The sequence below is a fragment of the uncultured Gulosibacter sp. genome, from assembly GCF_963509965.1.
Lineage (GTDB): Bacteria > Actinomycetota > Actinomycetes > Actinomycetales > Microbacteriaceae > Gulosibacter.
Genome location: NZ_CAUPDE010000003.1, coordinates 115,343 through 230,685 on the forward strand (window position 1 = coordinate 115,343; position 115,343 = coordinate 230,685).

At 61.6% G+C, this 115,343-nt stretch carries 97 protein-coding genes and 4 tRNA genes (1 of these 101 cut by a window edge); 39 read left to right on the forward strand and 62 right to left on the reverse strand.

Features of this window, described 5'->3' with window-relative positions:
* Positions 1-224: the 5' portion of an AAA family ATPase gene (locus tag RQ865_RS03705; protein WP_311477644.1), read on the reverse strand. Its footprint begins 748 nt before the window's first position; 224 of the gene's 972 nt are visible here — the first part of the coding sequence; the start codon lies at positions 222-224; the stop codon falls past the left edge of the window.
* A gap of 23 nt (positions 225-247) precedes the next feature.
* Between RQ865_RS03705 and rsmD the strand changes: the two genes are divergently transcribed.
* Positions 248-838 (forward strand): 16S rRNA (guanine(966)-N(2))-methyltransferase RsmD, encoded by a 591-nt coding sequence (gene rsmD / locus RQ865_RS03710; RefSeq protein ID WP_311477645.1) that lies wholly within the window; start codon positions 248-250, stop codon positions 836-838.
* 1 nt (position 839) lies between these two features.
* Here rsmD and RQ865_RS03715 read toward each other — a convergent pair whose 3' ends face one another.
* Positions 840-1,835, reverse strand: coding sequence for a thiamine-phosphate kinase (locus RQ865_RS03715; protein ID WP_311477646.1), 996 nt, complete (start codon positions 1,833-1,835; stop codon positions 840-842).
* Between the two features lie 93 nt (positions 1,836-1,928).
* On the opposite strand from RQ865_RS03715, the gene RQ865_RS03720 reads away from it, so the two are divergent.
* Positions 1,929-2,462: a DUF3515 family protein gene (locus tag RQ865_RS03720; RefSeq protein WP_311477648.1), complete on the forward strand. Its 534-nt coding sequence runs from the start codon at positions 1,929-1,931 to the stop codon at positions 2,460-2,462.
* Here the strand turns inward: RQ865_RS03720 and RQ865_RS03725 are convergent.
* The 9 genes from RQ865_RS03725 to RQ865_RS03765 all read right to left on the reverse strand — a co-directional run bounded on the left by RQ865_RS03725 (position 2,459) and on the right by RQ865_RS03765 (position 12,129).
* On the reverse strand, positions 2,459-3,559 hold the full coding sequence (locus tag RQ865_RS03725) for a D-alanine--D-alanine ligase family protein (protein ID WP_311477650.1): 1,101 nt from the start codon (positions 3,557-3,559) through the stop codon (positions 2,459-2,461). The two genes, RQ865_RS03720 and RQ865_RS03725, sit on opposite strands and share 4 nt — an antisense overlap.
* Complete coding sequence (locus RQ865_RS03730; protein ID WP_311477653.1) at positions 3,556-4,596, reverse strand: NAD(P)H-dependent glycerol-3-phosphate dehydrogenase; 1,041 nt, start codon at positions 4,594-4,596, stop codon at positions 3,556-3,558. Before RQ865_RS03730 ends, RQ865_RS03725 begins: the two co-directional genes overlap by 4 nt.
* A complete protein-coding gene (locus RQ865_RS03735; protein ID WP_311477655.1) occupies positions 4,593-5,384 on the reverse strand; it encodes a lysophospholipid acyltransferase family protein in 792 nt (263 codons plus the stop codon). Before RQ865_RS03735 ends, RQ865_RS03730 begins: the two co-directional genes overlap by 4 nt.
* A gap of 5 nt (positions 5,385-5,389) precedes the next feature.
* Positions 5,390-6,760, reverse strand: a complete 1,371-nt coding sequence (gene murA / locus RQ865_RS03740) for a UDP-N-acetylglucosamine 1-carboxyvinyltransferase (RefSeq protein WP_311477658.1) — start codon at positions 6,758-6,760, stop codon at positions 5,390-5,392.
* On the reverse strand, positions 6,757-7,407 hold the full coding sequence (gene leuD / locus RQ865_RS03745) for a 3-isopropylmalate dehydratase small subunit (RefSeq protein ID WP_311477660.1): 651 nt from the start codon (positions 7,405-7,407) through the stop codon (positions 6,757-6,759). Before leuD ends, murA begins: the two co-directional genes overlap by 4 nt.
* Positions 7,408-8,853: a 3-isopropylmalate dehydratase large subunit gene (gene leuC, locus RQ865_RS03750; RefSeq protein WP_311477662.1), complete on the reverse strand. Its 1,446-nt coding sequence runs from the start codon at positions 8,851-8,853 to the stop codon at positions 7,408-7,410. It abuts the gene before it with no gap.
* Between the two features lie 173 nt (positions 8,854-9,026).
* Positions 9,027-10,901, reverse strand: coding sequence for an AMP-dependent synthetase/ligase (locus RQ865_RS03755; protein ID WP_311477664.1), 1,875 nt, complete (start codon positions 10,899-10,901; stop codon positions 9,027-9,029).
* A 57-nt stretch (positions 10,902-10,958) separates the two neighbouring features.
* On the reverse strand, positions 10,959-11,813 hold the full coding sequence (locus RQ865_RS03760) for a protein phosphatase 2C domain-containing protein (protein ID WP_311477666.1): 855 nt from the start codon (positions 11,811-11,813) through the stop codon (positions 10,959-10,961).
* 240 nt (positions 11,814-12,053) lie between these two features.
* Positions 12,054-12,129: transfer RNA gene (locus RQ865_RS03765), tRNA-Glu, on the reverse strand.
* A gap of 104 nt (positions 12,130-12,233) precedes the next feature.
* Between RQ865_RS03765 and RQ865_RS03770 the strand changes: the two genes are divergently transcribed.
* From RQ865_RS03770 to RQ865_RS03795, 6 genes are all read left to right on the forward strand, one after another.
* A complete protein-coding gene (locus RQ865_RS03770; protein ID WP_311477668.1) occupies positions 12,234-12,902 on the forward strand; it encodes an MBL fold metallo-hydrolase in 669 nt (222 codons plus the stop codon).
* Positions 12,903-13,015: 113 nt separating this feature from the next.
* Positions 13,016-14,764 (forward strand): hypothetical protein, encoded by a 1,749-nt coding sequence (locus tag RQ865_RS03775; protein ID WP_311477669.1) that lies wholly within the window; start codon positions 13,016-13,018, stop codon positions 14,762-14,764.
* A gap of 110 nt (positions 14,765-14,874) precedes the next feature.
* Positions 14,875-15,948: a hypothetical protein gene (locus RQ865_RS03780; RefSeq protein WP_311477670.1), complete on the forward strand. Its 1,074-nt coding sequence runs from the start codon at positions 14,875-14,877 to the stop codon at positions 15,946-15,948.
* A 148-nt stretch (positions 15,949-16,096) separates the two neighbouring features.
* Positions 16,097-16,408 (forward strand): thiamine-binding protein, encoded by a 312-nt coding sequence (locus tag RQ865_RS03785; RefSeq protein WP_311477672.1) that lies wholly within the window; start codon positions 16,097-16,099, stop codon positions 16,406-16,408.
* A 355-nt stretch (positions 16,409-16,763) separates the two neighbouring features.
* Positions 16,764-17,600: a DUF4261 domain-containing protein gene (locus RQ865_RS03790; RefSeq protein ID WP_311477674.1), complete on the forward strand. Its 837-nt coding sequence runs from the start codon at positions 16,764-16,766 to the stop codon at positions 17,598-17,600.
* 10 nt (positions 17,601-17,610) lie between these two features.
* Positions 17,611-18,186 carry a hypothetical protein gene (locus tag RQ865_RS03795; RefSeq protein ID WP_311477676.1) on the forward strand — a complete coding sequence of 192 codons (576 nt, stop codon included), beginning with the start codon at positions 17,611-17,613 and terminating at the stop codon, positions 18,184-18,186.
* Between the two features lie 63 nt (positions 18,187-18,249).
* Here the strand turns inward: RQ865_RS03795 and RQ865_RS03800 are convergent, their stop codons facing one another.
* Positions 18,250-19,356 carry a DUF4272 domain-containing protein gene (locus RQ865_RS03800; protein WP_311477677.1) on the reverse strand — a complete coding sequence of 369 codons (1,107 nt, stop codon included), beginning with the start codon at positions 19,354-19,356 and terminating at the stop codon, positions 18,250-18,252.
* Between the two features lie 247 nt (positions 19,357-19,603).
* On the opposite strand from RQ865_RS03800, the gene RQ865_RS03805 reads away from it, so the two are divergent.
* Entirely contained in the window at positions 19,604-19,744 is a 141-nt protein-coding gene (locus tag RQ865_RS03805; protein ID WP_311477679.1) for a hypothetical protein, read from the forward strand.
* A gap of 18 nt (positions 19,745-19,762) precedes the next feature.
* Here the strand turns inward: RQ865_RS03805 and RQ865_RS03810 are convergent.
* From RQ865_RS03810 to gltX, 3 genes are all read right to left on the reverse strand, one after another.
* A tRNA-Gln gene (locus RQ865_RS03810) sits at positions 19,763-19,834 on the reverse strand.
* A 169-nt stretch (positions 19,835-20,003) separates the two neighbouring features.
* Positions 20,004-20,948: an NAD(P)/FAD-dependent oxidoreductase gene (locus RQ865_RS03815; protein WP_311477681.1), complete on the reverse strand. Its 945-nt coding sequence runs from the start codon at positions 20,946-20,948 to the stop codon at positions 20,004-20,006.
* A 53-nt stretch (positions 20,949-21,001) separates the two neighbouring features.
* The gene (gene gltX, locus RQ865_RS03820) at positions 21,002-22,513 is read right to left on the reverse strand and encodes a glutamate--tRNA ligase (RefSeq protein WP_311477682.1); all 1,512 of its coding nucleotides are present in this window, start codon (positions 22,511-22,513) and stop codon (positions 21,002-21,004) included.
* 158 nt (positions 22,514-22,671) lie between these two features.
* On the opposite strand from gltX, the gene RQ865_RS03825 reads away from it, so the two are divergent.
* Positions 22,672-23,631 carry an ion transporter gene (locus tag RQ865_RS03825; RefSeq protein WP_311477684.1) on the forward strand — a complete coding sequence of 320 codons (960 nt, stop codon included), beginning with the start codon at positions 22,672-22,674 and terminating at the stop codon, positions 23,629-23,631.
* On the opposite strand, the gene RQ865_RS03830 is transcribed toward RQ865_RS03825, so the two are convergent.
* Positions 23,628-24,404 (reverse strand): fumarylacetoacetate hydrolase family protein, encoded by a 777-nt coding sequence (locus tag RQ865_RS03830; RefSeq protein ID WP_311477686.1) that lies wholly within the window; start codon positions 24,402-24,404, stop codon positions 23,628-23,630. The genes RQ865_RS03825 and RQ865_RS03830 overlap by 4 nt on opposite strands.
* Before the next feature lie 120 nt (positions 24,405-24,524).
* Positions 24,525-26,087, reverse strand: a complete 1,563-nt coding sequence (locus RQ865_RS03835) for an APC family permease (protein WP_311477688.1) — start codon at positions 26,085-26,087, stop codon at positions 24,525-24,527.
* Between the two features lie 213 nt (positions 26,088-26,300).
* Here RQ865_RS03835 and RQ865_RS03840 point away from each other — a divergent pair, with 213 nt between their 5' ends.
* Positions 26,301-26,957, forward strand: a complete 657-nt coding sequence (locus RQ865_RS03840; protein ID WP_311477689.1) for a TetR/AcrR family transcriptional regulator — start codon at positions 26,301-26,303, stop codon at positions 26,955-26,957.
* A gap of 105 nt (positions 26,958-27,062) precedes the next feature.
* Here the strand turns inward: RQ865_RS03840 and gabT are convergent, their stop codons facing one another.
* Positions 27,063-28,388, reverse strand: coding sequence for a 4-aminobutyrate--2-oxoglutarate transaminase (gabT, locus tag RQ865_RS03845; RefSeq protein ID WP_311477691.1), 1,326 nt, complete (start codon positions 28,386-28,388; stop codon positions 27,063-27,065).
* Positions 28,389-28,721: 333 nt separating this feature from the next.
* On the opposite strand from gabT, the gene RQ865_RS03850 reads away from it, so the two are divergent.
* The 5 genes from RQ865_RS03850 to RQ865_RS03870 all read left to right on the forward strand — a co-directional run bounded on the left by RQ865_RS03850 (position 28,722) and on the right by RQ865_RS03870 (position 33,572).
* Positions 28,722-29,024: a hypothetical protein gene (locus tag RQ865_RS03850; RefSeq protein WP_311477693.1), complete on the forward strand. Its 303-nt coding sequence runs from the start codon at positions 28,722-28,724 to the stop codon at positions 29,022-29,024.
* Positions 29,021-30,682 (forward strand): hypothetical protein, encoded by a 1,662-nt coding sequence (locus tag RQ865_RS03855; RefSeq protein WP_311477694.1) that lies wholly within the window; start codon positions 29,021-29,023, stop codon positions 30,680-30,682. Before RQ865_RS03850 ends, RQ865_RS03855 begins: the two co-directional genes overlap by 4 nt.
* Positions 30,683-30,825: 143 nt before the next feature.
* Positions 30,826-31,284 carry a hypothetical protein gene (locus tag RQ865_RS03860; protein ID WP_311477696.1) on the forward strand — a complete coding sequence of 153 codons (459 nt, stop codon included), beginning with the start codon at positions 30,826-30,828 and terminating at the stop codon, positions 31,282-31,284.
* Positions 31,285-31,597: 313 nt separating this feature from the next.
* Positions 31,598-32,056, forward strand: coding sequence for a hypothetical protein (locus tag RQ865_RS03865; RefSeq protein WP_311477698.1), 459 nt, complete (start codon positions 31,598-31,600; stop codon positions 32,054-32,056).
* A gap of 79 nt (positions 32,057-32,135) precedes the next feature.
* Positions 32,136-33,572: a PucR family transcriptional regulator ligand-binding domain-containing protein gene (locus tag RQ865_RS03870; RefSeq protein WP_311477699.1), complete on the forward strand. Its 1,437-nt coding sequence runs from the start codon at positions 32,136-32,138 to the stop codon at positions 33,570-33,572.
* On the opposite strand, the gene RQ865_RS03875 is transcribed toward RQ865_RS03870, so the two are convergent.
* The 6 genes from RQ865_RS03875 to RQ865_RS03900 all read right to left on the reverse strand — a co-directional run bounded on the left by RQ865_RS03875 (position 33,569) and on the right by RQ865_RS03900 (position 41,225).
* On the reverse strand, positions 33,569-33,730 hold the full coding sequence (locus RQ865_RS03875; RefSeq protein WP_311477701.1) for a hypothetical protein: 162 nt from the start codon (positions 33,728-33,730) through the stop codon (positions 33,569-33,571). The two genes, RQ865_RS03870 and RQ865_RS03875, sit on opposite strands and share 4 nt — an antisense overlap.
* 40 nt (positions 33,731-33,770) lie before the next feature.
* On the reverse strand, positions 33,771-35,183 hold the full coding sequence (locus tag RQ865_RS03880) for a hypothetical protein (protein WP_311477703.1): 1,413 nt from the start codon (positions 35,181-35,183) through the stop codon (positions 33,771-33,773).
* A gap of 114 nt (positions 35,184-35,297) precedes the next feature.
* Positions 35,298-36,386: a branched-chain amino acid aminotransferase gene (locus tag RQ865_RS03885; RefSeq protein WP_311477705.1), complete on the reverse strand. Its 1,089-nt coding sequence runs from the start codon at positions 36,384-36,386 to the stop codon at positions 35,298-35,300.
* Between the two features lie 47 nt (positions 36,387-36,433).
* A complete protein-coding gene (locus tag RQ865_RS03890; RefSeq protein WP_311477707.1) occupies positions 36,434-37,489 on the reverse strand; it encodes a 3-isopropylmalate dehydrogenase in 1,056 nt (351 codons plus the stop codon).
* Between the two features lie 128 nt (positions 37,490-37,617).
* Entirely contained in the window at positions 37,618-39,267 is a 1,650-nt protein-coding gene (locus RQ865_RS03895; RefSeq protein WP_311477709.1) for a DASS family sodium-coupled anion symporter, read from the reverse strand.
* 149 nt (positions 39,268-39,416) lie between these two features.
* Entirely contained in the window at positions 39,417-41,225 is a 1,809-nt protein-coding gene (locus RQ865_RS03900; protein ID WP_311477710.1) for an ABC transporter ATP-binding protein, read from the reverse strand.
* A 153-nt stretch (positions 41,226-41,378) separates the two neighbouring features.
* On the opposite strand from RQ865_RS03900, the gene RQ865_RS03905 reads away from it, so the two are divergent.
* Positions 41,379-43,088 carry an amidase gene (locus RQ865_RS03905; protein ID WP_311477711.1) on the forward strand — a complete coding sequence of 570 codons (1,710 nt, stop codon included), beginning with the start codon at positions 41,379-41,381 and terminating at the stop codon, positions 43,086-43,088.
* Between the two features lie 385 nt (positions 43,089-43,473).
* Here RQ865_RS03905 and ilvC read toward each other — a convergent pair whose 3' ends face one another.
* The 10 genes from ilvC to RQ865_RS03955 all read right to left on the reverse strand — a co-directional run bounded on the left by ilvC (position 43,474) and on the right by RQ865_RS03955 (position 55,127).
* Positions 43,474-44,499, reverse strand: coding sequence for a ketol-acid reductoisomerase (gene ilvC / locus RQ865_RS03910; RefSeq protein ID WP_311477712.1), 1,026 nt, complete (start codon positions 44,497-44,499; stop codon positions 43,474-43,476).
* A gap of 51 nt (positions 44,500-44,550) precedes the next feature.
* A complete protein-coding gene (gene ilvN / locus RQ865_RS03915) occupies positions 44,551-45,060 on the reverse strand; it encodes an acetolactate synthase small subunit (protein ID WP_201521224.1) in 510 nt (169 codons plus the stop codon).
* 5 nt (positions 45,061-45,065) lie between these two features.
* A complete protein-coding gene (locus RQ865_RS03920; protein ID WP_311477716.1) occupies positions 45,066-46,841 on the reverse strand; it encodes an acetolactate synthase large subunit in 1,776 nt (591 codons plus the stop codon).
* 93 nt (positions 46,842-46,934) lie between these two features.
* The gene (ilvD, locus tag RQ865_RS03925; protein ID WP_311477718.1) at positions 46,935-48,638 is read right to left on the reverse strand and encodes a dihydroxy-acid dehydratase; all 1,704 of its coding nucleotides are present in this window, start codon (positions 48,636-48,638) and stop codon (positions 46,935-46,937) included.
* 35 nt (positions 48,639-48,673) lie between these two features.
* A complete protein-coding gene (mnhG, locus tag RQ865_RS03930; RefSeq protein ID WP_311477721.1) occupies positions 48,674-49,102 on the reverse strand; it encodes a monovalent cation/H(+) antiporter subunit G in 429 nt (142 codons plus the stop codon).
* Positions 49,099-49,383, reverse strand: coding sequence for a monovalent cation/H+ antiporter complex subunit F (locus RQ865_RS03935; protein ID WP_311477722.1), 285 nt, complete (start codon positions 49,381-49,383; stop codon positions 49,099-49,101). Before RQ865_RS03935 ends, mnhG begins: the two co-directional genes overlap by 4 nt.
* Positions 49,380-50,045, reverse strand: coding sequence for a Na+/H+ antiporter subunit E (locus tag RQ865_RS03940; protein ID WP_311477723.1), 666 nt, complete (start codon positions 50,043-50,045; stop codon positions 49,380-49,382). Before RQ865_RS03940 ends, RQ865_RS03935 begins: the two co-directional genes overlap by 4 nt.
* Positions 50,042-51,640 carry a Na+/H+ antiporter subunit D gene (locus RQ865_RS03945; RefSeq protein WP_311477724.1) on the reverse strand — a complete coding sequence of 533 codons (1,599 nt, stop codon included), beginning with the start codon at positions 51,638-51,640 and terminating at the stop codon, positions 50,042-50,044. The genes RQ865_RS03940 and RQ865_RS03945 overlap by 4 nt, the downstream gene beginning before the upstream one ends.
* Positions 51,637-52,131 carry a Na(+)/H(+) antiporter subunit C gene (locus tag RQ865_RS03950; protein ID WP_311477725.1) on the reverse strand — a complete coding sequence of 165 codons (495 nt, stop codon included), beginning with the start codon at positions 52,129-52,131 and terminating at the stop codon, positions 51,637-51,639. The genes RQ865_RS03945 and RQ865_RS03950 overlap by 4 nt, the downstream gene beginning before the upstream one ends.
* The gene (locus tag RQ865_RS03955) at positions 52,128-55,127 is read right to left on the reverse strand and encodes a Na+/H+ antiporter subunit A (RefSeq protein WP_311477805.1); all 3,000 of its coding nucleotides are present in this window, start codon (positions 55,125-55,127) and stop codon (positions 52,128-52,130) included. Before RQ865_RS03955 ends, RQ865_RS03950 begins: the two co-directional genes overlap by 4 nt.
* 124 nt (positions 55,128-55,251) lie before the next feature.
* Between RQ865_RS03955 and RQ865_RS03960 the strand changes: the two genes are divergently transcribed.
* Together RQ865_RS03960 and RQ865_RS03965 are read left to right on the forward strand one after the other, a co-directional pair.
* Positions 55,252-56,217 (forward strand): magnesium transporter CorA family protein, encoded by a 966-nt coding sequence (locus tag RQ865_RS03960; protein ID WP_311477726.1) that lies wholly within the window; start codon positions 55,252-55,254, stop codon positions 56,215-56,217.
* Positions 56,218-56,278: 61 nt separating this feature from the next.
* Positions 56,279-57,073, forward strand: a complete 795-nt coding sequence (locus RQ865_RS03965) for a sugar phosphate isomerase/epimerase family protein (protein WP_311477728.1) — start codon at positions 56,279-56,281, stop codon at positions 57,071-57,073.
* Positions 57,074-57,239: 166 nt separating this feature from the next.
* On the opposite strand, the gene RQ865_RS03970 is transcribed toward RQ865_RS03965, so the two are convergent.
* The 3 genes from RQ865_RS03970 to RQ865_RS03980 are packed head-to-tail and all read right to left on the reverse strand — an operon-like array spanning position 57,240 to position 63,033.
* Positions 57,240-59,534, reverse strand: a complete 2,295-nt coding sequence (locus RQ865_RS03970; RefSeq protein WP_311477730.1) for a YhgE/Pip domain-containing protein — start codon at positions 59,532-59,534, stop codon at positions 57,240-57,242.
* Positions 59,531-62,443 carry an MMPL family transporter gene (locus RQ865_RS03975; RefSeq protein WP_311477731.1) on the reverse strand — a complete coding sequence of 971 codons (2,913 nt, stop codon included), beginning with the start codon at positions 62,441-62,443 and terminating at the stop codon, positions 59,531-59,533. Before RQ865_RS03975 ends, RQ865_RS03970 begins: the two co-directional genes overlap by 4 nt.
* Positions 62,443-63,033: a TetR/AcrR family transcriptional regulator gene (locus tag RQ865_RS03980; RefSeq protein WP_311477732.1), complete on the reverse strand. Its 591-nt coding sequence runs from the start codon at positions 63,031-63,033 to the stop codon at positions 62,443-62,445. The genes RQ865_RS03975 and RQ865_RS03980 overlap by 1 nt, the downstream gene beginning before the upstream one ends.
* 228 nt (positions 63,034-63,261) lie before the next feature.
* On the opposite strand from RQ865_RS03980, the gene RQ865_RS03985 reads away from it, so the two are divergent.
* Positions 63,262-63,471, forward strand: a complete 210-nt coding sequence (locus RQ865_RS03985; RefSeq protein ID WP_311477733.1) for a hypothetical protein — start codon at positions 63,262-63,264, stop codon at positions 63,469-63,471.
* A gap of 107 nt (positions 63,472-63,578) precedes the next feature.
* The gene (locus RQ865_RS03990; RefSeq protein ID WP_311477734.1) at positions 63,579-64,319 is read left to right on the forward strand and encodes a hypothetical protein; all 741 of its coding nucleotides are present in this window, start codon (positions 63,579-63,581) and stop codon (positions 64,317-64,319) included.
* A 62-nt stretch (positions 64,320-64,381) separates the two neighbouring features.
* On the opposite strand, the gene RQ865_RS03995 is transcribed toward RQ865_RS03990, so the two are convergent.
* Genes RQ865_RS03995 through RQ865_RS04005 form a run of 3 tightly spaced genes read right to left on the reverse strand, consistent with a single transcriptional unit; the run spans position 64,382 to position 67,238 of the window.
* Positions 64,382-65,017, reverse strand: a complete 636-nt coding sequence (locus tag RQ865_RS03995; RefSeq protein WP_311477735.1) for a vitamin K epoxide reductase family protein — start codon at positions 65,015-65,017, stop codon at positions 64,382-64,384.
* Positions 65,014-65,898 (reverse strand): thioredoxin domain-containing protein, encoded by an 885-nt coding sequence (locus RQ865_RS04000; RefSeq protein ID WP_311477736.1) that lies wholly within the window; start codon positions 65,896-65,898, stop codon positions 65,014-65,016. Before RQ865_RS04000 ends, RQ865_RS03995 begins: the two co-directional genes overlap by 4 nt.
* A gap of 41 nt (positions 65,899-65,939) precedes the next feature.
* Positions 65,940-67,238 (reverse strand): FAD-binding protein, encoded by a 1,299-nt coding sequence (locus tag RQ865_RS04005; protein WP_311477737.1) that lies wholly within the window; start codon positions 67,236-67,238, stop codon positions 65,940-65,942.
* A 127-nt stretch (positions 67,239-67,365) separates the two neighbouring features.
* Here RQ865_RS04005 and RQ865_RS04010 point away from each other — a divergent pair.
* Together RQ865_RS04010 and bcp are read left to right on the forward strand one after the other, a co-directional pair.
* Positions 67,366-67,438: transfer RNA gene (locus RQ865_RS04010), tRNA-Lys, on the forward strand.
* Positions 67,439-67,577: 139 nt separating this feature from the next.
* Positions 67,578-68,069: a thioredoxin-dependent thiol peroxidase gene (gene bcp, locus RQ865_RS04015; RefSeq protein WP_311477738.1), complete on the forward strand. Its 492-nt coding sequence runs from the start codon at positions 67,578-67,580 to the stop codon at positions 68,067-68,069.
* Here the strand turns inward: bcp and RQ865_RS04020 are convergent.
* The gene (locus RQ865_RS04020) at positions 68,066-68,506 is read right to left on the reverse strand and encodes a hypothetical protein (RefSeq protein ID WP_311477739.1); all 441 of its coding nucleotides are present in this window, start codon (positions 68,504-68,506) and stop codon (positions 68,066-68,068) included. The genes bcp and RQ865_RS04020 overlap by 4 nt on opposite strands.
* A 179-nt stretch (positions 68,507-68,685) precedes the next feature.
* Here RQ865_RS04020 and RQ865_RS04025 point away from each other — a divergent pair, with 179 nt between their 5' ends.
* The gene (locus tag RQ865_RS04025; protein WP_311477740.1) at positions 68,686-68,934 is read left to right on the forward strand and encodes a WhiB family transcriptional regulator; all 249 of its coding nucleotides are present in this window, start codon (positions 68,686-68,688) and stop codon (positions 68,932-68,934) included.
* 59 nt (positions 68,935-68,993) lie between these two features.
* On the opposite strand, the gene RQ865_RS04030 is transcribed toward RQ865_RS04025, so the two are convergent.
* From RQ865_RS04030 to RQ865_RS04040, 3 genes are read right to left on the reverse strand one after another with little or no spacing between them, the layout of a single operon-like run.
* A complete protein-coding gene (locus RQ865_RS04030) occupies positions 68,994-70,574 on the reverse strand; it encodes a histidine kinase N-terminal domain-containing protein (protein ID WP_311477741.1) in 1,581 nt (526 codons plus the stop codon).
* 10 nt (positions 70,575-70,584) lie between these two features.
* The gene (locus tag RQ865_RS04035) at positions 70,585-72,027 is read right to left on the reverse strand and encodes a P-loop NTPase (RefSeq protein ID WP_311477742.1); all 1,443 of its coding nucleotides are present in this window, start codon (positions 72,025-72,027) and stop codon (positions 70,585-70,587) included.
* A 2-nt stretch (positions 72,028-72,029) separates the two neighbouring features.
* Positions 72,030-72,674: a hypothetical protein gene (locus tag RQ865_RS04040; RefSeq protein ID WP_311477745.1), complete on the reverse strand. Its 645-nt coding sequence runs from the start codon at positions 72,672-72,674 to the stop codon at positions 72,030-72,032.
* A 142-nt stretch (positions 72,675-72,816) separates the two neighbouring features.
* On the opposite strand from RQ865_RS04040, the gene RQ865_RS04045 reads away from it, so the two are divergent.
* Positions 72,817-73,089 carry a helix-turn-helix domain-containing protein gene (locus RQ865_RS04045; RefSeq protein ID WP_311477746.1) on the forward strand — a complete coding sequence of 91 codons (273 nt, stop codon included), beginning with the start codon at positions 72,817-72,819 and terminating at the stop codon, positions 73,087-73,089.
* A 5-nt stretch (positions 73,090-73,094) separates the two neighbouring features.
* Here RQ865_RS04045 and RQ865_RS04050 read toward each other — a convergent pair whose 3' ends face one another.
* A complete protein-coding gene (locus RQ865_RS04050; protein ID WP_311477747.1) occupies positions 73,095-73,691 on the reverse strand; it encodes a hypothetical protein in 597 nt (198 codons plus the stop codon).
* Between the two features lie 143 nt (positions 73,692-73,834).
* On the opposite strand from RQ865_RS04050, the gene RQ865_RS04055 reads away from it, so the two are divergent.
* Entirely contained in the window at positions 73,835-74,332 is a 498-nt protein-coding gene (locus RQ865_RS04055) for an Rv3235 family protein (RefSeq protein WP_311477749.1), read from the forward strand.
* A gap of 44 nt (positions 74,333-74,376) precedes the next feature.
* Here the strand turns inward: RQ865_RS04055 and RQ865_RS04060 are convergent, their stop codons facing one another.
* The 7 genes from RQ865_RS04060 to mtrA all read right to left on the reverse strand — a co-directional run bounded on the left by RQ865_RS04060 (position 74,377) and on the right by mtrA (position 83,883).
* Positions 74,377-75,066 (reverse strand): tyrosine-protein phosphatase, encoded by a 690-nt coding sequence (locus RQ865_RS04060; RefSeq protein WP_311477751.1) that lies wholly within the window; start codon positions 75,064-75,066, stop codon positions 74,377-74,379.
* A gap of 2 nt (positions 75,067-75,068) precedes the next feature.
* Positions 75,069-78,023, reverse strand: a complete 2,955-nt coding sequence (gene secA / locus RQ865_RS04065; RefSeq protein ID WP_311477753.1) for a preprotein translocase subunit SecA — start codon at positions 78,021-78,023, stop codon at positions 75,069-75,071.
* Positions 78,024-78,193: 170 nt separating this feature from the next.
* Positions 78,194-78,952, reverse strand: coding sequence for a ribosome hibernation-promoting factor, HPF/YfiA family (gene hpf / locus RQ865_RS04070; protein WP_311477754.1), 759 nt, complete (start codon positions 78,950-78,952; stop codon positions 78,194-78,196).
* Between the two features lie 54 nt (positions 78,953-79,006).
* Positions 79,007-79,678, reverse strand: a complete 672-nt coding sequence (locus tag RQ865_RS04075) for a phosphoribosyltransferase family protein (protein WP_311477756.1) — start codon at positions 79,676-79,678, stop codon at positions 79,007-79,009.
* A gap of 4 nt (positions 79,679-79,682) precedes the next feature.
* Entirely contained in the window at positions 79,683-81,371 is a 1,689-nt protein-coding gene (locus RQ865_RS04080; protein ID WP_311477758.1) for an LpqB family beta-propeller domain-containing protein, read from the reverse strand.
* Positions 81,368-83,203: an MtrAB system histidine kinase MtrB gene (gene mtrB / locus RQ865_RS04085; protein WP_311477760.1), complete on the reverse strand. Its 1,836-nt coding sequence runs from the start codon at positions 83,201-83,203 to the stop codon at positions 81,368-81,370. Before mtrB ends, RQ865_RS04080 begins: the two co-directional genes overlap by 4 nt.
* On the reverse strand, positions 83,200-83,883 hold the full coding sequence (gene mtrA / locus RQ865_RS04090) for an MtrAB system response regulator MtrA (RefSeq protein ID WP_311477763.1): 684 nt from the start codon (positions 83,881-83,883) through the stop codon (positions 83,200-83,202). The genes mtrB and mtrA overlap by 4 nt, the downstream gene beginning before the upstream one ends.
* Positions 83,884-83,995: 112 nt before the next feature.
* On the opposite strand from mtrA, the gene RQ865_RS04095 reads away from it, so the two are divergent.
* The 5 genes from RQ865_RS04095 to RQ865_RS04115 are packed head-to-tail and all read left to right on the forward strand — an operon-like array spanning position 83,996 to position 89,792.
* Positions 83,996-85,549 carry a hypothetical protein gene (locus RQ865_RS04095; protein WP_311477765.1) on the forward strand — a complete coding sequence of 518 codons (1,554 nt, stop codon included), beginning with the start codon at positions 83,996-83,998 and terminating at the stop codon, positions 85,547-85,549.
* Positions 85,546-86,229: a DUF4129 domain-containing protein gene (locus RQ865_RS04100; RefSeq protein WP_311477767.1), complete on the forward strand. Its 684-nt coding sequence runs from the start codon at positions 85,546-85,548 to the stop codon at positions 86,227-86,229. Before RQ865_RS04095 ends, RQ865_RS04100 begins: the two co-directional genes overlap by 4 nt.
* Positions 86,226-87,554 (forward strand): DUF4350 domain-containing protein, encoded by a 1,329-nt coding sequence (locus RQ865_RS04105; protein WP_311477769.1) that lies wholly within the window; start codon positions 86,226-86,228, stop codon positions 87,552-87,554. The genes RQ865_RS04100 and RQ865_RS04105 overlap by 4 nt, the downstream gene beginning before the upstream one ends.
* Positions 87,535-88,488, forward strand: coding sequence for a MoxR family ATPase (locus RQ865_RS04110; protein ID WP_311477771.1), 954 nt, complete (start codon positions 87,535-87,537; stop codon positions 88,486-88,488). Before RQ865_RS04105 ends, RQ865_RS04110 begins: the two co-directional genes overlap by 20 nt.
* The gene (locus tag RQ865_RS04115) at positions 88,488-89,792 is read left to right on the forward strand and encodes a DUF58 domain-containing protein (RefSeq protein WP_311477773.1); all 1,305 of its coding nucleotides are present in this window, start codon (positions 88,488-88,490) and stop codon (positions 89,790-89,792) included. The genes RQ865_RS04110 and RQ865_RS04115 overlap by 1 nt, the downstream gene beginning before the upstream one ends.
* A gap of 40 nt (positions 89,793-89,832) precedes the next feature.
* On the opposite strand, the gene RQ865_RS04120 is transcribed toward RQ865_RS04115, so the two are convergent.
* On the reverse strand, positions 89,833-90,702 hold the full coding sequence (locus tag RQ865_RS04120; RefSeq protein ID WP_311477774.1) for an RDD family protein: 870 nt from the start codon (positions 90,700-90,702) through the stop codon (positions 89,833-89,835).
* A gap of 16 nt (positions 90,703-90,718) precedes the next feature.
* On the opposite strand from RQ865_RS04120, the gene RQ865_RS04125 reads away from it, so the two are divergent.
* On the forward strand, positions 90,719-91,714 hold the full coding sequence (locus RQ865_RS04125) for a stage II sporulation protein M (protein WP_311477775.1): 996 nt from the start codon (positions 90,719-90,721) through the stop codon (positions 91,712-91,714).
* 115 nt (positions 91,715-91,829) lie between these two features.
* Here RQ865_RS04125 and RQ865_RS04130 read toward each other — a convergent pair whose 3' ends face one another.
* The gene (locus RQ865_RS04130; RefSeq protein ID WP_311477777.1) at positions 91,830-93,305 is read right to left on the reverse strand and encodes an NAD-dependent succinate-semialdehyde dehydrogenase; all 1,476 of its coding nucleotides are present in this window, start codon (positions 93,303-93,305) and stop codon (positions 91,830-91,832) included.
* A 308-nt stretch (positions 93,306-93,613) separates the two neighbouring features.
* On the opposite strand from RQ865_RS04130, the gene RQ865_RS04135 reads away from it, so the two are divergent.
* A complete protein-coding gene (locus RQ865_RS04135; protein WP_311477779.1) occupies positions 93,614-95,845 on the forward strand; it encodes an Orn/Lys/Arg decarboxylase N-terminal domain-containing protein in 2,232 nt (743 codons plus the stop codon).
* 141 nt (positions 95,846-95,986) lie between these two features.
* On the opposite strand, the gene RQ865_RS04140 is transcribed toward RQ865_RS04135, so the two are convergent.
* Positions 95,987-97,171 (reverse strand): MFS transporter, encoded by a 1,185-nt coding sequence (locus RQ865_RS04140; RefSeq protein ID WP_311477781.1) that lies wholly within the window; start codon positions 97,169-97,171, stop codon positions 95,987-95,989.
* A gap of 557 nt (positions 97,172-97,728) precedes the next feature.
* Between RQ865_RS04140 and RQ865_RS04145 the strand changes: the two genes are divergently transcribed.
* Entirely contained in the window at positions 97,729-98,424 is a 696-nt protein-coding gene (locus RQ865_RS04145; RefSeq protein WP_311477783.1) for a Pr6Pr family membrane protein, read from the forward strand.
* Between the two features lie 54 nt (positions 98,425-98,478).
* On the opposite strand, the gene RQ865_RS04150 is transcribed toward RQ865_RS04145, so the two are convergent.
* Both RQ865_RS04150 and RQ865_RS04155 read right to left on the reverse strand, forming a co-directional pair.
* Positions 98,479-99,816 carry an MFS transporter gene (locus RQ865_RS04150; RefSeq protein ID WP_311477784.1) on the reverse strand — a complete coding sequence of 446 codons (1,338 nt, stop codon included), beginning with the start codon at positions 99,814-99,816 and terminating at the stop codon, positions 98,479-98,481.
* A gap of 156 nt (positions 99,817-99,972) precedes the next feature.
* Positions 99,973-101,124 (reverse strand): helix-turn-helix domain-containing protein, encoded by a 1,152-nt coding sequence (locus RQ865_RS04155; protein WP_311477786.1) that lies wholly within the window; start codon positions 101,122-101,124, stop codon positions 99,973-99,975.
* A 378-nt stretch (positions 101,125-101,502) separates the two neighbouring features.
* Between RQ865_RS04155 and RQ865_RS04160 the strand changes: the two genes are divergently transcribed.
* Together RQ865_RS04160 and RQ865_RS04165 are read left to right on the forward strand one after the other, a co-directional pair.
* Entirely contained in the window at positions 101,503-102,975 is a 1,473-nt protein-coding gene (locus RQ865_RS04160; RefSeq protein WP_311477787.1) for an amidohydrolase, read from the forward strand.
* A gap of 40 nt (positions 102,976-103,015) precedes the next feature.
* On the forward strand, positions 103,016-104,242 hold the full coding sequence (locus RQ865_RS04165; RefSeq protein WP_311477789.1) for a M20 family metallo-hydrolase: 1,227 nt from the start codon (positions 103,016-103,018) through the stop codon (positions 104,240-104,242).
* A gap of 388 nt (positions 104,243-104,630) precedes the next feature.
* Here RQ865_RS04165 and RQ865_RS04170 read toward each other — a convergent pair whose 3' ends face one another.
* Together RQ865_RS04170 and RQ865_RS04175 are read right to left on the reverse strand one after the other, a co-directional pair.
* The gene (locus tag RQ865_RS04170; protein ID WP_311477791.1) at positions 104,631-105,962 is read right to left on the reverse strand and encodes a D-alanyl-D-alanine carboxypeptidase; all 1,332 of its coding nucleotides are present in this window, start codon (positions 105,960-105,962) and stop codon (positions 104,631-104,633) included.
* A 199-nt stretch (positions 105,963-106,161) separates the two neighbouring features.
* Positions 106,162-107,376, reverse strand: a complete 1,215-nt coding sequence (locus tag RQ865_RS04175; RefSeq protein ID WP_311477793.1) for an MFS transporter — start codon at positions 107,374-107,376, stop codon at positions 106,162-106,164.
* Positions 107,377-107,871: 495 nt separating this feature from the next.
* Between RQ865_RS04175 and RQ865_RS04180 the strand changes: the two genes are divergently transcribed.
* From RQ865_RS04180 to RQ865_RS04190, 3 genes are all read left to right on the forward strand, one after another.
* Positions 107,872-109,362, forward strand: a complete 1,491-nt coding sequence (locus RQ865_RS04180) for an aldehyde dehydrogenase (RefSeq protein WP_311477794.1) — start codon at positions 107,872-107,874, stop codon at positions 109,360-109,362.
* Positions 109,363-109,442: 80 nt separating this feature from the next.
* Positions 109,443-110,873, forward strand: coding sequence for an aspartate aminotransferase family protein (locus RQ865_RS04185; protein ID WP_311477795.1), 1,431 nt, complete (start codon positions 109,443-109,445; stop codon positions 110,871-110,873).
* Positions 110,874-111,006: 133 nt separating this feature from the next.
* Positions 111,007-112,335: a cytosine permease gene (locus tag RQ865_RS04190; protein WP_311477797.1), complete on the forward strand. Its 1,329-nt coding sequence runs from the start codon at positions 111,007-111,009 to the stop codon at positions 112,333-112,335.
* Positions 112,336-112,555: 220 nt separating this feature from the next.
* On the opposite strand, the gene RQ865_RS04195 is transcribed toward RQ865_RS04190, so the two are convergent.
* The 3 genes from RQ865_RS04195 to RQ865_RS04205 form a co-directional block, all read right to left on the reverse strand.
* A tRNA-Thr gene (locus RQ865_RS04195) sits at positions 112,556-112,628 on the reverse strand.
* 646 nt (positions 112,629-113,274) lie between these two features.
* Complete coding sequence (locus RQ865_RS04200; protein ID WP_311477798.1) at positions 113,275-114,414, reverse strand: DNA alkylation repair protein; 1,140 nt, start codon at positions 114,412-114,414, stop codon at positions 113,275-113,277.
* A 69-nt stretch (positions 114,415-114,483) separates the two neighbouring features.
* Entirely contained in the window at positions 114,484-115,338 is an 855-nt protein-coding gene (locus RQ865_RS04205) for a helix-turn-helix domain-containing protein (protein ID WP_311477799.1), read from the reverse strand.
* Positions 115,339-115,343 lie beyond the last annotated feature (5 nt).

Sequence of the window (115,343 nt, forward strand, 5' to 3'; positions counted from 1 at the left end):
TGGATGCGGTGCACATCCGCAGACATGGCCCGTGCCAGGGTTTTTGCCAGCACGGTCTTACCAACTCCGGGTACGTCCTCAAGCAGCAGGTGCCCTCCGGCTAGCAGCACCGTGATCGCCAATTGCACTCGATCGGCCTTGCCGATGATCACCTGTTCGACTGCCTCTCGATAGCGGGTAATGAGGCCGAACAGTTCGGTCGGGGCGTCGGGATGCGTCGTCATGCTGTCCATCTTACGATCGAGCCATGACGCGAATCATTGCGGGCACTGCAGCTATGACTCGGCTCCGGGTGCCGGCGCACGGAACTCGCCCAACTAGCGACAAGGTGCGCGAGGCACTGTTTTCGGGGCTGGAGGCGAGTTTTGAGTTCGCGGCTGCTCGCGTGCTCGACCTGTATGCCGGTTCTGGTGCGCTGGGGCTCGAGGCGCTTTCGAGGGGAGCCGAATCGCTGGTGCTGGTGGAGCGTTCGCGGCAGGCGGTCGAGGCGCTTCACGCAAATATTGCGGCGGTGCGGCAGCGAGTGGCTGCGCCCGCGCGGGTGGCTGCCGAATCGGTGCAGTTTTTTTTGCGGGCGGCAGCTGGCGAGTTTGATCTCGTGTTTATTGACCCGCCCTATGAGTTCGACAGTGCCACGATCAGCGACGATCTGGCACTGCTGTTGCCGCTGCTGTCACCGGATGCGCTGGTGGTGGTCGAACGGGATGCGCGCTCAGGCGAACTCGAGCTCCCTACCGGGTTCGCAATGTGGCGGCAGCGCCACTACGGCGAAACAGTGCTGTTTTTTCTCGAAGTCAGTGCGGTCGAAACCAGTCAGCCCGGGTCAGCGTGCGGTTGAACTAGGCGGTAACGCCAACAAACGGATCCCAACCCATCGGGTCGACCGGTTCGCCGTCAACGCGGATGCCGCATCCCGACCGCACCGTGCCGATGCGCCGGAACGGCGGCGGCAGCTCGGCATCGGCCACGAATGTTGCCAACAGCGAGTGGTCTTCACCGCCGCCGAGCACGAAGCGTTCGGCAAGTTCGGTGCCAAAGCGTTCGGCAAGCCGCGCGATATCGGCGTGCAGCAGTTCGCGACTGAAATCGAGTGCCACGCCGGATGCTGCAGCCAGGCGGTGACCGTCAAGCAGCAGCCCGTCCGAGAGGTCCATCATCGCGGTAGCGCCCGAAACCGCGGCGGTCACTCCGGCGGTGATCGGCGATTCGGGTGCCAGCTGCGTGGCAACCAGTGGATCATCCACCCCGCCAAACAGCAGGTGTAGCCCGGCAGCGGCAAGACCGAGCGTTCCGGCCACTGCAACCTGATCGCCAGCGCGCGCCCCCGAGCGGGTGATCGGGGCTCGCCCCTGCAGATCACCGAAAGCGGTCACCGAGATGGTGATGTGTTCGGCCGTGGCCAGATCTCCACCAACAACCCCGCATTCGGGCGCGAGTCGCAGCAGCTGCGCGGCCACACCGTCGGCAAACTCAGTAACCCACGTAACCGGCATATCTCGTGGCACCGCCAGGGCGATCACCAGTGCGGTCGGGGCCGCGCCCATCGCCGCGATATCCGACAGGTTCGTCGTGACGGCTTTGCTTCCCAGCTGTCGTGGCGTCGACCACTCGCGACGAAAATCGGGGCCCTCGATCATCGTGTCAACCGTCACCGCGAATCTGCCGTCGGGTGCGGCCACAATTGCCGCATCATCACCGGGGCCAAGTAGTGGCGTGCCGGTGGGGATACGCGCCAAAATTTCGGCGAGCACTTGCCGCTCCCCCGCCTGCGAGACGGTGAGTGTCTCGGCTGCGATGTTGTTTGCGGATGCGGTGCGGCGCGGTGATGCGGTCATGCGGCTACGGTACCGCGGCGAGCGCCCACCCCGGCTGACCGGCATCACGGGCGGCAATGCCGCGCCCACCGCCGACGACTACACTGGATCGGTATGCGTAGAGGTGTCAGAAGCCGCATGTTCGGCATGGGTGCGGGGCTGTTGCTGGCGACGGCATCGCTCACCGCCTGCAATGCCCCCACCGGCCCGACGGTGCCCATGGAAGCGGCTAAGGATGCGGCCGATCCGGCCTGCGCCGAGACGATGGTGCGACTGCCGATGAACCTCAACGGGCTTCCCAAGCGCAGCACCAACGCGCAGGCGACCTCGGCCTACGGTAAACCCGCGGCCGTGCTGCTGCGGTGCGGGGTACCCACGCCCGAACCAACCTCTGAACGCTGCATCAGTATCAACGGCATCGACTGGATCGAGCGCACCACCGATAACGAGATCTACGTCTACACCACCTACGGCCGCACACCAGCCCTTGAAGTGGTCATCGACACCACCAAGGCATCGGGTGAGGTGCTCACCGGCATCACCACGCCCGCAAGCTACCTCCCGAAAACCGGCGGCTGTGTCGGTGCCGAAGATGTGCTCGGTGAGACCACTTTGCCCGAACCGGCAGGTACCGCTCAGCCCCGCTAGCCTGCGGCGCGGCTGAGCGCCACCTCGATAAGCTCGGTGATGAGTTCGTCATAGGGTAGCCCGGATGCGCCCCAGCATTTGGGGAACATCGAAATCGGTGTGAAGCCGGGCATCGTGTTGACCTCGTTCACGAGGAACCCTTCGCCATCGAGGAAGAAATCAACCCGAGCTAGGCCCTCACAGCCGAGTGCGTCGAAGGCGCGCACCGCCAGCTGTTGCGCCACAGCAAGCTGCGCCTCGCTCAGCTGTGCCGGGCAGTCGAGTCGCACAGCGCTGTCATCAAGATATTTGGCAGCAAAGTCGTAAAACTCGGCGCCCTGCATCACGATCTCACCAGCCACCGATGCTCGCGCCGGCTCACCGCGACGGCCACCGAGCACCGCAATCTCAACCTCTCGGCCGGCAATCGATTCTTCTACCAGCACGTGGTCATCCTCGGCGAAAGCCACCCGCATCGCCTCGTCGAGTCCGGCGGCATCCGCAACCTTGCTCACCCCCACTGACGATCCAGCGCGCGCCGGCTTCACAAATACCGGCCAACCCAATTCGGCAACCTGTTCGGCCACCGACCCGCGCGCATCCCGCCACTTTTCCGCAAAAACGGTGATGCCCTTCGCCACTCGCAGCCCCGCGGCCGCGAGCAACAATTTGGTGTAGTGCTTGTCCATACCCGCCGCCGAAGCCAGCACTCCCGAACCAACAAACGGCAGGCTCGTCATCGCCAGCATGCCCTGCAGTGTGCCGTCTTCACCGAAGGGGCCGTGGATCAGCGGAAACACCACGTCCACATCGGCAAGCGGCGCCACCGTGCCCTCGCGCACCACTCGTAGCGTGCGGCTTTGCACGCTGTCGGGCAGCAGCACGCGGGTGCCGTTGTCGACCACCTCGGGCATGTGTTCGGGGTCAAGCTGAAACTTTGCGGGGTTGTCTTCTTCGAGCACCCAGGCACCCTCGCGGGTGATACCCACCGGGATGACGTCGAACTTTTCGCGGTCGATAGCGCCCAATACCCCTGCGGCGGTGGCGCACGAAATAGTGTGTTCGCTCGACCGTCCCCCGAACAAGACAAGTACCGTGCGGCGGTTTGTTGCGGTCATTCCCGGTCTCCTGTTTCAGTAGTGAGGTGTGGGGCAAGGTCGGCCGGATGCATCCGCCCCTCGAGTACGGCCGCAATCTGGGTGACGATTGGCATCGGCACCGAGTGCTGCTGCGCAATCAACAAAATCGAGTGCACCGAACGCAACCCCTCGGCGGTCTGTGCCATCCGGCTGGTCACGTCACTGTAGCTGTAGCCCTGCCCCAAAAGCCGTCCCGCCGTAAAATTGCGTGAAAGGGGCGACATGCACGTGGCGATCAGGTCTCCAAGACCAGCCAGCCCCATCATGGTTTCGCGCTGTGCCCCCAGGGCCACGGCAAAGTCGGTTATTTCGGCGAGGCCACGCGTCATAATCGCTGCCTTGGTGTTTTCACCGAAGCCAACACCATCGGCGATACCGGTGGCGATGGCGATCAGGTTTTTGAGCACCCCACCAAACTCGGTGCCCACCACATCTTCATTCACGAACGTGCGCAGATACGAGTTGCGGGCAAGCCGCGCCACTTTCACCGCAAGCTGCTGCGATGCCGATGCCACCACGATCGCGGTGGGTTCTTCGCGGGCAATCTCGAGTGCAATATTCGGCCCTGAAGCAACCGCCACCCGGTCGGCGGGCAGGCCGGCCACCTCCATAATGACCTCGCTCATCCGTTTGCCAGTTGAGCGTTCCACACCCTTCATTAGCGAAATAACGGATGCATCCGGCCCTAAATAGCGCTTGAAGCCCTCGAGGTTTTCGCGCGCCGACTGTGCCGGCACCGAAAGAAAAATCAGCTCGGCAGCTGACACCGCTTCGTCTACAGCTGCCGTGGCCAGGATGCGCTCGGGCAGATTCACGCCGGGCAGATACGCGGTGTTGCGATGCGCTTCGTTGATCTCATCGGCAAGCTCGGGGCGACGCACCGCGAGGGTAACGTCGTTTCCGCCGTCGGCGATGATCTTCGCGAAAGTTGTACCCCAGTTACCGCCACCAATGACGGCAACTCGGCCGCGCGGTGGCAGCGAAATTGCCCCGGTTGCCGGATACCACTCGTTCACTTGGCGTCACCGTCACGTTCGGTCAGCGTCTGCTGCGGTTCGGCCGTGGGCATACCGAACTCGGTCTGGCCGTAACGCACCGGATCGTACAGTTCAGCGGGCGCGGTTTCGCCGCGGATCTCTTCTAGCAGCCCGGTGATCTCACGCATCACCTTCGCGGTGGCCGCATCGATTGTGGTGCGGTCTTCGTGGGCACCTACGAGTTCGCGCACCGAAATCGGTTCACCCACCCGCATCACGATGGGGGTGCGCAGTCGGAAACGAAACTTCTTCTGGAAGCGCGGCACCACGCGATCAGCGCCCGTGGTGGCCACGGGAATAATCGGAATATCGCCCGCGAGCGCCAGCCGGATCGCACCCGACTTCCCGCGCATCGGCCAGCCATTGGGTTCGCGGGTGAGCGTGCCCTCGGGGTAGACAATCACGCCGCGACCGTGGTCGACCAGCGTCTGTGCTGCAGCAAGTGCTGCCCGCTTACTGTTGCCGTGCCCGCGGCCGCGTTCCACCGGGATCTGACCGCTGCGCCGCAAAAACCAGCCCACCACCGGAATCTTGAACAGCGAGGCTTTGGCCATGAATCGCGGCGCCCGGCCGAGCTTCCACACCCCCAAGCCCACCACTACCGGGTCAATATCCGAGTAGTGGTTGGGGGTCAGAATGAACGGCCCGGTGCGCGGTAGGGTCCCCCGAATGTCATATTTGAACAGCAGCGTCGACGGCAACCAGATCAGCGCTGCCATCAGCCAGAAAATCGAGGGCCGGCTTTTTTCGGGAGACCAGCGTGCCACGGCGATTAGCTTTCGACCGTGAACTCGGCACCGAGCAGCTTGAGTTTGCCGAGAAAGTTCTCGTAGCCGCGGGCAATGATGCCGACATTCGTCACGGTAGATTCACCGTCTGCCATGAGCGCTGCGATCAGGTGGCTGAACCCGCCGCGCAGATCCGGCACCTCAATATTGGCGCCGTGCATCTTGGTGGGCCCCGAAATAACCGCCGAGTGCACAAAGTTGCGCTGCCCGAACCGGCATTTTTGGCCGCCCAAGCACTCGCGGTGCAGCTCGATTGTGGCGCCCATCTTGACCAGCGCCTCGGTAAAACCGAAACGCTGTTCGTACACGGTTTCGTGCACGATCGACACACCGGTGGCTTGTGTGAGAGCCACCACCAGCGGCTGCTGCCAGTCGGTCATGAACCCCGGGTGCACATCGGTTTCGATCACTACGGGCTTGAGCGGGGTGCCGGGGTGTGCGAAACGGATCCCGTCATCGAACACCTCGAAAATACCGCCCGATTTGCGGAAGACGTTGAGGAACGTGAGCATCTCTGCCTGTTGCGCACCCTCGACAAAGATCTCGCCACCGGTGGCGAGCGCCGCAGCCGCCCAGCTGGCAGCTTCGTTGCGGTCGAAGATCGACCGGTGGTCGTAACCGCTGAGCCGTTTCACACCCTCAACTCGGATGACACGGTCGGCATCAACCGAAATCACGGCACCCATCTTCTGTAGCACATTGATGAGGTCCATGATCTCGGGCTCGATGGCCGCGTTTGACAGCTCGGTGAGGCCCTTGGCGCGCACCGCGGTCAACAGCACCTGTTCGGTGGTGCCCACCGACGGATAGTCGAGGCGGATCTTCGTGCCACGCAACCCTTCGGGAGCGGTGAGGTGAATACCCTCGGGCAGCTTGTCGACCACGGCACCGAACGCACGCAGCGCCGACAGGTGGAAGTCGATCGGTCGGTCACCGATGCGGCAGCCGCCCAGGTCGGGGATGAATGCTTCGCCTAGCTGGTGCAGCAACGGGCCGCAAAACAGAATCGGGATGCGGCTGGAACCGGCGTGTGCGTTGATCTCGGCCATGTGTGCCGACTTCACGTTCGTGGGATCGAGGCGGATAATGCCGCCGTCAACGTCACGTTCGATCATCACGCCGTGGGCACCAAGCAGCCCCGAAACCACGCGCACATCCGAAATATCGGGAACATCACGCAGGGTGCTCGGCGAATCACCCAGCAGCGCTGCAACCATGGCTTTGGTGACAAAGTTTTTCGCACCGCGCACCACAATGCGGCCGTTCAGGGGGCGGCCGCCCGAAAAGGTGATGGTGTCGGAGGTTAGTCCGACCGATTTACCCGCTGCTGCTGCGGCCTCACTCAAACTGTTCACGCGTTGACATCCTCAGTCGCATCATCGGCGATCGTGCCGGGTTCGGTTCCGCCCAGTGCCGGAAGGGTTTTTGGCATCCAGCTGGGCCGCTTTGCTTCAAAGTCGGTGATGGCGGCTTCGTCGCGCAGGGTGAGCGCAATATCGTCGAGGCCCTCCATGAGCCGCCAGCGGGTGTAGTCGTCGATCTCAAAGTTGAAACTCACCTCGCCCACGCTCACGGTGCGGGCTTCGAGATCGATCGTTGCTTCGACGCCGGGGTTCGCTTCAATCGCACCCCACAGCTGTTCGACCTCCGACTCGGAGATCTGCGCGATCAGCAGCCCCTGCTTACCCGAGTTGCCCTTGAAGATTTCACCGAATCGTGAGCCGACGATGGCCCGGAAGCCGTAGTCGCGCAGCGCCCAAACGGCGTGTTCACGGCTCGAACCGGTGCCAAAGTCGGAGCCAACCACCAGCACCCGCGGGTTGACGTAGGCAGGGTCGTTGAGCACGAATTCGGGGTCTTGACGCCAGCGGGCAAACAGGGCGTCATCGAAACCAGTTTTGGTGATGCGCTTAAGATACACCGCGGGAATAATCTGATCGGTGTCGACATTCGAGCGGCGCAGCGGCACCGCGGTGCCAACAACAGTGGTTACGGGCTCCATTTAGGCGGCCTTCCCTTCCGACTCGATGGCTTCCAGATCCCACGGGCTCGAGAGCGTGCCCCGCACCGCGGTCGCGGCAGCGACCAGCGGTGACACCAGGTGTGTGCGGCCGCCCTTACCCTGGCGACCCTCAAAGTTGCGGTTCGAGGTGGATGCACAGCGCTCGCCGGGCTGGAGCTGGTCGGGGTTCATCCCGAGGCACATTGAGCAGCCAGCAAATCGCCACTCGGCCCCAAAGTCGCGCACAATCTTGTCAATTCCCTCGGCCTCGGCCTGAAGCCGCACGCGAGCCGAACCGGGAACGACCATCACCCGCACCCCGTCAGCTTTCTTCCGACCTTTAATCACGCTGGCAAAAGCGCGCAGATCTTCAATGCGCGAGTTCGTGCACGAACCCATAAACACGGTGTCAACCGCGATCTGCTTCATCGGCGTACCGGCTTCAAGACCCATGTATTCAAGCGCACGCTCAGCAGTGGCCCGATCGATCGGGTCGCTAAAGTCGGCCGGGTTCGGCACGTTTTCACTCAGCGATACGCCCTGGCCGGGGTTGGTGCCCCAGGTAACAAAGGGCTCGAGCGCGCTCGCGTCGATGTCAACCTCGGCATCGAACACCGCGCCATCGTCGGTTGCCAGCGAGCGCCAATATTCAACGGCCGCATCCCAGTCGACGCCCTGCGGCGCGTGCGGGCGGCCCTTCAGATATGCAAACGTGGTTTCATCCGGCGCCACCATGCCGGCCCGCGCGCCGCCCTCGATCGACATATTGCAAATGGTCATCCGACCTTCCATCGAAAGTGAGCGGATGGCCGAGCCGCGGTATTCAAACACGTAGCCGGCACCGCCGCCGGTGCCGATCTTGGCGATCACGGCGAGAATGATGTCTTTGGCCGTAACGCCGGGACGCAACTCACCCTCAACATTGATGGCCATAGTCTTGAACGGTTTCAGCGGCAGCGTCTGAGTGGCGAGCACATGCTCTACCTCGCTGGTGCCAATACCGAATGCCATGGCACCGAACGCACCGTGAGTCGAGGTGTGCGAGTCGCCACACACCACGGTGATGCCGGGCATAGTCAGCCCCAGCTGCGGACCAACCACGTGCACAATGCCCTGTTCGCGGTCACCGAGCGAGTGCAACCGAATACCAAACTCTTCAGCGTTGGTGCGCAGCGCATTGATCTGTTTGCGCGAAGTCTCATCGGCGATTGTGCCGAGGATGTTCTCGGTTGGAGTGTTGTGGTCTTCAGTGGCAATGGTGAGATCGGGGCGTCGCACCTGTCGACCTGCCTGACGCAGGCCATCGAATGCCTGCGGACTGGTGACCTCGTGCATGATGTGGAGGTCGATGTAGAGCAGGTCGGGAGTGCCGTTCTCGCCGTGCTTTACTACGTGAGCTGCCCACACTTTTTCGGCCAGCGTGCGGGGTTGAGCATTGTTCGTCATGTCTAAGGGGATCTCCTGATCGTGCGGGTTCAGGCGCGGTAGGCCTCCGCGGCGGGAGTCGCCAGTGGTCACCACCCGCCGCGGCAGGGAAGTCGCCGCAGCCAGAAACGCATGCCAGCAATGCTAACACCGAGCTTCGTACCGGTCGTATCCCAGCCAGGAAGCGACATGCGCTATGAATTGCGCGGGTTTCCTGGCAGCACCTCGTAGATGCGGTCGATTACCGTGCGCAGTTGCTTCACGAGCTCTTTGCGCTTGAGCTTCAACGTCGGGGTGACCAGACCACCAGCGTCGGTAAGGTCGGCAATCACCAGCTCGAATTTGCGGATCTGCTCGGCTCGCGATAGTCGCGAGTTCGCCTCTTCAACAACTTTGCGCACCACTTCGTGCAGCCGTTCGTGTACGACGCGCAGGTGCCCACCGAGGTCAGGCAGCTCGAGCGACGGGAGATCAGCGATGCGTTCGCGCAGCGCCCACCTCTTTACGGCTTCAGAGTCGAGCACGATCAGCCCACCCAAAAACGGTTTCCCCTCGCCCACCACAACCGCGTGTGCCACCAGGTCGGTCGACTCAACTGTCTGCTCCCACTCGGTGGGCAGCATGTTCTTGCCGCCCGCGGTGACGATCATGTCACCGCGGCGACCGCGCAGCATCAACCGGCCGCGTTCGTCGAGTTCGCCATAGTCGCCGGTGCGAAACCAACCATCCACGAACGCTTCTGCGGTCGCTTCGGCCGAGGTGTATCCGCGACACACGCCGGGCCCTTTCGCGAGCACCTCGCCATCATCGGCGATCCGCACCGACGATCCGGGCATCGGGTAGCCAACCGTTTCAGAGACAAAATCATCCAATAGGTTGCCGGTGAGCGGCGCGGTCGTTTCGGTGAGCCCGTATCCCTCAATAATCGGGATTCCGATACCGCGGAAGGTGAGCGCCAAATCGGGCGATAGGGCCGCGGCACCCACCAAGATCTGCTGCATCCGGCCACCGAGTTTGGCGCGGATACGTCGATAAAACAGCTGATCATAGAGCTTGAAACGCAGCCGCCCACGGGCGGTGATCGGCGCGACCGGCCTGCCCGCATCGACCGCTTCCATCCGCATCCCGCGCAGATGCGCAAACTCTCGAGCTCGCTCCCACAACCAGTACAACCGTTTCTCGCGAGCGGCATCGCCGGCGGCAACGAGAATCTTCTGCAGCACGCGGGGCACGACCATCACGAACGTGGGTTTGAGGGTAGACATCGCCGGCACGGCGAGCTTTGGGTCGCCGATAAGCGCCACGCGCACCCCGGATGCGAGACAGATATAGAACACGCCACGCGCCAGCACATGCGCCATCGGCAAAAACAGCAGTGTGTTGGCCTGTTCGTTAGCGAAACCGCGGTATTTATCGGCAACCGCCATCACCTGGCCGAGAAAGTTGCCGTGACTGATGAGCACGCCTTTGGGCCGCGAGGTGGTGCCGGAGGTGTAGACGATGCTCGCGAGGCTCTCATGTGTGGGTAGCTGCCGCAGCCGCTCAATCTCCGCATCCGTCACCTCGACACCGGCGGCGCACAGATCGGCAAGGTTGGGTTCGAGGTCGGCGTCCATTCCCCACACCCGGGCTTGTTCGAGCCCCAATTCGGCAAAGGCCTGTCGCAGTCGTTCAACATGTTCGGCGCTGGCACCGATCGCTGCCACCGCCTCGCTATCGCCGAGGATCATCTGCACCTGCGCGAGCGCCGAGGTTTCGTAGATCGGCACCACAACGGCTCCGATCACCTGCATCGCCAGATCGAGCAGCGCCCACTCAAACCGGGTTGGCGAAAGAATGGCCACACGCTGCCCGGGCTGAATACCCGCGCCCACCAAACCCTTGGCCAGTTCCACCACCCGCTCCTTGAACTCGGCGGTGCTGATCTGCGTGACCCCATCGCCGTCGGTGAGCTCTTCGAACACGATGTGGTCGGGGTCGGCCTCGGTGCGCTGCCAGAGCAGATCACCGAGGTTTCGGTAGCGCTGCAGGTCGAGATTCAGCGGGGTGGAGATTTCACGCATAATCATGTGCCCAGTCGGTCAGGTTCCGCGTTCATGGGGTGCGCAGTAACGATGCAGCGGCCGCTAGTCGGTTTCTGCAACCGATTCGGTGGGTGCCTCCACTCCCTCGGCAGCTACCGCAGTCGATTCCACCGCCACGACGGTGATGTTATCGCGCCCACCACGTTCGATCGCTCGGTCGATGAGCGTCTGCGCGAGCGTTCGAGGCGCACCCGATTCAACGGCATAGTCTTGAATTATCGTGCCGATCTCGTCATCGGAAAGCTCTTTCGTGAGGCCGTCCGAGCAGATCACGAACAGCTGGTGTCCCTGCACCGGCATCAGCCACAGATCGGTCTGAACTTGGGTGTCTGAGCCAACGGCCCGGGTGATGACGTTGCGATCGGGATGAACGAGCGCCTCTTCTTCGGTGATGATGCCGAGGTAGACAAGCTCTTGCACGGCCGAGTGATCGACGGTGATTTGCACCACCGATTTACCGTTCCAGCCGTACACCCGAGAATCGCCAACGTTGAAAATCATCCAGTAGGGCGCAATATCGGTATCACCATCGGGGTCGATATCCACAAGCGCGACACCGCTCACGGTAGTGCCGGCGATCGCATCCGGTTCGCTGCCGTTTGCCATCAGCTCTTGGATGCGTGTGTTGGCAGCATCGACCGCTTCGATCACTGCTTCGGGTGTGGTCGGTTGCTGGTGATCGTCGAACACTTCACCGAACACCTCAGCGACCGTACTCGAGGCGAGATCGCCGTAGGAGTGACCGCCCATACCGTCAGCGACAAGATAGACCGGGGTGCCCGCGTAGTAGGCATCCTCGTTCACCGCACGCACCAGACCCACATCGGTCGCAGCCGAGCCGCGAATTTCAAGCTCCCCTGCTGAAGTGGCGATGCTCGCCGCAAAGTCCGAACTCATTTCGCCCCTTAGCGCTTGATTAACCCCGCCACTCTATCGCGCAATTGGTTACAAAATGGAACCGAACGACCACCGAATTGTCACGTGGCGAAACTTACGCCGGTTTACAGCCCACCCAACCCTCGTCAGCGGCCAGATCCAAGCGACCGCCGGCAGCATATGACCGCCAGCAGAGTGCGACGGGGCATCGACGCGGAGAACAAAAGTGCCGAGCCTGAAATCTCAGCTCGGCACTCACACTGGTGACCCCAGCGGGATTCGAACCCGCGCCGCTGCCGTGAGAGGGCAGTGTCCTAGGCCGCTAAACGATGGGGCCGCACCTTCGTTACCACGTGGGCAACTCCCCTAGTTTGCCACGGCCATATATGGGTGTCAAATCTCGCTCAGTTGGATTTCACGGTGCGCCGATACGCTGCACTCATGCAGCTCACGAAATTCGAACACTCGTGCATCCTGCTCGAGCATTCTGGCCGACGCCTCTATCTCGACCCGGGCAAGTTCACGACGCCCCTTACTGAATGCGGCAGTGTGGATGGCGTGGTCATCACCCACGAGCACGATGACCACTTTGTTGCCGAACAGCTGGCGCGCATCACGAAACAGTCGCCGAATGTGCAGGTGCTCACCACCGCCCGAACCGCAGAGCTGATCGAGGCAGCCGACCTCGACGGTATCGGCACTGTGCATATCGCAGTTCCCGGTGAAACTGTGCAGCTCGGCGCCTTTGCCGTCACCGCGTTCGGTGGTACGCACGCCGAAATACACTCGAGCATCCCCCGCATCGACAACATCGGGGTGGTGGTCAACGGAGCGTTCGCCTATCCCGGTGACGCCTACGACCCCATCCCCGACGGTTTTGATATTCAGCTGCTCGCGGTGCCCGCCTACGGCCCCTGGATGCGCATGGCCGATTCGATCGACTACCTGCTGTCGGTGCGCCCCAAAGCCGCGTTCGCCGTGCACGAGATGTTGCTGTCACGCCCCGGAAAAGAACTTGCACACACTCGATTCCAAGCGGCAGCAGAGTCGTACGGGGGCACCTATTACGCTCTCGCACCCGGTGAATCTGTCAAGCTCAAGCGCAACTGACGAGCACTTTTCACGCGCAATATTTCGAGTGCGGGAACTTTCCGTGCCATGGCGCGCTCCAATCAGTGACTTCGAAAAACCACCGAAACTTCCTCCCGAAAGGATCCCCGCTCATGTCGCAGCGCAACTCATTCGAACCGATGGACAGCTCGGCGGTCAACCCTGACCAGCTCGATGGCACCGAAGCAACCGACACCACCTCGAACATCACCGACGCAGCCGACATCGAAGGCGGCTTCAACGAGTACGGGATGCAGGAGTTCGACAGCAATGGTGACGGCATCAACGATTCGATTGCCGTCGACGTCACTGGCAACAACCAGGCCGACATGGTCATGACCGACGCTGACGGCGACGGTAACTACGAGACCATGCTGGTAGACACCGACGGTAACGGCACGTTCGACGCGGTTGCCTACGACGTCGATGGCGACGGCGAATACGACGAGCTCGCTTACGACTCAGACGGTGACGGCACCTATGACCAGCGCTTCGATGCCAACGGCAACCCGATCTCCGGGGGCGAAACCGGCCCTGAGCAGGCCCAGCCCACCGATCCCACCACCGAACCGGTCGGCAACGAACCGGTCGGCAACGAGCCCGTCGGTAACGAGCCCGTCGGTAACGAACCGGTCGGCAACGAACCCATCGGTGGCCCCACCGGCGACGAACCCATCGGTGGCGACCCCACCGGCAACGACACCGACAGCATGGTTCCTGACCAGCCCAATGACCCCGGTGCCGGCGGCCTCGACGAGTACGGTATGCAAGAAGTCGACCTCGATGGCGACGGCATCAACGAGACAGTCCTCCTCGACGCCGATGGTGACGGTCAGGTCGACACACAGTTCATCGACACCGACGGCGACGGCCAGCACGACTACCTCATCGCCGACACCGACGGCGACGGCGTTGCCGACACCGTCGCGATCGACACCGACGGCGACGGCATTGTCGACGAGTTTGCCATGGACTTCGACGGTGATGGCACTATCGACTACACCTACAGCGATAACGCTGGTGGCGCCACCCAAGACCCGGTGGGCACCACCCCGGACCCCGTGGGCACCGCCCCGCAGCCCGACACCAGTTCGTCTGTGCTGCCCGAGCTCGGCGACCAGACGCCCGAAGCGGTCACCGCCGAAGACCTGGCCCCGGATGCTGGCAGCTACGCATCGTCAAACGCGGTTGATGTTGACGGTGACGGCACGATCGATGCCACCTACTACGACATCGACGGTGACGGTGAAGCCGACACGACCTTCATCGACCAAGACAACGACGGCATCATCGACGAAATCACCATCGACACTGACGGCGACGGCATCAACGATGCACGCGTGCTTGACACCAACGGTGACGGCCTGATGGACCGCGTCGAGATCGACACTGACGGCGACGGTGTGATCGATGCAGTCGGCTTTGACAGCGACGGTGACGGCCGCATCGACACGATGGAAGCCGACACGACCGGCGACGGCAACTTCGACACGCGCGTGTCGGACACCAATGGTGACGGCGTCTTTGACACCCAGCTCAGCGACACCGACGGCGACGGCATCATGGATGAGACCACCGAATACGGTGACCAGTTCAACAGCCCCGAAATGGGCAACCAGTTCGACCTCGATGGCGACGGTTTCAACGAATCGACCTATGTCGACCTCGACGGCGACGGCCAGCTCGACGCGTTGGGCTCCGACTTCGACGGTGACGGCATGGCCGAGGTCGTGTACGTCGACACCGACGGCGACGGCAGCTACGACACCGTGCTAGTCGACACCGACGGTGACGGCACCCTCGACTCAGTTATGGTCGACACCGACGGCGACGGACACTTCGACGGCACCGAAGCGTTCTAACAAGAAAAAATTCGCAACCCAGATGCGCGGAGTCAGGAACTTTCTTCCGGCTCCGCGCATCTCATTGATAACCAAGCGATCTACTCAAGACCGAGGCGAAAGGCAAAGCAATGACCGACCAGCACTCGAACCTCCCCACCGCAGGTGAGGGCGTAACCCCCGTCGATCTCAGCGGCGACGGCATCGCGGATGCAGCCGCGGTCGACACCAACGGCGACGGCATCAATGACGCGATGGTGATTGACACCGATGGCGACGGGCAGATCGATCTCGCAACCTTCGACGGTGATGGTGACGGCTACCAGGAAACCACCATCCTCGACACCGACGGCGACGGCCAGCCCGACCTCGCGCTGGTTGACAGCGACGGCGACGGCTTTGCCGACGCCTCCACCACAGATCTTTCGAGCCTCGAAGGCGGCGCGAGCAGCACCGAACCGACCGATAGCTACGGCACCGATGGCTACAGTTCTGAGCCCACCGACCCCACGGGCGGCTACGGCGCTGACGGCTACGGCACCGACCCGGTGAATAGCGATGGTTCGACCTCGCACGAGGCCACTATCGACGCCGACGGCGACGGCATCAACGACTCGGCCATGGTCGACCTCGATGGCGACGGCATCGCTGAAACCATGATTACCGATTCCGATGGCAACGGTGTTGCCGACGTTTACACGGTTGACGCCGATGGCGACGGCGTGCTCGACACCGAGTACTACGACATCGATGAAGACGGCGTGGTCGACACCAGCGGCTACGACAGCAATGGTGGCAGCGGTGGGGGCACTATCGGCCCCTCTGACGACTACGGCGCTACCGAGCAGGACGGGGCCCAGGGTATCCCCGGCCCCGGTGCCGACTACGGCAACGAGTTTGGCAACGACTACGGTGCTGACACCACCGACAGCTTCGGCGCCGACCCCATGGGTGACAGCACCGACAGCTTCGGTGCCGACCCATACTCGGGCTACTCGGAAGACACCTTCGACTCGGACGGCGACGGCGTCGCCGACTCGGCACACTTCGACCTCGACGGTGACGGCGTTGTCGACGCCGTTGGTGTCGACGTCAATGGCGACGGATACGTCGACGAGATGTATGTTGACACCGACGGTGACGGCGTATTCGACCAGACCCAAGTCGACACCGACGGTGACGGCGTACTCGACACCATCGTGTAGGGCAGACGAACTGCACCCGAGCGGGGTGTCCGTGCAATAGAGGCACGGGCACCCCGCTCGTCTTGTGCGGGTTGTTTGCTTGCTACGGCTCTGCACCGTGGAACGTAAACTGAGCGCATTGCATCTCCAAACAGCCAGGAGGATTTTCATGCTCGCAGCATTTTCGGTTGCTCCAAGCGGCACAGCACGCGCTGACGGTTCGGTATCGGATGCGGTAGCCGCGGCGGTCGAGGTGGTGCGCGCATCCAGGCTCGCTCACCACACCGATGCGATGTTCACAACGCTCGAGGGCGAGTGGGACGAAGTTTTTGCTGTGATCAAAGCGGCAACCGAGGCGGTGGCGCCGTTCGGCTCGCGCATCTCGCTCATCATCAAAGCCGACATCCGCCCCGGCTACGAGAACGAGCTCGACAACAAGATGGCGCGACTCGAACGCGCCATCGAGGAGCGCCAGCAGTAGCCGCGCCGCGGTACCCCGCCCACTTGAGCTCGTTTTGTGTGGGTTCGCGTCAAATGTATGTGGCAGAACACACACATTTGACGCGAATGCACACACGAGGCGGTAAGCGCGGTGCGGTAAGCGCGGCGCGCGGAGTCGTGCGCGCGGAGGCGTGCGGCGCGCGGTGAGCGCCGCACCGCTGCTCGCCCCTAACGAACTGTTCGCCTTCTTGATGTATGTAGTTGGATACGTCTGCATCCATGTAGGCGAAACCCTCTACCGCACCAACCAAAACGATCACCACCTCGTGGCAGCCGCGCCTCGTTGACCGCGACAGCACGGCGCTGCAACTCGCAATGTTAGAGGCAGGACCCCGATGTTTGGACTCCTTGGCAAGGGCAAGAAGCCCGCAGGCAGCAGCCGCACCGAACCGCACTATGAGATGAGCGATAGTCCGGTCGTTGGTTATGTACTCCTCGACTCGGTCATCAATCCCGATCAGGTGATCGAGGCACTAAACCGAAATCTCGCGCCGGATGACGTGCTCGAGTGGGATGAGCGCGAAAATGAAGACGACACGGTGTCGTTCACTTTGAACGGGCTGTGGTGCGCAGTCGAAATTATGGAGAACCCGATCCCGGATCGTGAGGCACAAAACCTGCTGCATCCCTTCTTCGGTGCTGGCGCCGAAGAAGCAATCGAGAACTACCGGGCCTTCTTGCTGGTGGCCGGGATGCCGCTTCTGTCGCAGGGGCGTGATAGTGAGCGACTGAACCACTTCGATGTGGTTGCGCACCATGTCACCGCGGTGCGGGCAATGCTGCAGCGCGATGAGGCGGTCGGATACTACTCGGGCGAGGTGGCGACCACCTACAGTAAGGAAAGCTTCCTCGCAATCACCGACCCCGACAGTCCGCTGCTGGCCGGGTTCATGGCTCCGGTGTGGTTGTCTCCGCGCGACGATGGCCGCTGGGACGCTTACTCGATGGGGCTCATGAACTGGGGTATCCCCGAAATCCAGGTGGTTGGTTCATCGCGCAAACCCAATGAGCTGTTCTCCTTCTTGATGGACTTTGTCGATTACCAGCTCAAGGGCAATCGCGTCACCGCCGGCGAAACCATTGGTCGCAGCGAGGATGAAAAGATCAAGACATCGTGGCAGCCATTCGTCAACGACGAAGAGCTCACCGCACTGCAGCTCGAGATGCAATAGGCGAACGTCGATGTTCGACCGGTTCCGGAAGCCGCGCCCCGTTGACCTGCATGTTCGTTTGACTGCCCGACTCCAGCCGGTTCACCGACATGAACTTGAGGATGCCCTCGTCGAGTTTTGTCGCGAGCAGGGATGGGGCGTGGATGTGGTTGGCGGCGGCACCGTATTCAACAAACAAGCCGGTGAAATCGAGGCCGCCGATATCGAGCTGGAGGTCGAAAGCGCGCATCTGGTGCCGGAGGTTCTCGAGGTGCTGGGTGCGATGCTCGCGCCCAAAGGTTCAACCTGGAGTCTCGGCGGCGAGGACGATCCAAAGCCGTTCGGCACCATGGAGGGACTGGCCCTCTATCTCAACGACACCGACCTGCCCGAAGAGGTGTATGCATCCACCAGTGCCGGGGAGGTTTACGACGAGTGCACGCGTCTCATCCAGGGCATCGGCCGGATTAATTCCCACCTGGAACTCCCTGAGGAGACCGCGCTTTACATGTACGGCCAGAGCTTTGAGCAGATGCGCGAGCGCATCCAGCCGTTCCTGGACAGCTACCCGCTGTGCGAGCGCTGCCGCGTCGTGCAGATCGCGTAGCCGCATTTGACCGGCCGGCGGTAGGTGCTCGGTGTTAGTAGGCGGCTCGGTGTTAGTAAGCGGCTAGGTGTCGAGCGAAACCTGGTCGTAGGGTGCATCCTGCAGCAGCAGCCAGGCGAGTGCCCGCTGCCGCTCGATAAGCACTGATTTCTGCATGCCGTCAAACTCGAACCGGTCTCCCGGCTGCCCCTGACGATACTGCTGGTCAACGGCATACCAGCGGCATGAGTAGGTGATTTCCCACGCATCGCACAGCTCGCCCAGCTCGCGAAGCTGGGGCTGATTGGTGGCCACGGCAGTCTCCAACGCGTCCTTGAGTGCGGACACATCGGCGGGCTGCAGCTCATACGGATCCATCGGCACGAGCCCGAATGCCCAGGCGAGCGTGTGGGCGGCCACGAATCCCCACGAGTGATTGAGCGCCTTCGATCGCAAATCGTCCGACCATTTGCCGCCGCCGCGAGCTTCGGCAAGCAGCTGTTCGAGGAACTCCGCCTCGGTTTCTGTGACCTCACCGCTGCCCTGCAGATCGACCACATCATCCAGATCAATGTCGTCGCCGCGGTAAATTTCTTCGCTCAGATCAGCGATTACCGCGAGCACCACCGTACGGTTCAGCACCTCGGCCGGGTCGGCCGGGGTGAGCTCGACCTCGGAGCGCACGGGCGGGAGGTGACCGGGGACAATCACACCTCGTTCGGCGAGCTGACTGCGAACCTGGTCGCGGCGGTGCAGGGATGCACCGGTGCGCGGGACCACGCCGCCTGCGTCGGGGTCGAGGAGGTCGCGACCCTGCGCATCCCGAACGCTGCCGTCTGGCAGCACAAAAATGGCGTTGGCCTGGGCTGCCCAATCGGCGAGCTCGCGCAGGTCGGCAGCGGAATAGTTGTCGGGCCGTTCAAAGCGGTACTCAATTTTGACGGCGCGGATGTGCTGGATGAGGGCGTACAGCTGCGGCGTCATCCCGCCGAATGCCTCCCAGCCGCGCTCAGCCACGTAGTTTTCCAAACCGCTGAGGTTCAGGATGAAGGCGTGCGCGTCTTCCATGCTTTCCATGGTTGCGAGCGAGTAGAACGAGGTCGGTGCCGAGCCGGTCTCACCCGGGGCAGCATTGCCGGAAAACGGCACGGGATGCGCGACAGTCGCGAATGCGGTGAACACGATGCTCATGCGTAGCACGCTACGTTTCCGGGTTAACCGAATCTTGGGATGCGTGCGCGGCGCTGCCCCGCACCCGCTCGCGTCTGTGCACCCTGCGCCCACACCCGCGCTTCACGACGCCCCGCGCGCGCTTCACACTCACCACGCCCACCACGCGCCCCACCACGCCCACCTCCGCGCATTTCACGACGCCCCAAGCGGGTTTTGTGTGGGTTCGCGTCAAATGTGTGTGTTCTGCCACATACATTTGACGCGAATGCACACACGAGGCGGTGCGCGCGCGGATGCGTTGCGAGCAGCGGCGCACGGATGCGGTGCGCACGGTGAGCGCGGATGCGGCGCGGAGCGCGGCGAGCGCGGTGCGGATGCGCGCGGAAAACAAGAAACTCCCGGGTAAGAAGCCGGGAGCTATTTGCTGGGGTACCTGGACTCGAACCAAGAACAACTGAACCAGAATCAGCCGTGTTGCCAATTACACCATACCCCAAGGGTCGCGACCCTCGCGGGCGCACCAAACGAGCTTAGCCCACTAGAGTCGCATATGGCAACTCGTGGCGCAGACAAATCAACAGCAGCCACCACTCGGCACAAATAACCGCCACCACATGCGTCAGCCAGCCAGTGCCAACCGCGCCGGAAGTTGCGTCTACCGCCCGCTAAAACCCGATCGCATCCCGATGCGCGGCAATCGCGGTGCGCGCACCCTTGCCCGCAGAAATAATCAGCACCTCGGGCCCTGGAGCGGTCAACTCGCCAGTGGCGTAGAGGTTTGGCACGGCCGTGCGACCAAAATTATCGGCCGTCACGAACCCGTCCTCGGTCAGCGGAGGACGCAGCTCTTCGTCAAGAAAATCGAGGTTCGCAACAAACCCGTTCAGCACAAAGGCCGCATCCACCGGCGTGATCTCACCGTCAACGGTGCGAACACCGGTGAGATCGGCACGCTCACCCACCACATCTTCAATCTCGCGACGGTCAACGATCACGCCGCGCTCGCGCAGGCGCTGCGCATCCGACTCATTCACCTGCTGTTCGGATGCGAACAGCACCACCTGCGAACCGATGCGCGCGAGCTGACCCGCGCGATACGCCAGCGTTTTCGCCTCGGGCACACCAAACACCGCGATGCGTGCACCCTTGCGATTCCAGGCATCGCACACCACGCACGAGTGAATGTGGGTGCCGTAATAGGCGCGCAGCGACGGCAATTGCGGATGCACCTCGCGCAGGCCGGTTGCCAGGATGACCCGCTCGGCCCACACGTGACGGTTCGGGGTGCCGCGCACACCGGATGCGGCAATCTCGAAACCATCACCGCTGCGGCTCACCCGCGTGACATTCGCAAATTGAATCTCGGCCGTTTCGTACTCTTCCACCGATGCCCGCCCGGCGGCCCGCAGCTCGTTCGGTGGGATATTGTCACGTGACAAAAAGCCGTGCGCTTCGAGCGTTGCCGAGTGGCGCGGTCGGTTGCTGTCAAGCACCAGCACTCGGCGCAGCTGCCGCGCCAGCAATAGCGCGGCCTGCAGCCCCGCAGGGCCACCACCGACAATGACCACCTCGTAGCGGTCGTCGGATGCGAACTCGGTTGCGTCGGTCACGTCAGATTCCTCTCGGCAACAAAACGGGATGCGGCAGGCGGCGCGGATGCAAACTATGCCAGCTGCTGCGTGAGTTTCGCCAGTCGAGCCAGTGTGGCCTCACGGCCGAGCAGCTCCATCGACTCAAATAGCGGTGGCGAGATGCGTCGGCCCGAGATCGCCACGCGTGCCGGGCCGAAAGCGAGCCGCGGTTTCAGGCCGAGTTCGTCGATCAGTTTCGCGCGCATCGCCGCCTCGATCGCCACCGTCGACCACTCGTCCACTTGCTCGAGCGCCTCGCTGGTGGCGCGCAGTGTGTCGGCGGCGCCGTCTTTCAGCGTCTTGAGCGCATCCTCGCGGTATTCGAGGTCTTCGGTCGTCTCAAATAGGAAGGCAATCAGCTCGGGCGCCTCACCCAACAGCTGCATCCGCTCTTGCACGAGCGGCGCAACCGCAAGCACTGTGGCGCGCTCGTCATCGGTGAGCGGGTCGCTGACCACACCGGCCGCAATCAGATACGGTTCGAGGCGCTGCGCAAAATCGCCCAGTTCGAGGCGACGCACGTGTTCGCCATTGATCGCCTCGGCTTTTTTAAGATCGAAACGTGCCGGGTTCGGGTTGACGTCGTGCACGTCGAAGGCTGCGCACATCTCATCGATGGTGAACACGTCGCGGTCGGGGGCGATCGACCAGCCCAGCAGCGCCAGATAGTTGAGCAGCCCCTCGGGCACGAAACCACGATCGCGGTGGTGGAAGAGGTTCGATTCTGGGTCGCGCTTCGAGAGTTTCTTATTCCCCTCACCCATCACATACGGCAGGTGACCGAAACGTGGGATGAACTTGGCAACGCCAACCTGGTAGAGCGCGTGATAGAGCGCGATCTGTCGCGGCGTCGACGAGAGCAGGTCTTCACCGCGCAGCACGTGAGTGATGCCCATGAGCGCGTCATCGACGGGGTTCACGAGCGTGTAGAGCGGTTTGCCGTTGGGACGCACCACCACAAAGTCGGGGAATGAGCCGGCTTTGAAGGTGATCTCGCCGCGCACCAGGTCGTCGAACGACAGGTCGGTGTCGGGCACCCGCAGCCGTAGGCTCGGCTGCCTCCCTTGGGCTCGATAGGCGGCACGCTGCTCGTCGGTGAGGTCGCGTTCAAAATTGTCGTAGCCCTGGCGAGGGTCGCGACCATTGGCAATATTGCGTGCTTCAATCTCTTCGGCCGTCGCGAACGACTCGTAGAGGTAACCGCCCTCCTTGAGCTTTTCGATGACCTCGGCGTAGATCTCACCGCGCTGCGACTGCCGATAGGGGCCGTGTTCACCGGCAGCGTCGATTCCCTCATCCCAGTCGAGCCCGAGCCAGCGAAGCGCCTCGAGAATCATCTCGTAGCTCTCTTCTGAGTCGCGTTCGGCGTCGGTGTCTTCGATGCGGAACACGAGCGTGCCGCCGGTGTGCTTGGCGTAGGCCCAGTTGAACAGGGCGGTGCGGATCAGCCCGACGTGCGGAGTGCCGGTTGGGGATGGGCAGAAACGAACACGAATATCTGCGCCGGCGGCCTCGGTCACGGGCGCGAGTGAAACTGCAGTCATGATGCCTCCAGTCTAGGCGCGGCAGATTGGGAATTCGCTCGCTTGCCACGGGCGGCGACGGAGCGCTCACCGCGACTGTGCACACCGCAACTTTTGTCGTATCCAAAGCAACACTTTGGCACTATTTGCGGTTGCTGCGTGTTCCTTAAACTATCTCTGTGAACCGACAGTCGCACATTATTAGCACCAGTCAGCCAACCGACTCGATCCCCTGGACCCCCAACCCCGGTGCCCGTGGCTGGCGCCGCAAGATTGGCGAGTTTGTGCTGTCTTCGGCAACGCAGACAGCGATTCTGGCGCTCATCGTCGTGAACGCTATTGTGCTCGGGCTACAGACCTCACCGGCGGTGATGAGTCGTTTCGGCACGCTACTGCACATCATTGATGTGTTCTGCCTCAGCGTGTTTGTGGTCGAGCTCGTATTGAAAATCATCGCACTTGACCGTCGTTTCTTCCGCGACGGCTGGAACATCTTCGACTTCCTGGTGGTCGCCATCTCGCTGGTGCCGGCCATCGGGCCGCTGTCAGTGCTGCGTTCGTTGCGCGTTTTGCGGGTGTTGCGCCTTGCCAACCGCATGCCGCAGCTGCGTCGGATTGCCACCGCCATCATCAGCGCGGTGCCGGGCATCGGTGCGATCGCCGGGCTGATGGTGCTGGTGTTCTATGTGGCCGCGGTGATGGCGACGTCGCTTTTCGGTGAGCGTTTCCCCGACTGGTTTGGTTCGGTGTTCAAGTCGCTCTACTCGCTGTTTCAAATCATGACGCTTGAGAGCTGGTCGATGGGCATCGTGCGTCCGGTGATGGCAGAGTTCCCGGATGCCTGGCTGTTCTTCGTGCCGTTCATCATGGTGTCGGCATTTGTGATGCTCAACCTCTTCGTGGCCGTGATCCTCGACACCATGTCGAACCTAGGAGCCACCAGCGAGGGTACGGTCGCTAACCCCGCACCGGTGGTTGAAGAACAATTGCCGGAGTCTGGTTCGGTATTCACCACCCGTCACGAACTGGTGGCGATGCGCGAAGAACTTGCTGAGATTCGCCGCCTGCTGGCCATCGAGCGGGGTGAGCTGCCGCCGACGGTGCAACCCGGCCCGAACACCACAGACGACTCCGACTAGTCGGCGGTGGCGGTAACGGGGTTACGCAGCGCACCGATACCCTCGATAGCGCACACCACCTCGTCACCGTCGACCAGCGGCCCAACCCCCGCCGGGGTGCCGGTGAGCAACACGTCACCGGGTAGCAGCGTGAACACGCTCGAGGCGAACTCAACCAGGGTGGCCACCGTGCGCTCCATCTGATTGAGATTGCCGAGCTGGCGAGTCTCGCCATTCACCTTGCAGCCGATCACGCCCTCATCGGTGTTGAACTCGGTCTCAATGTAGGGGCCGAGCGGGCAGAACGTGTCGAAGCCTTTCGCACGGCCCCACTGCCCGTCGGAGCGCTGCAGATCACGAGCGGTGACGTCATTGGCGATCGTGTAACCGAAAATCACCTGGTTTGCGTCGGCGGCGGGCACATTGCGCGCCACCTGGCCGATCACCACCGCAAGTTCTACCTCGTGCTCCACCTGCTGCGACTGTGGTGGCAGCACAATCGGGTAGTCGGGTCCGACGATCGCGGTGTTCGGCTTCAAAAACATCATCGGTTCGGCCGGAACTTCGCTGTCGTGTTCGCGAGCGTGTTCGGCATAGTTGCGCCCGAACGCCACCACCTTCGAGCGGGGAATCACCGGCGCGAGCAGTCGCACATCCCGCAGCGCGACGCGACTATCCGACGAGTCGATCGTGCCAAGAATCGGGTCGCCGTGCAGCGTGACCAGCTCTTCAGTCGACTCGTCGAGGATGCCGTAGGCAAGTTTTCCCTGGTGCTCGTAGCGCGCGATTTTCATGCGCCGAGTCTAACCGCATCCAGCTGCCGGGCCGCTGCCAGGCTACGAGGGCGACATCAAACGGGGTCGGGATGCACTGCATCCCGACCCCGTCGTGGTGATATTTGGTGCTGGGCGTGCCTACTCGCCGAGCACTTCCACACCGACCCGCTTGTCGTGTTCGTGCTCCGAAATGGGCAGGGTCTCGCGTTTGAAGTATGACGGGCTGACAAAGCGCATGATCACCATCAGCACCACACCGAGCGCCATCACAGTCACGCCGAGAACAAACACCAGCCCGAGACCACCGATTGACGAACCCGAGCCGTAGTCGGGGTCCATCGAGTCGACGATCGTCTGCACGAACATCCACACCAGTGTCAAGCCGCCCAGCAGCGGCAGCAGCAGGCGCATAAAGAAGTTGCGGACGCTGTTAAACCAGCTCTTGCGGAAGTACCACACCGCTGCCAGGCCGGTTGCACCGTAGTAGAAGCAAACCATCATGCCGAGCGCGGTGATCGTGTCCCACAGCGCGTTCTCACTCACCAGGCGCATCGCCACGTAGAACACCAGCGATGCCCCGGCCGCCCAGAAGGTGGCGGTGGAGGGTGACTTGTAGCGTTCATCCACGTGCGCGAAGCCCTTGGGCAGCGCCTCGTAGTGCCCCATTGCTAGCAGTGTGCGGGCCGGCGAAACCATGGTCGACTGCAGCGAAGCCAGCGACGAGGTGAGGATAGCGATCGACATCAGCAGGGCGAACGGCCCCATAATGTGTGGCGCCAGCACCGCGAAGATCGACTCTTGGTTTTCGGGGTTACCGGCACCGAGTTCGCCGTTGCCGATACCGGCCCACATGAGAGTGCCGACGGTGATCAGCAGGTAGAGGGCGATGATCGTGACGATGGTGACAATCGATGCACGAGCCGGCGTGCGGGCAGGGTCTTTCGCCTCTTCATTCATGGTGATGACGGTGTCCCAACCCCAGAACATGAAGATCGACAGTGATACACCGGCAACCGCAATCGACAGGCTCTCGATCTGCAGCGGATTGAACCACGAAAGGTCGGGCTGCGTATAGTCGTAGGCGTTACCGTTGAGCGCCGAAATAATCGCCGCGACCGAGAACCAGATCAGCGCGAGCAGCTGGAAGAGCACCAGCCCCCACTGCACTTTTTCTGTCGCTTCGACACCGCGGTAGCCGATATAGGTGGCGGCGGCGACGAACACCGTGGTGACGAGGATGTTCACCAGCAGGTTTTCTTGCGGGATAGCTGCCAGCGCATCGCTTTGGAAGATCTGCCCCAGCAGGATGAAGAAAAAGTCGGTGGCAACTGCGGCAAGGTTCGACAGCACCAGCACCGTGGCCGCAATCAGGCCCCATCCGCTCATCCAACCGATCCAGGGACCGAACGCGCGAGAGGCCCAGGTGAACGAGGTGCCCGAGTCGGGAACCGCGCGGTTAAGTTCGCGGTATCCGAACAGCACCATGAGCATCGGCACAAAACCGATCAGCAAAATTGCCGGTGTCTGCAACCCTGCAACCGACACCGTTGGGCCCAGACCCGAAGTGAGGGTGTATGCGGGGGCGACCACCGAAACACCGATGACCGCGCCACCAACTACCCCAACCTTGCCAGCGCTGAGGCCCTTCGACTGAACCGTACCGGTGGGAGTGATGGTGCGGTAGTTACTCGTGTCAGGCACGTTCCAGTACCCCTTTCAGCACAGATGGATGCTGGCGGGCAGAGTCGCGGGCCAGCCACGACAGTTGGCGATCGCTCGGGAAATAGCGTGAGTCTGCTGCGAGTACGCGCTGTCAGGATCATCGTAGCGAATATGGATCATTTTTGCTGTGACTCCCAGACGTCATCCGCTATCCAAACATGGCCTTAAGCTTGTGTGGCAAGGAGGCAAGACATGGTTGGTAACCGACGCCCCGCGGGACGACCGCGCACGCGTATTCTCAATCGCGAAGTGATAACGGATGCGGCACGACGCATCATTACAAGTGACGGTGTGCCGGCACTGACCATGACCCGACTCGCGCAACGACTATCGGTCACCCCGTCAGCCCTCTACAACCACGCCACCTCAAAACAAGAGATTCTGCGCTGGATTGTCGACTCGATCATGGGCGAGGTGGATGCTTCGGCATTTGATACCGAACCCTGGCGCGAAGCGACCCGAGCCTGGGCTGCAAGCTACCGCGATGTTATGGTCGCCCACGCCGAACTGATTTCGTCGGTGGCGACTATTGAGGTCATCGATTCACCGCGCACGGTGGCCATGTATGAGCGGGTGGTGAGCGGACTGCACCGGGCGGGTTTCCCGTTCGAAGCCTGCCTGCCGTTCATCGCCGCGCTCGAATCGTTCATCTACGGCTCGGCTTTCAACGAACTCGCGCCCGCCGATATCTTCGACCCCGGCGACGAGGGCGATGTTGCCCCCAACTTTGTTGCGGCGGTTGAGGCCTCACAGCGCGGTCGAAACCCGCGCGAAATCAACGACGAACTGTTCGACATCGGACTCACCGCGTTTGTCGAGTCGAGCGCCGAACGTCTGGGAGTCTGCTAACGCGCCCAGCGGCGCCGCGCCGCATTGAATCAGACGGAAACTGGCGGCGGGGTGAGCCGCTACCATCGGGTAGCCAACTCACCCCGCCGTTTGTGTTATGAGCGTTTAGGAGTGCTTGCGCAGCAGCTCAACGAGCACGCCGAGTGCATCCTCGAGCAGCTCGTCGGTGATGACCAGCGGCGGGAGGAAGCGGATGACGTTGCCGTAGGTACCGCAGGTGAGGAACATCACGCCCTGCTTCAGTGCCTCGTCAACAATGGTCTTCACCAGTTCGGCGTTCGGGGTCTTGCAGTCGCCCTTCACGAGCTCGATCGCCATCATGGCGCCACGGCCGCGAACTTCACCAACGGTGTCGAGTTCGGCAACCAGCGGCTCGAGCACCTCGCGAATCTTGGCTTCGATGCGCTGGGCGCTTGCGGCCATGTTCTCGTCTTCGTAGGCCTGGATGGTCGCGAGTGCGGCAGCGTTCGCAATCGGGTTGCCCGAGTAGGTACCGCCGATACCACCGGGCTGCGGTGCGTCCATGATCTCGGCACGACCGATCACAGCCGACAGCGGCATACCACCGGCAATACCCTTGGCGCTGGTAACCAGGTCGGGCTCGATGCCCTCCCACTCCGAGCAGAACCACTTACCGGTGCGGCACATACCTGCCTGCACCTCGTCGGAAACAAAAACGATGCCGTTTTCATTCGCGAACTTCACCAGCGCGGGGAGGAACCCTTCGGCGGGAACGAGGAAACCACCCTCGCCCTGCAGTGGCTCGATAATGATGGCAGCAACGTTCTTGGCACCGATCTGCTTTTCGATGGCGCTGATGGTGCGGACGGCAGCCTCTTCACCGGTGAGGCCGTCACGGTAGGGGTAGCTGGCCGGCATGCGGTAAACCTCGGGGGCAAACGGGCCGAAGCCGTCCTTGTAGGGGGCGGCCTTCGAGGTCATCGCCATGGTGAGGTTGGTGCGACCGTGGAAGGCGTGGTCGAACACGACGATCGCGTCGCGACCGGTGTATTTACGGGCGATCTTCACGGCGTTTTCGAGGGCCTCGGCACCCGAGTTGAACAGCGCGGCCTTCTTGGGGAAGCTACCGGGGGTGAGCTCGGTGAGCTTCTGGCAGAGGTCAATGTAGCTCTCGTAGGGCGCGGTGTTGATCTGGAAATGCGAACCAGCGTCGGCAGCCTCCTTGATGGCGGCAATAACCTTGGGGTTCGAGTTACCAACCGAGGTCACACCAATACCCGAACCGAAGTCGACAAACTGGTTGCCATCAATGTCGCGCAGGATGGCGCCGTCTGCGGCCTCGATGTAGCTCGGCAGCGACGAGCCAATCGAGTTGCTGACATACTGCTCGCGGCGTGCTGCAATTTCCTTCGACTTGGGGCCGGGCAGCTCGGTAACGATGCTGCGCTTCTGCTCTAGACGGAACTCCATGTCCCTCAATCCTTTCGCTACTCTGCGACGTTTGGCATAACTGTACGCCGCAACATTGACAGCATCAGATGGGCAGGTGCACCGCCCGCATCGGGTTCTTGGTGCAGACGCACCAAAAGCCCACTCGACACCACACCCCATTGTGCTGCGCCTGCTTCACGTACCAGAATTATGAGCGGCATTCATTCAAGATGAGTTGATGCTTAGTCTCGTCACCCTCTAGCAGGATTTGAATCCGGATAGCTTGCCCTTACCACGCCCCTGCGGCTAGGATGTCAGTGAGTTACCGGTGTTTACATCCCGAAGATCCGCTTATTGGCAATGGAGCAATGCGTGTCTGAGCTAGTTGTATTCGAAGGTGAATTGGAACGTGCCAGTCGCGACGTCGGCGAAGTCGGGGCTGAGCTCGCCAACCCACGACTTGATGAGTGCCGTGCTGCCGAAGACCTGGCGATGCCGGGCGGCAGCCAAGCGGATCTTAGTTCTGTAATGGACGAGCTTGAATCGTTCATTCGTGACATGGCCAAATACTGCGACGAAACGAGTGAGGCTTGCTATTTAGCAGCCAAAGACCTTGCGAATACCGACGAAGACTTCGCAGCCATGTTCGACGCGATTCGCCTGGAGATGCAATGACAACCTGGGCCCACTTACGCGAGTGGCGCGATACACCTCTCGAGGGCGCATACCACGAAGCACATTACTTGCAGACAAAGCTCGAGCTGGCCGGCAACGACATCACTTCTGTGATGCGAAGGTTGTCGAGCAAGGGACAGACTGCCGATGCGCTTCGCGACTCGCTCTACGCGCTAGCGAACAAATCAGACGTCGCAGAGACTGCGCTGACTGCACTCATGCGCGCCCTCAACACTGCTGCGGAATCTGTGGAGCAGATCGCCTTGGAGGTGGAAGCAACCGACGCGCGAATTGCTGCCAACTCTCTTATAATCGACGACGCTGGCAATGTTGAAATTCAGGAGTGGCTGCGCAAGGCTATTAGTTCTGTTAACGATTCCACGGACATTCCTGCCCAAACTTCGTACTTTGGCAGTATTCAATTACTGTACGGCCAAGCCAAACGAGCGCAGTCGCTCGTTCAAGCAACGGTCAATCGCCTACTCCAGGAGGCTCAAGAAACTCGGGATCGATTGAAATCCAGCCTGTCCGAAGTCGTTTCGATCTGTACCAATAATCGGGTATCGGCAGAAGCATCGGGCAGTTCAGCGACGACCTTTGTTCTACGCCACGATGTGGAGCAGTGGAGTAACTATGACCCCGCCGCGGTACGGGCGATCTGGGATTCACTGAGCGAGGAACAACAGCGGCAGATCTTGTCGAGCTTCCCAGACATCATCGGCAACCTCCCGGGAATCCCGCTTGCAGTGCGCAAGGAAGCAAATGATCAGAACCTGCAAGATTTCCTCGATAAGAGCTACTCAGACCACCCAGATCTGGACGCTGAGTTGCAGCGAATCCATGACGAGGCCAAAGCAGAAAGTGGCACCGCATGGAGCCGCCACGGCATGATGTTCTTAACGGAAGAACAAGCAAAACAAATCCGATTGATTGAAGAAATCCGCGACAAAAGAAATGCTGCCGAGTATCTACTCGAGAGTGGCGGTGCAGTCAAGTTCGACCCAGACAGTGACAGCGTTATCGCAGTCAACGGCGACCTCAAGACCACCCCCGACCACGTGATTAGCTACGTGCCCGGAACCTCCACTGACTTTGGTAGCTTCTCGTCGTCAGGCATCACGCTGCTTCCTGAGGCAATCGTGGCGCAGCTCCAACGGCTCGATGAAAAAGCAGTAGTTTTCACCATCAAGGACGGCCCCTGGTCGACGTGGTCAGGAGAAGGTGCCAATTCGTCTCCAAACGAAATGCGCGAGCGCGGGGAGCGCGTCTATGACCTACAACGACTCATACAACTAGAAGATTACGGCGATCAAACTCAGACCACGGTTATCGGCCACAGCGCTGGGGTTACCAAGGGGTCAGCAGCTGAAGCGCAGGGGATGGTCGTCGACGAATCTATCTCGCTGGGTGGCTCATACCTGGTCGACGACTGGGTCGAGAACCCGAATACCGATTACGCTCACATCCAATACAAGAATGACTTTATAAATGCGCTTGACCCCTACACGCGTACACCACACAATAGACCGGAGTTTGCAAACATCACCCTCGAACCACATATCAACAACGGTGTGATTGAAGGGCACATTCGTGTTGCGCAAGGGCCCGAAACGAATGAGACCGGAATCCGCGCAATTATCAATGAGATCAAGAACTAGGCGAAAGCGACGCTAGCTTGACTGCCCAACGAAGCAATAACCGCCAAAGAAACAGAGCATTAACTACTACTGCCATATTGAGCATGGCATTAAGTGCTTGCAGTGGGGACACCGAACCGATCCCGCTGACCGCCGCTAACACAATGAAGTCACGATCACAAGAGATTCAGCAGGTGATCTACGAACTAATGCCGCCGGAGTATTTGAGCACTAACGATCTCAATTCTCCCTGGCAGGACGCGCCTGCGAGCCCGCTTCTCCCCTGCAAGCCCATCCTGTCTGCCGAGTCCTGGCAATCCGACGACAATTCCTCCGGATACCAGTACCCAGGCTCATTTTCCGCTCGCCTCGACGAAGGCGCCCCCGTCGAAGAAATCGTTGACCAGCTTTACCAGGACGTCATCCACTCCCCCGACCTGGAGTTCGCCCCCGACAGCATTCCTAAAGACCCTTCGAGCATGACACAGCTGATCACCGCCGACGGCTACCAAGTTCTCATCAGCTACGTTCTCCCAAGCGACAGCACCCGCCATATCGTCAGTGTTGACGTCTGGAGCCCGTGTTTCATTCCCGAAACAATGCCACCCGGCGGGAAGCTCTAGGCACACCGCCGCATAAGCGGGCGCACCAATGACTAGGCTCGTGCTATGCCCATCGCCATCGTCGATCTTGTGACTCACAGTCGCCTCGTACTGAAGCTGCGCAGCGGCTGGTTGAGGCTCCGCTCAGCCACGGCGGGCTCGACGCGATTCTGGAAGAGATCAGCAATTGAGACGAACTAATGACAAGGCTGGCGCGCATCGACCGCTCCGAACTCCGCGGCTGCCCAAAGTGCTGATCTCAGTAATTGCGATGATGTTTCTAACGGGATGCGGTGGGGGTACAGAGCCGACTCCGACTGCCGCAGCTACCGAGATGAAGTCACGATCACAAGAGATTCAGCAGGTGATCTACGAACTAATGCCGCCGGAGTATTTGAGCACTAACGATCTCAATTCTCCCTGGCAGGACGCGCCTGCGAGCCCGCTTCTCCCCTGCAAGCCCATCCTGTCTGCCGAGTCCTGGCAATCCGACGACAATTCCTCCGGATACCAGTACCCAGGCTCATTTTCCGCTCGCCTCGACGAAGGCGCCCCCGTCGAAGAAATCGTTGACCAGCTTTACCAGGACGTCATCCACTCCCCCGACCTGGAGTTCGCCCCCGACTCGATTCCCGAACACCCCACTAAACGCACCCAGCTTGTGAGCACCGACGGCCACCAAGTCATGATCAGCTACATGCTCCCCAGCGACTCAAGCCGCTACATCGTTAGCGTCTACGTCTGGAGCCCGTGTTTCATCCCTGAAACGATGCCACCCGGCGGGAAGCTCTAGACACACCACCAGGTGGGCATGCGCACCATGTGGACACCGCCTGTCGTGCATCCGCACGACACCCAACTAGACTCGGACTATGGCCATCACGATTGCGAATCTCGTCGCTGACCCCCAACTCGGCTTGAAACTTCGCAGCGGCGGCGGCACACTTCTGCAGCGGCCTGTGGAATGGGCAGCCGCAACTGAACTCGTCGATCCCTCACAGTTCCTCACCGGTGGCGAGCTGGTGTGCACCACCGGGATGCGGCTTCGCTCGATCCGCTCGATCCGCACCTTTCTCGAGGCGGTTCGGCAGGCGGGTTCGTGCGGGGTAGCATTCGGAGTGGGATTCACCCACACCGAGGTGCCCGAGGTGCTGCTCGACGAAGCGCGTCGCCGCGATCTGCCGGTGCTCGAAGTGCCAGCCAAGCTCTCATTCACCGCGATCGCCCGCAAGGTCGCCGCATCCCAGGCCACCGAAGAGTTTGCCCGACTCGAATCGCAGCACCGTCGCCAGCAGCGGCTGGTTGAGGCCCTACTCAGCGACGGCGGGCTCGACGCAATGCTCGACCGGCTCGGCCACGATACCGGCGCCCATATCGCGCTGAGCTTCAACGGCGAAATCGTGTCGGGCAGTCTCGAGGTTGACGACCCCCGGGTCGACGGCTGGGAGGCACTGCCCATTGCGGTAGGGTCGCGCAGTCAGGCCACCCTGCATGTCTCGCTGCCCCACACCAATCGCGCCCTGATACTTTCGGCGCGTTCGCTCATCGGGTTGCATCTGGCGCAGCTCACGCGCGATCTGCGCAAATTGCGCGAGCGTAACGGGCAGGTGCTCAGCGACCTCATCGAGGGCCGGCTGCCAGACGAACGCGTTACCCCCCGGCTCGAATCGATCGGCCTCGACCCGGCAACGAGCTACCGGCTGCTCGTGGTCGCCGATGATGGGAAGCGGCCCAATGCGCTCGCATCCCTGCCGTTGCCGTCATCGCTCGATGGCCTGGCGGCGGGGATGCATGAAAGCAAGCTGGCTGTGGCGGTTCCGGCCGCCCATCCCCCACGCAAAGCGGCCGAGGCGCTGCTGGCTGCAACCCGAGCCGCCGGTATCGGCGCCCGCATCGGCATCGGTGGCCCCTACCCCGCCGCAGCGTCACTGCGGTGGAGCTGGTTTGAAGCGATCGACGCGCTCGACCGCAATGCTGACGAGGTGATCTCAACCTCGGGCAAACTGTCGATCGCTTCGCTCATGCTTGCTGCCGCGAAAGCTCCCGTGCTCGAGTTCGCGGCATCGGTGCTCGAACCTCTCGAGCGTGCCGACGCCGAACACGGCTCACAGCTGGTTGAGACGCTGGATGCCGTGCTCAACCACTCGGGCGCGATCAACGAGGTTGCGGCAAAGCTCGGCACTCACCGCAACACCGTGCGCTATCGCATCGAGCAGATCTATCGACTCACGGGCCTCGACCCGCGCAACACCCCGGATGCGGTGCAGCTGACTCTGGCGCGCACCGCCCGGCGACTGAACCAGGGTTAGGCGGCAACCTCGGCGTATCGGCGCGGACGGAAAACCATCACGGCGGCAACCGTAATCGCAGCCGCGCCCACGCCGATCACAATATTCACCTTGGTCTGCTGGTTAAGGCGCATCGTTTCACAAGCGGTAAAGATGCGCTGCTGTTCGGTCTTGCTCATGTGCAGATTCCTTCCACCTTCAGGGCGCCGACCTCCAAGGTCACTGAATCGAGTAGCCCCCCATCGGTTGTTTTCCGCGCGGGTCGTAGGGGTGGTGCTGGTAGTCAAGCTGCCGCTCGTGTTGGTACAGAGCGTCACGACCGGCTTCGTCGTTCTGGACAAACAGGTCTCGAATCAACCGCAGCTGATCCTGGGCGAACTCAACCTCCCAAGCGAGTTCGCGCAGCAAACTCTCGAGTCGACTGCACACCGCGTTGATTTCCCATTTCGAACCGACACCCCCCGAACCAATACTTGCATCACGATCAAGCTCGTCATCAATCCTCATTGCATTCGAACGGTTCGCTGCCGTACTCAAGAAGCTCGCGATATCGGGAAGATAAACGTTGACGATATCGTCAACTGCATCTTCATCGATCTTGGTTACTGAATACTCGTCAGAGTGCGGCTCGGCCTTCGGGATACGTAGATCAAACTGTTGATATGAAGAGACCGTGGTGAGGTTGATTTCACGCAGCTTATCTGTCAGTTCCGACTCAATATCCCGGAGTGAGCCATTGAGCTTTTTGACTGAATCTTGAAAAGCAGACATTGCTGCCTCGTAGTCGGCCGCTGATGCGGCAGGTTCGTCTGCTTCGACAAGTCCGAGCTCGTCAATGAGACCAAGCACTACACCGACAGAAGAGCTCACGACCTTTGCAGGCGCGGGCAAGAAGTTGCCGATCATAGAGTTGGCGGATTTCACGAGCGTAAACAACAGTCGACCCGGACTGCCACCCATCTTGGCCACCTCGTTGAATCGTGCAGTTGATTGATTCAGCACCGAGATGAAGTCTTCTCGAGCCTGCTGAAGTGCACCCTGCTCGCCCGCCATTCCGGCGCCCGCGTTAATTGGCAACAGATAAAGATTGGTGACAACTGAGTCAAGCACACCAAGGAAGTTCTGTTTGAAAGCCGCAATAGTCTGTCCGGTCATCGACCCGAGATGACGCTCGATCTCTGCGATGCTCGCCTGCAGCCCAACACCACCACCCCCGTCAGCACCATCCGGGGCCAGGATGCTGGCCACCTCCGTAGCGGTGTCCATCACGCTTTGCAGCTTGCTCGGGTCGGGGAGCGACCGCCAGGGATCTACAACACTATCAATTGTGGCACGGATTTCAGCGAACCGAGCAAGGTATTGATCGTCCCCGACCTCGGGTCTACCCATTATCTCTATCGTACAGTAACCTCCTCCTACCCCATTCCTAGGGCGCTCGACAATCACCTGGTAGGTTTGCGCGTGTACCCATCGATACGAATCATCCCAGATCTCGCCTTTCAGCATTTCTTCGGAGTTCATCTCCACCCGCATGTACGCATCAATTGCAGCCTGCTTCAAGCTGCCCAGCACAGCATCTATCTCGGCACTAAAATCTGACACAGTTCCACCTCTTCTCGGCCCCACGATCATGACGCGGGCACCTGGCTAGTTGGGGCGCAATGTAGCAGATGCTTGAGTCCGGCTGGGATGCTACCGAGAACTGCGCGAAACGTTCGAACCGGCATCATCCCTACGGCTGATGCGCTACACGAGCCGCTGAAGCCAGCCGTTCTCGTCGGTTTCGAGGCCGTTCTGGATGCCGGTGAGCTTGGCGCGAATCCGCATCGAGAATGATTCTTCAGTGATCGGCGGGTTCACGATCGTGAAATCGGGGGCACGCAGCTCGCCGATCGGCGAAATCACCGCGGCGGTGCCGATCGCAATCGCCTCCACGATCGTGCCGTCGGCAACACCCTCACGCCACTCGGTAATCGAAATCTGACGGCGCTCGACCCTGCGGCCCGCCTGCTCACACAGTTCGAGCACACTGTCGCGGGTAATCCCCGGCAGAATCGAGTCAGACTTTGGCGTGACCACGGTGCCGTCGGCATACACCAGCACCACGTTCATCCCACCGAGCTCCTCAAGATAGGTTTCGCTGCACGAGTCGAGGAAGAGCACCTGCTCGCAGCCCTTCTCGTAAGCAATTCGCTGCGGCAGCATTGAGGCGGCATAGTTGCCACCGCACTTCGCCGAGCCGGTGCCGCCGCGGCCAGCGCGCGAATACTCGGTTTCGAGCCAAATGTTCACCGGCCGCGTGGGGTCGCTGAAATACGAACCCACCGGGCAAGCAATCACCATGAACGTCGCCGTTTCGGCGGCGCGCACACCGAGGAAGTCTTCGTTGGCGATCATGAACGGGCGCAAATACAGCGACTGCTGCTGACCGTGCGGCGGCACCCAGCGCTCATCCACCTGCACGAGTTCGCGAATAGCCGCCACAAACAGCTCGGTGGGAAGCTCTGGCAGGGCGAGGCGGCGCGACGACGACTGCAGGCGGGCGGCGTTGCGCTCGGGACGGAAAGTGTGCACCGAGCCATCGGGGTGACGGTAGGCCTTCAACCCCTCAAAGATTTCCTGGCCGTAGTGGAACACCGCATTGGCCGGATTGAGGGTGAGCGGGCCGTAGGGCACGATGCGCGCATCCTGCCAGCCCGTGTCGATGTTCCAGTCGATCACCGCCATATGATCGGTGAAGTAGTTGCCGAAACCGGGGTTTTCAAACGCTTTGGCAAGGTCGGCATCACTTGCCGGGTTGGGGTTGCGTTCAATGCGGAAGTTCGCGGTGGTCATAATGCAGCTTTCGTGAAGGTAAAGAAAAGTGGTTATCGACGTTGCAGCTAGTCGGTTAGTAGCGCGGTAATAGCCGAACCGATTTCGCCGGTGGTGCGGGCCGGGGCGTCGATGCGGCCGCGCAGATCACGCTCACAGGCGGCCTCAACACGGTCGGCTTCGGCGGTGAAACCGAAGTGCCGCAGCAGCAGCGCCACCGAGAGAATGGCGGCCGTTGGATCGGCCTTGCCGGTGCCGGCGATATCGGGGGCCGAGCCGTGAACCGGCTCAAACATGCTCGGGAACTTACCCTCGGGGTTGAGGTTGCCCGATGCAGCGAGGCCGATGCCGCCCGTAACGGCACCGGCGAGGTCGGTGATGATGTCACCAAAAATATTGTCGGTCACCAACACATCGAAGCGTGACGGGTTGGTCACGAAGAAGATGGTGGCGGCATCAATGTGCAGATAGTCGACCATCACTTCGGGGTATTCGGTAGCCACCTCGTTGACGATGCGGTTCCACATCGTGCCCGCATAGACGAGCACGTTCTTCTTGTGCACGAGTGTGAGGCGCTTCTTGCGGGTCATCGCGAGCTCGAAAGCGTAGCGAACGGTGCGCTCCACACCGTGCGCGGTGTTGACCGAAAGTTCGTTGGCGATCTCGTGCTCGGTTCCCACGCGAACGCTGCCGCCATTACCCACATACAGCCCCTCGGTGCCCTCACGCACCACCACGAAATCAATTTCGCCGGGGTTCGCCAGCGGGCTCACCGCACTCGGCCACAACCGGGAGGGACGCAGATTGATGTAGTGGTCGAAGGCGAAGCGCAGCTTCAACAGCAGGCCACGCTCGAGGATGCCGCCAGCCAGCTTCGGGTCGTTAGGGTCACCACCCACGGCCCCCAGCAAGATCGCGTCATGCCCGCGCAGCTTCGCAAGCGAATCGTCATCGAGCACCTCACCGGTGGCGAGATAGTGCGAGGCACCGAAGGGATATTCGGTTTCAGTAAGCCGCACCGATTCGGGCAGCACCGATCGCAGCACCTTGCGGGCCTCACCAATCACCTCGGGGCCGATACCGTCGCCCTCAATAATGGCCAAATCTAGAGACTCGCGTGCCACACCGCATCCTTTCAGCGCTGAAGTTTGTTCTCTTTAGCCTACTCCGCTGCACCCAGCAGCTCGCACCCACAACGGCCGACGGCCCGCATCCGGAGATTGGATGCGAGCCGTCAGCAGACGCGCGGATACTAGAGCGTCAGCCCGAATACCAGCGCGAGCAGCGTCATCGAGGTGACCGTGATAAGCACGATGCCGGCCAGATTCAGCCAGACACCGCCGCGCACCATCTGCCCGATGGTCACATATCCCGAACCGTACGCAACCGCGTTCGGAGGCGTCGCCACCGGCAGCATGAACGCGCAGGTGGCCGCGAGCGCAACCGGCGCGGTAAGCAGCAACACATCCACGTCCATCCCCATCGCGATACCGGCGGCTACCGGGATGAAAGTGGCCGCAGTGGCAGTATTCGAGGTGAGTTCGGTGAGGAACAGGATGGCCGCCGCCAGCACCAACACAATCAACACAATCGGTAGCCCCGAGATGCCGCTGGCGAGCTGACCAATCGATTCGGTGAGCCCCGAAGTTTTGAACATGCCAGAAAGTGCGAGCCCGCCACCAAAGAGCAGCAGCACATCCCAGGGCAGTTCTTTAGCGCTCTGCCAGTCGAGCAGTTTCACACCGCGCTCGGCTCCAGCCGGCAGCAGGAACAGCAGCAGCCCGGCAAGCATCGCGATACCGGCATCCCCAATCGCGGGTTTCTCGAACACCAGCGGCACAGTGATCCAGGTGATCGCGGTGAGCACGAAAATGGCAAGCACGCGGATCTCACCGCTCGACATCGGGCCGAGCTTGTCGAGTTCGCGGCGAATCAGCTCGCTACCGCCGGGAATGTCCTTAATTTCAGGCTTAAACAGCACCTTCACCAACAAGAACCAGCACAGTACCATGAACGCGATCGAAAGCGGCACGCCCACGAGCATCCACTGCCCGAACCCGATATCAATACCGTAATTGTCTTGCAAGAAGCCAGCCAAGAAAGTGTTCGGTGGCGTGCCTATGATGGTGCCGAGCGACCCCAGTGAAGCGGCATAGGCGATACCGAGCATGAGCGCGGCACCGAAGTTTGATTTCAACGCGTCAGCGACCTCGGTGACGATATTGCCCTCGGCGTCGTAGGCCACCGAACCAGTCTTCGGGTGGTCGCTATCGGGATTGTGCAGTTCTTGGTTCACCAGCGACAGCACCGACATCCCGATCGGCAGCATCATCACCGCAGTGGCAGTGTTCGACACCCACATCGACAGAAAACCGGTGGCGATCATAAACCCGGCGATCATGGCACCGGGTTTGTTCGGCATAACCTTAATGACTCCGAGCGCGATACGCCGGTGTAGATTCCAGCGCTGCATGGCGAGCGCAAGGAAGAATCCGCCCATAAACAAGAAGATGACGTTGTTACCGTACGAGGCGCCGATCTCATCGAACTTAATCGGTGTGGGCTCACCATCGACCATCACCGGCACCGAAAGCGTTGGGAAGGCAACCAGCGGCACGAGCGCGGTGGCGGGAATCGGGATCGCTTCGGTCATCCACCACACCGCCATGAGGCCAGCTACCGCAGCGGTGAGCCGGGCATTGTGCTCGACCTCGTGCGGCAGCAAGAAAAACAGCGCGCACGCCAGCACTACACCCCCGGCAAAACCGACCCAGCGCACGGTGTTGCTACGCGAATCGATTCCCGGGCTCAGCTCACCCGGCGACTTGTGGTGGACGTCCCGTCCCTTAGCCGGATCAGGCCGAAGGTCTTCGAGATAGTCGGGCACTTTCGGATCTGTCATTACCATCTCCATCGATGTGATTGCGGCGCCATGACCGCACCTGGTCGCGGTCACGAATCACCGATTTCGGCATTCTAGCGTCCGTTATTCGTTCCCCGAAAGTGGAAGACGCAAGCACCAAGACGGCAGCAGGCAGCCTTGAGCCCGCTCTAACCGCGAATACCGTAGCGGTCACGCAGCGCTTTCTTTGAGCGAGCAGTCCCCTCCTGCTGCAGCGCCAAAAGCTCAGCATAGATACCGCCGGTGGTGGCCAGTTTGGCGGGCGAACCCACCTCATCAATTTCACCACGACGCAGCGTAATGATGCGGTCAACCGACGAGATCGTCGACAACCGGTGCGCGATAATCAGGCTCGTGCGGCCACGCATCAGCTCATCAATACCCGCCTGCACCAATCGCTCCGACTTGGTATCGAGCGCCGAAGTGGCCTCGTCGAGTATCAGCACCGGTGCATCCTTCAGCATGGCCCGCGCCACCGCAATGCGCTGCTTCTGCCCACCCGAAAGCTTCAGACCACGCTCACCAATAACCGTGTCGAGCCCCTGCGGCGACCGCGCAATAAATGCCCAGGCATTAGCACGTTTCGCCGCCGCAATCACCTCCGCATCACTGGCATCGGGGCGAGCATAGGCAATATTTTCGCGAATGGTGCCCGAAAACAGCGACGCATCCTGAAACACCACACCGATTTTTTCGCGCAGCTTCGCCATCTGCAGTTCGGCGATGTTGTGACCAAACAGCCGCACCTCACCGTCAGCAACCGGATAAAACCCGAGCAACACACTGACAATCGTCGACTTACCGCCGCCCGACTCACTCACCAGCGCAATCCGTTCACCGGCCGCCACCGAAAAACTCAGATCGCGGAGCACCGGGTCAGAATCGTAAGCAAAGTTCACGTGCGAAAACTCGATCGCCGCGGCGCCCGGCTGTGCCACCACATCATCGCCGGATGCTTCACCATCGAGCAGCTCCCGAGGGTCGGGGTCGAGCGCCATCACACTGAAATAATCACGCGACCCCGCCAGCGCGTGCTGCGCCGAATCAATAATAAAACTCATCATGGTCACCGGCTGCCGCGCCATATTCATCAGCTGAATGAGCAGCACCATCACACCCAGCGTGAACTGACCCTGCGCGGTGAGCACGAAAATAATCGCGTAGATGCCGAAGAAAATGAGGTTCAGTGCCGCCCGGCGCAGCGCATCCATCAAATGCCAGTGCCGAGACTGGTCACGAGTGACTGCAACCGTGCGCGCAAACCGAGCATGAAAATAGTCGCGTTCACGCCGCTCTTGCACAAACGATTTCACTACCGGCATCTGGCTCACCACCTCAGTGAACCGGCCCCGCGCCGCATCCACCTCGGCGTTCTTCTCACCCTCATACACCTGCCAGCGGCGCGAAGTGAGGGTGGTGAGCCACACGTAAACCGGGAAGATAACCAGCAGCAACAGCGCCAGCGGCCACGCATACAGCCCCGAAATCACCAGCACCGCGACAGTGGTGATGAGCATGGTGAAAAACGTGTTCGCAAACGCTTTCGCAAACTGCGTCACTTCGGTGATCGTGCGATCAAGACGCGAAACAATCGTGCCGGTGAGATTGTCATCGAAGTAACGCTGCGGCAGCTGCAGCAGCTTGTCGAAGTAGCGGTTCGACAGAATCTGCCGCATCCGCTCACTCATCAAATCACCAAACCATCCCCCAACCGAGGTGATGAGAGTGACGGCAAGCTCGGCACCCAAAAACGCAACCGCAAGCCACAGCGTGGTAACAATCCCGTCAGCAAACTCGACCCGGCCATTGACGATACTGACGATGACATCGGTTGCGGCCCCGATAATGAACGGCACCGTCAACGAGGCAATAGCTGCCGCCACCGAGCAGATCACGATGACCAGGTACAGGCCACGAAGCTCGCTCGTGAACCGCATAAGACGTAGTAGTGACCGCATCCAGGCGACTGTACACCGCGACGGCACAGCGCAATATTTGCGCCACACCCACACCCCTGCCAAAATGACGAACGTTCAGGCGTTGTGCGCAACCGCCGTGACGGCGATGCGACGCAACACAGCGGCCAACCGCAGACAAAGGAGTGGCGAGTAGTGGCGAAGTATGACGTTGTCGAGACCCCGATCGCGCAATTGCGCCACGACCTCGAGACCGGCCAGGTCACGAGTGTCGAACTGGTGCGGGCCTACCTCGACCGCATCAATACCTACGACCGTGCCGGCATCCGGTTGAACGCAATCGTCGTCGACAATCCCGCCGCGCTCGCTGAAGCCGAAGCCTCCGATGCGCGCCGCCGCACCGGCACTCTGCTCGGGCCGCTCGACGGCATCCCGTTCACCGCGAAAGACAGCTACGCGGTACGCGGACTAACCGTAGCCGCAGGATCGCCAGCATTCGAACACCTGATTGCGGGCCGGGATGCGTTCACAATCGAACGGCTGCGAGCCGGCGGCGCGATCCTTCTGGGGCTCACCAATATGCCGCCCATGGCAAACGGCGGTATGCAACGCGGCGTATACGGTCGGGCCGAAAGCCCCTACAACGCCGACTATCTCACCGCCCCGTTCGGGTCGGGATCATCCAACGGCTCAGGCACCGCAACCGCCGCGAGTTTCGCCGCCTTCGGGCTCGGCGAAGAGACCTGGTCGTCAGGCCGCGGGCCAGCCTCGAACAATGCGCTGTGCACCTACACGCCCTCGTGGGGTGTGATTTCGATCCGCGGCAACTGGCCGCTCGTACCCACTATGGATGTGGTCGCGCCCCACGCGCGCACCATGGCCGACCTTCTCGAGGTGCTCGACGTGATCGTCGCCGACGACCACACCACGCGCGGTGACTTCTGGCGCGTGCAGCCGTGGATCACCATCCCACCGGTGCGCGAACTGCGCCCCGAAAGCTACCCGACGCTCGCCGCATCCAAACCCGGTGAAGTGCTGCGCGGCAAACGTTTCGGTGTGCCGCGAATGTACATCAACGCCGACCCGCTCGCCGGCACCGGCGACCAACCACGTTTCGGCGGCCCCACCGGGCAGCCCATCCAAACGCGCGCATCCATTATTGAGCTGTGGGAATCGGCGCGACGCGACCTCGAAGCCGCCGGCGCCGAAGTGGTCGAAGTCGATTTCCCAGTGGTGTCAAACTACGAAGGCGACCGCCCCGGCGCACCCACAATTGGGACGCGCGGGCTCGTACCCGAAGGTTATCTCGACCGCGAAATACTCGAACTGTCGCTGTGGGCCTGGAATGAGTTTCTGCAGGCCAACGACGACCCAAAACTCAACAGCATGGCGCAGGTTGATGGAGCGAAAATCTTCCCGCATCCAGAAGGAGCCCTCCCCGACCGGTATGCCGAACTCGACTTCGATGTGCAGGAATACACCCGCTATGCGCGCGCCAAGGGGGTGCCAGAACTCACCGAGATCCCGTTGATCCCCGAGGGCGTGCGCGGGCTCAACGAAACCCGGCGCATCGACTTCGACCAGTGGCTGGCCGGGCTGCAGCTGGATGGTGTGGTGCTCCCCGCCGTGGCCGATGTGGGGCCCGCCGATATGGACGTGAACGAGGCGTCAGCTGATCTGGGGTGGCGCAATGGCACCTGGGTTGCCAATGGCAATCTCGTGTGGCGGCACCTGGGTATTCCAACTGTGACGGTGCCCATGGGCACGATGGGTGATATCGGGATGCCCGTGGGGCTCACCTTCGCCGGACGCGGCTGGGACGACATTGCGCTGCTGCGGTATGGCGCGGCATTTGAAGCGCTGCGCCCCCGCCGCACCGAGCCGCCGCGCACCCCGCGGCTGTAGGTCTGCATCCCTGCCCCGACTTGCATCCCGACCCCCGCATCCCTGCCCCGGCTTGCATCCCGGCCCCGACTTTTGCGGAAATTTGTTTCCTGAAATCAGAAATTTGACTGCAAAAAGCGCCGAAAACCCAGATTTGTATGTCTTACGGGCATGTTTTGCAGCCAGGAAACAAAAATCCACAAGCAGCTGCAGCCAGGAAACAAATTTCCGCAGGGGTGCGTAGGTGCGGGAGTGCGGGCTGGATGCGACAGGGATACGGCAGGGATGCGACAGGGATACGGCAGGGATACGGCAGGGATGCGACAGGGATACGGCGGAGGTGCAGAGGTGCAGGAAAAAGCAGGAGGGCCGCGCGTGATGCGCGGCCCCGCTGTTCGGATGATCGCTAGCGAGCGACCGAACCGTCGGTGTAGTCGTCATCGGTTGACGACCACGAGAACAACTTGCGCAGTTCGTGACCGGTCTTCTCGATCGGGTGACCCTCGCCCTCAGCGCGCAGCTTCTTGAACTCCGGCGCGCCCGCATCCTGGTCGTCGATGAAGCGCTTGGCGAATGCGCCCGACTGGATGTCGACGAGCACTGCCTTCATGTTTTCTTTCACGCTCGGGTCGATCACGCGCGGGCCCGAAACGTAGTCACCGTACTCGGCAGTGTCGGAGATCGACCAGCGCTGCTTCGAAATACCGCCCTCCCACATAAGGTCAACGATGAGCTTGAGCTCGTGCAGCACCTCGAAGTAGGCGATCTCGGGCTGGTAGCCAGCCTCGACCAGGGTTTCGAAGCCGTACTGCACGAGCTTCGAGGTACCACCGCAAAGCACCGCCTGCTCACCGAACAGGTCGGTTTCGGTCTCTTCGGTGAAGGTGGTCTTGATGACACCAGCGCGGGTGCCGCCGATGGCCTTGGCGTACGACTTAGCGGTCTCCCAGGCGCTGCCCGATGCATCCTTCTCAACGGCAATGATGTCGGGGATGCCACGACCGGCAACAAACTCGCGGCGCACCGTGTGGCCGGGAGCCTTCGGCGCCACGAGAATCACGTCGACACCCTCGGGTGCCTGAATGTAGCCGAAGCGGATGTTGAAGCCGTGAGCGAAAGCAAGGGTCTTACCCGGTGCCAGGTTCGGCTCGATGTCGGCAGCGTAGAGCGAACGCTGCGTCTGGTCGGGGGCGAGGATCATGATCAGGTCGGCCCAGGCGGCGGCGTCAGCATTCGACTTCACCTCGAAGCCGTCTTCCTGTGCCTTCTTCACCGACTTCGATCCGTCACGCAGACCAATAACCACCTCGACACCCGAGTCGCGGAGGTTCATCGCGTGCGCGTGGCCCTGCGAACCATAGCCGATGATCGCGACCTTCTTACCCTGGATGATCGAGAGGTCGGCGTCGTTGTCGTAGTAAATCTCTGCCATTTGCTGTGCTCCTTGTAGTGTTCGATGTCTGTTGCGATAGCGAACGGTAGCCTAAGCGCGGCCCACGCGTTCGGTAATGGACTTCGGCCCGCGCCCCACTGCGATGAGCCCCGACTGCACGAGTTCGCGGATGCCGTACGGCTCAAGCATGCGCAGCAGTGCCTGCACCTTACCGCTGTCACCGGTGGTTTCGATGACCAGCGAGTCGTGCGTGACGTCCACCACGCGGGCGCGGAAAAGGTTGACCGCTTCAATCACCTCAGATCGTGTCTGTTTATCGACACGCACCTTGACGAGGATGTGCTCGCGTTCGACGGATGAGTCGGGCTCGAGCTCAACGATCTTGATCACGTTAACGAGCTTGTTGAGCTGCTTCGTGACCTGTTCGAGTGGAAAATTATCAACGTCAACAACGACCGTCATGCGAGAGAGGCCGGGCACTTCCGATTGGCCCACTGCGAGCGATGCGATGTTGAAGCCACGACGGGCGAAGAGGCCGGCGACTCGCGTAAGCAGACCGGGTTTGTCTTCAACCAGCAGCGAAAGAATGTGTTTCGGCATGCTTATCACTCCCCCTGGTATGCCGGGCTGGCGTCGCGAGCGTACTGGATAAAGCTGTTCGACACGCCCTGCGGCACCATCGGCCACACCATAGCGTCGGCCGATACGACAAAGTCGATGACCACGGTGCGGTCGTTGGTTTCCAGCGCCTGTTTGATGGCGTCGTCGATCTGGTCTTCGTGCTCGACACGCAAACCGAGCGCTCCGTATGCTTCGGCGAGTTTCACGAAATCGGGCACGCGAATCGATCCGTGACCGGTGTTGAGCTCGGTGTTCGAGTAGCGTCCGTCGTAAAACAGCGTCTGCCACTGGCGCACCATGCCGAGCGACGAGTTGTTGATGACAGCGATTTTGATGGGGATGTTGTTGACCATGCAGGTGGCGATCTCCTGGTTGGTCATCTGGAAACATCCGTCACCGTCGATCGCCCAAACGACCCGGTCGGGCTGGGCGACCTTGGCGCCCATCGCGGCCGGAACCGAATACCCCATGGTGCCGGCGCCTCCTGAGTTGAGGAATGATCCCGGGCGCTGCAGGGTGAGGAACTGTGCCGACCACATCTGGTGCTGCCCGACGCCCGTGGCGTAGATGGCTTCGGGCCCGGTGAGTTCGCTGATGCGTTCGATCACCTTTTGCGGTGCGATGAGCCCATCGGTGGTGGGCGTGTAGCCGCGCGGGAACTCGGTGCGCAGCCCGTCGAGGTAGTTCCACCACTTTTCGAGGTCGGCTCGTTCGGGGAATCGCTCGGTGCTGTAAGCCCGGTTGAGGTCGGTGAGCACCTCGTGGGCATCGCCCACGATGGGCACGTCAGCGAAGCGAATCTTGGAGATTTCGGCGGGGTCGATATCGACGTGCACGACTTTCGCGTCGGGCGCGAACAGTTCGGCCTTGCCGGTGACGCGGTCGTCGAATCGCGCGCCGATCGTGAACACCAGGTCGGCCTCTTGCAACGCGAGCACCGCGGGAACGGTGCCGTGCATCCCCGGCATACCGAGCATTTGCGGGTGGCCGTCGGGGAACGCACCGCGGGCCATGAGCGTGGTCACCACCGGTGCACCGGTGCGTTCGGCGAATTCGATGAGTTCGGCGGATGCGCCGGCACGGATGATGCCACCACCGGCGTAGATCACGGGTTTCGTTGCCTGGGCGATTGCTTCGCAGGCGGCCAGAATCTGTTTGCCGTGTGCCTTGGTGATCGGCCGATAACCGGGCAGATCAACCTTCGGCGGCCAGTGGAACTCAAACTCGCCCTGCTGGGCATCCTTGGTGATGTCGACCAGTACCGGGCCGGGCCGACCGGTGCCCGCGAGTTCGTAGGCCGCGGCCAGTGCCGCCGGAATCTCTTCGGGCGACTTCACCATGAATGAGTGCTTGGTGATCGGCATGGTGACGCCGACAATGTCGGCTTCCTGGAAGGCGTCGGTGCCCATGAGGGTTGAGAACACCTGCCCGGTGATCGCCAGCATCGGCACCGAATCCATATAGGCGTCGGCGAGCGCGGTCACCAGGTTGGTTGCGCCCGGCCCCGAGGTGGCGATGCACACGCCCACTTTGCCCGATGCGGTGGCGTATCCCTCGGCAGCGTGCCCGGCACCCTGCTCGTGACGCACGAGCACGTGGTTGATCGTGCGCGCGTCGAGAATCGCGTCGTATGCGGGCAGGATGGCACCACCGGGCAGACCGAACACATCGGTCACGCCAAGCAGTTCGAGTGACCGAACAACCGCTTCGGCACCGGTGATGCGTTCGCCGATACCTGCCTTGTCAGCTTCAGTTGACATGAACTATCTGCATTCCTGATCGTTAGTCGAATATTGCGGACGCACGCACCGGTGAGCGGCTGCCGACGTGTGGTGGTGGCAGCACCGGATGCACTATCCCGTAATCGCGCCCTCTGACGCCGAACGCACGAGCTTGGCAAATTTCGCCAAAACACCGCGCGTGTATCGCGGAGGAAGCGGTTCCCAGCCCTCTCGCCGGGTGGCAAGCTCGGCCCCATCAACGAGTAGGTCGATGGTGCGAGCTGCAATGTTGACCCGAATCAGATCGCCGTCGCGCACGAATGCAATCGGACCTCCATCCGAGGCTTCTGGAGCGACGTGGCCGATACACAGGCCGGTTGTGCCGCCCGAGAATCGTCCGTCGGTCAAGAGTAGTACATCCTTACCGAGGCCCGCACCCTTAATCGCGGCGGTGATGGCGAGCATCTCACGCATCCCGGGGCCACCCTTGGGGCCCTCGTAGCGAATCACCACGACATCGCCGTGCTTGATCTCGCCACGGGTGAGCGCATCCATTGCCTCACGTTCGCGCTCGAACACACGCGCCGGCCCCTCGAACACATCGAGGTCGAAACCGGCCGATTTGACGACCGCACCCTCGGGTGCGAGCGAACCTGAAAGCACCGATAGACCCCCGGTTGCGTGGATGGGGTTGTCGAGCGTGTGGATAACCTCACCGTCGAGCGGGTCGGGGTTGAGTTCTTGGAGGTTTTCGGCAACAGTTTTGCCGGTGCAGGTGAGCGCGTCGCCGTGAATTAGGCCCTCATCGAGCAGCGCCTTCATGACCACCGGGATACCGCCGACGTGATCGACATCGTTCATTACGTACTTGCCGAAGGGTTTCATGTCGGCAAGGTGCGGGACGCGGTCGGCGATACGGTTGAAGTCGTCGAGGGTGAGATCAACCTCGGCTTCGCGGGCGATGGCAAGCAGGTGCAGCACCGCGTTGGTTGACCCGCCCATGCACATCACCACGGCGATAGCGTTTTCAAACGCCTTCTTGGTGAGGATATCGGCGGTGGTGATGCCGAGACGCAGCTGGTTAACAACCGCCTCACCCGATTTGCGCGCGTAGTAGTCGCGGCGACGGTCGGCCGACGGCGGCGCGGCTGATCCGGGGACCGACAGCCCGAGCGCCTCGGCCACAGCCGCCATGGTGTTGGCGGTGTAGAAACCACCGCAGGCACCCTCGCCGGGGCAGATGGCTTCTTCGATCTTCTTGCGGTCTTCTTCTGACATGAGCCCGGCCTTACAGGCGCCGACCGCTTCGAAGGCGTCGATGATGGTGACATCGTCTTTGACGGTGCCGTCTGAAAGTCGCACGTGGCCGGGCATGATCGTGCCGGCGTAGAGGAAGACACTCGGCAGCTTCAGTCGGGCCGCCGCCATCAGCATGCCCGGCAGCGACTTGTCGCAGCCGGCCAGCAGCACCGACCCGTCGAGCCGTTCGGCTTCCATCACCACTTCAACCGAGTCAGCGATCACCTCGCGCGACACGAGCGAGAAGTGCATCCCCTCGTGCCCCATTGAGATACCGTCCGAAACCGAAACTGTGCCGAACTGCAGCGGGTAACCGCCGGCACTGTGCACGCCCTCTTTAGCGGCCTGGGCGAGACGGTCGAGCGAAAGGTTGCACGGCGTGATCTCGTTCCACGAGCTCGCGACACCAATCTGTGGCTTATCCCAGTCGTCGTCGCCCATGCCCACGGCACGGAGCATCCCCCGCGCGGCCGTGGCTTCAATGCCGTCGGTAACAGCGCGTGACTTCGGTTTCATATCGATCTCGTGTTCGGCCATGAACCCAGTCTAGTCGCGCCAGCCGACACCCTGGCTCATACGGTGTGGTCGCTATTGTCAGATTCGGCTTCGCGCGCGGCAAGCGCGGCACGTTCTTCCTCAACGCCGGTGGCACGCTCGGCACGCTGCACATCGTCACGCAGTTCATCCAGCGCAAGATCCACGCCGTCGTAGTGCCGTGAGCGATACCCGGCGCGGGCCAGCACAATGGATGCGGCCGGGGTGGTAAGCATCTGGAACACGATCACGAGCACCAGTAGCGGCACCAGTTCCCATTTGCCCTGCTGCAGCCCAAGCGCAATTAGCAGAAAGATCAGCCCCGATGATTGCGGCTTCGACTGCGAGTGCAGCCGGGTCATGATGTCATCAAAGCGCAGCAAGCCGATGCCGGCGGTCAGCGACATTGCGGCACCAAGAATCAGCAGAATCGCCGACAGCACATCCAGCCAAATATTTCCGCTCATTTTTTCCGCCTTCCGGCTCGCGAAGCAAAGCGCGCCACCGCGAGCGTGCCGACCGAGGCGGTCATCGCCAACCCAACCACCAGCGGCAGCGTGTGCAGGTGGCCGTTAATCACCATCTCGGCGATGAGCACGCACATCAGCACGGTGAGCAGGGTGTCGGATGCGGCCATCCGGTCAATAAGTGACGGGCCGCGAACGATACGAATCACCGACAGGATGGCGGCGGCAGCAAAGCAGCTGCCGATGATCAGCGTCACGATCATCAGTGCCGTAGCGCTCATGACTCCTCCTCCCACTCGGTTTCGTGGCGCAATCGGTCGCGCTCAACCGCAGCCTCGTATGTGCGCTGACGACGCGATGCCCACAGCGGCGGGTGATCGTGCTCGGCGCGCCAGCGATTGATGAGATGAAGGTCTTCGTGGCTGGCGAAGGCGAGCGCAATTGCGTCCTCGATGCGGTAGGCGGCCCGCCGTGCGGCAGCGATGCCCTCGGGCCCTTCGGCAGCGAACTGATGCAGATAGATGATGCCGCGGGTGCGGTCAACATCTACGACCACGCTACCGGGCACAAACATATTGATGAGCGCGGCGAGGGTGAGCAGCCAGTCGGAGCGGGCACGCATCCGGTAGGCGATGATTGAAGCTTTCGGTTTCGGTTGCGGACGGAGCGTGAGCCACGCCACTTCAAGCGATGAAAGCGCCACCCAGGCGATCACCCGACCGGCCAACACGATCAGCCACAGCGGATGGACGCGCTCGATCAGCTGCACGTTCGGCAATTGGAACAGCCACACCGCAACGATCGAAAACGCGATGCCGGTGACGATGCTGATCACATCGAACTGCCGCCAGAGGATCAGCCACACGCACACCAGCACAATCACCAACGGCGTGAATGTGCGCAGCCGTGAGGTTGCTCTCGTGGTTTCGTGATGCGGGGTCATGGTTTGATCCCCTCTTTGTCGGTGACCGCCTGGATATAGGCCCCCGAGTCACGCAGGTTCGCGCCGGCCTGATCAGCGATCGTGAACAGCGGGCCCGCAAAGATAGTGAGCGCCACAGTGACCGCGACCAGCCCCCCGGTGGCGAAGTTCATGAGCTTCGAGTTGTTGCGCTCCTCCCTGACGATATCGGCGTCAGGTTCTTCTTCAAGCACAACAGTCAGTGGCGATTCGACGTCACCCACTCCGTCGAGTTCGTGCCAAAACCCGAGATTCCACACGCGGATCAGCGCGTACAGCGTGAGCAGACTGGTGATGGCGCCGGCAGCGATCCCTACCCACACGAGCCACTGCGGCACTGCGAGCCCGGTGCCCTCGGCGCCGGCAATGAAGAGCGCGACTTTGCCGAGGAAACCAGAGAACGGTGGGATGCCGCCGAGGTTGAGCATCGGGATGAAAAACAGCACCGCCACGGTGGGGGCGCGTTTGAGCATCCCGCCCAGGTGCGTGATCGTCGAGGTTCCGGCCACACGCTCGATCAGACCGGTGACCAAGAACAGTGTCGCCTGCACCAGAATGTGGTGCATGATGTAGTACACCGTCGCCGACCAGCCGCTCTCGGTGCCCAGCGCGATACCAAAAATCATGTATCCGATGTGGCTGATGAGGATGAATGAGAGCATCCGGCGAATACCCGCCTGTGCCACCGCACCGAAGATTCCAACGAGCATCGTGGCGATCGCCACCACCATCAGCAGCACCGAAATATCGTTCGCCGCGAAGATGAGCGATTCGGTGCGCAGGATGGCGTACACACCCACTTTGGTGAGCAAACCGGCAAACACCGCGGTGACCGGCGCCGGTGCCGACGGATACGAGTCGGGCAGCCAGAACGACAGCGGAAAAAGCGCCGCCTTAATCGCAAACCCAACCAGCAGCATCAGGTGCAATACCAGCTGCACTTCGCTGGGAAGCGCCCCCACCCGAGCTGAGATGGTGGCCATATTGACAGTGCCGGTGGCCGCAAAAATCATGGCGATAGCGATGAGGAACAGCACCGATGACACCAGCGAAACAATGATGTAGGTGACGCCGGCTCGGATGCGGGTCACGGTGCCGCCGAGCGTGATAAGCACGAAGCTTGCCACCAGCAGAATCTCGAAGCCCACGTAGAGGTTGAACAGGTCTCCGGCGATGAACGCGTTGTACACACCCGCTGCCAGCACCAGATAGGTGGGATAGAAGATCGAAACGGGGGTTTCTTCTTCGGTGTCTTCGTCAGCGTGATCAACGTTGCCCTGCCCGATCGAGAAGACCATCACCGCCAGCAGCACAAGGCTGGTGATCACGACCATGAGTGCCGAGAGCCGGTCGACGACGAGTGAAATGCCGAATGGTGCCGCCCAGCCGCCCACCTGCATCACCAGGGGCTGCCCGGTTGTCTGCACCGCCAGCAGCAGTGCCACTGCCACCCCGAGGCTGACGACCATGCTCAGCGAGGCAATCGTGATCTGCATCCGCCTGCGGCGCCCCGCTGTCAGGGTGAGCGCGGCACCAAAGAGCGGTGTCAGCACAATCAGAGGAACGAGCGCGTTCATTTGAGCTCCTCCTCATCAAGTGCGATCTCCTGGTCTTCAGGCGTGGGTGATTCTTCGTCGCCCGGCAGATGTTCGGGTTCGAAGTCGGTGTCGCCGGCGTCGTCGAGGTCGAACACCTCATCGTCGGCTTCCACATCCACCTCGCGCAGTGAGACGTCCTCATGGTCGTCAGCCACCACGTCGGCGCGGGCCAGCGACCATGAGCGGTACAGCAGTGCCAGCATGAAGGCGGTGGTCGCCAGCCCGATCACGATGGCGGTGAGGATGAACGCCTGCGGTAGCGGGTCGGTGTAGTCGGCGGGCTCGGCTCCCTCGGTGGTCAGTGGTGCCAGTCCAGGCTTCCCCGCGGTGAGAAAGAGCAGCAGGTTGGTGGCGTTGGCTAGCAGGATCACCCCGAAAATCATGCGGGTGACGCTGCGCTCAAGCAGCAGGTACACACCAACGGTGTACATCGCCACCATGGCGATCAATAGCGCAATATCGAGGCTCATCGTGCACCCCGCTTCCGTTTGCGGGGGCTGCTAGCGCGCACCATTTGGATGCGGCGGGTGATCGGTTCGTCGGCCACCGGTTCGGCTCCGGGCAGCTCGCCCTCGTCGAGCACGGTGGCGGCGAGGTTTGTGGCGGCGAGGTTTTCATCCTCGGCCTGCGCGTCGAGTTCAGAGCCGAGCGAGCGCAGGATATCGAGCACCAGTCCGATCACCACGAGGTAGACACCGATGTCAAAGAACGTTGACGTAACAACCACGAAGTGGCCGATTACCGGGATCTGCTGGTCGATCCAGAACGAGGTGAGCGGTGGGTAGCCGAAAAATATCGGCGTGATGACGGTGATCGCCACCGTCACGATGCCAATGCCGAGCAGGCGTCCGGCATCAATGCGCACTGTGTAGTCGAGCTCTTCGCGGCCGCCGGCGAGATAGCGCGCCACCAGTGCGAGACCGGCCACCACGCCGCCAGCGAAGCCACCGCCGGGGTCGTTGTGCCCCGAGAACAGCAGGAATAGCGAGGCGATGAGCATCGCGTGGAAGATCACCCGCACCACGATCTCGACCACGATTGAGCGCTGGTCGGGGCCGATGGTGTGTCCGGCAAGTAGCCAGCCGGTGCGCTGACGCTCAGCTTCAAGGCGACGCTGCTTCGGTGTCAGGCGGGTACGCGCGAGTTCGCGCTCGCGACGCGACCGGCGCGCATCCAGGTATATGAGGCTCGCGATACCGGTGGCCGCTGCCACCAGCACGAGCAACTCACCCATCGTGTCCCAGCCACGAATATCCACCAGCGTGACGTTCACGAAGTTGTCGCCGTGGCCGCCCTCGACTGCGAGCTCTGGCAGCGCCAGCCCGTCGCTCGGGAATGCTCGCGACCCGAGCGCGATGATGGCAACCACACCCATCCCGAGGCCGACTGTCGCACCGATGGTCCAGCGCACCCAGCTGGAGAGGTTGCTGCCGAGTTTTGAGTGGAGGGCGGGAAGTCGGCGCAGCACAAGCACAAATACGACCATTGAGATGGTTTCGATCAGCGCCTGGGTGGTGGCGAGGTCGGGGGCTCCCGAAAGCGCGAAAACGGCCGCCATCGCGTAACCGGTAACGCCCACCAACACCATCGATTGGAAGCGTTTTGTTGAGACCGCAGTGGCGAACGAGGCGATCAGGATGATCACCAGCACCACGACGCTCCACCACGGCGTTCGCAGCGTGAGGTCGAGCTCAGCGAAATCAACCCGGGCAGCGCTGATCACGATTGAGAGCACCGAGACACCAAAAATCCACGCGAGGTATACCGGCAATGAACCGCGCTGAATCATCGCGGTGGCGCGAGCTGCCCCGCGGTCGACCAGGCGCATCGCCAACCAGTAGGTCTTTGAGCCATCAACCCACGCGGGCACGAGCGCCTGGATGCGCGCCACGGTGCCGCGACCCAAAAACATCATCACACCAAACAGCAGCGTGAAGGCCGATACCGCCAGTGCCGGTTGCCAGCCGTGCCACAGCGCCAGGTGGGCAAGGTCCCAAGAGTCGAGCGCTGGAACCGTGTCGGCATACACGGCAATGAGCCGGTCGATCCACTGCACGGCCGCCAGTGGTAGCACCACGGTGGCGGCGACGAGAGTGCCGATCACCACACCGTCAATTGCGGATGCGGGAGCCAGCTTGGTTTCGGCAAGTTCCGGATCGGGTTTGCGGGCAAAAGCACCGTAGAGGAATCGCAGCGTGTAGGCCACGGTAAAGATTGAGCCGGTCGCGGTACCCACCAGCGCGACGAGACCCCAGGCATCCCCGGTGCTGATGGCGTCAAAAAACGCACCGAACGCGGCCTCTTTTGCGACGAAACCCCACAGCGGCGGCAGCCCCGCCATCGACGCCGCGGCGATCACCGCAAACGTGGTGAGCACCGGCATGGCGCGGCCCACTCCCGAGAGTTTGCGAGCGTCGCGGGTGCCGGCGCGGTGGTCGATCGTGCCGACCACAAGGAAGAGCGCGGCCTTGAACAGCGCGTGCGCGATCACCATCGCAACCGCCGCGAGCGCCGCATCCCTGGTGCCAAAACCGGCGATGGTCATCATGAAGCCGAGCTGCGAAACCGTACCGTAGGCGAGTATGAGTTTGAGGTCGAACTGCCGCAGCGAGCGCCAACCGCCCACGAGCATGGTGAACACGCCGATGACGATGAGCGTTTCGCGGAAGCCGGTGATTTCACCGAAGCTCGGCAGCAAGCGCAGCACGAGATAGATACCGGCTTTCACCATCGAGGCGGCATGCAAATAGGCAGACACCGGTGTAGGTGCGGCCATTGCGCCGGGCAGCCAGAAGTGGAATGGCACGAGTGCCGATTTGGATGCTGCGCCCACCAGCACCAGCACCGCGGCGGTGCGCACGAATGGCGAATCGGGTAGCCCTGCGGCGACGATCTGCTGCAGTGAAGCGGTGCCGGCCGCCCAGTGCACCATCACGACCCCCACCAGCATGGCGAGGCCACCGAAGGTGGTGACCAGCAGCGCCTGCATGGCCGAACCGCGCGCGGCCCGGCGGCCCGTGTAGTGGCCGATCAGCAAGAACGACAGCACGCTCGTGGCTTCCCAGAACACGAACATGAGGTAGATGTTGTCGGCGGTCACCAGCCCCAGCATCACCCCGGCAAAGCCGAGCAGCACCGCAGCGAAGCGGCCGCGCCCCGGTTCATCGGTGCTGAAGTAGCTGGCGCAATAGGCCAGTACGAGCGCCCCGATCACCGTGACGATCATCGCGAATATCCAGCTGAGGGCGTCGATGCGGAAGCTCAGGTTGATGTCGAGCAGAGGAATCCACGGCACGTGCTGCTCGTAGACGCCACCGGCGATGACTGTGGGTGCGAGGGTGGCGAGCCAGATTGCGGCGGCTGCTGAAACCACACTGGCGATGATGAAAGCGCCGTTGCGGGGGATGTGGCGCAGGGCTGGCATGCTGATGCTTGCAATCAGAAAAACCGCGAGCCAAGCCAGCATGAGTCCCCCGTTCGTCGCGTTACCCACAACATCCTAACGGTTCGATGCAGCCGCATGATCCGGCCGTCAGTTCGCTCTACGCGAATGCACGGCATCCATCCCGTGGTCGACGTACGCTGAGGGCATGGAGCGCTTTCGGATCTATACGGATGGCTACGAACGGCAGGTCGGTTCGGCAACGGATTTTGTGACCGAGATTCGTTCGGGAAGCTCCGATTTCGGCTGGATTGATCTCACCCTCGACGACACCGAGACGCTGTCGCACCTTGCCGACAAGCTCGATTTGCACCAGCTCGCCGTCGAGGATGCGCTGAACACCCACGAGCGTCCGAAAATCTCACGATTTTCTACCCACCTGCTAATGACGCTCTCGGCCGCCAGGCTCGAAGAATCACACGAGGTGCAGCTGGCGCGTTGCACCACTTTTTTGCTGCCGAATCTGGTGGTGACGGTGCACGAGGATGATTTCCCGATGGCCGAGGTGGTCGCGCGGCTCGAAGCCAATGACGATCTGATCAGCTGCGGCGCCGGCTATATCGTGTGGGGGCTGCTCGACTGTGTGGTTGACGGGCACGTCGACGTGTTGGCCGAGGTGAGTGATCACACCGATGAGCTCACCGCCCTGATGTTTGACGATGCCAACGCAACATTTGAGGTGCAGAAAACCGCGTTCGTGCTGCGTCGTTCGGTGCAGCGGATGCAGCATGTCACGCTACCGCTGCGAGAGGTGGTAAACACGCTGCTGCGGAGCGATTCGCGGGTGGCGGTGCGGGGCCTCGAACCGTATTTCAGTGATGTGTACGACCACACCCTGCACTCGGCCGAGTGGGCTGAAGGGTTGCGCGATCAGATCAGCATGATCCTCGAAACGAATGTGGCGTTGCAGGGCAACCAGATGAATGAGGTGATGAAGAAGGTCACTTCGTGGGCGGCGATCATTGCGGTACCCACCGCGGTCACCGGCTATTTCGGGCAGAACGTCGAGTTTCCCGGGTTCGGTTCGGTTGAAATGTGGTGGGTGTCGAACGTGCTGCTCGTGGTCATGGGTGTGGGGCTGTACTGGTTGTTCAAACGCAGCAACTGGCTGTGATCGATCGGTGGTTCAGCGGGCGGGCACCAAGCTGTAACCAAGCACCCGTAGGCTGCACGGGATGATTCAACTTGGCATGAGCACCTCGTGCACCTTCGGCAAACCGCTCGACACCTCGTTCAAAATCGCTAAGCGCGCGGGTTTTGACGGGATCGAGATCATGGTGTCGACCGAGGCTGCCACTCGTTCGGCCGCGGCGATTCGTGCGCTGTCACGCAAACACGATCTGCCGGTGCTCGCCATTCACGCCCCGGTGCTGTTTTTTACGCAGTTTGTGTGGGGCACGAACCCCACTGTGAAACTCGAACGTTCGGTAGATCTGGCCCGCGAGGTGGGGGCTGATGTGGTGGTCGTGCATCCGCCGTTTCGGTGGCAGACCACCTATGCGCAGAATTTTCTTGAGATCGTTCGCCGGCTCGAGCGTGGCTCGGGGGTCGCGCTCGCGGTCGAGAACATGTTTCCGTGGCATATGGGTGGCGGCGGCACCCGCATGTATGCCCCCGGCATCAACCCGATCGAGATGGATTGCGACTCGATTACGATTGATTTTTCGCATGCCGCGCTGGCAGGGCAAAACTGTCTTGAGATGACTCGGGATGCAGCCCACCGGCTGCGACACATCCATCTGTGTGACGGCCAGGCTCCCGGGTCGAGCGGGAAAATTTTTGACGAGCATCTCGCACCGGGCGAGGGTGGACAGCCGGTTGCCGAGGCGCTGCAGTATTTGCGTGACACGCAGTGGTCGGGGCATGTGGTTGCCGAGGTGAACACGCGCGGTGCCAAATCGGAAACCGAACGCCTACGCATCCTGCGCCGCACGGTCGAGTTTGCGCGCCGTAACCTGGGGCCGATTTAACCGGAACGAACGGCGGCGGGGTGCCCGATCAAACTGAACGAGCACCCCAGATTCCACACTAAGTGACCCTGTTACCGGCAAATGACCCTCCTACGACAGGGTCACTTCGCAGTAAGAGGGTCACTTGCTAGTGGGGGGCAGCGACAATAGGACGACATCCCTACGGCTAGGCCTTATGCCGTGCCGCAATACCACTGCGGGGTTCGGCGACGAGCGTGGTGACCTTTGCTTTTCGGCGGCTGCCAATCGCCACCGCCGTGATCGCCAGTGCGGCAAGCGTCACCAGAATCAACCCGGCCACCGCTGCCACCACCGTTGCCGCATTCCCGCCGGCATAGATCGCCTGGAGACCTGCCGAGGTCTGCCCAACGGGCAAGAACATCGACACCTGCCCAACCCACGGCGCCCGCCACTCAAACGGAATCACGCCGCGCAGCGTCAACAGCTGCAAAATCAGCACACTCAGCGACACGATCGCCGCATTACGGCGCGCCCAGAACACGGCAAACATCAGGTGGAGCGCCGAGGATGCGAAGCCGGCCAGCAGCGCGAATAGCAGCGTTCCGCCGATCGCCTGCGCCGGAACATCCATCACCAGATGCGCCAGCGCGGTAAGTGCCAGCGCCACAATCATCACCGGCGTAAACACCCGGCGAATGCCGGCAATGAGGATGCTTATATTCGAAGCGCTCGAATCGAGCAGTTCGTCAGTCAGCATCCGCCGCCGAATCGCGGTGACAAACCCGGCGACCCAAACGCCAACCGGCACCAGCATCGCGGCGAGGATGCCACCGAATCCGGGGTCGTGGGTGACGGTGCTGATGCTCTGCACCGGCTGCGACACCATTTCAGCGAACTGATCGGTGTCGGTGATCGCGCTGCGCGCCTGGTCGGCACCGTCTTGCAGCGACGACTGCATCTTGCCAGCACCATCGTGCAGTTGACCGATACCGTCCTTGATTTGACCGCTGTTTTCATCCAGTTGCTGAGCACCGTCAGCGAGCTGATCGAGCCCGCTCGATAGCTCGCCAGCGCCATCTGCCAGCTGCGAGGTGCCATCAACCAGCTGCCCCCCGGCGCCCGAAAGCTGTTGACCGCCGCTACTGAGCCGGCTGGCACCACCCTGCAGCTCGCTACCGCCATCGGTGAGCTGGTTACCGCCCGCCACCAGACGGTCACCGTTACTTGCCAGCTGCGAGCTGCCGTCGGCTGCCTGGTTTACACCATCGGCAAACTGATTGAGGCCACCAGAGAGCTGCTTCAGCTGCGGGCCGGCTTCAGAAAGCTGCCCGAGCGCATAGTCGGCCTCGTCGAGGTACTGCTGCAAATCAGCCGGGTTGAAGTTGCCCGATTGCAGCTGCTCAGCAAGCGTGTTCACAGCCGCGGCACACTCGGCCTGCAAATCGGGGTCGGCGATGCGGTCACAGATGCCGTACAGCTCGCTCGCGTCGAGAGCCGAAAGCCGATCGAGCACCCCCTCAACCTGCCCCAACTGCTGGCGCACCTGGTCAACACTGCCCGAAATACCGTCGAGCCGGTCGGCCACCGAGTCGATCCGGCCACTGGCTTCGCGCAGCTGGTCGGCACCCCCGGCAAGCTGCTGCAGCCCGCTATCGAGCTGCTTCACGCCGTCCACATACTGCTGCACGCCGCCGACATACTCGTCAACACCGCCCACATATCGGTCAACACCGCCCGCTAGCTGCGAGGCACCATCGACATACTGTTCAACGCCGCCAACATACTGCCGCGCACCGCTGTCAAGATCGCGGGCACCGCTGGCAAGTCGCCCGGCGCCGTCCGCTCCCTGCCCGGCGCCATCAGCCAATTGCGAAGCACCATCGGCGTACTGGTCGAAGCCGCGGCCGAGTTTTCCGGCACCGTTGGCCAGGCTGCCGGCACCGTTGGCTGCCTGCTGCAACCCATCCGCCGATTCATTCACGGCATCAGCCAACCCAACGGCAATCTGATTCGTGATGTCTTGACCAAACTCGGCAATCAGCCCGTTAAAGATTTGCTGCGTGACCTCACCGGTGCGATAGTCGTGTGCCTGACTGGTCACCATCTCGACCTTGGCGGGCTTGGGTTCGCCGGTGCCCGCCGAAACAATTGATGCCGAGAAGTTGCTGGGGATGGTCACCACCACATAGGCGCTGCCCTCGTCGAGCCGCCGCTGTGCCGTTTCGGGGTTCGCCAGCTGCCAGTCGTACTGACCAGCGTTGTCGGGGCTGGTCAACCAGCTGACGAGCAAGCGGCCAGCCACCACTTTCGTGGTCGAGCCATCCTTGTTGATCTGTTCGACCATCTCGTCGTTGTTCACGATGAGCGCGGGCACCCGACCCGATGCTTCAGAAGGGCTGGCAACCGACTGCGCGCCCACTAGAACCAGGATGATTGGCAGCAGGATGGCCAGCAGTAAGTTGCGTAGCCGCGCGGATGCGAATTGATTCTTGATGGTCATGAGCGCAGCTCCTTTCCGATCAGCGCAAGTTCACGCGACTCACGCTGATTCGTTGAATGTGCGAGCGCGGTTTGGGTGGAGTGAAGGTTGAGGTTGCTTCCGCCCACCACAACGGTGATGAGCTTGCCGGAGCGGTGGTTGACGGCGAGCAGGTCGATCGCGCGCACAATATCGGCGATCAGTGACTGGCTGGATGCGCTGCCGAGCTGACCGAGGTCGACAACGAGCACTTCGGGTTGCTCTGCCAGCGCGATGCTCAGCTGCGCCACCGCGCGCGGCAGCGGTTCGAGCAGTTCGAGATGGCTTGAGGGGTCGAGTCGGGTGGTTTCACCCAGCGCGGCGAGCACCTCATTGGCGCGCTGCAGGGCAGTGTTCGTTGTCGCTGCCGGGGCCTCGGAACGGAACATCTTGGTAGCGAAGGCGCCGTGGCGGGCCAGTAGCTGGCCAAGGTCGAGTTCGCGGCTGCGGTCGTCGAGGTTGCCGAGATCTACGCGGGTTACGCGCGAGATGAGCGCGGGCGAATCTCCCGGTAGTGAACGTCCCAGCACATGACCCGCACCACTACCCTGTTCGAGTCGGCCGGCAATCGTGTCGGCAAGCAGTTTGCGATCGAGCGGCTCACCACTGGCGAGCAGGATGCCTCCTGCTGGCAGATCAACATCGAGCGGTTCGGTGCCGTGTTTGCCGGCCCGCAATTGCAGCTGGTCGAAGGCAATACCCGACGAGTGTTCGGCTGCCCAGCGGGCTGCATCCAGGTGCTCGCGCAGTTGTTCGCCTTCAATGTCGAGGTTCGGAAGCTCGCGCTCAAGCCACTTGGGGAGTTTCCAGGCACGGTCACCGAACAGCGTCATCAGGGCCGGAACGAGTGTCATGCGCACGAGGAAGGCGTCAAAGAAGATACCGACGGCCAGGCCGAAGGCGATCACCTTGATCACACCCACTCCCTCAGGCACGAAGGCCGCGAACACGAAGAACATGATGAGCGCTGCGGCAGTCACCACGCGTGCGGCACCCGCGAAGCCCTCCTCAATGGCTTCGCGTGCCGTGTGCCCGTGCACGTACGATTCGCGCATCCCCGAAACCAGAAACACCTCGTAGTCCATCGCCAACCCGAACACGATTGCCAGCAGCAGCACTGGCAGGAAGGCGATGATCGGCCCGGGCACAATGCCGAGAATCTCGCCGACCACCCCGTCTTGGAAGACGAGCACGGTGAGACCGAACGCGGCAAAGGCCGACAGCAGGAAGCTCACCGCGGCTTTGATGGGCACCAGCAGCGAACGGAACACCATCGTCAGCAGCACCACGCTGATGCCAACCACCACGCCGGCAAACGGCAGCAGTGCGCCGTTGAGGCGGTCGGTGATGTCGATCTGCACGGCGGTCATACCTGTCACCGAGCTGACGGCGTTGTAGCTTTCTTCAATCTGAGGGGCCAGCTCGCGCAGCCGCTGCACCGTGTCCATAGTTGCCGGGTCGTCGGGCCCGGTGGTTGGGATGACCTGGATAATCGCCGAGTCGACGGTGGGGTTCGGCAGCGCATCTCCCGCCAGCTCAACACCTTCGACACCGGCCACCTCGTCGCGAATCTTCTCAAGGTTGTCGAGCAATTGGTCGTTATCCATCTGAGTGATGTCGAGCATCACCAGCAGCGGACCGTTCGTGCCCTCACCGAAATGTTCGGTCACAATGTCGTAGGCGTCTCGCGCGGTATTGCCTGCGGCCTCGCCCTTACCACTTGGCAGCGAGGTCTGCATGTGCAGAGCCGGAAGCGCCGCAACGGTCAGCAAACCAATAACGAGCAGCACGAATACGATTGGTGCGCGCATCACGATACGAACCCATCGGCGGCCCATGGTTGGCCGCTTGTTCTGGCCGGTTTCGCGTTTCCACACGCGCGACCCTTCGCGGGGACGCAGCCGTTCACCCGCGATACCGAGCAGCGCCGGAACAAGGGTGAGTGAGACGAGCATCGCCATAAACACACCGGCGGCCGCGGCAATACCCATCACCGAGAGGAATGGAATGCCGACGATGGTCAGGCCAAACAGTGCCACCATCACGGTGGCCCCGGCAAACACCACTGCCGACCCCGAGGTGCCGGTTGCCAGCGCCGCCGACTCACTCGCTTCCATTCCGGATGCGAGCTGTTTGCGGTGACGAGAAATGATGAATAGCGCGTAGTCGATACCCACGGCAAGGCCGATCATCACCGCCAGCATCGGGGTGGCGCTCGAGACGATGACGAATCGGGTGATGAATAGCAGCACGCCCATGGTCACCCCCACCGAGGTGACCGCCGCAGCCAGCGGCATCCCCGCTGCCACCACCGAACCGAAGGCCACAAATAGCACCACTGCGGCAAATGCCACACCCACCAGCTCGGTGGCGGTGAGACCGTACTCGAGGTTTTGGTACAGCATCCCGCCGTATTCGACCTTGAGACCGTGGTCGTTCAGCTGATCGGCAACCTCCCGCACCTGATCGGCGGGTTCTTCAAGCTGGTCTTTCGAAACCGATTCGAATTGCACCTGGATGATCGCGGCTTTGCCATCTTCAGACAGCGTGCCGGTGGCGTATTCGCTATAGGGGTCGAGTGCCTGTTCAACTCGCGGCACTTCTTCGATCTGTTTCGCGATGTCGTTGAGCTCGTCGCGATAGTTGTCGATGCTGTCGGATGCGGCCACCACTACCTGCGCGCTCTCGCCGGCAACCTGCGGGAAAACCTGTTCGAGCCGGTCGAGCGCATTCTGCGACTCGGTGCCGGGGATGTCGAAGCTCTCTTCCATCTGGCCGCCGAATGCCAGGCCCAGAGTGAGCGCGGCTGCTAATAGCACCAGCCACGCCGACAGCACCTGCCAGTGGCGTCGATATGAAAAATGCCCGATTCGGTAAAGAAGCAGAGCCATTACGCCTCCTGAAGCTGTTGGTGGTCGGTGGTTTCGGATGCGGGGCTCACGAGGCTGCGCAGCAGCTGCGCGGCTATATCGGAGCTGAGTTCAACACCGGGCGAAACGGGTGGTTTTGGGCGACCGGGGCTGCTCAGCGCCTCGGATACCAGCACAAACGCAATTCCGGTCATGGCGACCGTCACTCGCAGCAGCGCGGTGTCATCACCGGGGGCGTACACCCGGGCGGCAAGTTCGAGCAGCTCTTGAATTCCGGTGAGTGAACAATTCTCGGGAAGCGCGTCGTGGTCGAACAGCAGCGCCGCCACACCGTACGGGTTGGCAGCGACCACGTCGACGATTGTTTGCAGCAGATCGTCAAGTCTTCCGGCTTCATAGTCGCGAATCACCTGGGCGGCCTGCTCATCGACCCGCTCGCAGGCGGATGCGAGCAGGCCCTGCTTGCTGCCGAAGTGATAGATGACGTTTTGTTTGGTGCATCCGGCGCGCCCGGCAATATCTGCCAGCGACGAGCCGAAAAATCCTTTTTCGGCAAACTCCTGGAGCGCTATTTCTCGGATGCGCTCGCGCAGCTCACTACTGTCGCTCAACTCGGTTCCTTTCGTTCTGAGCGCTGCCGTCTCGGGTAAAACGGTGACCGGCCGCCGTTTGGCACCGGCACCGCTTTACCCCATCCACTTACCGACCGTAAAGGATGACCCGGCCAAGCGTAACGGAGAACCTTACCGGTCGTAAAGGGTGCTTCAGCAAACGTTAAGTATGTGGCACACCCGGTCACATCTCAGCACGCGAGATTGGCCGCCGATTATGCTGGCCGCATGCGCAAATTTCTGCTGAACGGTGGCATCATCAGCGCCACCCTCGGAATCCTCCCCCTCCTAAAGAAAACCTCAGAGAACCGCAGCCGCTCAGCCAATGTTGCCGCCTGGCTCGCGTGGGGCGCCACACTCATCGCCGCAATTTCTGCAGTGCGCGAAGAGGCACTCGAAGCACAAGAACGCGAACAAGAGGCACAAGAAAACCTTTAGAAACTTTGAAAAACATCCCGCCTTCCGCGTGGCGCGCCACCAAGCGCGCCACTTGCCCGTAATCTGCGCTCAGAAGTGTCTGAATAGGCTGAAGGAGGGGGCTCGTCATGTTCGGCTGGTTCCGCAATCTCGCGAGTAGTGCATCGGCATCTGAAACAACACCGCCGGCACGCAACGAATCCACCGCACCGGCGCCACCCGCGCCGGCAGTTCCACAGCCCGAAACTTCGGTGCCGGCTGCACCCCAGGCCGTCACGGTCGAACCGGCTGCGCAACCGCAACAGCCTCCCGCAGCACCGGCACCAGCGCCCAGTGAAACCGAAAAGGCAGCTGCAAAGCCCACCACCCGTCGCGCCCGCCACTCAGCGCTCACCGACGGCGAAGAGCTCACCATCGAAGCCCCGAGCGAACCGGTAGCCGAGTCGACCGCCAGCGATGCACCCGTCGAACGGCGCGGCATTGTGGCAGCGCCCTCGTCTCAGCCGGCAATGCCGTTGACCGCACACCCCAACTTCGCCGGCCTCGAGCTTGCCCGCTGGGCTGACAGTGGCCCGCAACTGCTCGAACCCGAAGCCGCACTCAGGCCCGAGATGCAGCGCGAACTCTTCCACCTGTTCGACGACCTGTTTGGCCCCGCCGGCCGCTACCGTCTCGAGTGGCGCACCGACCGCAAACCGAGTGACGACGCCGTGTTTGCAGAACTACTCGCGGTCGATCTCGTGCGTCGCGTGCAAAACGCGATCGCCGACACAGCCGAGCTCGAGCGCCCCGAACCGCTCCCCGAACTCACGGCACGTCGTCACCAGCAGCCGCCGCACGACGACACCGAGCTGCGCCAGGCAAGCTAGCGCCGCCACCAACAGCTTTGGCCTCGCATCCAATCGGTGCGAGGCCAAACTACTGCGCGTCGTTAGTAGCGAAACGCCAGGATGAACTCTTGCCCCATCCCCACTCCGATCATCGCGATCACGATGAGGTACCAGAGCGCCACAACCACCCAGGCCCACTGGCCTAGGCGTTCACCGAGCGGCACCGCGGCCTCACCGACCACGCCATACCCCAGGTTCGAGATTGTCACCAGCGCCACCAGCGGAATGGTGAACGCCCAGATGATCATGCACCACAGGCAAAGCTTGCCAAGCTCAAACACCGAGAAAATCTGCAGATAGGTGATCATTACAGCGGCACCAATCAACCCAAGCTGCAGTGCGATGAAATACCACCGCGGTAATTGCACACCGGTCAATAGCACCACACCGGTGGTGATGACCACGGTGAACGACACCAGGCCGACGACGACATTCGGGAACCCGAAAATTGCGGCCGCACTCGAGAGCATCGCCGGACCACAGGTGACAAACGGGTTGATATCGCAGATAAGAGCTGCATCCCGGTCGGTGAGCAGGTGCAGATACTCGAGGTTGAGCATGAAGCTCGCCAGCAAACCGGCGATGCCGCACACCAGCAGCACCCACCCGAGCGTGGGACGCCGCAAAAGTTTCGGCAGCTCGGCCGCTTCAGTTACGGCCGCGGCCTCGCGCGTCATTCGCCCGAATCCGAAGTCTCGTCGACGGGTGCGTCAGTAGCGGCGTTTTCACCGGTCGGCTTCGGCGTCTGTGTCGGTGCCGCTTTCTCACGAGCTTCCTGCTCGCTGAGCCCATCAAGCAGGTACTCAATCGTGCCCGGGGTCGGCAGGTTCTGCAGCAACTTGCCATTGAGCCCGATGCTCGGAGTGCCCTTTACACCGTTCGAGCGGGCATTGCGCGTGCGGTCGAGAATCCACCAGTTGTATTTGCCGTCCTGGATAGCTTCAAGCACGGTCGAGTTCGTGACCCCAAGACCCTGCAGATGCGTCGCATAGTCGGCTTCGCTCCACGCCACCTGCGTCTGTGGGGCCACCTCGAACAGGTCATCCACGAGCTGATAGAACTTTGCCGGCTCGGCCTCAGTGGCCGCGATCATGGTAGCGGCAGCACGCATCCCGTAGTCATCAACAAAGCGGATGAAGTGATACCGCACCTTGATTTTGCCATCACCAATGAGCTGCTGGTAGGTGGGATCCATTGCCTTGTGGTATTCGCGGCAGTGCGGGCACGAGAAGTCGAGGTAGTAGTCAATGGTGTCGGGAGCATCGTCGTTACCGACGGTGACACCATCATTGTTGATGGTGAGCGGTACCTCGACATCCTCACCGGCGCTGTTGGCCACCTTAACGCTGCCCGAAGCCTCTGGAACGTGACGGTTACCGAACCACTGCGGTGCCATGATGGCAAAACCGACGATGATCGCGACAACTACCAACGCCCCGACGATCGTACCCACCTGGGCGAGCATCCGCTGACGGCGTTTTTTCGCCTCGGCCTGCTGACGCAGTGCGTTTGCCTCTTCCCGCAGGCGGCGGATTTGTTCGCGGTCGTTTTTGGCCATTGCTGATGAGATTCCGTTCGTTTGAAGACTGCGCGTTAAGTTTAGGCGAGCAGGCGCGCAACAACCTGGTTCTGCAGCTGACCATAAGGGTCAAGGTCGTGGTAGGTGTGCACAAAATCGCCAAACCGCGGCATCACATAGGCCGCTTCGGCGCCGGTGACAGTGTTAAACCGGCCCCAGTTCGGTAACCCACCGAGCCACAGCAGCACATCTTCGATCTCGGCCAGCGCAGCCCGGTCGGCCGCTGGCACCGTTACCGCCACCGCAACCACATCGCTGCGATAGGCGGCCGACGCCCAGGCATCGTCGGGGGCAACCATGCTGATGCGCACCCGCGTCGAACCAAGTGCGCGGTGACCGCGGGCAAGTTCTTGCAGTGCTTCAACCACCAGTGGCATCCGGGACGGTGCGATATAGAACTCTGTGGTCGCATCCTCCAGCACCTCGGGCAGGTTCGCTCGCACCCCGAATCGGTCAAAACGGTTGGCAGCGCGCGCGAGCGCCGGCGCCAGGAAGGGCAGGCGGCGAGCCACTGCTTCACGGAAACGGCGAAATCGACTCGCCTTCGGTTTCGGTGCGGCAGCGGTAAGCTGCGCACGCTTTTCAGTGGCCACAGCCGACTGCGGCGAATCATCGCTATACCAACCGACGGTGAGGTGGGCCTCAGTGCCGAGCGGTCGCCAGTCAACGCAGTAGAAATCGGTCTTGTCGCGGGCCTCGGCAAACTCGTGCACGAGCTCATTGATCTTGCGCTTGCGGTGGCGCAGTTCGAGACCTACATACGGACGCACCCGAACAGTCACCGTCACGGGCACACCGAGCGCCCCAAGCGAAAGTTTCACGGCTGGCCACAGCTGCGCATCACGACGCTCATCGATATTGCGCAGCTCACCGTCAATGGTCACCAGGCCAATACCGGCAATGGCACCCGAAAAGATTGGTTCAGCGGGGTTGAGCCCGTGCGCGCCGGTGCTCGCAGCCCCGGCCAATGTGAGCTGCCCATCAGCGGGCGCACCAACAAGATCGAGCCCCTGATTGTGCAGCAGTTCACGAGCCTGGTGCACGGTTGTGCCGCCGTAGAACGTCACCGTATTGGTGGCAGCATCGGCGTCAACAACACCGGTGAGCCCCGAAAGATCGAGCGCGAGATGGGCCGTTTTGGTGGCTGCCGGAAACCCGGCGCCGACCACCGCGATCGTTTCACCCGCATCCCGGGCAGCCAGCACCTCGCCAACCAGCGCGGTAAGGTGGGTCGGCCGCACGGTACGAGCACCGGCTACAGCAACGTCACCGCCCCGCTGCCGAACGAGACCTGCACTTGCCGAAACTGTCGAAGACACCACGGGCTCCACCTTCCTGCTGTTCGTTCTATTCTGACTGATCACGACAACAACACCGCACAGATTCGATGTTTTGCATCGAATCTACGATGATGCTAATCTTCATAGGTCGTTCACGCGACAAACTGCGCCTCTAGCTCAATCGGTAGAGCAACGGACTCTTAATCCGTGGGTTCAGGGTTCGAGTCCCTGGGGGCGCACGCCTAAGCCCGAATTCGTTAATTCGGGCTTTTTGATTTTCCCCCAACCGACCGCCCAATCACTCAGCAAACCCGCGAGACAATGGCGACACCGGCATCGCGCCGGCGCACACCGTAACCACCCAGTAAAGGAGCAGCCGTGACTGAAACCACCCGCCTGCGGGCAGGAGACACCGCCCCCGCGTTCACGCTCACCGACCAGGACGGCAATCAGGTCAGCCTGAGCGACTTCGCCGGTAAGAAGGTCGTGCTCTACACCTATCCCCGCGCATTCACGCCAGGATGCACCACCGAGGCCTGCGACTTCCGCGATAGCGAAGCCCGCATCAGCGCCGCCGGCTATGAGGTGCTCGCCCTCTCGGCCGACCCCGTCGCCAAACTCGCCGATTTCAAACAAGAGTACGCGCTGCCATTCCGACTGCTGAGCGACCCCGGCCACGAAGTGCAGGCCGCCTACGGTGCCTACGGCGAAAAGAAGAACTACGGCAAGATCGTCGTCGGGTCGATTCGCTCGACCTTCCTCATCGACGAGGAAGGCAAGATCATCGAGGCGCTCTACAACGTGCGCGCCAAAGGTCACGTCGAGCGCGTACTGAAACTGCTCGAGAACTCAACCAACCGGCCGCGCTAGCGTCCCGGTTCTTCGTCGGGGCGCAGCCAGGCCGTCACTTTCGGGTTAAACACCAAAACCAGCCCGGCCAGCGATACCACCGCCAGCACCCAACCGACCGTGTCGGCCATATCCCCCTGCAGCACCACCACCGCAGCAGCAACCTGCAGCACCTGCCACACGAGCGTGAAACTGCGCGTCCAGCTCTGTCGATGCGCAATTCCAACGAGCGTCGCGGTCAGCGCCGCAACCGCGATCACGGCAATCACCACCAGCCCGATCGATGAGGCCAGCGAATTGGGTGTTTCGGTCATAAGTTCGACCACGAGCAGCCCGGCAATAAACAGCATAAACAGGGCTTCTACCGCTACCACCAGCCCCAGCAACCGAACCGGTACGGGCGAGTTGACAAATACTGAACGATCAGCTTCGGGTTCGTTTGCAGGATGCGCAGACAAAAGATTTCCTTGATCAGAGCGTAGTTGCGTGGCAAGATGATACTTCAGATCAGGGCAGCGACCGCTGAATAACCGCCGAGAGCGCAGCACGCAGCCACGTTCGCCCCGCATCAGCGTGACACAGTGTGCACAGCTGCCGCCGATATTTCGGCACACCGGAACCGAGGAGACCTTTCAATATGGATTGGCGCGAGTCTGCTGCCTGTATGAATGCCGACCCCGAGCTTTTCTTTCCCGTTGGCAACACCGGCCCAGCACTCGAGCAGATCGACGCCGCCAAGTCGGTGTGCGGGCGCTGCCCGGTAACCGAACAGTGCCTGCAGTATGCGCTCGACACCAACCAAGACTCGGGTGTTTGGGGCGGGCTTTCTGAAGATGAGCGCCGCGCACTCAAACGGCGCGCCGCCCGCGCTCGCCGCGCATCCTAGCGAGTTTCAGCATCCTGCCCCACCGACGCGAAATCCAGCCACGCCACCGACCGCAAAACCTACTCGTCGTCAACTGACTGTTCTGGGAATGGCCCGTCGGCCCCCGGCACCACCGCCAGCTGTGCGGTGGTCGCCGAAACGCCCCAGCGCCGCGGCACTCGAATCTCAACCGTGGTGCCACCGCCGGGCGTCGGGGTCCACATGATCGAACCACCCAACTCGCCCTCCACGAGCGTGCGCACGATTTGGGTGCCGAGCCCGTTTCCGACGCCGCTTTCTGACATCCCCTTACCGTTGTCGACCACGTCGATCGAGAGCATTTCTTCGCTGCGCTCAACACGCACCACAACCCGACCCTCGGTGGCGCCGGCATCAAAACCGTGCTCAACCGCGTTGGTGACCAGCTCGGTGAGCGCAAGCGAAAGCGGGGTGGCATATTCACTGGGCACCGCACCGAACGAACCCTGCAGCTCGGGGCGAATAGTCTGACCACCCTCACCGGCGGCAACCTCGGTGGCGAGTTTCATCACCCGCAAGAACACCTCATCAAAATCAACCGACTGCGAAAACCCGCTCGAAAGAGTGTCGTGCACCACCGCAATCGACGACACTCGACGCATTGCTTGCAGCAGCGACTCGCGGGCCTCGTCGCTGCGCACGCGACGCGCCTGGATGCGCAGCAGCGCGGCCACAGTCTGCAGATTGTTTTTCACCCGGTGATGAATCTCACGAATCGTCGCGTCTTTAGTGATGAGTTCTTGCTGCTGGTGACGAACATCGGTGGTGTCGCGACACAGCACGATCGCGCCGAGTCGCTGACCGTCACGATGCAGGGGAATGGCTCGCATCGTCACTGTCACGCCGCGAGAATCAACATCGGTCATCCAGGGCGCCCGACCGGTCACCACCAGCGGCAGCGCCTCGTCGACCGAAACATGGCGTTTGTCGTCGATCAGCTGTGAGGCAACCTCCGACAGCGCCTCACCCTCAAGCTCGCCGCCGAAACCGAGTTTGTTCATCGCCGATAGCGCGTTGGCGCTGGCGAACGTAACCACACCCTCGGGGTTGAGGCGAATCAGGCCATCGTGTGCGCGAGGTGCGCCACGGCGAGAAAACTCGGGAGCGTCGGGGTCGGGGAACTCTCCCGCCTCGATCATGTCGAACAGGTCTTCAGCACACTCACGGAAGGTGTGCTCTTGCCGAGTCAGGTGACGACCGCTGAGCAGATTGGTGTGGCGCGTATAGATGGCAATCGGCCGTTCTGAACGAACCCGCTTGCCGCCCACGCGACGCGATGAAAACACCGGGGTCACGGTCAGCTGGGTGGGAATCTCGTCAAACCAGTCGGGTTCGGTTGAACGAACCGTGCGCCCCTCTTCAAAGGCCCGGCGCACATCGGGTTCCCACTGCTCACGCATCTGCTGACCAACGAGGTCGCGGTAGAACAGCGTCGGGGCGCTGGACGGACGCACCTGACCGACAGCGGTGAAGTTATCGTCGCGAGTGTGCACCCACAGCACCAGGTCGGCAGTGGCGAGATCGGCGAGCAGCTGCGAATCGGCAGACAGCAGCATCAACCATTCACGGTCGGCCTCGTCGAGTGCACCGTGCCGCAGGAGGTGGTTTGACATGCTTGACACGCATGCCAGCCTATTGGACGGCGACTGAAGCTTCGACGAGGGCGCGAATAGAACGCGCAAACCGTGATCGCGGTGCGGCCTCGAGCACCGACAACCCGGCCGCGTGAGCGCGCGCAACAGCGCGCTCATCATGTGGCAGCATCAGCACCGACTCAATGCCACCAAACCGCCGAAGTGCCTCGCGCACTTGACTGGCAGGCTCGCCTCCCGCACCGCCCTGTCGCACTCGATTCGCCACCGCCACCACCTCGGTATTGGGCGCGAGGTGCTCGTGCAACTGCAACCGGGCACGCAGATAGCGCGAAACACCCACCGGCGATGCGTCGGCGACCGCCATCACGATGTCGCTGTTCGCGAGCGCCGCGATGGTGGCAGCATTGCGCCGTGGAGCGACAAAGTCGCTGGCGAGCTCTTCATCGGTTTCAAGGTTGAACCCAACATCGACCACCACCACATCGGTCACGGTGCGGCACAGCTCGAGTGTGGCCTCGATGCGGTCGGCACGCAGTTCGGGCCAGCGTGCGGGATTGCTGAGCCCGCCAAGCACCGAGACCTGGGCTTCTTGCCCAGCCGGTATTGCCAGTCGTGACAGCTCGCCCACATCCAGTGACCCGGCGCCCGCGAGCCGACAGGCCGCAGCCAGCCCGGGAGTGCTGTCGGTGATTCCGAGCAGCGTGGTGATTGCGCCACCGTAGCTATCGGCATCGACGAGCATGACTCGCCTGCCCTGCTCGGCATATGCTGCGGCCACGTTGATGGCAATGGTTGAGCGCCCCGGCGCCCCGTGCGGGCCCCACACCGCAATGATTCGACCGCTCGGCGACGAATGTCTTGCCAGCGTGGGCTGGTGTTGACGCTGAGGTGCCGCCGACTGCGAGGTAGCTGGTTTCGGCGGCTGCGATGCTGAATAGGGCGGGGCGGCAGCTGCACCGGTGCGTTCGCGCTGCCTGAGCTCGCGTCGCGTGCGATGCCGACCTGGTTTCTGAATTGGTTTGGTTTCCGAACCCGGCTGCGGTGGTGCGGTCGGGTTCGGGGCCCAGTTGGTTTCGGCGAGGGATGCGGTGACTCGACCTTGTTCATCCAGTTGCAGCAGCGGCAGCTCACCTGCGTGAGGTCGCCCCTGGCCTGTCAGCAGCTGTTCTACCCGCTGCCAATCAGCATCCGCATCCACCCGGTCAATCACCCCCAGCGCGATGGCAGTTTGCCGCTCAATTGTCGACGCCGTCACCGCAATCGTGCGCACGCCGCTACGGTCACAGGCACCGAGGCTGCGCGTGGTAAGCGTCTCGGGTGTGGCCTGCACCACCGCAAGATCGGGGCGGTGCTGTTCGACCGCGCTGATGAGCGCATCCGAACCAATCACGCGCTCAACAATCTCGTGACCCGCGAAAACGATGGCTTCGAGCCACTGCGCCTCGATTTCAAAGTCGAGCGCTAAAACGATGCGTGCCACGATTACGGTCCCTCAGCTGTATCGAGATCAGTTGCAGGCTCGCGGTACAGCGGCACCACGTGCATCCGGGCTTCGGCGGTGGTGGCGGCAAGCACGTGCTGCAGCTCAGTTTTCGGCACCCGCAGCTCGAGTTCTACTGTGTTTGCGCCGACGAGTCGATCTGCTTCAATTCTTCGCACCACGACGGCGTCGGCCACCACCACGCCCGGCTCGGCGTATTCACCAGCCCGCTCACCCGGCAGCGCCACCCACAGCTCGACGTGGCTTCCCGCAGCCACACCCGATGGCGGTGAGCTGGTGAGGGTGACCACCACCGACGCGGTGGATTGGTCGGCGGCGCCGAGCGCACTCAGCGGAATCAGCTCACCGGCACCGACTGCGCGAGTGATGACCGCCGGTTCGTTCGGTAGCCGGTCGGGGCCAAGATACAGCGGTGTGGTATCGTCCACGCGCACCTCAACCAGTGCGAGTCGGTCTTCGGTGAGCGGGTCGCCCGGTGCCAGATTGTCGTTGGCGACATATACGGTGCGGGTGTGCTGCGATGCCAGCACGATACCGGCTACTGCCGCCATCGATGCCAAAACGAGCAGAATACCGATGATGAGTCGAGAGTCGATGCGCCGAGTGAGCGCGGGCTTAGCTGGCATAACGGATCCTTGCAGACAACAACAGACGGTGTTGGGTAACCACTCAGGGTCACCTGTAAGGTCATCCTGCCGTGTCTGGCAAGAAGCTTGAAAAGTTATCCACAGGGCAGAAAGTGTCGGAACCAGCGGGAATAATGAAAACATGACATCTAATGCGGCAGCACACTTCGCGCGCTTTCTCTCACTCGCGGATGTCGCCGACGTGCTCAACGTTGAGGTCAGCGTCGTGCGCGAGCTGGTCGAATCGAACGAACTGGCGGCAATTCGCATCGGCGAGTACGGACACTGGCGGGTCGAACCCCGCGCCCTCGATGACTACATTGCTGACCAGTACGAGCGCCGCGAACGTGAATCGCGGTTTGCGCAAAGCGAGTTCACTGATATTCCCGAGCTATTTGGCGCGCCCGAGCAGTAGCGCGGTCAATCGGTGTGGATGCGCACCAGCAAGATATCGCGCAGCGGAACGATACGCGTAACCTGCACTGAGCGGTTACGTCGCACTGTTTCGGAGTCGTGAACGGCAATATCGAGATGGTCGCGAGCCACTCGATCAATCGTGCCGGTGATCGCACCGGCCGCGGTTGCCAGCTCACACACGGTTCGCCGACGAGCAAGATCACGCAGGGCGATATGGATGCTCAACCGATCGGTAACGCTTGGCCGGCTCGACTGCGGTGCGAGCGACCGCTCGACCTGGTCACGGGTGAGCAGTAGCGCCGCGATCCCGGTGAGCGGCACCAAACATGCCCCGTAACAACCCTCGAAACCAATCAGTTCGGCACCAAACCAGTCGGCACCAAACTCAACCGGAACCACATCGATACGCTCATCTGAGTGCAATTGCAAACCGATACGTTCACCCGGTTGAATACCGGCAGCGAGTGCGGCCAAACGGTCACGCACTGTAAGGCGCGCAATGCGCAATCGCTCATCATCGATTGCCGCCCGCTGCTCAGCTTCTTCTCGCTCGGCCGCGAACTGGTCGGCGAGATCTTCGAATAGGTGGTCCCACTGCACGAGAAAAGTGTGACCCATAACGGTATCGCATCAATGAGTTATCCACAGTTTCCATTTTTTCGCCCGAAATTCGCTTCCCGAGGTGAAAATCTCATTGAGCTGTGCAACGCAGCCTGCTCAGTACGACCCGATGGAATCCGACAATGCCCGCAACCAGTGCCGCCCACGCATCCCCCGACCGCGCCGCCACCGCAGCCAGCGCTCCCGCCGCCGGCCAACGATTGGTGGCACTGACTCACGACGTCACCCGCGAAAACGGAACCGGTGGTTATGCCCTGAGCCGGCAGCTTGACGCCACCGGGCTGCCCGATCCGGATGCGCTGCTGCGAAACCTCGCGCGCAGCGTCGTCGAGATCATCGCCGGAGTGCGTGAGGTTGAACAGGTGGCGCGATGGGTGTCACCCGACGTGTTCTCGAAGGTGCTGCAGCGCGCCCAGCACGCCAAGCGGTCACGCGCGCTGCGTGGCCTGACGGTGCGCCGCCCCACGGTGCGTGCCCGCGCCTGCCTGTGGCAGTCACCACGCCCGGGCGTAGTTGAGGGCACTGTGGTGGTGGATATCGGAGCGCGGGCGCGGGCGGTCGCGATTCGTCTCGAATCGTGGCGGGGCCGTTGGCGCGCAGAACGCATCCACGTGCTCTAGTCAAACCCTCAGTAATGCCACGCCGCCGCACCGGTAATACCGGGTTACTCATCGAGCAGCCACTCGCGCGCGGGTTCGACCGTCACACCGTGGGCGCGTAAGAAGGTCTCCACATCCAGCTCGCCATAGAACTGCTCAAGTGCTGCGGCACGCGAGGCGACCCACTCGCTGAGTGCGGGTTCGGGGCGGAACGACTCATACGGGTGGTTCGAAACCTTGTGACGCTCGTTGATGGTGCGGCTGGCAAACTCATCTGCGGCCAGCAGCGTTGACACAGACGCCCCGAGTGCCCGCAGCAGCAAACCGGTCACGAGCCCAGTTCGGTCACGTCCCGCCGAGCAGCACACCACGGTTCCGGGGCCCGCGTTCGCGACACGCGCCACCGCTGCTGCCACCCGGTCGCCGAATAGACGCAGATAGTCGCGGTATTGGTTGGTGTGCATCAGATACGGCACCATCAGTTCGCGAAACTCGGCGTTATCGGGGTCTTCGATCGGTGTCGATTCGTATCGCACCCCGGCCGCATCGGCGCCGTTGATCGGCTCACGCAATTCACGCGGATCGCGCAGGTCGATCACGCGCCGCACGCCGTCAGCTGCCGCTTCCAGCCACCCCTGCGGCAGCCATGCCTCTGGCTTACCCGAACGAAACAGCACGCCCCGGCGGATGACCGCGTCACCCACCGGGGTGCCGGCAAGATCACGGGCGTTAAACGCGCCCGCCCACTGCCGCATACCTACTTCTTCTCGCCGAAAGTGCCGCGAGTGCTTCTGGTGTTCTTAGCCTGAGTCTGTTCGCGGGCCAGATCGGCTGCCGAGCGACCCTGGGATGCGCCACTCTTACCCGGGTTACCCGACTTGCGTTTGCCCTTAGCGCGGCTTCTTCCAGACCTGTCGGCCGACCTCGCAGCCTGACCGATCACTTCACTTTCGGTGCTGTCGGTCGTTGCCGCCGCCGATTGCATGGCTGAAGCCGTACCCTGCATCATCTCGCGACGCATCGCATCGCGAGTTGCTTTCTCGTTGAGCGCGCCACGACTATCGGTAACGCGAACCTGACCCGATTCGTCGGCGGCAGAGTAGTTGAGCTGCGTCTGCGGCTTCGGGTCGAGCCCCTTTGCTTTCAGCACCAGCTGACGGTGGGTGTTGCCCTCGGCATCTTCAATCTCATTCACCTGCACATCCAGGTTCATGAGGAAGCCGACCGACTCTTCGCGCACCGCTCCGAGCATCTGCTGATACATCAGATAGCCCTCGCGCTGGTATTCAACCAGCGGGTTCTTCTGGGCCATGGCCCGCAGCCCAATACCGTCTTTGAGCGCATCCATCTCGTAGAGGTGGTCACGCCACTTGCGGTCGATGACCTGCAGCACCACACGACGTTCGAGTTCACGCATGACCTCTTCGCCGAGTTCTTCTTCGCGGCGTTCATAAGCGATTTTCGCGTCGGCGTGCAGTTCTTCTTCGAGCCGTTCGACGTTGATCTGGTTGAGTCCGCCCGCATCCTCGATAATCTCGTCGACGGTTACCGACATCGGATATAGCTGGCCGAGTTCGGTTTGCAGCGACTCAATCTCCCAATCGTCGGGGGCGCCGACGCTGGTGTGCTCGGCAACAATCTCATCGATTGCTCCGGCGATGAAGTTGTTCACCTTGTCGCGAAGATCGTCACCCTCGAGAATCGACTGCCGGTCGGCGTAGATTGCCTCGCGCTGCTCGTTGAGCACGATGTCGTACTTGAACACGTTCTTGCGAATCTCGGCGTTACGAGCTTCAACGTGGGTCTGTGCCTGGCGAATCGACTTCGTTACCAGCCCCGACTCGATCGCCATATCGTCGGGAATTGAGCTCGAAGCCATCAGTGCGCGAGCGGCACCGGTATTGAACAGGCGCATCAGGTCGTCGTTCATCGACAGGTAGAAGCGCGATTCGCCCGGGTCGCCTTGACGTCCCGCACGGCCCCGCAGCTGGTTGTCGATACGGCGCGATTCGTGGCGCTCGGTGCCGAGCACATACAGTCCACCGAGTTCGGCAACCTCTTTCGCTTCAGCCTTAACCTCGTCTTCGACCCGGTCGAGCACTGTGGGCCAGGTAGCCTCGTACTCCTCCGAGTTCTCTTCGGGATCGAGCCCGAGTGCCGCCATCTCAGCAACCGCGATGAACTCGGCATTACCACCGAGCATGATGTCGGTACCGCGACCGGCCATGTTGGTGGCCACGGTGACGGCACCCTTACGCCCCGCTTGCGCCACAATCGCCGCCTCGCGCGCGTGGTTCTTGGCGTTGAGCACCTCGTGCTTCACTCCGCGGCGGGCCAGCAGCTTCGACAGGTATTCGCTCTTTTCAACCGAGGTGGTACCCACCAGCACGGGCTGTCCGGCATCGTGCCGCTCAACAATGTCTTCAACCACCTGGTCGAACTTGACCACCTCGTTCTTGTAGACAAGATCGGGCTGATCGATGCGAATCATCGGCTTATTGGTGGGAATCGGGATAACGCCGACGTGATAGGTCGAGTTGAACTCGGCAGCCTCAGTTTCGGCGGTACCGGTCATACCCGAAAGCTTGTCGTACATGAGGAAGTAGTTCTGCAGTGTGACCGTGGCGAGCGTCTGGTTCTCGGCCTTAATTTGCACGCCTTCTTTGGCCTCGATGGCCTGGTGCAGACCCTCGTTATAGCGTCGGCCGGGCAGGATGCGGCCGGTGTGTTCGTCGACGATGAGCACCTCGCCGTTTTGTACGACATATTCTTTGTCGCGACGGAACAGTGCCTTCGCCTTGATCGCGTTGTTGAGGAAGGAAATCAGCGGGGTGTTTGCCTGCTCGTAGAGGTTGTCGATACCGAGCAGGTCTTCGACCTTGTCAATCCCTGGTTCGAGCACACCCACGGTGCGTTTTTTCTCGTCAACCTCGTAGTCGCGGTCTTCTTTGAGTCGACGAGCGATTTTGGCGAACACCGAATACCAGTTGTTTGCCTCGCCCGATGCCGGGCCCGAAATGATCAGCGGCGTACGCGCCTCGTCGATCAGAATCGAGTCGACCTCGTCGACGATCACGAAGTGGTGGCCGCGCTGCACCCGCTCATCAACCGAGGTGGCCATATTGTCGCGCAGATAGTCGAAGCCAAACTCGTTGTTGGTGCCGTAGGTGATATCGGCGGCATACTGCTCGCGACGCTGCGCCGACGACTGCCCGGTAACCACGCAACCGGTGGTCATACCGAGCGCGCGATATACGCGCCCCATCAGCTCCGACTGGTACGAGGCGAGGAAGTCATTCACGGTAACCACGTGCACGCCCTTACCGGGAATGGCGTTGAGGTAGGCGGCCAGTGTGGCAACGAGGGTCTTACCCTCACCCGTTTTCATTTCGGCGATGTTGCCGCCGTGCAATGCGGCACCACCCATGAGCTGGACGTCGTAGTGTCGCTGCCCGAGTGTGCGGCTGGCGGCTTCACGCACCGCACCGAATGCTTCGGGCATGAGCGCGTCGAGGGCTTCTTGCTCACTCTTGCCAGAATCGATATCGGCCTGATAGCGCTCTCGGAAGTCGTCAGTGAGCGCGCGAAGCTCGTCATCGCTGAGCTCAAGGTAGAGATCTTCGAGCTTGTTTACCTGTTCGGCGATGCGTTCCAGACGCTTGAGCTGACGTCCCTCGCCAAAGCGAAGCATTTTCTCGAAAAAATTGGCCAAAGCCGACTCCTCAAAACGGGTTTGTTGCCATTTTTAGTGGCAGATCAAGCCTGCGGGCTTGAGCGAACGTGGTCAATGTTACTCGTGTCGCGCTACAGAAAACTTGACTGAGAATGCGTCTGGCCGCAACCCCACGGATGCGGGGCTGCGGCCAAGTGCGCTACCGGTGCTTAGACGTCAGTCTGACCGTCCTCGTCGAGAGCGATCACGCCGTAGTCCCAACCGCGACGGCGATACACCACCGCCGGCCGCTGGTTGTTCGTTTCGATGAAGAGGAAGAAATCGTGACCGAGCAGTTCCATGTGGTCGACCGCTTCTTCGGCGGTCATCTGCTTGGGCGCGAACACCTTCTCGCGAATCACCACGGGGCTGTAGTCGTCAGCGGGATACTGCTCGTCTTCGGCAGCTTCTTCTAGGGTGGGCGCTACCCGGCCAGCCACAACGTCAAGCACACCGGTGTCGGCGGGCACGATGTCGAGACCGGCAAAATCTTCTGCCGAGGCCTCGGTGAGGCTCTTACCGTGGTGGCTCTTGCGGCGGTCTTTCATTCGGCGAAGGCGTTCAACCAGCTTGTCGAGCGCGATGTCGAAGGCGGCGTACTTGTCGCCACCCTCGGCTTCAGCACGAACAGTGGGGAATGGACCAAAGACCGTGATCTCTACCTTGCCCCGGTCAAGCTCATTACCGGCACGGTCGGTGCGTTTGCGAAGTTTCACTTCTACGGCCTGAGCCCGTCCCGAAAGTTGCTGCACCTTTGCAGTGATTTTCTCTTCCGCGTAGTCCCGGAAGCGCTGGGGGATTTCGGTTTTACGGCCGGAGATGGTGATGTCCATCGCACCCTCCTCATCTTCGAGCGCGGGGCGCCAGGTCTGTGGTTGGAGCATCCCCACGCGGGGTTTTATTGTCTTTTCAGTATAGAAGACGGCCACCTGCCGTTTCCTTAGCGATTGCCTAAGCGACACCTTCTCGACAGCGTTGCGAACTCAGCCGTAGTGCTTCACCACGCGGGCAATTGCGGCCACCCCCAGTGGCTTCCCACCGGCCGTGCGCAGCGCCCGCACCGCCTCACGAACGGTAGCCCCGGTGGTCACCAGATCGTCAATCACGATGCAGCGCTGGCCCGCCACCGAGGGATGTGCCACCAGCGCTGCGTGCAGGTTTTGTTCACGAGCATCCCGGCTCAGCGTCGACTGGTCTTGCACCTTTCTCACCGCGCGCAACAGCGACACGGTTTTTGCTCGCGGTAGCGCCCGCTGCGCGAGTAGCTGCAGGTGGTCATAGCCGCGCCTGGCGGTAGCTGCGCGTGTTGACGGCACTGGCACCAGCAGCAACCCACCCGAGTTTGCTAGCGACCACTGCCGCTGCACCAGCGCCGCAATCGACTGCCGTAAAAGCGGCGCAAGCACCGCAGCCGCATCTACGCGACCACGTTCTTTATAGGCGTCGATGATGCGTTTTATCCGCTCGTCATAGTTCACCGAAGTGACCAGCGGGAGTTCCGGAGCGAGCAGTTCTGATGCGGGTCTCGTGGTGCCCAGCGCCGCCCGACACTGCGCGCAGACGCCGCGATCTGGCCGGCCGCAGCCGGCGCAGCGCACCGGGAAAAGCATCCCCAACGCATCCCGCGCGCTGTCAACCCAGCGCTGCCCGAGCACCGCCCTACTCCTGCGCGAAAAGGAAGCTGACGGTGGCCGCGTTCGATCGCCAACCCGTACCGCGGGAGGCATAGAGCGTGCCATTGCGGTCGATGATGCGCATCCCGGCGAGTGAGTTCGAACCCGACACCTGCACCGCATCCTGGATGGTGCCGAGTGAGGTGAGTTCGCCACCAACGCGATAGATACGCACATCCGTTGAGCCATCGGGTACATCAACCAGCATGGCCACCGTGTTCTGTTCAACCCAGGCAACATCGGCGGCCGCCGAGCCGGGCATTTTCATTAGCATCGGTTCGCCAAAGCCCACCGGCGCACCATCGCTGTCACGCTGAATCGGACAGATTGCCAGCACGATACGGTCGCCTTCCTTGAATAAGAAAGCCATGCGAACGCCGTCGCGGGAGGGCTGGAACGAAATGAAATCTTCCCGCACGTCATCGGGCAACTCAATTTCAACGGCGTTTGAATCACCGATCTTGGTCACCCACACGCCGGTCTGCTCGGTCGACTGCGTCCACACGTAGTCCCAGTTATCGAGCGCTGGTTCGATCTGGCCGGGGCGCGTGTCGATAAGCTGCGGTTCGGTGTCTGAGAAACGCATCGCCAGGGTCGCATCCTTCGTGAGCAGCGCCGCGGTTTCACGCGAGAGCGACATAGCCCCGCGGATCACCTGTCGGTCAACCACCACCGACTCGACGTTCTTCGCTCCCTCGGGTTCGCGTAGCTCGCTGCCGTAGAGGTAGCCGATCTGTTGGCCCTGGGCCACCAGCGGGGCCGATTTCACCTCGGTTTCACGCAGCACTCGGTCGGGTTGGGGAAGCGGCACATCAAGTTTGGCACCGTTCACTTGAATGTCGACCGCACCCACCTCGAGCACTGGTTTGAGGGTGTGCTCGAATTGCAGGCGCACCAGGCTGAGCTGATCGGGCGGCATCTGCGAGATTTCATCACTCAGATTGACGATCGCGGTGTTGCCCTCGCGCCGCACCGGTTCGAGCAGGCGCACCCCCTTCGGAATCGCACTGCGCACCGCCCCGCCCTGCGCCAGCCACTCGTTGGGCCCTTCAAGTAGCAACTTGGCGGCTCGGGTGGCCTCGTCACGGTTGATCATCACCCAGCGCAGATCACCGGTGGTGTAGGTGAACTGGCTGTCGAAGTATTCGAGAGTGAGTGAGCGGTAGAGGTCGACGAAGGTCTGTCGCTGCAGCACAATCGCGTCGGGTGCGTCTTGGATGCGCCACTCACCGTCGATCTGCGCCAGGCTAAACCGCAGCGTCACGCTCTTAGGCTGCACATAGAACGTGTAGTTCCCGTCGGCGTCAACTTCTCCGTAGCTCGGCAGCGTCACCTCAACGAGATTGGATGCGAGGGTTTTCATGGATGCTTGGCCACCGGCCACGATGGTGCGCTGCTCGGGGCGCCACTGTTTGGCGGCGTCTGCGGCCAGAAAATCGCGTGCCACGGCAAAATCGTCCTGCACACCGGTGCCGGCGTCGAGGAAGCCCTGCACGATCTCTTCACGGCTGCCACCGGCGAGTGGCCCGGCCGGGAAGTAGCGCACTCCCTGCTCGCGCTCTTGTGCGACATGGCGGGCACGTTCAACCGGCCCTTCCATTGGGATTGTCGCGCATCCCGCTAGCGCCATGGTGCCGGCCAATGCGAGCGCAGTTAGACGCACCGTGCGTTTCATTGCGAATCTCCCTGAAGCTCGCTGGTGTCGGATGCTGGTGCCGTAGACGGTTCGCCAGCGTTCGGAGTGTGGTTGCTGGTTTCGGGCAGGTCGGGGTCATCGACCGCACCGATACGCCGCACAACATAGCCCCAGTAGCTGGGTGTGTGGAATGTTTCGGCGCCGGCATCCTCGGGCTCGAGCGGTAGCGGTGACGAGACGATGCTGTCACCGACTGTGCGCGGCAGGGTGAGGCGGAAGTTTGACCCCCTACCCGGCCTCGACCACACCTGCAGCCACCCACCATGCAGCTGGGCATCTTCCTGCGAGATAGCCAGGCCCAGACCTGACCCGCCCATAGTGCGTTTACGCGAGGGATCGGCCCGCCAGAAACGTTCAAAGACATGCTCAACCTGGCCCGGGGCCATACCCACCCCGTAGTCGCGCACCGAAATCGCGATTGCGGTGGCGTTACCGTCGACGGTGATGACGATGGGCCGGCCCTCGCTGTGCTCGATGGCGTTGGCGATGAGGTTACGCACCACGCGCGTGATGCGCCGTTCGTCAAACTCGGCCTCGATCGGCCGGTCGGGTTCGAGGAAAACGAGCTCCACGCCGTGATCGAGCGCCACCTGGCTCATTGAACCGATCACATCATCAGCGACGGCACCGAGGTTGTTCGGTTTGCGCAGCACTTCAACGGCACCCGCGTCGTAGCGGCTGATTTCAAGCAGATCGTTGAGCAGCAGCTCGAACCGGCCGATCTGGTCATGAAGAAGCTCGGCCGAGCGCGCAAACGCTCTGTCGAACTCGTCGCGCCGGGCATACACGATGCCGCCCGCAAGACGAATGGTGGTGAGCGGTGTGCGCAGCTCATGCGACACATCCGAGACGAAACGCTGCTGCACTTTTGAAAGATGCTCGAGCTGTTCAATCTGGTGCTGCAGGTTATCGGCCATTCGGTTGAATGAGCGTGCGAGCACCCCGAGATCGTCTTCGCCGCGCACCGGCACGCGCTGACTGAGCTCACCGTCGGCGAGTTTGAGACTGGCTCGTGCCGCGGTGCGGATGGGGCGAATGACTGCGCGAGTAATTCCGCCAACGATTACCGCGACCAGTAGCACCAGGATGACCAGTGAAACCACGAGGGTGCGCTGTACGAAATCGAGGGTTTGCTGCGAACTTTCGAGCGAGTAGACAAGGTAGTACTCGAACATGCCCACCGTGGGTATGTTCACGCCGGTGCCAACGATCACCGCGGGAACCTGGCTGTCGCCCTCGCTGCCCGGTAGCGCCACCGATTGATAGTGCAGGTTTTCACTGTCGCCGCGCACGGCGGTGCGCAGCTCAGGAGTGATGAGCTGGGCCACCTGCACATCCGAGGCAATGTTTTGCAGGCCGGCCGTGGTGGTGGTTTGCGGTGCCCGATAAAACGCATAGCCGTGCGAGTTTGGAGCCTGATCGGATGCGGCCTGCAGTGCCTGTTGACGCAGCGAGGTGAGCACAATCTCGTCGCTTTCGGCACCGGCAGCGAACGCTGCCTCCGCCACGGTTCCCGCTCGGTCGACTTCGCTCACAATTTCGCTGACGCGCGAGCTGTAAAGATCCCGAGCAATGGTGTGCCCCATCACAAGCCCAACCACCAGCACGGTCAGCGTGGTGAGCCCCACAGCTACCAGGGTGACCCGATATGGCAGCGAGGTGCGCCAGAGAAACCGGAGGTTCGCGAAGGCGCCTGTGGGACGCAGCCAGGTTCCGGGTAGCGGTTCACCAAGCAGCGAACGGTTGGGGTCTTCACGAAGGGCGCTCGCGGGAAGTTCAATCCGCACCAGCTCGGTTGATTTACCGGTCACGCGGGTGTGTGTCCTGCCCGATACCCAACCCCGCGCACCGTGGTGACGATCTTCGGGTGATCCGGGTCGAGTTCAACCTTCGACCGCAGTCGCTGCACATGCACGTTTACCAAGCGGGTATCAGATTTGTACTGGTATCCCCACACCTGTTCGAGCAGCTCCTCGCGGGTGAACACCTTCTGCGGTTTTGAGGCGAGTGTCAGCAGCAGGTCGAATTCAAGCGGGGTGAGATTAATCGGCTCGTCACCGCGCAGCACTTCGTGGGCTGCCACGTTCATGGTGATATCACCCACTCGAATCAAATCAGGGCTCTCAGATTGGTTCCCCCGTAACCTGGTCTTAATTCGCGCTACAAGTTCTTTCGGGTTGAAGGGTTTGACGATGTAATCGTCGGCGCCAACTTCCAAACCACGAACAATATCGGTGGTGTCGGCTTTGGCGGTGAGCATGATAATTGGCACGCCAGATTCGGCGCGGATGCGTTTGCAGATTTCAATGCCGTCTACACCCGGCAGCATCACATCGAGCAGTACCAGGTCGGGATCCAGCTCGCGGAACTTGGTGAGTGCGGCAGCTCCGTCGGAGCAATATTCGGGAGCGTAGCCTTCCGACTCGAGCACGATCCCAATCATCTCCGCCAATGGGGTGTCGTCGTCGACCACCAGAATGCGCTCGGCCATGAAACCTCCTATTGACTCGACTGCGCGCCGCATCACGCTGCGAATGATCTGCATCCAATGGTAGCTGTGGAGTTATCGAGAATGGCGGAACCGACTGTGCAACCATTGCCGTGTGCACCAATTTGATCAGGGAAACTATCCGCCACAAACACCGCCGCCGCCGCAGTCGTACGGTTATGGCAGCGCTGCAAGCTGGGACACCGGCGCAGCTGAAATGGGGCCGGCGGGCTGGGTGGCAGCGCCGGCACCTGGGCTTTTCCCACTGCGGCCACTCAGTTTCGGTGAGATTCTCGGTTCAACTTTCAAGCTACTGCGCGCCAACGCCAAGGTCTCGATTGGTTCGGGGCTGATCATTTATGCGCTCACCACACTGCTGATGCTGGCGGGCCCGCTCATCTTGGCGTTTTGGTTGAGTGGCCGGTTAGCAAGTGCGAACGATGCCGATGGGCACACCATCGCGCTGGGCATTCCGTTCTGGGCAGTACTCTCGATGGTTCCGAGCCTCATCATCGGCTTGATCGGTTCAGCGCTGCTGCAGGTGATCGTCGCGCAGGTGGTTGCGGCAGCCGCCGTCAACCGGCCACTGACTTTCAGCCAGGCTTGGCGGCGAGCCACAAAACGCATGTGGGCGATGATCGGTTACATCCTGCTGACGGGGCTCGTTCAATTCTGTGTCATAGCGGTGACCGGTGGGCTTGGTGCACTGCTGATTCTCTGGATTGTCAGCTCGACCAGCCCCACCGATCCGAACCCCGCGCTGATTGCGCTGGTTATCGTTTTCATGTTTGTTCTTATGTTGGCGATGTTTGCCGGGCTGATGTTCTTTCAGATCAAACTGTTGTTTGGCCCATCAGCGATCGCGCTCGAAAACCTCGGCCCCGGTGCCGCACTCAAACGCAGCTGGCAGCTGTCGAAAAAGTACTTCTGGCGCACGCTCGGAACGGTGCTGCTGCTCGGATTCATCATCAGCATGGTCTCGCAAGTGGTCGGCTTCTTCAGTTCTATTTTCTTGCCGCTGCTGCTCCCGCTATTCGCGCCGTTCGGCGATACTGCAAGCGGACAGGAACCGGTGCTCACCGGTGTAGTTATCGTCGTAGCATTCATTTCGATGGTGATGACGGCGCTCGTGTCTACGTTGACACTCGTCTTGACCAGCGGCAACGCGGTCATCCTGTACACGGATCTGCGGATGCGAAAAGAGGGGCTCAATATCCATCTGCAGCGCACCGCCGAACAGGTCGCCGCGGGTGAACCGGTTGACCCCGAACCCTGGACGGCGCCAGACCTCGGCCCCGCCCCTGATGCCCCGCAGCCGGTTTACACGGCGCCACCGACTGGCTATCCCGCACCACCTCATCCGGGTCAACCGTACGCGGACCAGCCATATCCAGGACAGCCATATCCGGGCCAGTCGAATCCAGATCAGTCATATGCGGGCCAGTCGTATGTGGGACAGCCCATCGCATCCCCGTCTGGCCCGGCACCGCTATACGAGCAACCGGGTTCGGGCCAGCAACCTGCACCGCAATCACCGTACGGCCAGGTCACATCCCCCTACGCCGCACCCCAAACGCAGACGGGTTCGGATACCGACGCCGCTGTCAACGAAGCAGACAAACACCAACCCGGTGGCAGCGACACCAATGGCACGGGGCGAACGTCGTGAGATTGTTCGCTGACGCCAGCATCCCGCTTACGCCCGACGAGCCCGAGGCTCGCGAGTGGGTGCTGCACGAACTCAGCAAACAGGAGTACCAGCAGGCGAAACCAAACTTTATCGAGGAGTTCTTTGCCTGGCTGTGGGAGCAGTTAGCAAACCTGTTCGCAGACGGCGGCTTCAAAGGCAGCGGCATCAACCCCTGGGCGATAGTGCTACTCGTGCTGCTGATCGCGCTTATCGCTGGGCTCGCACTATTGGGCCGGCCCCGCGCAATCGCCCGGCGCGCCATCAAACCCCGCGCGGTTTTCCTCGAAGACGATCCCCGATCAACCACCGAACTTCGCAACGCTGCCGAAGCCGCCGCGACCCGGGGCGACTGGAACCTGGCGATCGCCGAACGATTCCGAGCCATCTCGCGCGCGCTGAGTGACCGCACCCTCATTACCCTTCGCCCCGGCACCACCGCGCAGGGTGTCGCCGTTGCCGCGGTGCGAGTTTTCCCCAGTGAAACGCACGAGCTGCACCGGGCAGCTGACCGTTTCGATGAGGTGCGCTACCTCAACGCCGCCGGTACCCGTGCGGGGTACAACGCGCTGCGAGCATTGGATGAGCGACTCGAATCGTCCCGGCCCAATATGGCTGAACTCAGCGCAGTCGGCGCTAGCACCACAGCGAGGACACCGTGACCCCCGCCACCGCGACGACCACCCACTCGATGCCCCAGGCCGACACCGTCGAACCCAACGCCGTGCTCTCACCAACTCCGCGCCAGTGGTGGCGCAAATCATCCGCATGGATCTATATCGGTGTCGGATTGGCGCTGGTCACGCTCGTGACCATGCTGATCGGCAGCGCCCAGTTCAGCGGTGCTGCCAGCACCCCCCTCAGCCCTGATTCCCCGCATCCAAAAGGCACCAAAGCACTCGTTTCAGTGCTGCAAGAGCGCGGTGTCACCGTGCAGCAAACCGACTCACTCGATGACGCTGAAGGTGCCATTACCGCGCGTACCACACTCGTCGTGTCTGACACGTCGTCGCTTCTCGACAGCGACGACTGGGAGCGCATCCGGCAGCTCAATGTCGACCATCTCATCGTGCTCTCCCCCAACTACACGGCCCGACAGTCACTGAAAGATGTGGCACAGGTTGCTGGCACACAAGAACCTGACGCCGAGCACCCGTTGCCCGCTGGCGACGACTGCCCCGCCCTCGGTAACCGTGCCCCACACATCACGGCTACGGGCGGCAGCGGGTACTCCCCCGCCGCCCAGGTACACGGCTGCTACCCCGGTAAACACGGCTACGCGCTCGTGACCGGCACCGGCGACGGCGCCGCCGCAAAAGTGACGGTGGTCGGTCAACCCCTCGTGCTCACTAACGAACACCTCGCCACCGATGCCAATGCGGCGATGGCGATCAATCTGCTCGGCGAACAACCCAACCTCATCTGGTATGTTCCGAGCCTGAAAGACCTGCCCGAACAGACCGCACGCTCGGCCTATGTGCCGCAGTGGCAGCTACCGGCAACAATCCTGCTCATCATCGCCGGCATCACCGCCTGCCTGGCCTACGGCCGCCGCTTCGGCCCGCTGGTTGCTGAACGTCTGCCGGTAGCCGTGCCCGCCAACGAAACCATCGAGGGTCGCGCCCGCCTCTACGGGCAGGCAAACGCCCACACCCACGCGCTCGACGCCATCCGCATCGGCACCATCGACCGCATTGCCAACCTCGCCGGGCTCGGCAGCAATAGCACTGCCGGCGCAGTGGCCGACGCCTGCGCCGCGCTCGCAAACGTGCCCCGCGAGCACGCGCACGGGGTGCTCCTCACGCGCATCCCCGAAAGCTCCCGCGAGCTAGTCGACCTGGCCAACGCCTGCGCCGAACTCGAACGCCGGGTGCGCGCCGCCGTCGGCCGCGAAACCGCGCATCGTGGCAGCATCACCAGCGACACCCCCACCACTCCCGCCCCACTTCGACAGCGAAGGAACCCAGATGACCGATTCAATTCGTAACCAACTCGCGCAGGTACGCGCCGAAGTCGGTAAGGCCGTCGTCGGCCAGGATGAGGCCGTGGAAGGCGTGCTGGTGGCGCTACTGTCGGGTGGACACGTACTGCTCGAGGGCGTGCCCGGCACCGCAAAAACCCTGCTGGTGCGCACGCTCAGTCAGGCACTCAATCTCGACACCAAACGCGTGCAGTTCACACCCGACCTGATGCCCGGTGATGTCACCGGTTCACTCGTGTACGACAACCGCACCGGCGAGTTCGACTTCCGTGAGGGGCCGGTATTCACCAATCTGCTGCTCGCCGACGAAATCAACCGCACCCCACCAAAAACCCAGTCGTCGTTGCTCGAGGCGATGGAAGAACGACAGGTATCGGCCGACGGTGTCACCCGACCGCTACCCGAACCGTTCATGGTTGCCGCCACTATGAACCCCATCGAGTTCGAGGGCACCTATTCGCTACCGGAAGCGCAGCTCGACCGCTTCCTCATGAAGCTCGTGCTCGACCTGCCGCCGCGCGATGCCGAGTTTGAGGTGCTGCGCCGTCACGCCGCCGGTTTTTCACCGCGCAACCTCAACACCGCCGGGGTGCAGGCCGTGATCGATCGCGAAGAGATTCTGCAGGCACAGCAGGCCTCGCAGCAAGTGCAGACCACTCCCGAAATCCTCGCCTATATGGTCGACCTGGCCCGAGCCACCAGACAATCACCGTCGGTGCGAATGGGCGTTTCGCCGCGTGGTGCCACCATGCTGCTGCGAGCCGCTAAAGCCCTCGCCTATTTGCACGGCTACCCCGCCGTGACTCCCGACCACGTTCAGCACCTGGTGCAGCCGGTGTGGCGACACCGTATCGCGCTCGAACCCGAGGCCGAGCTCGAGGGAGTCTCGGCTGACTCGGTGCTCGCATCGATCATGCAGCAGGTGCAGGTGCCGGTCTAGTGGCAATCAGTCCTCTCTACGCGGCCCTCCTGCTCGTTGGGCTCATCCCGCTGGTGATGTTCGGGGATGCACCGGGCAGTGCTTTTGGCACTCTCGGCGCGGTGGTCGGCTGCTGGCTGCTGCTGGGGTTAATCGATCTGAGTTTGGCGGCACCGGCGCGAAAGGTGCGCATTGATCGTGAGCTTCCTGGCCGGGTGCGGTTCGGTGAGCCGGTTGAATCGCGCGTGCTCGTCACCAATCTTGGGCGCGGGATGCACGCACAGCTGCGTGACCTGTGGGAGCCTTCGGCCGGTGCCGGCCGGATGCGCGAGCGGGTCACCATTCCGTCCGGCGAGCGTCGAGCAATCACGCACATGCTGCATCCTTGGCGTCGTGGCGACCGCACCACCGCGGGTGTGGTGATCCGATCTTGGGGACCCATGCAGCTGTTGGCACGTCAGGCCACTATAAGCGCACCGGGCCGGGTGCGGGTGCTGCCACCGTTCGAGTCGAGACGGCATTTGCCGTCACGAGTAATGCGGCTTCGTGAACTCGACGGCGCCACCACACTGCAGGTGCGCGGTCAGGGCACCGAGTTTGATTCGCTGCGCGACTATGTGCGCGGCGATGACGTGCGTTCGATCGATTGGCGGGCCACCGCTCGCAAACAAGACCTCGTGGTGCGCACCTGGCGGCCCGAACGCGACCGACAGGTCATTATTGTTATCGACACCGGGCGCACCGCCGCAACCCGCGTCGGTGACGAAACCCGCCTCGACACCGCAATCGAGGCATCGCTGCTGCTGGCTGCACTCGCCAACCAGGCCGGCGACCGGGTATCGCTGATCGCCTACGATCGCCGGGTGCGGGCGCGGGTGCATAGTGCCAGCGGCGCCACTCTGCTCTCGAAAATGGTCGAGTCGATGGCAACCGTCGAACCCGAACTTATCGAAACCGCGTGGGAAGACATTCCACGACTGGTGCGTGGGGCCACCACGCAGCGGGCACTCGTGGTGCTGCTCACCACCGCCGAGCACGCGGCTGCATCGCGGCCGCTATTTGAGATGTTGCCCGACATCACTCGCAAGCACCTCGTGGTGGTTGCCTCGGCAAGCGACCCGAGCGTGAGCGAACTGGTGACCGCACTGGGCGACCGTGAGCAGGTGCTGCGAGCCGCGGCTGCCGAGCGAGCCAACCTGGATGCGCGCCGTGTTGCGATGGCGATTACACAGTCGGGTGCCGTGCCAATTTCGGCGCCGCCACTGGATTTGCCGCCCCGACTGGCCGACAAGTACCTCGAGTTGAAAAAAGCCGGGCGGCTGTAGGAAGCCCCGTTTTTCACGGTGCCGGTTTGCTCGAAAACCACTAACCGCGGTTTTCGAGGTGATACGGCAGCTGTTCAAGGGTTGGGGTGAGGCGGTTGATGCGGCGTGCTCGGGCTTCGAGTGCGCGACGCTCACGCTCGCGGCGCACCACCGTAACCGCTACCAAGAACACCTCGGCACCCACATCCGGCACCGGATGCACATAGGGTTTCGCCTGCCGAGCCAGATCGGCCGCCAGGGCACTACGGGCGGCCGGGGTCAGCTTTTCGGCCTGCAAGAAAAAGTCGCGGATGCGCCGCACAATCGGGTCGGGAAGCCTCGAAACATCCGCCACCGCTGCCCAACGCTCAAGCCCCGGCGGCAACATCAGCGCCAGCGACTGCGGCCGCGGCAGCCGCTCCAGCTGCGCATAGGTGCCAGCGAGCAGATCACCCACACGCTGACCGCGTGGGGTGAGCACCCCCACCAGCGCCGCAATCGAGCCGAAACTCATGAAAATCTCGACGACTCCGGTTAGCCCGCGCACAAATGCGTGCCGGAAATTAATCGAGCCGCCATCCAAGCGCACCACTCGGATGCCCGCCACGAGCTTCCCCAAAGAACGGCCGTGCGAGAGCGTTTCAATCGTGACTGGCACCACCAGGGCCCAAAACACGGCCCAAATGATCATGAACACTGGAATCCAGGCGTCTTCAATCATGGTGCCGGTATCAGTCATCCAAGCAATCAGAAACATCCACAGCAACCACAGGCTCAGCAGGTAGCCCACCGCGATGAGCGCCACATCGATAATCGATCCCAGTGCCCGCAGCAAGAACCCCGCGGGCGGAACCGACAGCGCAACACCCTCACCGACGATGACCTCATCTGCATCCATCGGCAAACCAACAGCGTCCGCTCGTGTAGTCATGAAAAGATTGCATCACATGGACATGGACATTTACGCCGAGGCCCGGCGGGCAGAATGGGAGCGGTTGCGACAGCTCGCCGACAAGCGCGAGCTCACCGGTGTTGAGGCTGACGAACTCATCGCCCGCTACCAATCGGGCGCCAGCGATATTTCTGCCATGCGCACCACCTATGGAGATTCGACCCAAACGGCCGCGCTATCGGTGCTCATGTCGAAGGCGCGGATGCGGTTCACGCGCGTGCGCCGCAACCCGCTTGTGACGCTGCAGGAGTTTTTTGTCGAGCAGCTGCCAGCTTCGCTTTACCGGGCACGCTGGTGGACACTCGCCGCCGCGCTGTTCACGGTGCTGGTTGCTGTCGGTTCGTTTTTCTGGCACCAGCTCCATCCCGAACTGCTGCAGTTTTACGGAACTGAAGCCGGCCTAAAACAGTACGCCGAAGACGACTTCATCAACTACTACTCGGAGTACAGCGAAACCGCGTTCGCAGCGCGGGTGTTCACCAATAACGCCTGGATTGCCGCGATCTGTATCGCGTTCGGTTTCACCGGCCTTTTCCCTATCGTGATGCTGATACAAAACGGGGTTGCGTTGGGCACATCGGCTGCCATATTGGCGCACTTTGGCCACCTGGACGCGTTCTTTTTGTGGATTGCCCCGCACGGGCTGCTCGAACTCACAATGATTTTTGTTGCCGCCGGCACCGGCTTCGCGGTGTTTTGGTCGCTCGTTGTGCCGGGGTCACAACCCCGACTGGTGAGCGCTGGGATCGCGGGACGGACCCTGGTTATCGCGGCGATCGGCACCACCATCTTCCTGCTCATCTCGGGGCTGATCGAGGGGTTCGTGACCCGTCAAGACTGGCCCTGGGCTGTGAAGATCGGTATCGGCGCGGTGGCGCTGTTGACCTATTTGGCGTATGCCTATGTGCTCGGCAGGCGGGCTGCGCGTGCCGGTCACGATGGCGATCTGGATGCGATGGATGCGGGGCACCGGCTGGCCTATGCCGGCTGATAGATGCGGCCAAGCTGGCGGGCCGTGCGCATCCAGCAAAGTCATACCGCAACGAGAAACCGCCCGCGGCCGACAACTCGAGGCTGCCTGACCGCGGGCGATTCGCACTACCGAACTACTGGTCGGCGAAGGGGTCGGGAACCGCGGTGTACTTCGTGTTGAGGTACTCCTCGATACCCTCGAACGAACCCTCCTTACCCAGGCCCGAAGCCTTCACGCCACCGAACGGCGCGGCGGCGTTCGAAAGCACACCGACGTTCAGGCCCATCATGCCCGCCTCGATGCGATCCATCATGCGCTGGCCCCGCGAGAAGTTCTCGGTGTAGACGTACGACATGAGGCCGTACTCCGAACCGTTGGCGAGCTCAACCGCTTCGTCTTCGGTGTCGAATTGCACGATCGGCAGCACCGGGCCGAAGATCTCTTCACGGCACACGCCCGCATCCGGTGACACGTTGTTAAGCACGGTCGCCTCGTAGAAGAAACCAGCGCCCTCGCCACGCTTGGCACCGGTGACCACCTCGGCACCGCGAGCGATTGCATCCTGCACGAGCGAGTCAACCTTGTCGACCGCTTTCTGTTCGACGAGCGGGCCGATCACCACACCATCCTCGGTGCCGCGGCCCATCTTGTAGGCGGCAACCTTTTCACCAACACGCTTCGCGAACTCACCAGCAACCGACGAGTGCACGTAGATGCGGTTCGCTGCGGTGCAGGCCTGGCCGATGTTACGGAACTTCGCGGCGAGCACACCCTCAACCGCCTTGTCGAGGTCGGCGTCTTCAAACACCACGAACGGTGCGTTGCCGCCAAGCTCCATCGACGAGCGCAGCACGTTGTCGGCAGCCTTCTTGAGCAGGCCAACACCCACCGGCGTCGAACCGGTGAACGAAACCTTGCGCAGGCGCGGGTCTTCCATGATCTGGTTCGACACACCGGCGGTGTCGCGCGAAGTGATGACGTTGACCACACCGGCGGGAACGCCGACCTCTTCGAGCACCTTCACGAACAGCAGCGTGGTCAGCGGGGTGAGCGATGCGGGCTTCACCACGCAGGTGTTACCGGCCGCAAGCGCCGGAGCGATCTTGCGGGTGGCCATCGCCAGCGGGAAGTTCCACGGGGTGATGAGGAAGCAGGGGCCCACCGGGTGCTTCGAAACGATCATGCGGGCGTTGCCCTCGGGGGTCGAGCCGTAGCGGCCGAGCACGCGCGGTGCCTGCTCTGAGAACCAGCGCACATACTCGGCGCCGTAGGTGACCTCACCCTGCGATTCATTGAGCGGCTTACCCATTTCGAGAGTCATCAGCAGCGCAAACTCGTCGCGCATCTCGTTGATCTTGTCGAATGCCGCGCGCAGCAGGTCGGAGCGGTGACGCGGAGTGGTGCGTGCCCACTCGTCCTTAACCGCGACCGCAGCGTCAAGAGCTGCCTTTGCCTGAGCGGGGGTGGCGTTCGCGACCTTGACCAGTTCTTCACCGGTGGCCGGGTCGTAAACGCTGAACGGTTCGTTCTCGCCGTCAACCCATTCGCCGTTGATGTACAGCTGCGTGGGGAGTTTGGCGAGCAGTTCTGCTTCGGTGGGGTAGCTCATCTGTGCCTCTCTAAAGTTCCAAATGATGCGGATCCGCGTTTACGCTCGCCACACGGTGGTCGACGCTGACGGATGCACTGCATCGAAACTACACCGGTAATTGAAACGCCGCCTTAGTGCCAGCGCACTCGACCATCACGTTCAGCTTGTGCACACGCACGCAGACGCACCCAAAACACCGGCCGACACCTCAGGAAACTAGGCGAACGGCGTTCACATTTCACGCTAGGCTGCTGACGCATGGCAAAGAGGCTGTGCATCCATCCACCAGTAACCCACCCGGTTACCACCCACCGCGAAGGCACGACATGACCATCGACTTCCCCATCGCGATCGTCACCAACTCGGTGCAGCCAGCTCCCGAAACCTGGGCGGCACTCGACGCGCTCGAAACCGCCCTGCGTGATTCGGGCACCACCGTTGAACACATCCACACGGTTGACGACGCCAACGCATTCGGCCGCCTCACCACCGACAACTCGGCGGTGGTGTACGTGGTTGATCCCCGAGCTATGACCAGTGAGGACGACCGGCATATGGATGCGCTGCGCGAGTTCGTCGCGGTGGTGCGGGGACAGAACGAACGCATCCCGATGTATCTGTATGGCGAACAGCTCACCGCTCGCCGCATCCCCGTCGAGGTGCTCAGTGAAATCGAAGGCGTCGTCAACGCACACGAAGACACGCCGGCATTCGCGGCGCGCACCATCCAGCGCGAAGCCGCCAACTATTTGCGCGAACTTGCGCCGCCGTTTTTCAAGTCGCTCATTCACTATTCAAACGACGGCGCCTACTCGTGGCACTCCCCCGGCCACTCGGGCGGCACCGCTTTTTTGAAGTCGCCGGTGGGCACGCTCTTCCACGGGTTTTTTGGCGAAAACATGCTGCGCACCGATGTGTCGAGCTCGGTGAAAGAACTCGGTCAGCTGCTCGACCACTCGGGGCCAATCGCCGAATCAGAACAGCGCGCCAGCGAAACCTTCCGCGCCGACCACCTGTTTTTTGTGACTAACGGCACCTCCACCTCGAACAAGGTCGTGTGGAACTCGTGCGTGAACCGCGGCGATGTGGTGCTGGTTGACCGCAACTGCCACAAGTCGATCCTGCACAGCCTGATGCTGACCGGCGCCGTGCCAATCTATCTACACCCCACCCGCAACCGAGCCGGCATTATTGGCCCCATTCCTCGCAGCGAGTTCGATCCCGAAGCGATCCGCGAACGCATCCGCAACCATCCGCTGGTTGACAACCCCGACGCAACGCCCAAGATTTTGTCGCTGACGCAGTCGACCTATGACGGCATCCTCTACAACGCCAACGAAATTAAGCGCACCCTCGACGGGCATGTCGAGGCGCTGCACTTCGATGAGGCCTGGGTGCCCCACGCCGCATTCCACGAGCTGTACCGCGAAATGCACGCCGTCGACAACACTGCCGAGCGCACCGAATCGTCGCTCGTGTATGCCACACAGTCGACCCACAAACTGCTCGCCGGGCTTTCGCAGGCCTCGCAGGTGCTGGTGCAAGACTCGGCCACCCGCCAGCTCGACCGCGAGATTTTCAACGAGTCGTATCTCATCCACACCTCCACCTCGCCGCAGTACGCGATCATTGCCAGCTGTGATGTTTCGGCCGAGATGATGCGCGGGGTTGGTGGCCGGGCGCTGGTGGGCGAAGCCATTACCGAAGCGCTCGAGTTCCGCCGCGCCATCACCCGTATCGGCGCCGAGCGCGAACCCGGCGATTGGTGGTTCGAGGTGTGGGGCCCCGAAACCTCGCAGGGTGCCGATCAGCTCGACCGTAACGACTGGTTGCTGCGGCCGCAGGATGCCTGGCACGGCTTTGGTGACTCGGTGGATAACGAGTTCACGATGCTCGACCCGCTGAAGGTGACGCTCACCACGCCCGGTCTGAACCTTGACGGCTCGTTTGGCGAGATTGGGATTCCGGGGCCGGTGCTGGCGAAGTACCTCGCCGAGCACGGCATCGTGGTTGAGAAGATCGGGCTGTACAGCCTGTTTGTGTTGTTCACGATCGGTGTGACCAAGGGGCGTTGGAACACGCTGATTGCCGAGCTGCACCGGTTCAAGCGCGCCTTTGACGAGAACGCGCCGCTCGAGCGGGTAATGCCGCGATTCTGCGCCGAAGAGCCAAGCTATCGCGGGCGCGGGCTGGCGGATCTGTGCCAGGCGATGCACGAACGCTACCGCGAAACCGACTTCGCGAACCTATCGACCGATATTTATCTCGACGACCCCGAGATGGCGATGCTGCCGGCGGATGCGTGGACCGCGATGACCTCGGGGAAGGTAGAGCATGTGCCGCTGCCTGAGTTAGCGGGGCGCATCACCGCGGTGCTGCTAACGCCGTACCCGCCGGGGATTCCGCTGGTGGTGCCCGGTGAGCGGGTGACCCAGCGGATGGTCGACTACCTGGTGGTCGAGTCGGCGATTGCCGATGAATTCCCCGGTTTTGCGGGAGACACGCACGGGCTGGCGCGCGATGGTGTGCCGTCGGTGGCGTGTATCCGCGAAGACTAGGGTTTTCGGCTCGGCGCCGTCGCGAACTGTGGGGTTGTTCGCGACGGCGCCGACTTTTTGCTGCCCGGCGTGAGGAACGCGGAAAATTTCGGCGCTTTGATGGCTTTTAGCGCATCCTGGCGCCGAAATCTTCCGCTGAACTCACTGGCCGGTGTCGACACCGGCGTCGTTCTCACCGTTGGCACCCTTCCCTGCCTGCCGAATGCGGCGTTGTAATCCGCCGGCGGTGATCAACAGGTAGAGAACAGCTGAAATTGACACACCCCAGCCGAGCCCAAAGGTTTGCCCCACCCAGGTGACGATCGGTGCCACCAGTGCTACGACCAGCGAGTGGGTCATCGACAGAATCGATACCGCCGTTGCCCGCACACCATCCGGCACGCCCTGGTGAAAAAGCCCGGCAACCAGCACCTGCAGCATGCCCTGTAACGCAACATGGACGACGAACGATGCCCAGATCAGTACCGGACCTTCCGAGAGTGCAAACGCTACCGTTGCGGCGACGTTGATAATGGCAACGACCGCAAGGTGTGCGACGCGGATCTTCAGAATGCGCAACAGCATCGGCCCGACAAGGTTGGCAATGTTGAGCCCGAGGTAGCCGATGGCGAGAAACACGAGCGAGACCTCATTGAACTTCACTTGCCACAGGAAGAATGGCGCGACTGCGGCGGCGTTGGTGACGACTACGAGCCAGGCATGGGGCGCACGAACGGTCCCGAGCGCCTGGCGCACGAACTTGGGCCAGGGCAGTTGGTGGTGGTCGGTGATTTTGTCGCGAAAAAACGCGATCACGATGCCTGCGGCGACAAAGAACACGATGGCGGCCAACCAGATTCCCTGTGGCCAGACCGCGAAAATGAGCACTCCGGTGAGGCCCCCGACAATGCCAGCCGCAGCGGACACATAGGTGATCTTGCCGTATGCCTTCGCAATCACGTCGGGGTCACGGCTTGGAAGCGAGTTGACGATGATTGCGTTCGAGGTGCCCGTCATTGCAGCTGTGGCTACACCCGCAATGATTTGTGCGAGCACGAGGGATGATTCGTTGAGGTTCGCGAAGAACAGCGCGAAGGCGGCGATGCGCAGTGCATTTCCGATTTGCAGGGCGCGTTTGTTTGAGTAGCGATCGAAGAGCACCGCGAAGGGAAGCTCCGCAGCGGTGAGCGCGATATTGAAAGCTGCCGCCATCAAGCCGATAAATGCGAGCGAATAGCCGAGTGTCTGGAAATAAACGACGTCGACCGCCGCAAAGCACGCAATACCAGCCGAGCTGAGAGCGATGAACGCGAATGCGTTGCGCATTGACAGAACCTCGGCAGCCATGAGGAGTTAGTGTACGGACTTCGTGAGAACGAAGTGAATTCGACAATGCAGCAGCCGGCTTACCGCTATGGCTTCAGTCACGCATGAACGTGCAAGAGCTACAAAGTCAGGACGAGCCAGTTCAGTCCGGTTACAGCACCGAACTCGGCCTTCACGTACTCGCGCAGAACCCCGTAGCCCAATCCGCCCGCACCTCGATCGCTATATGGCAGCGACCTCGTGCACCTTCGCGACCGTCGATGTGCGACCCTCACGTGATCTGCCTCACGACGTCCGATGAAAGCGTGCTGCGCGTGATGTATGCCGGTGGTTGGGATGGGCAAACTGCTAGACGGGTTGGTCCGCTTCAAATCCCTGCTGCAATGATCGATGTCGGGCAACTCGCGATTACCAATGGGGCGGCCGGGCGTGAGGAACGCGGAAGATTTCGGCGCTTCGATGCCGTGGAGCGCATCCTGACCTCGAAATCTTCCGCTGAGCTCACGCTGACCAGATTGAGCACAGTTGTTGGAATGGCGCTAGGGCGACGAAAACCCACCCGTGCCAGACTGTCTGTCATGCCGTCGCGAACACTACCCGCAGTAAACCGTGCTCCGAAGCTCAATAACGCTCTGCATCCCGATCGGTCGTGGATCCGGCTGCTGCGGCTGGTGATCGGTGGGCTCGCAATCGCCTCGGTGGTGTACAACGCGTGGCGAGCTGCCACCGGCGCATCCGATAACACGCTCATTCAAACGCTCTCGCACTTCACAAACATGTCGAACGCACTGTTCGGCATCGCGTGCGTGGTCGGCGCGGTTTCGACGCGCAAGAAGCTGCCGGTGTGGTGGGATGATCTGCGCGGCATGCTCACATTCATGATGGTGATGACGGGCATCATCTACGCAGTGCTCGTGGCCGAACCCGGCGAGTTCGCGCGCTGGGATCTGCCGTGGCACAACATCGTCGCCCACCGGGTCGCCCCCGTCGCGGCGCTACTCGGGTGGCTGCTGATTACCACGACGCGCCGCGCCCGTTGGTGGCGGCCGCTTGTATGGCTTTTGCTGCCGATCGCGTGGCTCGCCTACACCTGGATTCGCGGCGCGATCGCCGGCTGGTATCCCTACAAGTTCCTCGATCCCACCCTCGACGGTGGCTGGGGCCGGGTGATGGGGATGATGGGATATGTCGTCGTCGCGTTCCTGGCGGTTTCGCTCATCCTGCACCTGCTCGGTAATTTGCGTGCGTGGTTGGCGCACCGCAATCGCCGATAAACGCGCAAATAAAGCGGGGCCGAGGATCTGCATCCCCGGCCCCGACGCACGTATTTAGTGCGTGTAGTCCTCGTACTGCTGGCTCAGCTTGGGAGCGAGCAGGCCACCCAGTGCGCTTGCCAGCGAGAAGATCACGAGCAGCACTGCAGCCGGCCACCAGTGGTCACTTGCCCAGGTCACGAGCGCCGTCGAGATCAGCGGCGTCAGTCCCGCCAGGATGTTGCAGGTGTTGTAGGTCAGTGACACACCGGTCAGACGAACCGACGAGGCGAACAGGCCCGTGAGCACTGACCCGGTTGCGGCGAAGGAGTAGGTGAGCGTCACAAGACCGATAACGACACCGGCAACAACGAGAAGCGGCTGAGTCGTCTGCACCAGCATCAAACAGGGGAATGCGACGAGCGCACCCGCGATACCTGACCAAATGATGACCTTCGAGGCACCAAAGCGCTGCCCGAGTCGTCCCGCGTGAATGACCGCGCCAAGCTGGAATACCGCGCCAACCATGGTTGCACCAAGGACGACATCTTTTTCGATGCCCAGCACACGCGTTCCGTAGTTCATGATGAACGAGGTGACGATGTAAAAACCTGCGGTGCCGAGCAGCGCAGCGAGCACACCAACGAGCATCTGTCGCCACGACGTGCGGAAGACAGCCGCCACCGGCGTCTTTTCCTTCGTACCCGACTCTTCAAGCTGCCGGAATACTGGCGATTCGTTGAGCTTCGCGCGAATCCACAGCGTGATCAGCAGCAGCGGAATTGCCGCGAGGAAGGGGATACGCCAACCCCAGGCGTCGAAACTGTCTTTCGACAGGTAGAGAGCAAGCAGGTAGATACCACCGGAAGAAAGAATCGTGGCGATCGGCGAACCGAGCTGCGGGATAGCCGCCATCGCGGCACGCATCTTCAGCGGCGCGTGCTCGACCGCCAAGGTCATCGCGCCACCCCACTCACCGCCGATGAACAGCCCCTGGAACATTCGCAGGATGATCAGAAAGATCGGTGCCGCGATACCAATCGACATGTAGTTCGGCAGGATGCCGATGAGGCCGGTGGCGATGCCGATACCGACCACGGTGATCATCAGCACGGCCTTGCGGCCAATCTTGTCTCCGAGCCAACCGAATAGCAGCCCGCCCAGTGGCCGCATGAAGAAGCCAACGGCCAGGGTGGCAAAAGAGGCCATCGATGCGGCGGCCGCGTTATCTGACACGAAGTACTGGACGTTGAACACCAGCGCGGCAGCGGTGTTGAACAAGAAGTAGTCGTACCACTCGAGCACGTTGCCAGCGAGAGCGCCGTAGGCTGCCCGTTTCGCATCTTTTGGCGAGATGACATTGACTGTCGCTGTTTCTGCCTTTGCAAGCGATTCAGGGGACTGTTGGGTCATGTGAAGCTCCTACTCCATTGACTCACGCGCGAAAACGCGCTGCTGCACCGTTGCAGCCTCCGTATGAGCATCCCAATTCTGATGCCGCTCGCGCGATAGGCAAGTGTCACCGACCCAACTCTCCCAGTGTGCACCTGCACACTGGAGGAAGTTTATTTATGCCCAGGCCAACACCACTCTGGCGGCCTGCACCGGCACGGTGACGTCGAGCCCGGTGAGTTCGACAAATCGACGCATGCGATTCGTCAACGTATTGCGATGGCAAAACAGTTGCTCCGAGGCTTCTCGGACGCTGCCGGTCTCGAGGTAGGCGCGTATTGAACGCTCGAGCAATTCTCGCTCAGTCTCGCTGCACGCATCCAGGCCGGCTTCAATTTCGACAACCGCAGACAGATGCGATTTTTGTAGCTCTTGTTTCACCAGCTGCGGCCAGTCATCAAGGCTGCGTCGCTGCCGGCCCACCCTTGATGGCAGCTGCGCCAGCCCGTGCGCCAGCCGAGCTCCCGTGCGCACATCATTAAAACGATCAACAAAAACTATTGCGCCATAGCCCGCAGCACGAACCCATTGAAGTGCTGGCGACGTACGCCACGAGGAACGGGATGCGATGAGCATCAGTGTGCGTTCTCGATAGAAGAAGCTGACAGCCCCTTCTACCCGCGCTTTCGGGTTGAGGTCCTTCCGCAGTTCCACCGCTTCCACACCGACCGCAGCCAGAATTACGAACCCATCGTCAACCGGCAACCCCAGCACTTCAGCGATTTCCCGCGACCTCGAATCGCTCACACTGTCGTGGTCGATGAGTTCCACGAGCAGTGTCCGCTCACGGAACTGCCGCTCCTCCGCAATGAGTTCGCACTCGGCCAGATACCCGTCCTGCACAGCTCGGCCATATTCTTCGACAATGCCCCAAACGAGATCGGCATGCCGCAGCAATAGCGGGACATCCTCTGGATCGGCCACTGAAACCAACCCGTTCCAAATAACCAGGTAGTCGGTGTTGATAACGGTACTGAGCGTGGCCCTAGAAATACCGCTATGTGCCCGCGCAACGCCGAGCGAAAATCCGGCACGGCGAAAACTCTCGTTATCACCCTCACCGCGCATCCGCGCGATGAATTCAGTGAAGGCTTCCTTCGAGTTCCGGACGCGCTCGGCGATCGACACCTTGCCGTCGCGATACTCGGGCATCTCGTCGAGACGCTCCATAAAGTCGGCCAGGATCGCTTCCATATCGAGACGCGAAATAAGCTCCAGCCAGCGTTCCCGATCAGCAGTTTCGGGTTTCGTTGTCAGCTCACCAGCCAAAAAATTTCCCCCCAAAACCTCTGCGAATTGTGCATCTACCCAAGAATCCTACTGGGTCGGTTGCGCATGCCCTTAGCGCACCAGTTCGGAAAGTGCCACGCTAGGGCTATACGACATCGAAGTCGTATCCGACAGCAAGTGCATCCGCACCTAGACCGATGCCGCGCATTGCCCGCCTGCAGCGAAGCTGTGAGGGACTTGGAGGAGGATCATGGTTGATCTGATCATCGAAGCGAACGAGATTTTGACCCTCGACCGCCTTCGGCCAACAGCCAAACGGTTTGGAATCACGAACGGTCGAATTATTGGGTTCGACGAGGAGCTCGATGGTTTTGACCTCAGCGCCGTGCCGGTCGATCGATATCGGATCAGACCATCATGCCGGGTTTCATTGATGCTCACTGCCACACGACCTGGTGGGGGCTCGGCCTCAACGGCATCCCGGTCGCTGAGGCGCGCGGCTTGGATGAGTTCTATGACCTTCTCCGCGACGCTGTCGCCAAGCTCGACGAGGGTGAGTGGGTGTATGGGATCGGGTTCAGCGAGATGCACCACGGCGGGCAGCTGCCAGACATTCGAGTGGTCGATGAAATCACAGGCGACCACCCGATGTACATCCGGAATATTTCGGGGCACGCATCACTCACCAATACGGCGACGCTCCGGATGGTTGGTGCTTTTGACCCCGACTTTGAACCGCCGCAGGGCGGGGTGCTGGTTCGGGATGAATCGGGTAAGTTCACGGGGCTGGTTGAAGAAGCTGCCCAGGGGCTCTTGCAGCAGCTAATCCTCCCCTACTCGCACGACCAGATTGTCGCTGCACTGCACACCGCAACGAAAGAGTACGCGACGCAGGGCATCACGAGCTTCACCGAAGCGGGTGTTGGTGGTGGCTGGATCGGACATTCACCGGTCGAAGTTGCCGCCTACCAAACCGCAGCCGAAAGCGGTCAGTTGTTTGCGCGCGCGCAGCTCATGCCAGCCCTGGATGCACTGGAAGATATTGAGGGCGCAACCGCAGACTTCCAGGGCACACAGCACGCTGCCGGGCTTTCGCTCGGCATCCGCACTGGCATCGGAAACGAACTTGTTTCGCTCGGCCCGGTCAAAGTGTTCACCGATGGGTCGCTGCTCGGCAGAACTGCTGCCGTCACCGAGTCGTTCTGTGGGCACCCCCACAACCACGGCTACCTGCTGACTCCGGCGGATGAGCTACACGACCGTGTGGCACGCGCCTACCGGGCGGGCTGGAATCTCGCGCTGCACGCGATCGGGGATGCGGCAATCGACCTGGCGCTCGACATTATCGAGGAGTGCCAGAACACTTACGGTCGGCGTTCAACACCGAATCGGATTGAGCATTTTGGGCTCTCCCGACCCGACCAGGTTGAGCGAGCAGCCAAGCTCGGGGTGGCAGTTACCCCGCAGCATGGCTTCATTCATCTGTTCGGCGCCGAAATGGTTGATCGGATTGGCGAACATCGCCGCGACACCCTCTATCGAGGCAAAACGCTCGTGGATGCGGGGGTCATCGTTGCCGGATCCAGCGATTCACCGGTTTGCGACATCAACGTCCGCCGCGCGATGCAAGCGGCCATCGATCGAGTTTCGGAGGACGGCTCGATCATTGGTGAGAACGAGGGGCTCGATCGAGAGCAGGCACTGCGGCTCTACACCGAGTGGGGTGCCATTGCCACGGGCACAATCAACGACAGGGGAACGCTGACGGCAGGCAAACTAGCCGATTTCGTGGCCCTGAGCGGCTCTCCGCTGCACACCGAACGCCTTGATGAGCTTGATGTGCAAGCGACCTATGTCGGTGGCCGGCGCACCTATTCGGCCGATGAGTAATTCACTTCCCATTTCAGGTTTCAAGACCAAAGGAGGCACCTTGAACATCGACAACGCAACATTTCTCGAGCATTTCGAATCGATGAGCTCGATCGGCGCCACCCCCAACGGTGGTGTCGAACGGCAGGCGGGATCACCCGCTGATGGCCAAACCCGACAGTGGTTCCGCGGCCTGATGGAAGCTCTTGGCTTCCAAGTGCGACAGGACAGTATCGGCAACCAGTTCGCGCTGCTTGAGTTCGACCCGAGCCTACCGTGGGTGGGCGTGGGCTCGCACCTTGACTCACAACCTCGCGGCGGTCGATTCGATGGTGCTTACGGTGTGCTCGCGGGCGCGCACGCAGCGGCCCGGCTACGCAAGCAGACCGACTCAAAGTTCAATATCGCCGTTATCAACTGGTTCAACGAAGAGGGCGGTCGCTTCCCCCCATCGATGATGGGAAGTTCGGTATTCACCAAGAAGCTCGATGTTGAGGATGCACTGCGAATCACCGACGCAGCGGGAGTCGCCGTGGGGGATGCGCTCACGGCAATGTCGGCAACCGGTGACTTTGCTATTGAACTCGATGCCTATGTGGAAGTGCACATCGAACAGGGGCGTCGGCTCGAAGACGCCGGCATCCAGATCGGCATCGTTGACGCAACGTGGGGTGCCGAGAAGTTCACGTGTCAGGTTCGCGGCGACCAGGGACACACCGCCGCCACCATGCTCGAAGATCGCCACGACGCGCTTTTTGGCGGCGCACTTGTTGTCACCGCAGCCCGTGAAGTGGCTGAACAGTTCAGCGATGAACAAGCCAGCGTCAACTCAGCGTGTGGCGAGTTCCACGTCTTGCCAAACTCACCGGTTGTGGTGCCAAGCCAGGTTGATTTGCGGGTTGATTTCCGTTCGAGCGACCGGGAGCGACTCACTCGTGCCGTTGCCGAGTTTCGGAGCCGTGTTGTTGAGGCAGCAGCCCGAGCGAAAGTCGAGATCGAGCTCACACCCGAGCATTCCTGGCCCGCACAGCAATATGACACGGCCGGTATTGAACTGGCCAAAGCCGCTGCCCAATCGCTCGGCCTTTCGCACACCGTGCTCAAGACCCTTTCCGGACACGACTCGACGAATCTGAAGGATGTTGTGCCAACTGTCTTCCTATTTGTTCCGAGCGTGGAAGGCATTAGCCACAATGAGCGCGAGCTAACCAGCAATGACGACATGCTTGCGGGCGTCGCAATGGTGACTGAGGTGCTTCGCCGCATCCTTCGGGGCGAGTACGTCTAGAGACGCTTCCGGCGAACTCAAGGGGGTGTCGGCACCACCGACGCCCCCTTTGCACCTACACGACACATTCCGGCGCTGCCCCTGCATCCCTGCACCGGCTTCACCCCGGCGCCTGCCGTACATCTCTGCATCCCAGCCCTGCGCGCCTGCATCCCAGCCCCGCGCGCATCCCAGCCCCAGCGCGCATCCCAGCCCCAGCGCGCACCTCTGCCTCACTGCAGAAATTTGTTTCCTGGCTGCAGTTCAGACGGGAGATTTGTTTCCTGGCTGCAAAAACCCAGTTTTAGGTCGTTTTTAGGCTCAGAATGCCATTTTTGCAGCCAAAATTCTGATCGCAGGAAACAAAAATCCGCAGTACGCCGCAAGACCAGTATTCAAGAGCAGCAGCCTATTCCCCGGCCAGCTGCAGTCCACACTCCTGGGCGCGGGCCACCACATTGTCAAGTAGCGGCCGATCGACGTCCACCGAAAGCGGTGCATTCTCATCACCGGCAGGGCGGGTGACCATCACCACCATTCGCACGCGCCCGCCATCAACATCAATCCATCCAGCAAGCCCGAGCGACTCAGTGATCTGCCCGGTTTTGGCACTCACGACCCCATCCGTCAACTCGGGAAATCGCCGCTCAAGGGTGCCGCTGCGCTGACTCTCAGGCAGCCCCGAAAGCATCGGCGCCAGCTCATCATGAGCGTTGACGACGCGTAGCAGCTCATCAATCGTTTCGGCGGATGCACGATTGTCGCGCGACAGCCCCGAGCCATCTGCACCAACAAACCCGGTCACATCGATCCCGAGCCACAGCAGCGCCCGGCGCTGCGCCTGATTAATCGCATCAAAATCGGTGCCGGTGTCGAGCTCGATCGCCACTTCGCGCGCGAGCACCTCAGCGATGACATTGTCGCTCTCGAGCAGCATCAGATCAACGAGTTCGGCAACCGTGGGAGATTCAACGGTTGCCAGCGGCATAGCCCCCGGCGCCGGCTTGAGCGCAGGGTCGAACGGTGCGCCAGTGTGCGCCGCAAACGCAGCGCCGGCATCGACTGCAGGATCTTCGCTGCGGGGCGACTCTTGCGCCGCCGGGTCGGCCCGCCCGCCGTCGACCATCAGCGCCGAAATGGGCGACATATACCCGAGAGTGCGGTCTTCAGGTTCCCAGGATGGGTGCCATTGCGGCCCGGAGTAGCGGCTCGTGTCGATTCCAATAGCGGTGATGTGCTGGTTGTCGAGCTGGGCGGCAAGGTCTGCGATGGATGCGGTGGGGCCGGGGAAGTAGCTGCTGTCACCCGAGCGCAGGGTCGGGTCGCCGCCGCCGATAAGCACCGCGGTGCCGGGTTGCATCCCGGGCACGACCTGCGTGGTGAGGCGGTAGTCGGGGCCGAGCACCTCGTAGGCGGTGGCGGCGGTGACGAGTTTCATGACGGATGCGGTTGGCACCGGTTCGTCGTCGTGGAGTTCGGCGAGCAGCTGCCCGGTGGCATCATCGGTGAATGTGGCGTGAACGGTGAGATCGCCGGCCGCGTCAATTGCTGGCTGCAGCGAACACTGGCGGAATTCGGCTCGCTGCAGTGGTGACGGGTCGGGAGTCGACGTGGGTTGTGTGGTGTTGGTGTCGTCAGCGCTGGTGGCCGGGACGATCAGTGTGGATGCGGCACCGAGCGACAGCCCGGCAATCAGCGCCGCTGCGCCGCCGAACCAGCGCATCATCCGCGCATCCACCATGAACGTCCTTTCCCCGCACGCATCCTATCTGGCGTGGTGGCGTGCTCGCGCCGCAGCCACCCCACCGCCGCTACGCCGCACCCACGCCGCTGCGGCGCCGCAGCGCCGTACCTTCCGCATTTGTGTTTCTCCGCGGCATTTGTATGTGGCAGACCACACACAAATGCCGCTAAGACACACACTGCCCGAAAACGAGCGACTATTCGTCCGGGCACAGCTCGCTCAGCTTCGGCATCCGACGAAGCTGCGGCTCGATGCCCATGAAAATAGCGGCAATCATTGCCGCGACTGCACTGACATAGAGTGCAGGAGCCGCACCAGACCACTCAAACAGCAGGCCCGCCAGTAGCGACCCGATGGGCATGAGAATCATCCCCGGCACCCCGGTTGCTGACGTCACTCGGCCAAGAATCTTCTCGTCACTTGTGACGTTCATGTAGGTGACAACGGATGCATTGAACGGTGGCAGCAGTACGGCTGAGAGCGTAAAGATCGCGCAGGTGAACCAGAAATTTTGGTACCCGAACGCAATCGCGGCCTGCGCGAGCGCGAAGCCGCTCAATGCCACAATCCCAAGGGCCCCGAGCGAAAACCGTTCAACCATCCATCCGGCGATAAGCGCACCCAAAATCACTCCGGCACCAAAGAATGTTGAGAGCGCACCGATGAGCGGTGCGGGTATTCCTGATTGTTGATATTCGAAAATGAGGGTGAGTGGCGTGAGCGCCATCGCTAAATTCGCGATGCCAGAGATCAGGGCGATACCACGCAGTGCGCCGTCGGCGAATACATGCTTAAATCCCTCGGCAAGTTCCGCCCAATAGCTCCCCCCCTGAGCAGTTACTTTCTCTTTTGCTTTCGGAGTTGCGAATGCTGCCAGGGTGTTCAATACGATCTGCGCCAAAAACGGCATGTGCGTTTGTATCGCGAAAAGCCAACCAGCGAATGGGCCTCCGAGCAGTTCTGCAGCCGCCTCGCGCCCCTGCCCCACCGCGCTGGCCCGCCCCATCTGCGCAGGTGCAACCACCAGTTTCATGAGCCGCTGTTCGGCGGGCCCGTCTATTCCCGAAGCTGCACCAGCAATCAACGCACCGAAGAACATCAAAAACACGCTCGTCCGAAAAATTCCGACCAGCACCAGAAGCCACCCCAGGGCTTGAAGCGCCGACGAGATTCGCAGCGAAAAAGAGGCGCCCCACCGGTCAACAGCTGCACCAGTAAGTGCCTGCGAAAGCACAAGTGCCCCTGAAGTTATCGCCACAACCGCACCCGCGAGCACCACATCCTGTGTGACGGCAACTATCGCCAGTGGCAGCGCAACCAAACTAATTGCCGACGAAAGCTCATTACTGACTTTAGCGACGAGCAGCCGCTGATAGGGGCGGTTATGCGAGAGCTTCGAGTCAGTAACCATGGCAGCACTCCTTTGTGAATGGTTGGATGCCAGAGTACAGTCACGCGGCTGCCAAGTGCACCGCCTTGCTACCGCACATTGCTGCGCCGCCGCATCCTGTCGCTTACCGCATCCCGCTGCCGCGATTCACCGCCATTTGTGTGTCTTAGCGGCATTTGTATGTGGCAGAACACACACAGATCCCACTAAGGCACACACAAGGCCGCTCAGTGAGCAGACCGGGCACGGCCTCGACGCCGCAGCCCACCAGGACAACTGCAACAAGATCAATAATAGTGATCGCTCGGGCCACTTTTTGCTATTTTACAGATGGCCACAGGCCCCCAATACTGGGTCACACCTCGTCAAAAGTGACAGCTCAACGAAGAGCTCCAGTTCAAACATGATCGAAGCCGACCTGAGGTACACCGCTGCATCTCACGAGTCGGTCGACCCAAAACACCGCCGGCCCGGTGCACGGCTACATCGGCAGCACAACACTGAAGGAGATGCCACGTGACGAAAGACTACGAATACTGGAAATCCGCGGCGCAATCCATCCGCCTCGACGGTCGGCCCTTCGTGCACGGCAAGCGCGTCAACGCCGCTTCAGGCAAAACAATCACCACCACCAACCCGGCAACCGGCGAACAGCTGTCGCAGCTGCATCACTGTGAACCCACCAATGTCGACGCTGCAGTCGCCTCAGCCCGCCAGGCTTTCAACTCGGGCGAATGGTCGAGAGCCGGTGCCGGATTCCGACGTGAACGGCTTCTTGAGCTCGCGAAGCTGATGGAACAACACGCAGAAGAGCTGGCGCTCGACGACTCGCTCGATATGGGCAAACCAATTCGTGAGGCCAGCACTATTGATGCACCGGGTTCGGCGGCGCTGATGCGTTTCTATGCCGAAGCCATCGAAAAACTCGAAGACCGCATTCCGGTTACGCCACCGGGATCAACCGCGCTCGTCACCCGCGAACCGCTCGGCGTCATCGGCATCATCGTCCCCTGGAACTATCCGCTTGAAATCGCCACCTGGAAAATCGCGCCCGCTCTGGCCACGGGCAACTCGGTGGTCGTGAAACCGCCCGTCGAGGCACCACACTCAACACTGCGTCTTGCCGAACTGGCCGTCGAAGCAGGCATCCCGCCGGGTGTTTTCAATGTCGTCACCGGCCCCGGATCTGTCACAGGCGCCGCGATCGGCCGCCACGAAGATATCGACATGGTCGCCTTTACCGGGTCGACCGAGACGGCCAAACGGCTGCAAGAGTATGCCGGCCAATCGAATATGAAACGCCTCGCGCTCGAGGCTGGGGGTAAGAGCGCCAACCTCATTTTTGCCGATTGCGAAGATCTCGAACTCGCTGCGCAGAAGGCAGCTTTCGGCAGCTTCTACAACCAGGGTGAGGTGTGCTCGGCTAATTCGCGAGTGCTGGTCGAACGCAGCGTGCTCGACGAGTTTCTCGAACATTACGTAGCAGCAGCCAAAGCGTACGCGCCCGGCGATCCACTCGATCCGAATACCGGTATCGGGTCGCTGGTTTCGACGCAGCACGCGAATGCGGTTTGGGAAACTATCGAGCGCGCCCGAGAAACAGGCAAGGTCGTCTGTGGCGGGTCGCGACCCGAGATCAACGGTTCGCGTGCGTTCATCGAGCCCACGATCATCACCGGTGTTCCCGCCGATCACGAGCTGCACACCCGCGAAATCTTCGGCCCGGTTGCCGTTGTCGATGCGTTCGACGACGAAGAAGAAGCCATCACGCGCGCAAATGAAACCGAGTACGGCCTGGCTGCATCCGTGTGGACCGGGAGCCTATCGCGCGCGCACCGAGTGTCTGAGCGTCTCGTGGCCGGCACGGTGTCGGTCAACACGGTTGATGCGCTTGGTTTCACCACCCCCTTCGGTGGGTTTAAACAGTCGGGGTTCGGCCGCGACCTGTCGATTCACGCGCTCGAGAACTACACCGATTTGAAGACCACATGGATGCAGTGGGGCTGATGTTACGGCTGCGCAGCGCATCCATTCACTCACGCAGGTTCACACAGAAAGAGAAATAGATCATGGTGCTCCAACAGGAAATGACAACGAACATCGACACCGAGGCCGACTCAGCTGCAACGGCGCAGCTCACCGACGTGGCGAAACGTCACCTGGTGATGAATTTCACGCCGGCCGATAAATATCGGGATGCGGAACTTCCCGTCTTTGTTCGCGGCGAACACATTTCGCTTTTCACCGACACCGGAAAACGCTATGTGGATGGGCTGGCGGGCCTTTTCTGCGTGCAGCTCGGCTACTCTCACGGCGCGGAAATCGGCGCAGCCGTACGCGACCAGCTCGCCGAACTCCCCTACCAGACAACCTGGAGTGTGGCGCATCCTGCCGCCGCACTGCTCGCACAGAAACTTGCCCAGCTCGCCCCTGGGGATCTCAATCGAGTTTTCTTTACCTCGGGCGGTGGCGAATCAAATGAGGCGGCGATCAAGCTGGCTCGCCAGTACCACGTGACCCGCGGTGAGGGTGCGCGGATGAAGTTCATTGCTCGCCGCGTCGCCTATCACGGCACCAGTTTCGGGGCCATGTCGCTGAACGGTATGACCGATGTGCGCAAGATGTTCGAGCCCCTCATGTACGGGGTGCGCCACACGCACAACACCAAACGTTACCGTCGCCCCCGTAGCGAAACTCCCCAACAGACCACCGATTTCTTACTCAACGAACTCGAGTCGTTGATTATTCAGGAAGGCCCCGACACGATTGCCGGCATCTTTATGGAGCCGCTGCAGAATGCCGGCGGTAGCCTCACACCACCAACTGCAGATTATTTCCCCAGGGTGCGCGCACTGTGTGACAAATACGGCATCTTGTTTATTGCGGATGAGGTGATCACCGGGTTTGGCCGGCTCGGTTCCTGGTTCGGTTCAATCCATTACGGTTTTCAGCCCGACATCATCACGTTCGCGAAGGGAATTGCCTCCGCTCACGTACCGCTCGGTGGATTCGTGGCGAGCGATCACATCATTGAGACGGTGCTTGACGGCCCGGTAGGAATGTTTAACCACGCACTCACCTATAGCGGGCACCCTGCCGCATGTGCCGCAGCGTTGAAGAACCTCGAAATCATCGAGCGGCTCGGTGTTGTCGAGCATGTCGCGGCCGTCGCGCCCTATTTTGCCGAAGCTCTTGATCGTGTTGCACAGCGCCACTCGAATATCGTTGGCGACCTTCGTGGTGATGGGCTTCACCGCTCATTTGAGTTGGCAACGAACCATGACAGCCGGCGTTGGGACAGCGAGAAAGTCAGTGCCGGTGATTTTGTGAACCACCATCTCAACCCCGCGCTAGACCAGGTTGGACTGCTTTGCCGGGTAGCGATCGATGCCGAAGGAAATCCGCTCGTGCAGCTGTCACCACCCCTCGTATCCACCCGCGAAGATATTGACGAGATTGCAGAGCTGCTCGATAAAGCATTCACAATCGCAACCGATAGCGCGCAACTCGGCCGCTAACCAACAACCCAAAACCCTGTAGACCTCAAAGCGAGGTCTACTAAGTGAACGCTGAGCACAAAGGAGTGCACCATTGCGTCGAGAGCCCCCAACAGTCACAACATCATTTCTGCGTTTTGAGCAACAACATATTTTGCCCATCCCAGAAACCGAGCGAACCGGAAACCCCTGGTCTCAAGTAGCGATCTGGGTGGGGCTCAATATGATGCCGCTCGCGGTCGTAACCGGTGCGGTCGCGAGCGGCACCTACGGACTGCCAATCGGCTGGAGTATCGTCGCGATTCTCATCGGTAACGTGGTGGGCGCATTTGGTGCGGCGCTGCACGCCTCGCAGGGCCCCAATCTCGGTGTTCCGCAAATGCTGCAGGCTCGCGCCCAGTTCGGGTATCTGGGCGCGAGCCTGTTCGCACTCATTGCCTTCATCATGTTTATGGGGTTCTTTGCGAGCATCCTCATCGTGGCTAAAGACTCGCTGCTGGCCGTGTTCCCCGATTTCAACGGGACGGTAGTGATTCTGCTATTCGCCGCCCTTGGTATCGGGCTGTGTGTTTACGGCTACGAACTGCTTCGCCGAACAATGGTGTGGCTCTCAATAATGATCGGCGTTGCTGTTGCCGCATCCATGTTCTTGCTGTGGATGAAACCAGAGATCACTACGGTGCGTGCAGATGCGGCTTTCAACATCGAGGGGTTCTTTGCGATGCTCGCCATCGGTGTTGTCTGGCAGCTCGCCTACGCCCCGTATGTTTCGGACTACACCCGATATCTCCCGCGAGACACCGGCCCAAAGACCGCGTTTTGGACCACCTATATCGGCCTGGTTGGTAGCTCAGTATTCGTGATGATGCTCGGTGTGTTGCTCGGGGCTGCGAACGAGTCAAACCCGCTGGCTGCCCTCGGCGAACACCTGGGCGCATTTGGGTTGATCGTGCTCCTCGTTTTTGCCGTGAGTTCAGCACTGATCAACGGCGTCGAACTCTATTCGGCGGTCATGAATGCGTTGACGGTGATGCAATCGAATTTCGGTATCGTCATTTCGAGCCGGGTTCGCATCTGGACTACCGTCATTTCGGGTTCGATTGCCACAACAATCGCCATCATCGGGCAGGGTGATTTCATGGCGAACTTCGAGAGCTTCCTGACGCTGCTGCTCTACGTTCTGATTCCGTGGTCGGCCATCAACCTCGTTGACTATTTCGCCCTGCGGCATGGTGATTACTCGCTGGATGACATGTTCCGCAAGGACGGTGGGCGTTACGGTCGTTGGAACGCGGTTGGTCTTTGGAGCTACGCAATCGGAATTGTGGCTCAGATTCCGTTCATGATTACCCCACTGTTCACCGGCCCGCTCGCCTCGTTCGTGCAGGGAATTGACATTGCCTGGCTTACCGGGTTCGTGGTGACGGCGATCATTTACTACCTGCTCGCTAGTGCGCAGCGACGTCGTGAGCTCGCCCACTAGCTACGAGTTTCCGGGCCGGTTGTGTTAGCTGCTGCCGGTTGACGGGCATGCGATTGAGCTCAGCGGAAGATTTCGGATGCAGGATTGCCGTGCGCGCATCCTTGGCCCGAAATCTTCCGCTGCGCTGTTTCGGCGAAGTTTAGTAACGATGACAGGCTCAGCGAACCCTTTCGGATGAGAACTCGAGCGAAGTGCGACAGCAAGATTGTCGGCGTATCTGAGCCACCTGCGGGAATCGAACCCGCGACCTATTCATTACGAGTGAATCGCTCTGCCGACTGAGCTAAGGTGGCCTGCCGCACGAGGGCGACCAGCCAAGCCTACCCTACTGCATCCGGGAGAGCGACCCGCCACCAGCCCACCGGCTCGCATCGCCTCCCCGCGCACATCCCCGCATCCCAGCAGCTGCACCTGCAGCCCACTGCAGATTTTTGTTTCCTGGCCTCAGAAAATTGGCTGCAATTTGCCGACTTTGTGTGCATTTCCGGTGCCAGATCCCGGGTTTTGCAGCCAGGAAACAAAATTCAGCACCGAAATGAGGCCAGGAAACAAAAATCTTCAAGGCAGGGATGCGGAGCAAGACAGGCGGGGATGCGGGGCAAAGCAAGCCTGGGCTCGGCGGCAGAGCTTCGGCTGGGCGGCGACAAGGCGGGGATGCGGGGCAAACCTGGGTGCAGAGGAGGCAGGGATGAAACCGGCAGCGACAGAGCGGGCTTGAAATGGTCCAGCACCTGCCTCAACCTCGGCACTGACGGTGATCTCGGTTTCGTCCAGCACCTCGATGGAGCTTCGAAAGACCACGCTCTCGCAACAAGTACCCCTCCTCCGCATCGGCGAAGAAGGATAGGAGAGGGTCGATCTGCGAGGCTTCAGACATGAGGCTGGCCCAGTGTAGCGGTGATGATCCGCCTGCGATCCGCTGAACGCAGAAAGCTACAACTAGTCACCGGTAGCGTGACCGGCTTCGAGAACGAACGGAATCATGTCGGTAGGCGCACCGTTCGCCTGAACGGTGAGCCCCTGCTCACCGGGGTAGTAGGTCCTGGTCTTCACTACCTTGAAAGAGTGCCGCTTCGATACGACCTCACTGCTCCTCGGCCCCACTCGCACCCGGCCCAGCCTAAAGGTCGCAGGACGAAGCTCACCATTCGCCCGCCTGAAATAGACCTGGTAGTCAACAACAACGTCGCGAGCTTCATCGCCGCTGTTCCTGATCCTCGCACTGATCTCCATTCCCTGACCGACCTGCGGAGTGCTCGTACTCAACCGAACGTCGGACACACAGATCGAGGGGTCAGGTTCGGCCCCAACCAAAGCGAGCGCTGCCGGGTTGCCCGCCTTGATAAGTCCCCTAAGCCCCTTCGTCACGACCCACAGCGCTCGCTTCTGGTTCTTAGCCTCGGCGAGCCATCGCTTCGCTGTTTTAATCGCCAGTTCGGGATGATCCTTCGAGATATCGTTCAGATTGTTCGCCACCGATGTTCGAACGTAGTGCGATTCGTCCTCAACGAGACGGTCGATGATCTTGATCACGGGTCGGGGATCCTTGATGAACGGCTCGAATCGCGAATGCCATGGCAGCCTCGGCCGGATTCCCTCCGTGGCTAGCCGCCTAACGTTGTGACTCTTCGACCCGGCCCAGCTCTCAACTGTCTGCATCGTCAGCTCATGCCATTGGCGAAGGTAAGGCCGGATAGCGTACTCACCGGTGTGACTCTTCGTGATCTCCTCGATCGCTGCCAACGAACGTTCGGGATGATCCAACCCGAACTCCTCGACGAAACGCGCGACGGGCATCAGAAACCACGACTCGTTAAACATACCTTCGCCCTCTCGCAGCTCTGCTCCGAGAGAGTCGACAAGGATGTCAAGGGCGTCGAGGTAGTCGTCCGGGAGCCGCTTCCTGAGCTCGTCCGCAAGAATAAGAACGCGGTCTTTCAGCTCGAGACCTTCCACCTTCGCGTCAACGGCAGCCGCGTAGTTCTCAGTGTCGATCCTGAACGATCCCTGGTTGATACGCTTCGCGATCTCACGGGCACACTCACCGGTGAAATGCTGCTTTAGTCCGTACTCGCTCATGTGGTCTCCTTTCAAGCCCAAAAGCTTTGCTGCTGGAACGGGTACGGCGGGGCCTGTCTTCGCTTCGGGTTAGTCGGTGGTCGACTTCGGCATCGCCCGGCGCAGCCGTTGGCCCATCGCCTGACGCAGGGTCGCGCGTGTCTCAGCGCTGAGGGCCTGGTGAGTATCGCGTGCGATCGCACTTTCAGGACATCCCACCTCATCTGAACCTGTTGCGTCGTGGGTGCCGGCCGCGCAGCTTGCGCCTGAACCCGACTCGTCGGTAGTCCTCGCATCCGGCTCGGCGGCACTGCCAGTCCCCATATCCGCAGCTTCCGCCCCCTGTGTGGCCTGAGCAGACCCGGCCAACAGAGCTATACCGCGGTCGACCGCCTCGTCAGACAGCTGCGTTGAGCCGGCCAACGTCAGCACGGCGGCCCCATTGTCCAGGGCCATTATCAGCCCGCCGAGCTCCTGGGCACTCAGCCCGTTTACCTCAAGCCCGAGGTCTTCGGCCGCCTGCGCGTAGAGCGCCACCACTCGGTCGATCCGCACTGCACACTGCGCGGCGAGCTCAGGGTCTCGCGCCGCAAACGCCACGAACTCCAAGGTTGCCAACCCCATTCCGCGCACCGCCTGCTGGGTCTCCTCCCGCTTCAGCCCAGCGGCGTCCTCCATGAAGGCCATCAGTGGTGGTTCCCCACCCACCGAGTCAGTGAGCGAGGCTTCAATGTTGGCGTCGAGAACGGCTAGGAACAGCTCGGCCTTGTTGGCGAAGTTTGAGTACACCGCTCCCTTAGAGAACCCGGCCTCCTTGGCGATCCGGTCAAGCCGCGCCCCGTGGTAGCCCTCGCGGGCAAACGCGGCGCGCGCGGTGAACACCAGGCGTTCACGCGTCATTCGCTGCATGTCTCGGCGCGAGAGGGGATCGGGCAGGTCCGTCATCGACA

Coding starts and splice junctions, on each gene's coding strand:
- mnhG (WP_311477721.1), bottom strand. CDS start 49,102: ATGAGCGGAAATATTTGGCTGGATGTGCTGTCGGCGATTCTGCTGATT.
- RQ865_RS03830 (WP_311477686.1), bottom strand. CDS start 24,404: ATGAAAATCGCGCGCTACGAGCACCAGGGAAAACTTGCCTACGGCATC.
- RQ865_RS03760 (WP_311477666.1), bottom strand. CDS start 11,813: ATGAGTTCGGACTTTGCGGCGAGCATCGCCACTTCAGCAGGGGAGCTT.
- RQ865_RS04000 (WP_311477736.1), bottom strand. CDS start 65,898: ATGGCCAAAAACGACCGCGAACAAATCCGCCGCCTGCGGGAAGAGGCA.
- ilvN (WP_201521224.1), bottom strand. CDS start 45,060: ATGCCGAAACACATTCTTTCGCTGCTGGTTGAAGACAAACCCGGTCTG.
- RQ865_RS03875 (WP_311477701.1), bottom strand. CDS start 33,730: ATGAGCAAGACCGAACAGCAGCGCATCTTTACCGCTTGTGAAACGATG.
- rsmD (WP_311477645.1), top strand. CDS start 248: ATGACGCGAATCATTGCGGGCACTGCAGCTATGACTCGGCTCCGGGTG.
- RQ865_RS04110 (WP_311477771.1), top strand. CDS start 87,535: ATGACCGATTCAATTCGTAACCAACTCGCGCAGGTACGCGCCGAAGTC.
- RQ865_RS03785 (WP_311477672.1), top strand. CDS start 16,097: ATGCTCGCAGCATTTTCGGTTGCTCCAAGCGGCACAGCACGCGCTGAC.
- ilvD (WP_311477718.1), bottom strand. CDS start 48,638: ATGGCCGAACACGAGATCGATATGAAACCGAAGTCACGCGCTGTTACC.
- RQ865_RS03995 (WP_311477735.1), bottom strand. CDS start 65,017: ATGACGCGCGAGGCCGCGGCCGTAACTGAAGCGGCCGAGCTGCCGAAA.
- RQ865_RS03870 (WP_311477699.1), top strand. CDS start 32,136: ATGGCCATCACGATTGCGAATCTCGTCGCTGACCCCCAACTCGGCTTG.
- RQ865_RS03940 (WP_311477723.1), bottom strand. CDS start 50,045: ATGACCCCGCATCACGAAACCACGAGAGCAACCTCACGGCTGCGCACA.
- RQ865_RS04025 (WP_311477740.1), top strand. CDS start 68,686: ATGGATTGGCGCGAGTCTGCTGCCTGTATGAATGCCGACCCCGAGCTT.
- RQ865_RS03950 (WP_311477725.1), bottom strand. CDS start 52,131: ATGAGCCTCGATATTGCGCTATTGATCGCCATGGTGGCGATGTACACC.
- RQ865_RS04130 (WP_311477777.1), bottom strand. CDS start 93,305: ATGAGCTACCCCACCGAAGCAGAACTGCTCGCCAAACTCCCCACGCAG.
- RQ865_RS04140 (WP_311477781.1), bottom strand. CDS start 97,171: ATGGCTGCCGAGGTTCTGTCAATGCGCAACGCATTCGCGTTCATCGCT.
- RQ865_RS03900 (WP_311477710.1), bottom strand. CDS start 41,225: ATGCGGTCACTACTACGTCTTATGCGGTTCACGAGCGAGCTTCGTGGC.
- RQ865_RS03975 (WP_311477731.1), bottom strand. CDS start 62,443: ATGGCTCTGCTTCTTTACCGAATCGGGCATTTTTCATATCGACGCCAC.
- leuD (WP_311477660.1), bottom strand. CDS start 7,407: ATGGAGCCCGTAACCACTGTTGTTGGCACCGCGGTGCCGCTGCGCCGC.
- RQ865_RS04205 (WP_311477799.1), bottom strand. CDS start 115,338: ATGACGGACCTGCCCGATCCCCTCTCGCGCCGAGACATGCAGCGAATG.
- RQ865_RS04040 (WP_311477745.1), bottom strand. CDS start 72,674: ATGCCAGCTAAGCCCGCGCTCACTCGGCGCATCGACTCTCGACTCATC.
- RQ865_RS03770 (WP_311477668.1), top strand. CDS start 12,234: ATGCAGCTCACGAAATTCGAACACTCGTGCATCCTGCTCGAGCATTCT.
- RQ865_RS03805 (WP_311477679.1), top strand. CDS start 19,604: ATGCACACACGAGGCGGTGCGCGCGCGGATGCGTTGCGAGCAGCGGCG.
- RQ865_RS04185 (WP_311477795.1), top strand. CDS start 109,443: ATGACAACGAACATCGACACCGAGGCCGACTCAGCTGCAACGGCGCAG.
- leuC (WP_311477662.1), bottom strand. CDS start 8,853: ATGACGAACAATGCTCAACCCCGCACGCTGGCCGAAAAAGTGTGGGCA.
- ilvC (WP_311477712.1), bottom strand. CDS start 44,499: ATGGCAGAGATTTACTACGACAACGACGCCGACCTCTCGATCATCCAG.
- RQ865_RS03795 (WP_311477676.1), top strand. CDS start 17,611: ATGTTCGACCGGTTCCGGAAGCCGCGCCCCGTTGACCTGCATGTTCGT.
- mtrA (WP_311477763.1), bottom strand. CDS start 83,883: ATGGCCGAGCGCATTCTGGTGGTCGACGACGACACCCCATTGGCGGAG.
- RQ865_RS03945 (WP_311477724.1), bottom strand. CDS start 51,640: ATGAACGCGCTCGTTCCTCTGATTGTGCTGACACCGCTCTTTGGTGCC.
- RQ865_RS04135 (WP_311477779.1), top strand. CDS start 93,614: ATGACCATCGACTTCCCCATCGCGATCGTCACCAACTCGGTGCAGCCA.
- RQ865_RS03755 (WP_311477664.1), bottom strand. CDS start 10,901: ATGATTATGCGTGAAATCTCCACCCCGCTGAATCTCGACCTGCAGCGC.
- RQ865_RS03715 (WP_311477646.1), bottom strand. CDS start 1,835: ATGACCGCATCACCGCGCCGCACCGCATCCGCAAACAACATCGCAGCC.
- RQ865_RS04060 (WP_311477751.1), bottom strand. CDS start 75,066: ATGCGGCAGTGGGCGGGCGCGTTTAACGCCCGTGATCTTGCCGGCACC.
- RQ865_RS03935 (WP_311477722.1), bottom strand. CDS start 49,383: ATGAGCGCTACGGCACTGATGATCGTGACGCTGATCATCGGCAGCTGC.
- RQ865_RS04120 (WP_311477774.1), bottom strand. CDS start 90,702: ATGACTACACGAGCGGACGCTGTTGGTTTGCCGATGGATGCAGATGAG.
- RQ865_RS04150 (WP_311477784.1), bottom strand. CDS start 99,816: ATGACCCAACAGTCCCCTGAATCGCTTGCAAAGGCAGAAACAGCGACA.
- RQ865_RS03780 (WP_311477670.1), top strand. CDS start 14,875: ATGACCGACCAGCACTCGAACCTCCCCACCGCAGGTGAGGGCGTAACC.
- RQ865_RS03720 (WP_311477648.1), top strand. CDS start 1,929: ATGCGTAGAGGTGTCAGAAGCCGCATGTTCGGCATGGGTGCGGGGCTG.
- RQ865_RS03990 (WP_311477734.1), top strand. CDS start 63,579: ATGTTCGGCTGGTTCCGCAATCTCGCGAGTAGTGCATCGGCATCTGAA.
- RQ865_RS04055 (WP_311477749.1), top strand. CDS start 73,835: ATGCCCGCAACCAGTGCCGCCCACGCATCCCCCGACCGCGCCGCCACC.
- RQ865_RS03955 (WP_311477805.1), bottom strand. CDS start 55,127: ATGCTGGCTTGGCTCGCGGTTTTTCTGATTGCAAGCATCAGCATGCCA.
- RQ865_RS04175 (WP_311477793.1), bottom strand. CDS start 107,376: ATGGTTACTGACTCGAAGCTCTCGCATAACCGCCCCTATCAGCGGCTG.
- RQ865_RS03790 (WP_311477674.1), top strand. CDS start 16,764: ATGTTTGGACTCCTTGGCAAGGGCAAGAAGCCCGCAGGCAGCAGCCGC.
- RQ865_RS04170 (WP_311477791.1), bottom strand. CDS start 105,962: ATGGTGGATGCGCGGATGATGCGCTGGTTCGGCGGCGCAGCGGCGCTG.
- RQ865_RS03885 (WP_311477705.1), bottom strand. CDS start 36,386: ATGACCACCGCGAACTTCCGCATTGAACGCAACCCCAACCCGGCAAGT.
- gltX (WP_311477682.1), bottom strand. CDS start 22,513: ATGACTGCAGTTTCACTCGCGCCCGTGACCGAGGCCGCCGGCGCAGAT.
- RQ865_RS03970 (WP_311477730.1), bottom strand. CDS start 59,534: ATGACCATCAAGAATCAATTCGCATCCGCGCGGCTACGCAACTTACTG.
- RQ865_RS03800 (WP_311477677.1), bottom strand. CDS start 19,356: ATGAGCATCGTGTTCACCGCATTCGCGACTGTCGCGCATCCCGTGCCG.
- RQ865_RS03855 (WP_311477694.1), top strand. CDS start 29,021: ATGACAACCTGGGCCCACTTACGCGAGTGGCGCGATACACCTCTCGAG.
- RQ865_RS04160 (WP_311477787.1), top strand. CDS start 101,503: ATGCCGGGTTTCATTGATGCTCACTGCCACACGACCTGGTGGGGGCTC.
- RQ865_RS04125 (WP_311477775.1), top strand. CDS start 90,719: ATGGACATGGACATTTACGCCGAGGCCCGGCGGGCAGAATGGGAGCGG.
- RQ865_RS04200 (WP_311477798.1), bottom strand. CDS start 114,414: ATGAGCGAGTACGGACTAAAGCAGCATTTCACCGGTGAGTGTGCCCGT.
- gabT (WP_311477691.1), bottom strand. CDS start 28,388: ATGGAGTTCCGTCTAGAGCAGAAGCGCAGCATCGTTACCGAGCTGCCC.
- RQ865_RS03725 (WP_311477650.1), bottom strand. CDS start 3,559: ATGACCGCAACAAACCGCCGCACGGTACTTGTCTTGTTCGGGGGACGG.
- RQ865_RS03960 (WP_311477726.1), top strand. CDS start 55,252: ATGGAGCGCTTTCGGATCTATACGGATGGCTACGAACGGCAGGTCGGT.
- RQ865_RS03775 (WP_311477669.1), top strand. CDS start 13,016: ATGTCGCAGCGCAACTCATTCGAACCGATGGACAGCTCGGCGGTCAAC.
- RQ865_RS03965 (WP_311477728.1), top strand. CDS start 56,279: ATGATTCAACTTGGCATGAGCACCTCGTGCACCTTCGGCAAACCGCTC.
- RQ865_RS03880 (WP_311477703.1), bottom strand. CDS start 35,183: ATGATCGTGGGGCCGAGAAGAGGTGGAACTGTGTCAGATTTTAGTGCC.
- RQ865_RS03860 (WP_311477696.1), top strand. CDS start 30,826: ATGAAGTCACGATCACAAGAGATTCAGCAGGTGATCTACGAACTAATG.
- RQ865_RS04080 (WP_311477758.1), bottom strand. CDS start 81,371: ATGAAACGCACGGTGCGTCTAACTGCGCTCGCATTGGCCGGCACCATG.
- RQ865_RS04145 (WP_311477783.1), top strand. CDS start 97,729: ATGCCGTCGCGAACACTACCCGCAGTAAACCGTGCTCCGAAGCTCAAT.
- RQ865_RS03985 (WP_311477733.1), top strand. CDS start 63,262: ATGCGCAAATTTCTGCTGAACGGTGGCATCATCAGCGCCACCCTCGGA.
- RQ865_RS03895 (WP_311477709.1), bottom strand. CDS start 39,267: ATGACAGATCCGAAAGTGCCCGACTATCTCGAAGACCTTCGGCCTGAT.
- RQ865_RS04045 (WP_311477746.1), top strand. CDS start 72,817: ATGACATCTAATGCGGCAGCACACTTCGCGCGCTTTCTCTCACTCGCG.
- RQ865_RS03920 (WP_311477716.1), bottom strand. CDS start 46,841: ATGTCAACTGAAGCTGACAAGGCAGGTATCGGCGAACGCATCACCGGT.
- RQ865_RS03865 (WP_311477698.1), top strand. CDS start 31,598: ATGAAGTCACGATCACAAGAGATTCAGCAGGTGATCTACGAACTAATG.
- RQ865_RS03840 (WP_311477689.1), top strand. CDS start 26,301: ATGGTTGGTAACCGACGCCCCGCGGGACGACCGCGCACGCGTATTCTC.